The 115,343-nt window shown below is 63.0% G+C and carries 81 protein-coding genes, 3 pseudogenes and 1 riboswitch (1 of these 85 running past the window's edge); of the genes and pseudogenes, 52 read left to right on the plus strand and 32 right to left on the minus strand.

Translation table 11 applies throughout. The features are described from left to right. Both B4400_RS24445 and B4400_RS18765 read right to left on the minus strand, forming a co-directional pair. Positions 1-114 (minus strand): annotated as a pseudogene (locus tag B4400_RS24445) (1,3-beta-glucanase); the annotation flags it as partial. Positions 115-170: 56 nt separating this feature from the next. Further along, positions 171-1,331, minus strand: coding sequence for an NAD(P)/FAD-dependent oxidoreductase (locus B4400_RS18765; RefSeq protein WP_078312089.1), 1,161 nt, complete (start codon positions 1,329-1,331; stop codon positions 171-173). 74 nt (positions 1,332-1,405) lie between these two features. On the opposite strand from B4400_RS18765, the gene B4400_RS18770 reads away from it, so the two are divergent. Continuing rightward, positions 1,406-2,656 carry a M20 family metallopeptidase gene (locus B4400_RS18770; protein ID WP_078312090.1) on the plus strand — a complete coding sequence of 417 codons (1,251 nt, stop codon included), beginning with the start codon at positions 1,406-1,408 and terminating at the stop codon, positions 2,654-2,656. On the opposite strand, the gene B4400_RS18775 is transcribed toward B4400_RS18770, so the two are convergent. The 5 genes from B4400_RS18775 to B4400_RS18795 form a co-directional block, all read right to left on the minus strand. Beyond that, positions 2,646-3,458 (minus strand): HpcH/HpaI aldolase/citrate lyase family protein, encoded by an 813-nt coding sequence (locus B4400_RS18775; RefSeq protein WP_078312230.1) that lies wholly within the window; start codon positions 3,456-3,458, stop codon positions 2,646-2,648. The genes B4400_RS18770 and B4400_RS18775 overlap by 11 nt on opposite strands. 34 nt (positions 3,459-3,492) lie before the next feature. Next, positions 3,493-4,143 (minus strand): DsbA family protein, encoded by a 651-nt coding sequence (locus B4400_RS18780; RefSeq protein ID WP_078312091.1) that lies wholly within the window; start codon positions 4,141-4,143, stop codon positions 3,493-3,495. A 22-nt stretch (positions 4,144-4,165) separates the two neighbouring features. After that, a complete protein-coding gene (locus B4400_RS18785) occupies positions 4,166-4,657 on the minus strand; it encodes a Dps family protein (protein ID WP_078312092.1) in 492 nt (163 codons plus the stop codon). A gap of 52 nt (positions 4,658-4,709) precedes the next feature. Next, entirely contained in the window at positions 4,710-6,653 is a 1,944-nt protein-coding gene (locus tag B4400_RS18790; protein WP_078312093.1) for a potassium transporter Kup, read from the minus strand. 68 nt (positions 6,654-6,721) lie between these two features. After that, on the minus strand, positions 6,722-7,597 hold the full coding sequence (locus tag B4400_RS18795; protein WP_078312094.1) for a sigma-70 family RNA polymerase sigma factor: 876 nt from the start codon (positions 7,595-7,597) through the stop codon (positions 6,722-6,724). 75 nt (positions 7,598-7,672) lie between these two features. Here B4400_RS18795 and B4400_RS18800 point away from each other — a divergent pair, with 75 nt between their 5' ends. Both B4400_RS18800 and B4400_RS18805 read left to right on the plus strand, forming a co-directional pair. Beyond that, the gene (locus tag B4400_RS18800) at positions 7,673-7,969 is read left to right on the plus strand and encodes a hypothetical protein (protein WP_078312095.1); all 297 of its coding nucleotides are present in this window, start codon (positions 7,673-7,675) and stop codon (positions 7,967-7,969) included. Further along, complete coding sequence (locus B4400_RS18805) at positions 7,969-8,334, plus strand: DoxX family protein (RefSeq protein WP_078312096.1); 366 nt, start codon at positions 7,969-7,971, stop codon at positions 8,332-8,334. Before B4400_RS18800 ends, B4400_RS18805 begins: the two co-directional genes overlap by 1 nt. Before the next feature lie 19 nt (positions 8,335-8,353). Here the strand turns inward: B4400_RS18805 and B4400_RS18810 are convergent, their stop codons facing one another. After that, positions 8,354-9,208: a LysR family transcriptional regulator gene (locus tag B4400_RS18810; RefSeq protein ID WP_078312097.1), complete on the minus strand. Its 855-nt coding sequence runs from the start codon at positions 9,206-9,208 to the stop codon at positions 8,354-8,356. 72 nt (positions 9,209-9,280) lie between these two features. Between B4400_RS18810 and B4400_RS18815 the strand changes: the two genes are divergently transcribed. From B4400_RS18815 to B4400_RS18825, 3 genes are all read left to right on the plus strand, one after another. After that, positions 9,281-10,288, plus strand: a complete 1,008-nt coding sequence (locus B4400_RS18815; protein WP_078312098.1) for a bile acid:sodium symporter family protein — start codon at positions 9,281-9,283, stop codon at positions 10,286-10,288. Between the two features lie 81 nt (positions 10,289-10,369). After that, positions 10,370-11,134, plus strand: a complete 765-nt coding sequence (gene nei2 / locus B4400_RS18820; RefSeq protein ID WP_078312099.1) for an endonuclease VIII Nei2 — start codon at positions 10,370-10,372, stop codon at positions 11,132-11,134. A 66-nt stretch (positions 11,135-11,200) separates the two neighbouring features. Continuing rightward, positions 11,201-11,896: a restriction endonuclease gene (locus B4400_RS18825; RefSeq protein ID WP_078312100.1), complete on the plus strand. Its 696-nt coding sequence runs from the start codon at positions 11,201-11,203 to the stop codon at positions 11,894-11,896. Here B4400_RS18825 and B4400_RS18830 read toward each other — a convergent pair. Genes B4400_RS18830 through B4400_RS18840 form a run of 3 tightly spaced genes read right to left on the minus strand, consistent with a single transcriptional unit; the run spans position 11,817 to position 15,648 of the window. Further along, positions 11,817-12,473, minus strand: coding sequence for a DUF3159 domain-containing protein (locus tag B4400_RS18830; protein WP_078312101.1), 657 nt, complete (start codon positions 12,471-12,473; stop codon positions 11,817-11,819). The two genes, B4400_RS18825 and B4400_RS18830, sit on opposite strands and share 80 nt — an antisense overlap. Then, on the minus strand, positions 12,470-14,347 hold the full coding sequence (locus tag B4400_RS18835) for a S9 family peptidase (protein ID WP_078312102.1): 1,878 nt from the start codon (positions 14,345-14,347) through the stop codon (positions 12,470-12,472). Before B4400_RS18835 ends, B4400_RS18830 begins: the two co-directional genes overlap by 4 nt. 47 nt (positions 14,348-14,394) lie before the next feature. Then, positions 14,395-15,648: a calcium:cation antiporter family protein gene (locus tag B4400_RS18840; RefSeq protein WP_078312231.1), complete on the minus strand. Its 1,254-nt coding sequence runs from the start codon at positions 15,646-15,648 to the stop codon at positions 14,395-14,397. 281 nt (positions 15,649-15,929) lie between these two features. On the opposite strand from B4400_RS18840, the gene B4400_RS18845 reads away from it, so the two are divergent. After that, positions 15,930-16,688, plus strand: a complete 759-nt coding sequence (locus tag B4400_RS18845) for a MerR family transcriptional regulator (protein WP_078312103.1) — start codon at positions 15,930-15,932, stop codon at positions 16,686-16,688. Between the two features lie 17 nt (positions 16,689-16,705). On the opposite strand, the gene B4400_RS18850 is transcribed toward B4400_RS18845, so the two are convergent. From B4400_RS18850 to B4400_RS18855, 3 genes are all read right to left on the minus strand, one after another. Next, entirely contained in the window at positions 16,706-16,906 is a 201-nt protein-coding gene (locus tag B4400_RS18850; protein WP_078312104.1) for a hypothetical protein, read from the minus strand. 30 nt (positions 16,907-16,936) lie between these two features. Beyond that, a complete protein-coding gene (locus tag B4400_RS24450; RefSeq protein ID WP_134066707.1) occupies positions 16,937-17,092 on the minus strand; it encodes a DUF6131 family protein in 156 nt (51 codons plus the stop codon). Between the two features lie 172 nt (positions 17,093-17,264). After that, positions 17,265-18,677, minus strand: coding sequence for a phytoene desaturase family protein (locus B4400_RS18855; protein ID WP_078312105.1), 1,413 nt, complete (start codon positions 18,675-18,677; stop codon positions 17,265-17,267). Positions 18,678-18,877: 200 nt separating this feature from the next. On the opposite strand from B4400_RS18855, the gene B4400_RS18860 reads away from it, so the two are divergent. Further along, the gene (locus B4400_RS18860) at positions 18,878-19,078 is read left to right on the plus strand and encodes a three-helix bundle dimerization domain-containing protein (protein ID WP_078312106.1); all 201 of its coding nucleotides are present in this window, start codon (positions 18,878-18,880) and stop codon (positions 19,076-19,078) included. 5 nt (positions 19,079-19,083) lie between these two features. Here the strand turns inward: B4400_RS18860 and B4400_RS18865 are convergent, their stop codons facing one another. After that, positions 19,084-19,761: a potassium channel family protein gene (locus B4400_RS18865; RefSeq protein WP_078312232.1), complete on the minus strand. Its 678-nt coding sequence runs from the start codon at positions 19,759-19,761 to the stop codon at positions 19,084-19,086. A gap of 60 nt (positions 19,762-19,821) precedes the next feature. Between B4400_RS18865 and B4400_RS18870 the strand changes: the two genes are divergently transcribed. From B4400_RS18870 to B4400_RS18935, 14 genes are all read left to right on the plus strand, one after another. Beyond that, the gene (locus B4400_RS18870; RefSeq protein WP_078312107.1) at positions 19,822-21,318 is read left to right on the plus strand and encodes a potassium/proton antiporter; all 1,497 of its coding nucleotides are present in this window, start codon (positions 19,822-19,824) and stop codon (positions 21,316-21,318) included. Between the two features lie 81 nt (positions 21,319-21,399). Then, positions 21,400-21,568, plus strand: a riboswitch (M-box (ykoK) riboswitch). Positions 21,569-21,872: 304 nt separating this feature from the next. Then, on the plus strand, positions 21,873-23,609 hold the full coding sequence (locus B4400_RS18875) for an NRAMP family divalent metal transporter (protein WP_078312108.1): 1,737 nt from the start codon (positions 21,873-21,875) through the stop codon (positions 23,607-23,609). Positions 23,610-23,646: 37 nt separating this feature from the next. Next, positions 23,647-23,886, plus strand: coding sequence for a WhiB family transcriptional regulator (locus tag B4400_RS18880; RefSeq protein WP_502688416.1), 240 nt, complete (start codon positions 23,647-23,649; stop codon positions 23,884-23,886). 303 nt (positions 23,887-24,189) lie between these two features. After that, complete coding sequence (locus tag B4400_RS24710; RefSeq protein ID WP_078312233.1) at positions 24,190-24,585, plus strand: pyridoxamine 5'-phosphate oxidase family protein; 396 nt, start codon at positions 24,190-24,192, stop codon at positions 24,583-24,585. Positions 24,586-24,594: 9 nt separating this feature from the next. Beyond that, a complete protein-coding gene (locus B4400_RS18890; protein WP_078312110.1) occupies positions 24,595-24,981 on the plus strand; it encodes a glutaredoxin domain-containing protein in 387 nt (128 codons plus the stop codon). Positions 24,982-25,057: 76 nt separating this feature from the next. Beyond that, on the plus strand, positions 25,058-28,615 hold the full coding sequence (gene car / locus B4400_RS18895; RefSeq protein ID WP_078312111.1) for a carboxylic acid reductase: 3,558 nt from the start codon (positions 25,058-25,060) through the stop codon (positions 28,613-28,615). A gap of 17 nt (positions 28,616-28,632) precedes the next feature. Next, the gene (locus tag B4400_RS18900) at positions 28,633-29,073 is read left to right on the plus strand and encodes a helix-turn-helix transcriptional regulator (RefSeq protein ID WP_078312112.1); all 441 of its coding nucleotides are present in this window, start codon (positions 28,633-28,635) and stop codon (positions 29,071-29,073) included. 10 nt (positions 29,074-29,083) lie between these two features. After that, the gene (locus B4400_RS18905; protein ID WP_078312234.1) at positions 29,084-29,494 is read left to right on the plus strand and encodes a VOC family protein; all 411 of its coding nucleotides are present in this window, start codon (positions 29,084-29,086) and stop codon (positions 29,492-29,494) included. A gap of 224 nt (positions 29,495-29,718) precedes the next feature. Further along, a complete protein-coding gene (locus B4400_RS18910; RefSeq protein WP_078312113.1) occupies positions 29,719-30,987 on the plus strand; it encodes a lipase family protein in 1,269 nt (422 codons plus the stop codon). Positions 30,988-31,062: 75 nt separating this feature from the next. Then, positions 31,063-32,397: a hypothetical protein gene (locus tag B4400_RS18915; protein WP_078312114.1), complete on the plus strand. Its 1,335-nt coding sequence runs from the start codon at positions 31,063-31,065 to the stop codon at positions 32,395-32,397. A 340-nt stretch (positions 32,398-32,737) separates the two neighbouring features. Continuing rightward, positions 32,738-33,148: an MmpS family transport accessory protein gene (locus tag B4400_RS18920; RefSeq protein ID WP_078312115.1), complete on the plus strand. Its 411-nt coding sequence runs from the start codon at positions 32,738-32,740 to the stop codon at positions 33,146-33,148. Next, positions 33,145-36,048 carry an MMPL/RND family transporter gene (locus tag B4400_RS18925; protein WP_078312116.1) on the plus strand — a complete coding sequence of 968 codons (2,904 nt, stop codon included), beginning with the start codon at positions 33,145-33,147 and terminating at the stop codon, positions 36,046-36,048. Before B4400_RS18920 ends, B4400_RS18925 begins: the two co-directional genes overlap by 4 nt. 40 nt (positions 36,049-36,088) lie before the next feature. Next, a complete protein-coding gene (locus B4400_RS18930) occupies positions 36,089-38,950 on the plus strand; it encodes an MMPL/RND family transporter (RefSeq protein ID WP_078312117.1) in 2,862 nt (953 codons plus the stop codon). A gap of 75 nt (positions 38,951-39,025) precedes the next feature. Continuing rightward, entirely contained in the window at positions 39,026-39,364 is a 339-nt protein-coding gene (locus tag B4400_RS18935) for a hemophore-related protein (RefSeq protein ID WP_078312118.1), read from the plus strand. Between the two features lie 51 nt (positions 39,365-39,415). On the opposite strand, the gene B4400_RS18940 is transcribed toward B4400_RS18935, so the two are convergent. Next, on the minus strand, positions 39,416-40,825 hold the full coding sequence (locus B4400_RS18940) for a hypothetical protein (RefSeq protein ID WP_078312119.1): 1,410 nt from the start codon (positions 40,823-40,825) through the stop codon (positions 39,416-39,418). Between the two features lie 372 nt (positions 40,826-41,197). On the opposite strand from B4400_RS18940, the gene B4400_RS18945 reads away from it, so the two are divergent. Both B4400_RS18945 and B4400_RS18950 read left to right on the plus strand, forming a co-directional pair. After that, positions 41,198-41,941 carry a methyltransferase domain-containing protein gene (locus B4400_RS18945; protein WP_078312120.1) on the plus strand — a complete coding sequence of 248 codons (744 nt, stop codon included), beginning with the start codon at positions 41,198-41,200 and terminating at the stop codon, positions 41,939-41,941. A 236-nt stretch (positions 41,942-42,177) separates the two neighbouring features. Next, on the plus strand, positions 42,178-43,092 hold the full coding sequence (locus B4400_RS18950) for a sulfotransferase family protein (protein ID WP_286151397.1): 915 nt from the start codon (positions 42,178-42,180) through the stop codon (positions 43,090-43,092). A 30-nt stretch (positions 43,093-43,122) separates the two neighbouring features. Here the strand turns inward: B4400_RS18950 and B4400_RS18955 are convergent, their stop codons facing one another. Together B4400_RS18955 and B4400_RS18960 are read right to left on the minus strand one after the other, a co-directional pair. Next, positions 43,123-43,908, minus strand: a complete 786-nt coding sequence (locus B4400_RS18955; RefSeq protein ID WP_078312235.1) for a GAP family protein — start codon at positions 43,906-43,908, stop codon at positions 43,123-43,125. 133 nt (positions 43,909-44,041) lie between these two features. Then, positions 44,042-44,827: a GAP family protein gene (locus B4400_RS18960; protein WP_078312236.1), complete on the minus strand. Its 786-nt coding sequence runs from the start codon at positions 44,825-44,827 to the stop codon at positions 44,042-44,044. A 129-nt stretch (positions 44,828-44,956) separates the two neighbouring features. Here B4400_RS18960 and B4400_RS18965 point away from each other — a divergent pair, with 129 nt between their 5' ends. The 3 genes from B4400_RS18965 to B4400_RS18975 all read left to right on the plus strand — a co-directional run bounded on the left by B4400_RS18965 (position 44,957) and on the right by B4400_RS18975 (position 48,666). After that, entirely contained in the window at positions 44,957-45,937 is a 981-nt protein-coding gene (locus B4400_RS18965; protein ID WP_078312122.1) for a class I SAM-dependent methyltransferase, read from the plus strand. 160 nt (positions 45,938-46,097) lie between these two features. Next, positions 46,098-47,378: a glycosyltransferase gene (locus B4400_RS18970; protein WP_078312123.1), complete on the plus strand. Its 1,281-nt coding sequence runs from the start codon at positions 46,098-46,100 to the stop codon at positions 47,376-47,378. Positions 47,379-47,385: 7 nt separating this feature from the next. Beyond that, positions 47,386-48,666 (plus strand): glycosyltransferase, encoded by a 1,281-nt coding sequence (locus tag B4400_RS18975; RefSeq protein ID WP_078312124.1) that lies wholly within the window; start codon positions 47,386-47,388, stop codon positions 48,664-48,666. On the opposite strand, the gene B4400_RS18980 is transcribed toward B4400_RS18975, so the two are convergent. After that, positions 48,638-50,041, minus strand: a complete 1,404-nt coding sequence (locus B4400_RS18980) for a cytochrome P450 (RefSeq protein ID WP_078312125.1) — start codon at positions 50,039-50,041, stop codon at positions 48,638-48,640. The two genes, B4400_RS18975 and B4400_RS18980, sit on opposite strands and share 29 nt — an antisense overlap. 535 nt (positions 50,042-50,576) lie before the next feature. Here B4400_RS18980 and B4400_RS18985 point away from each other — a divergent pair. From B4400_RS18985 to B4400_RS19000, 4 genes are read left to right on the plus strand one after another with little or no spacing between them, the layout of a single operon-like run. Further along, positions 50,577-50,807, plus strand: coding sequence for an MbtH family protein (locus B4400_RS18985; RefSeq protein WP_078312237.1), 231 nt, complete (start codon positions 50,577-50,579; stop codon positions 50,805-50,807). Between the two features lie 17 nt (positions 50,808-50,824). Further along, complete coding sequence (locus B4400_RS18990) at positions 50,825-75,223, plus strand: non-ribosomal peptide synthetase (RefSeq protein WP_078312126.1); 24,399 nt, start codon at positions 50,825-50,827, stop codon at positions 75,221-75,223. Continuing rightward, positions 75,220-83,373, plus strand: a complete 8,154-nt coding sequence (locus tag B4400_RS18995) for a non-ribosomal peptide synthetase (RefSeq protein WP_078312127.1) — start codon at positions 75,220-75,222, stop codon at positions 83,371-83,373. The genes B4400_RS18990 and B4400_RS18995 overlap by 4 nt, the downstream gene beginning before the upstream one ends. Positions 83,374-83,387: 14 nt before the next feature. Next, positions 83,388-84,062 (plus strand): methyltransferase family protein, encoded by a 675-nt coding sequence (locus B4400_RS19000; protein ID WP_078312128.1) that lies wholly within the window; start codon positions 83,388-83,390, stop codon positions 84,060-84,062. A gap of 3 nt (positions 84,063-84,065) precedes the next feature. Here B4400_RS19000 and B4400_RS19005 read toward each other — a convergent pair whose 3' ends face one another. The 4 genes from B4400_RS19005 to B4400_RS19020 form a co-directional block, all read right to left on the minus strand. Then, positions 84,066-84,509 carry a hypothetical protein gene (locus B4400_RS19005; protein WP_078312129.1) on the minus strand — a complete coding sequence of 148 codons (444 nt, stop codon included), beginning with the start codon at positions 84,507-84,509 and terminating at the stop codon, positions 84,066-84,068. Between the two features lie 44 nt (positions 84,510-84,553). Beyond that, positions 84,554-85,171 (minus strand): TetR/AcrR family transcriptional regulator, encoded by a 618-nt coding sequence (locus tag B4400_RS19010; protein ID WP_078312238.1) that lies wholly within the window; start codon positions 85,169-85,171, stop codon positions 84,554-84,556. A 227-nt stretch (positions 85,172-85,398) separates the two neighbouring features. Then, positions 85,399-86,631, minus strand: a complete 1,233-nt coding sequence (locus B4400_RS19015; RefSeq protein WP_078312130.1) for a glycosyltransferase — start codon at positions 86,629-86,631, stop codon at positions 85,399-85,401. Next, positions 86,631-87,275, minus strand: coding sequence for a TetR/AcrR family transcriptional regulator (locus tag B4400_RS19020; protein WP_078312131.1), 645 nt, complete (start codon positions 87,273-87,275; stop codon positions 86,631-86,633). The genes B4400_RS19015 and B4400_RS19020 overlap by 1 nt, the downstream gene beginning before the upstream one ends. 253 nt (positions 87,276-87,528) lie before the next feature. Between B4400_RS19020 and B4400_RS19025 the strand changes: the two genes are divergently transcribed. From B4400_RS19025 to B4400_RS19050, 6 genes and pseudogenes are all read left to right on the plus strand, one after another. Further along, positions 87,529-87,810, plus strand: coding sequence for a hypothetical protein (locus tag B4400_RS19025; RefSeq protein WP_078312132.1), 282 nt, complete (start codon positions 87,529-87,531; stop codon positions 87,808-87,810). Between the two features lie 49 nt (positions 87,811-87,859). Next, positions 87,860-88,162, plus strand: a complete 303-nt coding sequence (locus B4400_RS19030; RefSeq protein ID WP_139361484.1) for a hypothetical protein — start codon at positions 87,860-87,862, stop codon at positions 88,160-88,162. A 214-nt stretch (positions 88,163-88,376) separates the two neighbouring features. Then, a complete protein-coding gene (locus B4400_RS19035; RefSeq protein ID WP_078312239.1) occupies positions 88,377-89,393 on the plus strand; it encodes an alcohol dehydrogenase catalytic domain-containing protein in 1,017 nt (338 codons plus the stop codon). A gap of 41 nt (positions 89,394-89,434) precedes the next feature. Beyond that, a pseudogene (locus B4400_RS19040) lies at positions 89,435-89,832 on the plus strand (nitronate monooxygenase); the annotation flags it as partial. 373 nt (positions 89,833-90,205) lie between these two features. Beyond that, positions 90,206-90,641: pseudogene (locus tag B4400_RS19045) on the plus strand (hypothetical protein); the annotation flags it as partial. Between the two features lie 256 nt (positions 90,642-90,897). After that, a complete protein-coding gene (locus B4400_RS19050; protein WP_078312135.1) occupies positions 90,898-91,674 on the plus strand; it encodes a glucose 1-dehydrogenase in 777 nt (258 codons plus the stop codon). On the opposite strand, the gene B4400_RS19055 is transcribed toward B4400_RS19050, so the two are convergent. Together B4400_RS19055 and B4400_RS19060 are read right to left on the minus strand one after the other, a co-directional pair. Beyond that, positions 91,675-92,469 (minus strand): alpha/beta fold hydrolase, encoded by a 795-nt coding sequence (locus B4400_RS19055; RefSeq protein ID WP_078312136.1) that lies wholly within the window; start codon positions 92,467-92,469, stop codon positions 91,675-91,677. It lies immediately after the preceding gene. 31 nt (positions 92,470-92,500) lie between these two features. Further along, the gene (locus tag B4400_RS19060; protein WP_078312137.1) at positions 92,501-92,920 is read right to left on the minus strand and encodes a PPOX class F420-dependent oxidoreductase; all 420 of its coding nucleotides are present in this window, start codon (positions 92,918-92,920) and stop codon (positions 92,501-92,503) included. 84 nt (positions 92,921-93,004) lie between these two features. Between B4400_RS19060 and B4400_RS19065 the strand changes: the two genes are divergently transcribed. Next, positions 93,005-93,688 (plus strand): hypothetical protein, encoded by a 684-nt coding sequence (locus B4400_RS19065; RefSeq protein WP_078312240.1) that lies wholly within the window; start codon positions 93,005-93,007, stop codon positions 93,686-93,688. Positions 93,689-93,834: 146 nt separating this feature from the next. On the opposite strand, the gene B4400_RS19070 is transcribed toward B4400_RS19065, so the two are convergent. Continuing rightward, positions 93,835-95,400: an acyl-CoA carboxylase subunit beta gene (locus tag B4400_RS19070; protein ID WP_078312138.1), complete on the minus strand. Its 1,566-nt coding sequence runs from the start codon at positions 95,398-95,400 to the stop codon at positions 93,835-93,837. 110 nt (positions 95,401-95,510) lie between these two features. On the opposite strand from B4400_RS19070, the gene B4400_RS19075 reads away from it, so the two are divergent. From B4400_RS19075 to B4400_RS19105, 7 genes are read left to right on the plus strand one after another with little or no spacing between them, the layout of a single operon-like run. Next, positions 95,511-96,668, plus strand: a complete 1,158-nt coding sequence (locus B4400_RS19075) for a LuxE/PaaK family acyltransferase (protein ID WP_078312139.1) — start codon at positions 95,511-95,513, stop codon at positions 96,666-96,668. After that, positions 96,668-97,069 carry an iron-sulfur cluster assembly scaffold protein gene (locus B4400_RS19080; protein ID WP_078312140.1) on the plus strand — a complete coding sequence of 134 codons (402 nt, stop codon included), beginning with the start codon at positions 96,668-96,670 and terminating at the stop codon, positions 97,067-97,069. Before B4400_RS19075 ends, B4400_RS19080 begins: the two co-directional genes overlap by 1 nt. Further along, positions 97,044-98,234, plus strand: coding sequence for a cysteine desulfurase family protein (locus tag B4400_RS19085; protein WP_078312141.1), 1,191 nt, complete (start codon positions 97,044-97,046; stop codon positions 98,232-98,234). Before B4400_RS19080 ends, B4400_RS19085 begins: the two co-directional genes overlap by 26 nt. Beyond that, on the plus strand, positions 98,231-99,337 hold the full coding sequence (locus B4400_RS19090) for an ABC transporter permease (protein WP_078312142.1): 1,107 nt from the start codon (positions 98,231-98,233) through the stop codon (positions 99,335-99,337). The genes B4400_RS19085 and B4400_RS19090 overlap by 4 nt, the downstream gene beginning before the upstream one ends. Positions 99,338-99,342: 5 nt before the next feature. Further along, entirely contained in the window at positions 99,343-100,029 is a 687-nt protein-coding gene (locus tag B4400_RS19095) for an ABC transporter ATP-binding protein (protein WP_078312143.1), read from the plus strand. Continuing rightward, the gene (locus B4400_RS19100; RefSeq protein ID WP_078312144.1) at positions 100,026-100,331 is read left to right on the plus strand and encodes an acyl carrier protein; all 306 of its coding nucleotides are present in this window, start codon (positions 100,026-100,028) and stop codon (positions 100,329-100,331) included. The genes B4400_RS19095 and B4400_RS19100 overlap by 4 nt, the downstream gene beginning before the upstream one ends. 23 nt (positions 100,332-100,354) lie before the next feature. Next, the gene (locus B4400_RS19105) at positions 100,355-101,989 is read left to right on the plus strand and encodes an AMP-binding protein (RefSeq protein ID WP_078312241.1); all 1,635 of its coding nucleotides are present in this window, start codon (positions 100,355-100,357) and stop codon (positions 101,987-101,989) included. Here the strand turns inward: B4400_RS19105 and B4400_RS19110 are convergent. Beyond that, positions 101,986-102,879: an amidohydrolase family protein gene (locus B4400_RS19110; RefSeq protein WP_078312145.1), complete on the minus strand. Its 894-nt coding sequence runs from the start codon at positions 102,877-102,879 to the stop codon at positions 101,986-101,988. The genes B4400_RS19105 and B4400_RS19110 overlap by 4 nt on opposite strands. Positions 102,880-103,065: 186 nt before the next feature. Here B4400_RS19110 and B4400_RS19115 point away from each other — a divergent pair, with 186 nt between their 5' ends. The 3 genes from B4400_RS19115 to B4400_RS19125 are packed head-to-tail and all read left to right on the plus strand — an operon-like array spanning position 103,066 to position 106,513. Next, positions 103,066-103,278 (plus strand): heavy-metal-associated domain-containing protein, encoded by a 213-nt coding sequence (locus B4400_RS19115; RefSeq protein ID WP_078312146.1) that lies wholly within the window; start codon positions 103,066-103,068, stop codon positions 103,276-103,278. Further along, a complete protein-coding gene (locus B4400_RS19120) occupies positions 103,275-104,252 on the plus strand; it encodes a DUF8832 domain-containing protein (protein ID WP_078312147.1) in 978 nt (325 codons plus the stop codon). The genes B4400_RS19115 and B4400_RS19120 overlap by 4 nt, the downstream gene beginning before the upstream one ends. Beyond that, positions 104,252-106,513 (plus strand): heavy metal translocating P-type ATPase, encoded by a 2,262-nt coding sequence (locus B4400_RS19125; protein ID WP_078312148.1) that lies wholly within the window; start codon positions 104,252-104,254, stop codon positions 106,511-106,513. The genes B4400_RS19120 and B4400_RS19125 overlap by 1 nt, the downstream gene beginning before the upstream one ends. Positions 106,514-107,271: 758 nt before the next feature. Here the strand turns inward: B4400_RS19125 and B4400_RS19130 are convergent. After that, a complete protein-coding gene (locus B4400_RS19130) occupies positions 107,272-110,109 on the minus strand; it encodes an MMPL/RND family transporter (RefSeq protein WP_078312149.1) in 2,838 nt (945 codons plus the stop codon). Further along, positions 110,106-110,543, minus strand: coding sequence for an MmpS family transport accessory protein (locus tag B4400_RS19135; RefSeq protein ID WP_078312150.1), 438 nt, complete (start codon positions 110,541-110,543; stop codon positions 110,106-110,108). Before B4400_RS19135 ends, B4400_RS19130 begins: the two co-directional genes overlap by 4 nt. Positions 110,544-111,160: 617 nt before the next feature. Here B4400_RS19135 and B4400_RS19140 point away from each other — a divergent pair. Together B4400_RS19140 and B4400_RS19145 are read left to right on the plus strand one after the other, a co-directional pair. Next, positions 111,161-111,475, plus strand: a complete 315-nt coding sequence (locus B4400_RS19140) for a hypothetical protein (protein WP_078356031.1) — start codon at positions 111,161-111,163, stop codon at positions 111,473-111,475. Between the two features lie 203 nt (positions 111,476-111,678). Then, a complete protein-coding gene (locus B4400_RS19145) occupies positions 111,679-112,467 on the plus strand; it encodes an SDR family NAD(P)-dependent oxidoreductase (protein ID WP_078312152.1) in 789 nt (262 codons plus the stop codon). Here the strand turns inward: B4400_RS19145 and B4400_RS19150 are convergent. Then, positions 112,464-113,099, minus strand: a complete 636-nt coding sequence (locus tag B4400_RS19150; RefSeq protein ID WP_078312153.1) for a TetR/AcrR family transcriptional regulator — start codon at positions 113,097-113,099, stop codon at positions 112,464-112,466. The two genes, B4400_RS19145 and B4400_RS19150, sit on opposite strands and share 4 nt — an antisense overlap. 81 nt (positions 113,100-113,180) lie before the next feature. Between B4400_RS19150 and B4400_RS19155 the strand changes: the two genes are divergently transcribed. Beyond that, positions 113,181-113,660: a DUF3237 family protein gene (locus B4400_RS19155; RefSeq protein ID WP_078312154.1), complete on the plus strand. Its 480-nt coding sequence runs from the start codon at positions 113,181-113,183 to the stop codon at positions 113,658-113,660. A 90-nt stretch (positions 113,661-113,750) separates the two neighbouring features. On the opposite strand, the gene B4400_RS19160 is transcribed toward B4400_RS19155, so the two are convergent. Together B4400_RS19160 and B4400_RS19165 are read right to left on the minus strand one after the other, a co-directional pair. Further along, complete coding sequence (locus B4400_RS19160; protein ID WP_078312155.1) at positions 113,751-114,035, minus strand: hypothetical protein; 285 nt, start codon at positions 114,033-114,035, stop codon at positions 113,751-113,753. A 223-nt stretch (positions 114,036-114,258) separates the two neighbouring features. Beyond that, positions 114,259-114,591, minus strand: coding sequence for a hypothetical protein (locus B4400_RS19165; protein WP_078312242.1), 333 nt, complete (start codon positions 114,589-114,591; stop codon positions 114,259-114,261). A 135-nt stretch (positions 114,592-114,726) separates the two neighbouring features. Here B4400_RS19165 and B4400_RS19170 point away from each other — a divergent pair, with 135 nt between their 5' ends. Further along, positions 114,727-115,343, plus strand: the 5' portion of a protein-coding gene (locus B4400_RS19170; RefSeq protein WP_078312156.1) for a CGNR zinc finger domain-containing protein. It continues 4 nt past the right edge of the window; only the first 617 of its 621 coding nucleotides appear in the window; its start codon is at positions 114,727-114,729; its stop codon lies beyond the right edge, outside the window.

Here is a 115,343-nt window from a genome sequence, read left to right on the forward strand (position 1 = left end):
GGCGGGCGGTTTCTGTGGTGACGGCTGCGCCCACGCCTCCGGCATGGAAACCGCTGCTGCCAACATGCCAAGCCCTGAGAACGCCATCATGCGGCGTCGATCCATGTTCACCATCGTGGCCGACGATAACAGGATTCGCCGAGCGCGGTCCGGGAGCGTGGACGTGGCCGCTAGGGACGGGCACGCAGTGAGTCGCGATCAGGTGCCAGCATCGAGGAGGCCAGACCCCGCGCGGCTAGCTCCTCGGGGAGGGGATTGCCGGTGGCGAGCGCCGCCCCCACTCGAGCAAGGGCGGGGGCCATCTGGATGCCGTAGCCGCCCTGGGCGGCGTACCAGAAGAAGCCCTCGACATCCGGGTCTTCGCCCACGACTGGACTGCGGTCGGAGGTGAAGGACCGCAGTCCTGCCCAGGCCGAATTCACACTCCGAATGCCGAGAGTGGTCGCCTCATTGATCATCCCGATCGCCCGGGCCATCTCGAGTTCGTCCGGTCGTGGGTCTCCGGGTGACTGAAGTGTCTCGTCGGCGGGCGAGCAGAGGAATTGGGCGCCATCGGGTTTGAAATAGAAGCTGTCGGAGACATCCAGGGTCATGGGAAGCGAGCCGGTGGGATTCGCCTGCGGTGCGGACACCATGAACGCGGTGCGTCGAAGTGGCTGGATTCCCACCGGACGAGCACCCATGGTGCGCGCGAGTTCATCGCACCACGCCCCGGCGGCGTTCACGACGGTCGCCGCCTCAAAGGCACGTCCGGAGGAATCCCGCAGGACCCACCTGCCCTGATGGCGGCTGCTGCTCACGATGGGAGCCGACTTGACGATGATTCCGCCGCGCCGGCGGAATCCGCGCACATATCCCTGATGCAGCCCATGGACGTCGAGCTCCATCGGTGTGCGGTCGACCGTCGCCAATCGGATGTGCCCCGGGCGCAGGTAGGGGTTGATCTGCTCGGCGACCGCGCCGTCCACCAGCTCCGTGTGACAACCCTGCCGGGAGGCTTCCCGATGACCTTCCCGAAGTGTGTCCGCATGCGCTTCATCGGCGATGATCAACAACGGCAAGGAGGTCGCGAGTGGAGCCTCGAAACCCTCACGGGGATCGGTGAAGAAATCGCGGCTGGCCGACGTCAACATTCGGATGACGGGATTCCCGTAGTTCTCGATGAAAGTCGCGGCGGACCGTCCGGTCGTGTGGAACGCGAGGGTCGATTCGCGTTCCAGTAATGCGACGGTTCGGTGCTCAGCCAGTTCGTAGGCAATCGATGCGCCCGACATCCCACCGCCGACGACGATGGCGTCGACGGAAAGTTCGGCGTCGATGGATTGGCTCACGTATCCGAGGGTAGGTGGTGACGATCGCCGTATTGTCGAACTGAGTCGCTGAAGCACACAGAGTGGGAGGCCACATGGCGATCACGCTGCCCGACAACTGGGCTGAGGACGTGGGGGAGTTGGCCGACTTCTACCGAGACCTGCATCAGCATCCGGAATTGTCGTTCCAGGAACACCGCACGGCGGGAAAGATCCAGGAGATCATCGCGCCGCTCGGGTTGGAGGTGGCGGCGGGTATCGGTGGTACCGGCGTTGTTGCGGTACTTCGCAACGGAACCGGCCCGGTGGTGTGGCTGCGAGCCGACTTCGACGGGCTCCCGGTGCAGGAGCAGACCGGCCTCCCTTATGCCAGCACCGAGCGCGCCACCAACCCCGATGGCAGGGATGTTCCGGTCATGCATGCGTGCGGGCACGATATGCACGTCACCGCGCTGGTGGGCGCCCTTCGGCTGCTCAACGAACTCCAGAAGCAATGGTCGGGAACGGTAGTCGCGGTCTTTCAGCCCGCCGAAGAAGTGGGCGGCGGCGCGAAGGCGATGATCGCTGACGGCATCCTCGATCGGTTCCCCAGGCCCGAGGTCGTTCTCGGTCAGCACGTCGGCCCGCTGCCGGCGGGGATGATCGCGTACAAGACGGGCACGGCGCTCGCGGCCTCGGATTCCCTCAAGATGCAGCTGTTCGGCCGGGGTGGGCATGGCTCGCAACCGGAATCGACAATCGATCCGGTGGTGATGGCCTCGAATGTGGTGCAGCGGCTGCAGACCATCGTGTCGCGCGAGCTGTCCCCGTTCGAGCCCGCGGTGGTCACTGTCGGATACCTGCACGCCGGGGCGAAGGACAACATCATTCCCGACGACGCCGAACTCGGCATCAACGTCCGTACCTTCACCGAGGACGTCCGCACAAAGACGTTGGCCTCCATCACGCGGATCGCGCAGGCCGAGTCGACGGCCTCGGGTGCCGACAAGGAACCGGCGGTGACCTCAATGCACACCTTCCCGGTCACCGTCGTCGACGATGCCGCGATGCAGGCGATCGCCGCGGTGTTCCGTGAGCACTTCGGTGCCGATCGGGTGATCGAGTCTCCGAATCCGCTGGCAGGCAGTGAGGATGTCGGATTCTTCGGGACTACCGCCGGTGTCCCCACCGCATTCTGGTTTTGGGGCGGGTACACGCAGCAGCGTTTTGAAGATGCCGCGGCGGCCGGAAAACCGGTCCCGTCCAACCATTCCCCGGAGTTCGCGCCAGTCCTGGAACCCACGCTCAGCACCGGGATCGAGGCACTCACCGTGGCGGCGCTGTCACGGCTTACCGCTAGGACGTGATCAGGCCGAGCATCCGTGCTCGCTCCAGGATGATTCGGGCGCGGTTCAGTCGAGGCAGATCGCTACCGTCCTTGGGCTTTCCGCCGTGACTGTTGAACTGTTCGACGAAGTCTCGCGCCCATGACACGTCCTCATCGGAAGGGCTCAGCCCCTTGTTGATGGTGTCGGCATCCGCCGAGTGGAGTGCCAGCTTTCCCGTCATACCCATCTGGCGAGTCAGCGCGACCCCCTCGGCCAACTGGTCCGGGTCACGAGTCGGCCCGTCGATTGGCCCTGGGATATGTGCGGCACGCGAAGCCACTACGAGCTGAGAGCGGCTGTACGCCAAGGCTAACGGGTCTTGCTCGATGCCGATATCGAGCGTGTAGTCGTTGACGCCAAAGGCGATGCGAAAGCAGGGGCGTGCGGCCGCGATGTCGTGTACGCGGGACATGCCGCGCGCGGTTTCGATCAGCGCGATCACCGGAGCTTCGCCACCCAGGCGGTTTGCGGTGTCCCACATGTGGTTTCCGCCCTCGGTCTTGGCGAGTACCACGCCTTTCAGGCCGCGGGCATCGGCGAGAGTCCGGCAGTCGGCCGACCAGAACTCGCTTGATGCGTCGTTGACGCGTACCCAAGCCTGTCCGCCGGAGTTGAGGTATTCCATCACGCGTTCGCGTGCCGGCTGCTTCTCATTGGGTGCGACGGCGTCTTCCAGGTCCAGGATCACCTCGTCGGCATTGGTGGACGTGACGGCGGCGTTGAGGTCAGGCTCGCGCGAGGGGCTCACCAGAAGCCACGAGCGCGAGACCTTCGAGTTCACGGACACGGTGCCAGTATCTCGCAGAGCTACGCCGCTACTGCGGCGTTCTACGCAGCCAGTCCGATTCGCCGTCGACGGGCTGGTTGTCGATCACGACCATAGGCACCCCGGATTTGGGGAAGGCCCGCAGCAGCGGAAGGTTGTTCGCCGCGATGACGCGGGCGTCAAAGGGAACAGGCAAGCCGACCCTGATGAGGTCCTGCGCGACCTGGGGAGCGTTGACATGGTTGGCAAGCTCTGCCAGCTGGTCATTACTGAGGTCGGTGTCCCCTTCTTCCTCGGGCTGCTGATCTTTCGCGTAGAACCGCTGGATGAAGCGCCAGGTCGTATCACTCGACCGTGACTGGTCGGCCACGACGAACGCCGCATAGATCGCGCGGCTGTCGTACGTTCCGCTGGCCGAGTACTTGTCGAGGAAGTCCACGAACCTGAGGTTGATGTGCAGCTTGCCTGATTCCAGGCGCCGCCCGATCTCGTCGCCCTGGCTTTGAACCATCTTTCCGCTGTAGGGGCACAACGGATCCAAGTACAGATCGATCTGCCCGGGAGCCGCCGGATCACCCAGGGAGAGGATGTCTCCGGCAGGTGAGGCATCGGCCGCGTGAGCCAGTCCGGGGTTGGGGCCCCAGACCAGAACCGCGATGAGTAGACCGATGATCGTCGCGAAGCGTTTCACAGCATGCATCGGTCCATCATCGCGTAAGCGGCTACACCTTCCGATTCTCGGACTTGATCAGCCAGGCCAGCTTCTCCAGCCCATCGATGAGCTGATGCAGGATGTCGGCGGTGGTCGGGTCTTCGTCGTCCACCGAATCGTGCACTGCGCGTAGCGTCTTCACCGCAGCGTAGATGCGGGTGGTGATCAGATCGACCACATCACCGGTGCTGCGTTCGTAGGGCGGGAATTCCGGCAGCGTCGTGCTGGCCGCCACCGTGTCCGAACGGCCATCGGGCAATGCGTCGAGTGCACGCATCCGCTCGGCGACGGTGTCGCTGGACTCGCGGGCGAAGTCGACGAGCTCGTCGAGCTGGAGGTGCAGGTCGCGGAAGTTACTTCCCACGACGTTCCAGTGCGCCTGCTTGCCCTGCAGGTGAAGCTCGATCAGGTCGACCAGGACTTGTTGCAGGTGGCCGGCCAATTCCGGTGATGCCTGGAAGTTTGTGACGTCGGATTCGGGGGTGCGGGCTGTAGTACTCATACTTAACACAATCCCATCTAATCTGGATCTATTCCAGATTAGATGGGAAACCTCACACGTCGATGCGCGAGCCCATGATGACTGTGCGGTCCCTGGGCAGTCCGAAATACTCGGCAGCGTCTGCGGTGATATGCGATGTGGCGAGGAACAGCTGCTTACGCCACCGGGCCATCGTCGGTGCTGTGCCCCTCCCAAGTTCCAGTTTCGAGAGGAAGTACGTGGCCTCGTCGATCGGGATGGCTTGTCCCTCGGTCTGCGCGGGGTCGAGTAGCCCCAGTGCGTGGGGGACGTTCGGGGTCTCCATATAGCCGAATCGTGCCGTGACGTGAATGATCCCATCTTCGGCGTATCCGAGATTGTCGATGGTCGTCCGCGCCGCGTCTTCCACACGGGGAACCGGCGATGTCTCGATCGACAGAATCACGACGTGCTCATGCAGCACATGGTTGTGTTCGACGTTGGCGCGCATGGCGAGTGGCGTGGTGTCCTTGCTCCGGTTGAGGAACACCGCGGTGCCGGGAACACGCACCACGTGTGTGGTGTGCTCGTTGAGCTGGTCGACGAACGCGCGTAGTGGGCCTTCGGCCTGTTCGCGGGCGGGGGTCACGATGGTGCGGCCGCGCTCCCATGTCGTCATCACCGTGAACGCCGTCAGCGCGATCAGGAGCGGCAGCCACGCACCATGGACCAGCTTGGTCATGTTCGCCGCCAGGAACAGCAGGTCGATGGTCAGCAATGCACCCGCGCCGAGCAGCAGCAGCCAGAGCGGGGTATTCCAGCGGATGCGGGCGACATAGAAGAACAGCAGGGTCGTGATCGTGATGGTGCCGGTCACCGCCATGCCGAAGGCGTAGGCCAGCGCGGCCGAGGTTTGGAAGGCGAACACCAGCGTCAGCACGGAGACCATCAGCACCCAATTGATCCACGGCACGTAGATCTGGCCGATCGTCGATTCCGAGGTATGGGTAATCCGCAACCGTGGCAGGTAACCGAGCTGAACCGCTTGCGATGCCACCGAATACGCGCCGGTGATCACGGACTGCGAGGCGATCACCGTGGCCGCGGTGGCGAGCAGCACGATGGGCAAACGGGCCCACTCGGGCGTCAACAAAAAGAACGGTGCACTGATGGCGGATTGATCGCCCAGGATCAGGGCGCCCTGACCGAAGTAGCTCAGGGTCAGCGCGGGCAGCGCCAGGCCGAGCCATCCGTAGGTGATGGCCTTGCGTCCGAAGTGCCCCATATCGGCGTACAGCGCCTCCGCACCTGTCACCGAGAGCACCACGGCCGCGAGTGCGAAGAAGGCGATGTGAAAATGCCCGACCATGAAACCGATCGCGTAGGTGGGTGAGAGCGCCCTGAGAATCTCCGGATGCGCGGCGATGCCGGTGATTCCGCAGGCGCCGATCGCCAGGAACCAGAGGATCATCACCGGGCCGAAGAACCGTCCGATGAGGGCGGTGCCGTGGCGTTGCACGGCGAACAAGGCGACGATGATCACCGCGGTGATGGGGACGATCCACGCTTCCAGATCGGGCTGAATGACCTTCACGCCCTCGACTGCCGAGAGCACGGAGATAGCAGGGGTGATCATGCTGTCGCCGAAAAACAGGGCGGCGCCAAAGAGCCCGACGCCGGCCAGCACCAGGGCCCCGCGGCGCCCTTGTTTGCCGCCCCAGCGTGTTAGCAGCGTGATGAGCGCCATGATGCCGCCCTCGCCGTCATTGTCCGCGCGCATCACCAGCGTGACGTAGGTGAACGTCACGATCGCCATCACCGACCAGAAGATCAACGACACGATGCCGTACACGTTGTTCGTGCTTACCGGCACGGGGTGTGGGTCAGCCGGATTGAAGACCGTCTGAATGGTGTAGATCGGGCTCGTGCCGATATCGCCGAACACCACCCCGAGCGCGCCGACGACGACCGCAAGGCGCACGGTGTTCGACGCAGTGGCGGGGTTGTGTGATGACGCGGTCGCAGAGTCGTGCTGCACGGTGCGGTTCTCGTTTCTGCCTCGCCCACCGTGCCGTCCGGTGTGGCTGGTGATGTGGCAGCCAGATATTAGCTCGATCCAGGGCCGCTGGCCCTCCGATAGGCGGCGGACAATTCGGCGCGACTGCTCGCGTGCGAGGCGATGTCTATGCGGGTTACCAGACCGCCGTGGGTTTCCATCCGGATGATGGCGAAGGGATGGCCGCCCGGTGCGATAACCGCACCGGGCTTGCCGTCGATAAGAAGCGACGCCGCCACGGCGATGCGGTCGATGAAGGTGCGCGTCTCCTCGGCAACCGCCCGGGCGCCCCGCACGAGTGTCGCTGTGCCACTGGGGATGAGTGTGCGGTCAACGGTACGGACCACGTCGGGGGCCATCAAGGTGATCAGGAGCTCGATGTCGCCGCCGCGGGCCGCCGACAGGAAGGCATCGACGATCTCCAGCTGGTTCTCGACGTCGCTGACTCTCGCGGGGTCAGCGCCGTGGAGCCGCGATCGCGCCCTACTGGCGAGCTTCTTCGCGGAGACGACGGTTGTATCGAGTACTGCGGCGACGTCTTCGAACGGCACGGAGAACAGGTCGTGCAGGACGTAGGCCACACGCTGCTTGGGGGACAATTCGCCGAGCACCACGACAATCGCACGTGAAACCTGCTCACGCCGTAGGAAATCCTCGTCGGCGGCAAGGCTCGTACCGGGGATGTGGTCGGCAGTCAGTGAAATCTCGCCGCGGCGTTCGCGCGCCCGGAGCTGATCGAGGCAGAGCCGGGCGGTGACGGTGGTAAGCCACCCGCCGAGATTTCCCACCTGATTCAGGTCGGCGGACTGCGCCCGGATCCAGGCGGCCTGCACCGCGTCCTCCGCGTCGTGGTGTGAGCCCAGGATTCGGTGGGCCACGGACAGCAGCCGCGGCCGCGCTGCCGCGAAGTTTTCGATGAGATCCACGAGAGAAGTCACCTTTCCGTCATGTCGGTCGTCAAGAGGGTGAGGTCAACGAAACCGACGAGATAGGAGACATATATGAGCGTACAGATGGTCCGATTCAGCACAGATCCCGAACGGGCGCACGAGGTGGAGGACGCGATCGCGGCGCTGTTCACAGCGGTGCGCGAGGCCGCCCCGGCGGGCATGACGTACACGGCGGGCAGGGTCGGCGACGGTCCCGACTTCGTGTTCCTACTACAGCTCGTCGACGGTCGGGATAACCCGCTCCTGGGTATCCCGGATGCGCTCGACTTCCGCGCCAAGCTCGCGGGATGGACCGCTGAACCTGTGGCACCGCGCCCCTTCACCGTGCTGGGAAGGTATGAGGGCTGATGGCAATACTCGAGGTTGGACTGTTGGTCACGACGGTTCTGTGCGTCATCGCCAATGGACTCGAGGTGGCGGCCAAGGCGGTCAAGGCACAGTTCGTGGTGCAAAACTCCGGAGAGGTCGGATTGGCGCCGCGATGGATTCCGTATCTCGCGGTCGTCGAGGGCGCGGGGGTGGTCGGTCTGGTCATCGGTCTTGCCGGGGTGCGTCCGATCGGCCTTGCCGCGGCAATGGGGTTGGTGGCGTTCTTCATCGGCGCGGTGGCCGCGCACATCCGCAGCAATGTGCTGCACAACATCGCGTTTCCGGCCGTGTTCCTGGCGCTTGCGGCGGGATCCGTGGCCTACTTCGCGCTACCGACTGGTTAGGGTCACGAGGGGCTGGAGTTCACCGGTGCAGGCGGTGCGTACTGGCGATGATCGCGTCGCAGAGTGCCTGCTCGGGTTCGGACAGCACGCTGCGCCGCCGTAGCAGCACGAACTCCAGCTCGCCAAGGTCGGGCAGGCTGTCATCGCTGACTCGGGTAAGACCTTCAGGCAAAAGGGATTCCGCGTGTGCGATGACACCCATACCCGCGAGGGCTGCTGCCCGCAGGCCCAGTTGACTGTCGCTGACGCATGCGATGCGCCAGGTCCGGCCTTCTCGCTCGAGTGCTCGCAACGCGGCGTGCCGAGTCAGGCTGGGCGGGGGATAGGTGACGACGGGTACCGGGTCACGCACGTCCTGGGTGTTGGGCCGCCCTGCCCACACCAGCCTGTCGCGCCACAGCAACTCGCCGTGCTTCTCTCCCGGCAGGCGCTTGGCCACCATCAGGTCCAGCTCGCCCGCGGTCATGCGCGTCTTGAGGTATTCACTCAGTCCGACGACGAGTTCCAGGTCCACCCCCGGATGCGAGTCCTGGAACTCGACAAGCACATCGGGCAGCTCGCGGGCCACTAGGTCGTCGGAGGCGCCGAGCCGGATGAGTCCGGTCAGTTCCGAACTCGCGAAGTAGCGGTCGGCCTGGGTGTGGGCGTCGAGGATCGAGCGCGCGAATCCGACCATCGCGGCGCCGTCCGCGGTCAATGCCAGATTGCGGGTATCGCGGCGGAACAGCTCTCGGCCGGTGGACTGTTCCAGCCGCGCGATATGTCCACTCACCGTGGATTGGCGTAGCCCGAGAATGCGGCCCGCCGAGGTGAACCCGCCCGCACGTTCAACCGTCAGAAAAGTGCGAAGCAGCTCGGGATCCAGCATCGCCATCACGATACTCGTTCAGAGATATCACTTCTATCAACTTTCGCAATCAGTGCCTGTACTCGTACGGTGGCCTGTGTGACTTGGCTGGCCAAACTTCGCATTGACGGCTTCTTGCTGGGGCTGTTCGCTGCCATGGGCATTGGGCTGCTACTCCCGGCCCACGGCGGTGCGGCCGATGTTCTCGAGTGGGCGACCAAGATCGCCATCGGGGTGCTGTTCTTCCTCTACGGGACTCGACTGGAACCGCGCGAGGCACTCGAGGGTCTGAAGCACTGGAAACTGCACACCACGGTGCTGGCCGCGACCTATGTGCTGTTCCCGTTACTAGGGCTGGCGATGCGGCTGCTGGTGCCGTCGGTGCTGACCAGCGACCTTTACACGGGCGTGCTGTACCTGTGCCTGCTGCCATCGACGGTGCAGTCTTCGATAGCCTTCACGTCCATCGCACGCGGCAACGTCGGTGCTGCGGTGGTGAGCGCCTCGCTGTCGAATATGTTGGGCGTCTTCATGACTCCCGTCCTGGTGATGCTGCTCATGCAGACCACCGGGGAGGCGACTGTCTCGCCCACCGCGATCCTGGAGATCGTGGTGCAGCTGCTGCTGCCCTTTGTCGCCGGCCAGTTGTTGCGGCCCAAGCTGTATCGGATTCTGTCCCACGCCACGCTCACCAAAGTTGTTGACCGCGGCTCGGTCTACTTAGTGGTCTATGCGGCGTTCAGCGCCGGGATGGTCGAGCACGTCTGGCAGGGTCTGCAGATCTCTCGGCTGTTGGCAGTCGTCGCTGTCAGCATCGTGCTGCTGGCGGTGGTGCTGGGTGTCACGGCAGGGGCGGCACGGTTGTTGAGGTTTGACCGGGCAGACCGAATCGTCGTTATCTTCTGTGGATCCAAGAAGAGTTTGGCGACCGGATTGCCGATGGCCACTGTGCTGTTCGCGGGACACCCTGTGGGCCTGATTGTGCTACCGCTGATGATCTTCCACCAGATCCAATTGATCACCTGCGCGGCACTGGCCGGGCGGTGGGGGCGGTCCGAGAGTTCCGATGCGGCGGCCGTGGAGGGTGAGACCGTCTCTGCTGCCTGATCTTTGCGTATCGGCAGGCACGCTATCGCCTCGGTCCGGTATTGGATAGCCTGTGATGGCTAGCGCGAGGAGGGCGGTGGAATGCCAGAAGGCGACACGGTTTTCCGAACGGCGCGGCGCCTGGCCGATGCACTGACCGGCCGGGTGCTCACTGGCTGCGATATCCGTGTTCCACGCTTCGCAACCGTCGATTTGAGTGGGGAACGCGTTGACGGCGTGGTTGCACGCGGAAAACATCTCTTCATTCGCGTTGGTTGGGCCAGCATTCACTCGCACCTGAAAATGGATGGCAGCTGGCGGATCGTGCCCGTTCAGGGGTCCGTATCTACGTGGGACCATCGAATCAGAGCGGTACTGACGACAGCCGACTCGGTGGCCCTCGGGATCAGCTTGGGGGTTGTGGATGTGGTCAAACGGGAACGAGAAAACGACATCGTGGGCCATCTAGGCCCGGATCTTCTTGGCGCAGATTGGGATTCGGCCGTCGCGTTGGAGCGATTGATAGCGCGAGCAGATGATGAGCTGGGTGCGACGCTTCTCGACCAGAGGGTCATGGCGGGCATTGGCAACGTGTATTGCAACGAACTGTGTTTTCTGGCCGGGTTGCTGCCCACAACGCCGGTGAGAGGCCTCGCTGATCCCGCGCGTCTCGTCGAGCGTGCCCATGCGATGTTGTCTGCGAACAAGGACAACCACCGCAGGACAACAACCGGTGACCCGCGGCCCGGCCGTGAGCTGTGGGTTTACGGTCGGTATGGAAAGCCGTGCCGCCGTTGCGGAACCCGGATCTCACGTGACCGGGCCCTGCCGCGCGTGGCGTATTGGTGCCCTAGTTGCCAGCAGTGACGGGCCACCGTGTACGCGGGCGTCCGCAGCGCCCAGCTGTCGGAGGGCTGGCTTAAAGTTCATCCAATGATGCTGCGGCGGTGGAGGCGTAAGGCGATTAAGGCAAGACGCCGCCTGTCGCGCGCATTGGTCGCGCTGATCATCGTGGTGTTGGCTGGTCCGGTCATTGCGCTGATTGTGTGGCCCGGCGTCCTGGTGTACCGGAACACGGGAGACCCAGCGCTCGCCGCGCTGGCGCAGGTGGCGTATCTGGCATCGCCCTATGCCGTGTATCTGATCTTGCGGGGTGCGGGATGGGCTCTGCGAGGGCTGGGCGATGCGATCACCCGGCGCCGATATGAGGCCAAGCTGCGCCGGTACACGACGCTGTCGGGGCTTTCCGAGATCGACGAGATGTCTGGCCTTGATTTCGAGACGTTCGTCGCGGCCCGCATGTATGGCGCCGGATGGCATATCGAGACCACCTCCGCGTCCAGCGATTACGGCGTTGACCTGATAGCCACGAATCGGCGCGATGTCGTCGCCGTCCAGTGCAAGCGTTATTCAAAGACCGTGGGTGTCAGGGCCGTTCAAGAGGTCGTCGCGGGTGCGCGGCACTACGACTGCACGCGCGCCATGGTGGTCAGCAACCAGGATTTCACCAGGCAGGCTCAGACGCTGGCCGCGACCAGCAAGTGTGAACTCATCGGCCGCGATCGCCTTCCGCGCTGGCTGAATCAGGGCGAGGTACCCGCCTTTTCGAACGCCGCACCGCCCAGATGACCACCAGCAGCGCCATACCGAAGAGCGGATAGCCCATAGCGATACGGGCGAAGGCCAGCCAGCCCACTGAGTCCTGGGCGTACAACCATTCCTGCACAACGAATCTGGACGCGAACACCGTCGCTAGCGCCAGAGTCGCCACCGCGAAGCCGAACCGCGACGGCCTATCGTCGCGCCAGTGCTGCCCAGTGCCGGTGACACCGTGCCAGATCACTCCCGCAAGTGGCCAGCCCACCAGCGCCGAGGCCAGGAAGACCGCTGCGGCGATGAGATTGGTCCAAATGCCCATGAGAAAAAAGCCTTTGGCCGAACCGACCTGATAGGCGATGGCCGCTGAGATGGCAACCCCGAACAGCCCGGAGATCGCGGGTTGCAGCGGCTGGTTGCGTAACCACCGCCAAGCGGCAACCGCCGCTGCCGTCGCGATGGATATCCAGATCGCTCCGGCTAAACCAAAAGAACTGTTGCCCAAGGCAAACGTCAGACTGGGTAGACCGGCGTAGACGAGACCGGACAGACCACCTGCCTGTTCGAGCAGGGTGGGCTTGCGCTCGTCCAGCTCGGAAACCTCGGTCACCGTACCTGCCGTCCACCCAGATGCCGGGCCAGGAATCGTTCCGTCGCGCGGAACAGGTCGATCTGGTTCTCCGGGTTCAGGAACCCGTGTCCCTCATCGGCCTTGACCATGTACTCAACCTCGACACGACGAGCACGCAGAGCTGCCACAATGTTGTCGGATTCGGCCTGGACCACGCGAACATCATTGGCGCCCTGTGCAACTAACAGCGGAGTGCGGATCTGATCCACCCGGCTGATGGGCGATCGGGCGAGCATATCGGCTTCCTGCTCCGGCACGGCGGGATCGCCGACGTACCGGTACCAGTTGTTGGTCAGGTTCGGCCGCACGAACGGCGGAAGGGTCCGCATGAAGTTCGCGAGATCCGAGATGCCCACGTAGTCGATGGCGGCTGCGAAGACATCGGGGGTGAAGGTGACCCCAACCAGTGCGGAGTACCCGCCGTACGAGCCGCCGAAGATCGCGACGCGGCCCGGATCCGCGTAGCCCTGCTTGACTGCCCAGTCGACGGCGTCGATCAGATCGTCGTGCATCCTGCCCGCGAACTCGCCGATAGCCGCCTTCGTGAATGCCTTGCCATAGCCGGTGGATCCGCGGAAGTTGACCTGCAGCACCGCGTATCCACGGTTGGCCAGGAACTGCACGGACGGATCGAATCCCCAGCTGTCACGGTGCCACGGACCACCGTGGACCACCAGCACCAGGGGAAGTCCCGCGGGTTCCACCCCAACGGGCAGGGTCAGGTAGGAGTGCAGATCCAAACCATCGCGCGAGGCGATCGTCACGGGCGTCATGGGCGCCAGGTCCGCCGGATCCAGGTGCGGGTACGGACGGAACAGCCGTCGGCTTTCGCCCTTTTCGTGGTCGTAGAAATAGGTGACTCCGGGCTCCCGGTCATGCGTAAAACTGGCCACCCAGCGTTGGCCGCTCTCGTCGGACGAAATTTCCGCGAGGTCTCCGTCCGAGAGTTCCTGGAGCTTTTCCAACACCGGAGCGAAATCCCGATCGAGGACCCGGATTTCTTGCCGCTCGCCGAGATACCGGACAGCCAGCAGCTCGCCGGTCTTTCGATGCCGGATCAGCGACGGCGCCAGGCCCAGGGCAGCGGAAAGGTCGAACGCCGGATGGCTGTCGACGACCGACTCCTCACCGGTGGCCAAGTCGAGCCGGACCAGGCGCGTGCGATCGGTGTCACGGCTGGAGCCCATCCACAACCCGGTACCGTCCGGCGTCATCTGGGTCGGGTGCATACCCACCGGGTAGTCCGCGCCGTTGTATACGACGAGAGGCTCCAGCGCCCCGGACTCGTAGCGGGAGAACTCGATATCTCCTGCAGGTGTCAGCGATTGCGTGAAGACCTCGTGATGAGGGCCGCAGAACCAGGCCATGACGTCGCCGGGGTTCTCGGCGAGCATGGTCAGCTCACCAGATGCGATATCGAGCTCGTAGAGGTCGATATGGTCGATTCGACGGTGGTTCAGCTGGACGAACAACTTTCCGGGGCGGCCGGGTGGTTGCTCCAGGCCCAGCAGTCGCACGCCGGGAAACGGAGTCAGATCGGTGGCCGGTGCGTCGGTATCGTCCAAGTCGACCCGATACAGATGCCAGTTCTCGTCACCGCCGGAGTCCTGCACATATAGCAGCCAGCGCGGGTCGTCGACCCAGAGAAATCCCGTGACGCTTCGGGTTTCGTCGCGGGTGACGCACTGCGCGTCGGCGGGGCCGTTGCCATCGACGGCCTGTACCCATACGTTGAGACGATTCTTCCGCGGCGCCAGGTACGCGATCTTGGTTCCGTCTGGCGAGATCGACGCGGACGTGCGAACCGGCGGATCGAAGAACTCCTCGACGGTGATGAGCTTGGGCAGCGCCATTGTGTTCCTCTCGGTATATCGAAGTAACACCAGGAGAAACTATGCCGCTACGGCACAGTCAACTGTCGTGTGGCTGACCTGCTGAACGGTGCCCGAATTGTCGCGATGAGGTGCTGGCGGTTGACGATCAAACCGGCGATCGCCAAGACGCCGTATACACCGCACAGGATGAGCCGGCCGTGGGTTGAGGTGATGGGGAACTGGATCACGAACAGTGCCAGCAGCGCCCACGCGGTACCGCGGTGGAACCGCAGGGCGAGGATCAGGGCCACGCCCATCATGGTTTGCGTTGCGGTGAGCAGGGTTTCTTCGACCTGACGGGCATCGAGTACCAGGGAGTACCCGCCGCCGCCCGCGAGATGGGCGATCGGCAGTGAACCGATCAGGAGGGTCCACTGGTTGACCTTTGACGAGATCAACGTCGCGATGGCCGCGGTTCCCTTGCCGCGGGCGGCGAAAATCGCGGCGATGATGAACTCGGGTGCTTCCGATGCCAGCGGTGCGAGCCACTGCACCAGGAGGAACTGGTCGATACCCAATTGTGTTCCGGCGCTTACCAGGCTGTTGGCGAAGGGCTCGGCGCATAACAGGATGATCGATGCGGCGAGTATGAACATCGTGACGACGGTGCTGCGTCGCATGTGCTTGGGCAGCATGCCAATGGCCGCGGCTGTGCCTACCAGATCCGGTTCCTCGGCTTCGCCGCGGCTGATCGTAAACAGATAGAACCCGAACCACGCCAGCAGCGCAACGCCCAGCACGAGGTGAATCTGCCCGCTCGCCGGAATGACAAACGCCACCACCCCGGCCACGAGCAGGAAGCCAAGCTCGATGCGGTTAGAGGGCGCCAATGACAGCAGGTTGGTGGAGCGTCCGGATGTCTTGCGGGCCACCGCGAGTGCGATGAGAACAACGACGGGCCAGCCCAGACCCATCAACAGCCTGTTTGAGCCGGTCATGTTTGCGGCGGCGTATTGGCTGTACTCGGGGACCTGGCCGGAGATGTAGGCGTAGTAGAGATCGACGGCATACTCGGGCAGCACCGCGATCAAGGCCAGCACCGCGATCGCCAGGCCACCGGAGACGTCAATCTGCGCGGCCTCTGCCGCCCACGCCAAGACAAAACTGGCGGCCACTACCGCGGCGCCATAGATGACGAGAGCCGCTACGGGATTGGGGTGCAACCCGCCGATCCGTGTGACGAGTGCCGGGGCCATGAACAGCGCCGTGATGAACACCGACCGAAGGAGCTGGCGACGCAACCCGCCGAGCACTGCGGGCGTACTAGCGGTGGTCTGCACGGGATCCTCTCTCGGGTCGGGCAGGGACATGGCTGAGCCCTGCTGATCGGGTCGCAGACACAAGTTAGCACCGTCAGGCACGCTCAGCAACAGATTGATATCCCTGCGTGATGCTAGTGAAACTCGAAAATTACCAGCTAGTAGGCCCCTTGACGAAGTTTTCGGTAACCCTAATGTCAATGTGTGGCAAACCGGATGGCGCGCGGTGTCGGGTCGTTGCTGATGAGGGGAGGGTTTCGCGTGTTGACCATGCCGTAGCGGCATAGTGTCGAGTGGCGGTTATGTCCGTGGATGCAGAAGGAGTGACGGTGGGCTGGAGCACACGGGAGCTTGCCGAGCTCGCCGGCACTAGCCTGCGTTCAGTACGCCACTACCACGACATCGGCTTGCTCACTGAGCCCGAACGCCGCTCCAACGGCTATAAGAGCTATGGCGTCGCGCATCTGGTCCGGGTCCTGCAGATCAGGCGCCTCACGGGGCTGGGGCTTTCCCTGAAGCAGATCGCCGAGATGGATGAAGCCAACGAGGACCCGCGCGAGGCACTGCGCGCGCTCGATGCGGAGCTGGTTGGCACTATCGAGCGCCTGCAGCGGGTGCGCGACGAGCTCGGACAGATATTGGCCAGCGAGGTGGCGGCGGATATGCCGCCCGAATTCGGCTCCGCAGCAGTCAATATGGAACTCTCCGATACCGACCGGTCACTCGCGTTCGTCATGTCCAGGGTGCTCGGTCCGGTGGGGCTGCAGGCGTTCATCGGGATGTTCCTGGATCAGCAAGACCGAGACCTCGATCACGAGCTGGAAAATCTGGCGGCCGACGCTGACGAGCAGACGCGTGTCGATCTCGCCGCGCGGATGGCCCTCCACACCCGGAAGTTGTACGCGGATCATCCGGGAATGCTCAACTCGACCGCGGACGCTCCACGCGGTCAACAGTTCGCCGAGCGCACTGTGGCTCAGGCGCTGTTGGATCTGTTCAATCCGGCACAGCTCGACGTGCTGATTCGTGTGGGTGCCGCGATCAGATCAGCGCCGGATTAAGCGGTTCGGCCCCAAAATCAGCGGCTGGGTTGTGGGATATCGCATTGGCTGACCGTTGGATTGAGTCCCGCGTAGTTGAGGGGGCCGGCAAGCACGGTCAATGCGATTGTGCCCGCGCTGGCACAAGTTTGCGGGCTGTCGGTGAAGTATCCGCGTTGTGCGACGGCGATCGCCCCCACGATCAGCCACACCGTCAACAGTATTCCGGCGTAGCGCATGGCGTTCTCCCTGTTCTTTCAGCCAGCAAGTCAGTAGTAGTGGCGGCGGCCACCGACGGCGTGTCCCATGCGGCCCGCGACCATCAGGATCAGGCCGATGACGATGAGTACGACCCCGCCTGTCCATAGCCACCCGATGTTGAGGATGAAACCGGCGGCCAACAGGATGGCTCCGAGGATGATCATGTGGTCCCCACCTCGTTCAGTGCTGGGTTCTCAGGCTGATGATTTGTTTACGATGTCAACCATACGCCGCTAGCGCCTTTCGCGGGGGATATTGAAGAATCGCTCGCCGTGCGCTTCGCGGGTCTAGAACTTCTGTTAATCCTGTTGTTCGACAACGGAATTAGTGATGCCGTTATGGCAACTGCTTGAGTGCGGCATGTGCGGCGTGCACACCGCACATGCCGTGCGCGCCAGGGCCTGGCGGTGTTGCCGCGGAACAGATGAACAGCCCCGGGGTGCCGAGGCTGTAGGGGTTCAGTCCGACTCGGGGCCCGAACACCAGCTGTCGGATGTCCTTGGCGCCCGTCATGATGTCCCCGCCCACGTAGTTGGCGTTATACACCGACATCTCCGTCGTCGAGCGCACCGCAGTGCCGACAATGCGCTCGCGGAAACCGGGTGCGAACCGTTCTATCTGGCGGATGATCGCCTCGGTGGCGTCTCCGCCGTAACCGGAAGGTACGTGCGCGTACGTCCAAAGCGGGTGGATAGCACCGGCCGAGCGCTGCGGATCGGCAAGATACTGCTGACCGACAAGGACGAAGGGGTGCTCCGGCATGACGCCCGCATGGATCTGCCGCTCGGTGGAGGCGACCTCGGCGTAGGTGCCGCCGAGGTGGACGGTGCCTGCGCGGTGGGCAGCGGGTGTGGTCCACGGAACCTCGCCGTCGACGGCGAAGTCGACCTTGAAGGCGCCAGGCCCGTGCCGGAACCTGGTGAACGCACGGGTGACACTCGCGGGCAGTCGATGACCGAGAATCTTTGCGACAGAGCCCGGTTCAAGATCGAATAGCGTCAGATCGGCGTCCGGAAGCTGCGCGGCGTCGTCGATGCGAACCCCTGTGCACACCCGGCCACCCAGCTCGGTCAGGGTTGCGGTCATGGCCCGGACGAGAGAACCGGTGCCGCCGGAGACAACTGGCCAGCCGTATCGGTGTCCGGCGGTCATGATTCCGAGGCCGACCGCGGCTGTCATCGGATAGTGCAATGGCCGGAAGGCATGTGCGGCGACCCCGCCGTACAGGGCGCGCGCCGACTCGGTGCGGAGCAGACGCGCGATGATGGAAGCGGGCAGCGCCGCCGGCAGTCCGAATCGCGCCATCTGCACCGGGTGGTGGGGCACACGCAACAGCGGCGCCGTGATGTCCTCCACGAGGGTCTCGAAATGCCGCGAGGGATAACCGAACAGCGCACGCCAACGGTTGCCATCACGCCCCATCAACGTGGCCGTGTCATCCACCGACCGGTACAGGACGCCCGCGGAGCCGTCGTCGAGCGGATGCACGCAGTCGATCTCGGGCAAAAGCCAGCGCACACCGTGACGAGCCAGATCCAGACTGGTCAAGAAGGAAGAACCGATGGCCATCGGGTGGGTGGCCGCGCAGTGGTCATGGATGAGTCCTGGCTCGAGCATCTCCGAGGAACGGCAACCGCCCCCGGGTGCATCAGTGGCCTCCAACACAGTGACAGAGATCCCTGCACGGGCGAGGGTAATTGCTGCGGCAAGTCCATTGGGGCCGCTGCCGACGACCGTCGCGACGCTCATCGGATCGTCGCGCCACGGGCGCGTACGCCACGAAATACACAGGTAATCAATGAATTACAGTCGACCTGCACCGTGACATCCACCTCCGTCGGCTCCCTCACCAGAGTCTACAAACTCGGCCACCGCATGCTTGGCTGGCCGTCTCAGGCATCGGTAGGGGCAGTTGACGAAACTGTAAACGTAGTGCAAATTTTGTCCCTGTGGCGGTACTCGGTGAGCGGGCAGGAATCGGTGACCTTGTGGAACAGCTGCATGGTCGACATCCAAACCTGAGTCGCGAGATCGTGGAGGCGGTGGTACGTGCCGAACACTCCCGCTTCGACGACAGCCCACTGCGTGACTATGTTCCGCTGTTGGTCGAGCGGCGCGCGCGCGAGGAACTGGCCCTGCTCAGCGTGTAGCCCATCTATCGATCGGGTGTCATTTCGGCTCCGTGGATTGCCGCGCGTATCGCATGCTCAACGGCGCTATTCGCGATGAAGAGCATCTCGTCCCCAGCCTCCAAGACGTCCTCAGGCTTGGGCAGCACGACGGTTCCGTTCCGGATCACAGTGACCAATGCGGTGTTCGGCGGCAGCTCCAGGTCGGCCACGCGCTGTCCAACTAAGGGATTGTCCTCGGGCAGAGTCAGTTTCGTCAGGCCCGCGCTTCCTTCACGCAGCCCCATGAGACGTACCAGGTGACCGATGTCGATCGCACCCTCGATGCCCGCCACCATGGCGCCGGGTGTGGAGACCGCAACGTCGATGCCCCAGGCCTGACCGAACAGTCCCTGGTTGCGAATGTCGTTGATGCGGGCGACGACCCTGGGCACGCCGAACTCGGTCTTGGCCAGCAGTCCCACGACGAGATTGGCCTTGTCGTCACCGGTGGCGGCGACCACGACATCACATGTCTCGATCCCCGCATCTTCCAAGGTGTCGAGCTCGCATGCGTCGGCGTTGAGCCAATCCGCCCCGGGCACGGCCTGTGGTTCGAAGTTACTGCGCTCGCGTTCGATCAACAGGATTTTGTGGCCGTAGTCGAGCAGCTCGCGCGCCACGGAACGGCCGACCTTGCCCGCGCCCGCGATCGCGACTCGCATCTTCCGTTCCGCCACCCCGCTATCGTGCCCTATTAATCGGAGTCGATCGACGGGAACGAAGTGAGCCTGCACCAGCTGTACCTGGCTTTGCTCATTGGCGGGCTCGTGCTGCTCGCGAGCATTGTCGGCACCCGGGTGGCCACGCGCATCGGATTTCCCAGCCTTCTGTTCTTCCTCTTGGTAGGTGTCGTGCTCGGAGAGGACGGGCTTGGCCTCGAGTTCGATAACGTCGAGCTGGCTCGGAACGTGTGTACCGCGGCGCTTGCGGTCATCCTTGTCGAGGGCGGTTTGACCACGCGGTTCTCCGATATCCGCAAGGTGCTCGCACCCGCTGGCGCGATGGCCACCGCCGGTGTTGTCATCAGCACGGTCGTGACCGCGGTGGGTGCGCATGTGCTGTTGCGTATGGATTGGCAGCTGGCCTTGTTGTTGGGCGCCATTGTGTCCTCCACCGATGCCGCGGCGGTGTTCTCGGTTCTGCGAGTGCTGCCCCTGCCACGCCGGGTCGCCGGACTGCTGGAGGCGGAGTCGGGGTTCAATGATGCCCCCGCCGTGATTCTCGTCCTGATGTTCAGCGTCGTGCCCTTCGTGTTCGAGCCGAAAAGCGCCGTGATTCAGATCGTCTACGAGCTGCTGGCGGGTTCGGCGATCGGTCTGTTGTCCGGTTTCCTGGGGGCCATGGCGCTGCGCCGGGTTGCCCTGCCCGCGTCGGGCCTGTATCCGATTGCGACATTCGGTATCGGGTTGGTTGCTTTCGCGGCCTCCGGCAGCGTGCACGCCAGCGGTTTCATCGCCGCCTATCTGGCCGCGGTGGTGCTGGCCAATTCTGGTCTGCCGCATCGGTCTGCCACCCGATCGTTCGCCGAGGGTCTCGGCTGGCTGGCGCAGATAGGCCTTTTCGTCCTGCTCGGCTTGTTGGTCAATCCCAGCGAGCTGATGGATGACTTGGTTCCCGCGATCGTTATCGGGCTCGTGCTCTTGCTGGTGGCCCGGCCGCTGTCGGTGGTGGGATCACTTGCCGGATTCGGTATCCCGTGGCGCGAGCAGGCTTTTCTGTCCTGGGCCGGACTGCGTGGTGCGGTCCCCGTCGTACTCGCCACTTTCCCGATCGTGGAGGGCGTGCCCGACAGTTACCGCTTGCTCAATATCGTCTTCGTTTTGGTGGTGGTCTTCACCCTTATCCAGGGACCGAGCCTGCGGCCCGTCGCGCACCTTCTGGGATTGATCACGCGCGAGACGACCCGTGAAATTCAGGTCGAGGCAGCACCTTTGGATGTGCTGGATGCGGAGCTGCTCACCATGAAGGTGCAACCGGGATCCCGGCTGCGCAACGTCACCATCCTCGAACTACGACTGCCCGACCCGGCAGTCGTCACCCTGATCATCAGGCAGGGCAATACCTTCGTCCCGCTGCCCGACACCCGGATCGAGTCGGACGACGAACTGATGATCGTCACCACCAGTAAGACCCGGGCATTGACCGAGTCGCGCCTGCGCGCGGTCAGTAGGCGCGGCAAGCTCGCCTACTGGTTCGACGAGTACGGGGATGTCGGCTGATCCGCGGGATACTGTCAAGGGGCCGTCAGGAATTGGGGTTGCGTTGACGCGCAGCACCACTCGGGCATACAGTACCGATCGTTAGCACCTCGCTAGGCGAGGCTCCTGCACGAACACAGGCCACTGATCCGACGACGTCGAGAGACGCCCAGGGTTAGGACAGATCTCCCCGGCCTAAGGGGTGATCCGAAGTGGCTTCCCGTTGGGATCACGTCGTGCAGTGCCGAAGCTCTGACGAGAGAGGTGGTCCGCCCGTTCGATGGCGGGTGGTTACTCCTCTTGTCTGAGTGCGCTTGACGTGCGCTGACACCAAACAGTTGCGGCACAGCCGCCCTGGCAGCGAGGAGGTGAGGGACGACATGCAGTCCGGCGATAGTCCGTATCCCAGTCCGGATCGAAAACCCGGCTTAGGCCGGCACATACACGCGTTCCCAGCCTTCCGCTGCGACCCCGTTTACGCCTGACCCGTTGCGAAAACTATTGCATCGGGCCTGATTTGGCGTGCGCGGAAACTTCCGCGGTGGACCGAACCCTGAGAAAGGGCGGCATCTGCAATGGCATTCTTCAATGGCGTTCCCCGCCGATACGACAGTGACGGGCATGCTCCGGCAGGCGCCGTCATGGATAGCGCCCATGTCGGCGACATCGTCGGTGCCCTGGGCACCATCGGACAACACGAGAGCACCGAGGGTCGTAGCAAGCGGCAGCGATTCCGGATGTTGTTGGCCGTCTTGGGCCCTGGCCTGATCGTGATGGTCGGGGACAACGACGCGGGAGGAGTGGCCACTTACGCGCAAGCGGGTCAGAACTACGGTATGGCGCTGATGTGGACGCTGGCTCTGCTGATTCCCGTGCTCTACGTCAATCAGGAGATGGTGGTTCGGCTCGGTGCGGTTGCCGGGGTGGGGCATGCGCGGCTGATCTTCACTCGATTCGGACGGTTCTGGGGCGCCTTCAGCGTCGGCGACCTGTTCGTGGTGAATGCGCTGACGATCGTCACCGAGTTTATTGGTGTGGCAATGGCGTTGAGCTACTTCGGACTTCCCCGGTGGATTTCGGTGCCCCTGGCGGCGGTGCTGTTGTTCGCAGTGGTCGCCGGAGGTTCGTTCCGGCGTTGGGAGCGGTTCCTCTTCGCGCTCATCGCGCTCAACGTGGTGATGATTCCCATGGCGATCCTGGTGCATCCGTCCTTCGCCTCGACAGCATCGGGATTGGTGCCGTCCTTCCCCGGTGGCCTGAATGCCGAATTGTTGATGCTGATCGTTGCGATAGTGGGTACCACGGTGGCGCCCTGGCAGCTGTTCTTTCAGCAGTCCAACATCGTGGACAAGCGTCTGACACCCCGATGGATCCGTTACGAGCGAATCGATCTCGCCATTGGGATCGTCGTGGTGATGGTGGGTGCGATCTGCATCATGGGGGCCGCCGCATTTGGCCTGGCGGGCACCGACGCCGTGGGAAACTTCACCGATGCCGGTGCCGTCGCGAGGCTGCTCCACGAGTACGTGAGTCCAACGGTTGGTGCACTGTTCGCCATCCTGTTGTTGGATGCGTCGCTCATTGGCGCCAATGCGGTGGGGCTGGCGACTACCTACGCGCTGGGTGACACCTTCGGTAAGCGTCACTCGCTGCACTGGAAGCTGACCGAGGCGCCCGCCTTTTACCTGGGCTACGGCGTGCTGCTCGCTGTTGCCGCGGCGGTGTCGTTCAGCCCGGACCCGGTGCTGGGCGTCCTGACTCAGGGTGTGCAGGCGCTGGCCGGTGTGCTGCTGCCCTCGGCGACGGTGTTCCTGGTGCTGCTGTGCAATGACAAGGCAGTCCTGGGACCATGGATTAACACCGCTCTGCAGAATCTGATTGCCGGAGTGATTGTTTGGTCGCTCGTGCTGTTGTCGTTGTCGTTGACCGCGGCAACCTTCTTCCCCGATCTCAGCACCCAACAGCTCAAGACGTTCTTTGTCGCCGGAGCGATTGTCGGTGTGCTCGGCGGACTGGTGATCTACGCGATGAAGGAGCGGGCCGATCGTGCCGCCGCGCGCGTGACCGCGGCAGATCTCGGCGGGCTGGATCCCGAGCAAGTGCAGGATCTGGAATCCTCGCCGCGGGATCGTGCACTGCGGCGGCAGATCATGCGGCAAGAACGTGAAACCTGGCGCACGCCAGCGCTTGACAGCCTGGAACGGCCGGCGTGGTCGCCGCTGCGCACCGCGGGAATGATCGCCCTCCGCGGCTACCTGGCGGTGGCGGTGGTGCTGGTTGGCGTCAAGGTCGCACAGACCATCGTCGGGTAGCGATATGAAGTGGCTTGAGTGGGCGCGTTGCCGTGGCATGCCGACCGATCTGTTCTTCTCACCGGATCACGAGCGGGGGAGGGCTCGGACCCTGCGGGAGGCCCGCGCCAAACAGATCTGTCAGCGCTGCCCGGTACGGGAGCCGTGCGGTAGGTATGCCGTCGCGGCGGGCGAATCGTTCGGGGTGTGGGGGGCTACCACACCGCGGGAAAGGCGTGACCGGAGCGGGGTGCCACCGCGGAAGCGGACACTAGACGTAGTTAGGACAAGCGAATAATATAGTTTGATGAGCCGAAATCAGCCAATGAGCCGAGATGGCCTGAATGCGTCGTGGTTCGAGACGGTGGCGATAGCGCAAGCGATCGCCTCGGGTGACAAGGTTTCCGCGGCGCACATCCTGCGGACCAGCCGTCGCCGGCCCATGGTTTCCGAGGGTCTGTTGCACCTGCTCTCGGTGCTGATGCGTGCGGCTCCGGCCGGTGCTACGAGTCGGTTGCTCGATACCGCCCGGGCCTGCGTGCCGCCGCCCCCGATACCGAATCTCGTTCCAGTACAACTATTCCAGGAGGTCGCGTACACAATGCCCACGCTCACCGATGAGATGAAGCGGATGCTCGGTTCCCAACCGGCGATCCTGGCGACGGTGACCGACGGCACCACCCCCAACATCGGGCCCAAGCGCTCGCTGCGGGTGCGCGATGAACGGTCTCTGATCTTCAATGAGAACACCGGGGGTCAGACACTGGCCAATATCCAGGCCGGATCAAAGGTTTCCGTCGCGGTGATTGACCGCGAGGCGCTGGACGGGTACCGGTTCGTCGGATCGGCCCACGTCCACGATTCGGGGCCGGCATTCGATGACGCCGTTGCCTTCGCGGAGGAACGAGGCCTGAAGTATCCGCGCTGCGCCGTCGTCATCGCGATCGAGGGCATCTACACACTCAAGCCGGGCGTCACTGCGGGCAAGCCCGTGTAGACAGGGAGCATGACGAAGCCCGTCCCGGCGTCTGACGAGGTTGTTCTGTACTGGCGACCGGGCTGTCCGTTCTGTATCAAGCTTCGGGCGCAGCTGCGCTTCAGCCGGCTGCGCTACACCGAGGTCAATATCTGGGAATCTCCCGAGGCGGCCGCTTATGTGCGTTCGGTCGCCGATGGCAACGAAACGGTGCCCACCGTCAGCGTCGCAGGTCATCCGTTGGTGAATCCCTCGAGACGGGAGCTGTTGCTGCCGCCCGAGAACGCGCCCCGCAGGCGCTGCGATAGTGACGCTCCTCACCCGCCGATGACCCCTGGGCCCGGCAGGCCCGGTCGGACCAGCGTGAATGCCCACTCCGCGGGAGCCGGTGTGTATGGGCTCACAGGGAATAGTTAGCTTAGGTATGTACTTTTACGGGGTGGGCAATGTTGCCCTCCCACTTACTTAACGCCGATCTCCGAGGTATCAAGGCATGACTGAAACGATCTCGACACCTGCCGCCACGACGACGCCTGATCTCGCGGAGCAGCAGGAACTTGAACGACGCGTCGCGCGGGTCGTGTCCAACGACCCGCAGCTGCAGGGACTCTTCCCTGACGACGCAGTGACCGATGCGGTCAATGAGCCCGGTCTGCCGCTGGTCGAGGTGATCCGGCGACTCCTGGAGGGCTACGGAGATCGTCCGGCGCTCGGGCACCGCGCCGTCGAGCTGGTGACCGACGACAACGGCGTGACTAACCTCGCGCTGAAGCCCGAGTACGTCACCACGTCCTATCGCGAGCTGTGGAACCGGGCCGAGGCCATCGCCGCCGCCTGGTACGAGCAGGGAATCCGTGATGGCGACTTTGTCGCTCAGCTGGGCTTTACCAGCACGGACTTCGCCTCGCTGGACGTCGCGGGGCTTCGCCTCGGAACCGTGTCGGTGCCCTTACAGACCGGTGCGTCGGTGCAACAGCGCAACGCGATCCTTGAGGAAACCCAGCCCACCGTCTTCGCCGCCAGCATCGAGTACCTCGACGCCGCGGTGGAGTCGCTCCTGGCGGCGCCGTCTGTGCGTCTGTTGTCGGTCTTCGATTACCACCCAGGGCTGGACGGCCACCGTGAGGCGCTGCGCGCTGTGCGCGCCCGACTCGAGGAGGCCGGTCGGCCGATCACCGTCGATCCGCTCGGCGACGCGATCGCGCGCGGGCGTGAGCTGCCCGCGGCACCACAGCCCAGCGAGGACCCCGACGCACTGCGTCTGCTCATCTACACCTCCGGCAGCACCGGCACCCCCAAGGGTGCGATGTACCCGCAATGGCTGGTGGCCAACCTGTGGCAGAAGAAATGGCTCAGCAGTACGGTCATTCCGGGCGTGGGCGTCAACTTCATGCCGATGAGCCACCTGGCGGGCCGCCTCACGCTGATGGGCACACTCTCCGGGGGTGGCACGGCGTACTACATCGCTTCCAGTGACTTGTCGACATTCTTCGAGGACATCGCGTTGATCCGTCCTACCGAGGTGCTGTTCGTGCCGCGCGTGGTGGAGATGGTTTTCCAGCGGTACCAGGCCGAGCTGGATCGCTCGCTTACCCCCGGCGAAAGTAATGCGGACATCGCCGAGCAGATCAAGGTGCGCATTCGCGAGGAGGATTTCGGTGGGCGCGTGCTCAGTGCCGGATCCGGTTCTGCGCCATTGTCTCCCGAGATGAACGACTTCATGGAATCGCTGCTACAGGTAGCGATGCTCGACGGTTACGGTTCCACCGAGGCTGGGGCAGTATGGCGCGACGGTATCTTGCAACGTCCCCCCGTCACCGAATACAAGCTGGTGGATGTTCCCGAACTCGGTTATTTCACAACGGATTCCCCACATGCCAGGGGGGAGCTGCGCATCAAGTCGGAGACCATGTTCCCCGGCTACTACAAGCGCCCCGAAACCACCGCCGACGTCTTCGACGAGGACGGCTATTACTTGACCGGCGACGTGGTCGCCGAGTTGGGCCCGGACCACCTCAAGTATCTCGACCGCGTCAAGAACGTGCTCAAGCTCGCTCAGGGTGAGTTCGTCGCGGTGTCCAAACTGGAGGCCGCGTACACCGGCAGCCCGCTGGTTCGGCAGATCTTCGTGTACGGCAACAGTGAGCGGTCTTTCCTGTTGGCAGTCGTAGTGCCCACACCAGAAGCCCTTGAACGGTATGCGGATTCGCCGGACGCGCTTAAACCACTGATCCAGGATTCGCTGCAGCAGGTCGCCAAGGGCGCAGAACTGCAGTCCTACGAAATCCCCCGGGACTTCATCGTCGAGACGGTGCCGTTCACCGTCGAATCCGGGCTGCTGTCGGATGCACGCAAACTGCTGCGTCCGAAGCTGAAGGAGCACTACGGCGAACGGCTGGAGGCGCTGTATACCGAACTGGCCGAAAGCCAGAACGAGCGGTTGCGTGAGCTGGCGCGGGAAGCAGCCAGTCGTCCGGTACTGGACACGGTGACCGATGCCGCGGCGGCACTGCTGGGGGCATCGTCCTCCGATCTGGCTCCCGATGTGCGGTTTATCGACCTCGGCGGCGACTCGCTCTCGGCGTTGTCGTACTCCGAGCTGCTGCGCGACATCTTCGAGGTGGACGTTCCGGTTGGTGTGATCAACAGCGTCGCCAACGATCTCGCCGCGATCGCCCGGCATATTGAGGCACAGCGGACTGGCGCCGCGACGCAGCCGACGTTCGCATCGGTCCATGGCCGGGGCGCGACGGTGATCAATGCCGCCGAGCTCACTCTCGACAAGTTCATCGACGAGTCGTTACTGAAGGCGGCCAAGGATATTCAGCCACCCACCACCGAGGTCAAGACCGTGTTGGTAACCGGTGGTAACGGTTGGCTCGGACGCTGGTTGGTGCTGGATTGGCTCGAACGACTGGTGCCCCACGGCGGAAAGGTGTACGCACTTATCCGCGGCTCCGATGCTGCGGCCGCCCGTGCACGGCTGGACGCCGTCTACGAATCGGGAGACCCGAAGCTGTCGGCCCACTACCGGCAGCTCGCGGAGCAGGGTCTCGAAGTGATCGCCGGCGATTTCGGGGACCAGGATCTAGGCCTGTCCCAAGATGTTTGGCAGAAGCTGGCCAGTGAGGTGGATCTGATCGTCCACTCGGGCGCGTTGGTGAACCACGTGCTGCCGTACAGCCAGCTGTTCGGCCCCAATGTGGCCGGTACCGCCGAGATCATCAAACTGGCGATCTCCCAACGGCTCAAGCCGGTCACCTATCTGTCGACGGTCGGTATCGCCGATCAGATCCCGGTCACCCAGTTCGAGGAAGATTCCGATGTCCGGGTGATGTCGGCAGAGCGCCAGATCAACGACGGTTACGCCAATGGGTACGGGAACTCGAAGTGGGCAGGTGAGGTGCTCCTGCGGGAGGCCCACGATTTGGCCGGGCTGCCGGTGCGGGTGTTCCGCTCCGACATGATCCTCGCGCACAGCGACTACCACGGTCAGCTGAACGTCACCGACGTGTTCACCCGCACCATTCAGAGCCTGTTGCTCACCGGCGTCGCGCCGGCAAGCTTCTACGAACTGGATAGCGACGGCAACCGTCAGCGGGCCCACTACGATGGCGTCCCAGGCGATTTCACTGCTGCGTCCATCACCGCGATCGGCGGCGTGAACGTGACGGATGACTACCGCAGCTTCGATGTGTTCAATCCCCACCACGACGGCGTCTCGATGGACACGTTTGTGGATTGGCTCATCGAGGCCGGGTACAAGATCGCCCGGATCGACGATTACGGCCAATGGCTCACTCGGTTCGAGACAGCCCTCAAGGGGTTGCCGGAGCAGCAGCGCCAGCAGTCCGTGCTGCCGCTGCTCAAGATGTATCAGAATCCGCAGCCAGCAATTGACGGAAGTGCGCTCCCGACAGCGGAATTCAGCGGAGCTGTGCGAGAGGCGAAGGTCGGCGGCTTGGGCCAGACCCCGGGCGAGATCCCGCATGTCACCAAGGATCTGATCCTCAAGTACGCCGCCGATATCGGCCTGCTGGGCATGATCTAGTCGATAGAATCCCGCCTGTGACCCATGCAGGCGACGTTCAGCGCCTGCGCGACCTCGGGCGTCTTCGCCGGGTACGTGACCGGATCGATCGCGAGTACGCGCAGCCGCTGAACGTCGAAGAGCTGGCCCGCGATGCGCACATGTCCTCGGGACATCTGAGCCGCCAGTTCAAGAGCGCTTATGGGGAGTCGCCGTACTCCTACCTGATGACACGGCGGATCGAGCGGGCCATGATGCTCCTGCACCGTGCAGAGATGAGTGTTACCGAGGTCTGTTTCGCGGTGGGGTGCTCATCACTGGGCACCTTCAGCACGCGTTTCGCCGAACTGGTCGGGGTTCCGCCGAGCGTGTACCGGGACCGCACTGCAGAGCACGTCGCAGGCATCCCCTCGTGTATCGCCAAGCACGTCATCAGACCGATCAGGAATCAAGAAGCCCGCGCCCAAAGGCGCGGCTAGCGTGTCCGGCATGGACATCACGATCAATGCGAGCTTCCTGCCACACACCGATCCGGAGGCCTCTCTGGCCTTCTATCGCGACGCTCTCGGATTCGAGGTCCGCAAAGACGTCGGATATGAAGGCATGCGATGGATCACCATCGGACCCGTGGGGCGCCCCGACATGAACATCGTGTTGACGCCGCCTGCTGCCGATCCGGGCGTCGCGCCCGAAGAGCGCCAGACCATCGCCGAGATGATGGCCAAGGGCACATACGCGAGCATCATGCTCGCCACCGATGACCTGGCCAGGCTCTTCGAGCGAGTACAGGCCACCGGCGCCGAGGTCATGCAGGAACCTACCGATCAGCCCTGGGGTTCTCGAGACTGTGCCTTCCGCGATCCCGCCGGCTGCACCGTCCGTATCCAGGAGCTTCCCTGAATGGCCAAGAGCCCCAAAGTAACCGCCAACCTTCCAGCTGACGGCCACGATGATGTCGGCCTGGGCCCGGGTGCCGGGCACGCGAGCACCTCGCCGAGTACGTGGGCGCCTAGCGATACCGTACGTTCACGGACGGTTGACGCACCACTGCGTCTGTCGTGAAAGCCACTACGTCCGTTGTGGAAACCCGTTGTCTACGCTGTCCTGGACTCAGGAGGTTGCACATGGGAACGAAGCCCAAAGCTGTTCTCGGCGGCATCGCGTGGGCCGGGCTTGGAGCGGCGGCGGCAGGCGTCGCAGGCAGCGCGAAGGCCCTGCGTAGCCCCTCGGTGGTGCGGCAGCTCAACAGTTGGGCCGCGCGCAGGTTGACCGATGAGCAGCGTGCTGATCGGCATGCAGCCATCTTGCCGACGCCCATCCCGGCGCCCAGTTTCTATGCCGACCCGGGTGACCTGAGTGACCGCGCCAACGGGGAGATCGTGCGTACACACCGTCTGCTGCCTCGTATTCCAGTGCCGGGTAACACTATTCAGCGACTTATGGTCCGCTCCACGGATACGGCGGGGAATGCGGTGCCAGTGACCGCGACCTTGATCGAACCGAACCGCCCTTGGCGCGGCGCGGGCGCTCGCCCGGTGGTGGTACGTAACCAACCGATCAACTCCCTGGGTCTCAAGGCAGCGCCCTCTTACCGGATTGAGCGAGGTCTGTACGTCGACGTGCCGCCGTTGGCGCCGCTGCTCCTGGCGCGAAACTATGCGGTGCTCATACCCGATCATGAGGGACCGCGGATGGCGTACTCGGCGGGCATCATGGCCGCGCATGCCGTCCTTGACTCGGTTCGCGGTATGCAGGAGATCCGTCCGGATCTCATCGAATCCCCCATGGTCATGGATGGATACAGCGGCGGTGCCATCGCGACGGTGTGGGCCGCGCAGGAGCAACCGAGCTACGCGCCTGAGCTTCGATTCAGCGGTGCCGTAGCAGGGGGGACACCCACCGATTACGCGCTGTTGTACCGCAGCATGAACGGCGCCTTGGGATCTGGGCTGTTCGCGGCGGCCACAATCGGGCAGGCGCGCGAGTACCCGAGCATGGTGGAGCTTTTCGGTGATTTCGCGTTCTATATGTCCACCCTGATCAAAGACTTGCCGCAGCCGGCGTTGGCAGCGGCAGGGGTGGCGCGTATCGACCTGGATGTATTGGCAGCCGTCCCTGAGCCTTTCGAATCTAAGATCGCACAGGATGTGATCGCCGCCAACAAGCCGGGTGCCACCGCACCGACCATGCCGACTCTGCTGTACCACGGATCGCGTGACCGGTTCATGGGTGATCAGTTCGTTCCCGAGCAAGGCGTCACCGCGCTCATCGAGAGCTGGCGATCGAAGGGCGCAACGGTGGACTACCTACCTGTGCCCGGTGAGCACTTGATAGCGGCGGGATGGGCCATGCCCGGCGTTCTGCGCTGGATACGAAGCGCGCTGGGGGATTAGCGCTCCTCGAATCAGGATGCGTCTCAGGGTTTTCCCGGAGGCGCAGGTACCGGTTACATGGCTAGGCTCGCTGACATGACGACCGTTGCGCCCGAGCACTCCGGCACTGCCCAGGACGATGTGGCCGAGACCCCGGTGCGGTGGACTGCGCTGCGAAAGCTCGTATTCCGTCTGCTGTTCACCGTGGGTGGTGGCATCCTGCTGTTGTCTGTGTACGACAACCTCGGGCTGTTCAGTCTGTTCGAGCCGGTGCTGTGGCTGACGGCGCAGATCGGAAGCTTCCTCATACGCGGACGCGGTATCGAACTGACCGTGTCATCCGGAGGCGACCTGTTGTGGTTGTGGTGCTACCACCTGGGATGGGTTGTTATCGCGCTGGTGATCACCGCGATATGGACGGTCCTGGATCGCCGCCGGCCGAACTACCGGCGGCTGACGGCCTCGCTGTGGGTCTTCGCGCGATACGGTCTGGCCCTGTCGATGATCACGTACGGAATGGCCAAGACGATTCCCACGCAGATGGGATACATGACACTTCCTGATCGGCAGCTTCAATTAGTCGGTGACACAAGCCTGTTCAGCACTCTGTGGGGTTTCATGGGTGCCTCGGAGCCCTATTCAGTGGCCACGGGGCTCGTGGAATTGTTGGCAGGGCTGCTGCTGTTGTGGAATCGCACCTGGGTGCTGGGTGCGCTGGGCTCGGTCTTCGCGATGGCGCAGGTATTCCTGCTCAATATGACCTACGACGTGCCGGTCAAGCAGGTATCGGGAGAGCTGTTCTTGATCGCGGTTGCTGTCACCGCGCCGCTATGGCCAAACCTCGTGCGGGTGGTCTTCAACCGCGGGACACAACCGGTGCGGCTCTGGTCGCCCCTCGGATCGCAACGGCGATGGTTACTGAGGACGGGGATCGTACTCAAATTTGGTGTGGCGGCGGCCCTGACGGTGCAGTGTGCCTTGTTGAGTGTGCTGGTGTACTCGACGTACAAGACGCCGACCTCGATGTTTGATGGTGTCTGGCGTGCAACGTCATTCACCATCGATGGGCGAGAGGCCACGATGAATCAGGTCGACCCGGCACCGTGGGCCAATGTGGCTATCACCTACCGCAACAAGGTTGAGGAGTTCGGTGTGGAGACGTTCGTTTCTCAGACACCGGACGGACGCACCTCGCGGTGGATGTTGGAGATCAGTGGTGACCGGCTGGACTTACGCAAGCGTAAATCCGATGCGCCGCAACAGGTAATTTTTGCTCACCAGTCCGGTGCGAACCAGCTGGTACTCACCGGTGAGGTGGGCGGCAAGCGGATTCAGGGCACCTATGAGCGTCGTTTCATGGACCGTAGCAAGTACGGATTCCGGTGGGTCCAGCCGGAAATGGATCCTGATTCGGTGGCCGCCGACGAGTAGCTCGTGGCGCCGCTCAGGCGTTGGGAGCTATTTCTGCACGAGCATTTCATTCCCGAATATGGTTGATATCAAGGCATTAGGCGTCTCCAAACAAGATTATTGATTGTGGCGTTCGTGGCCCGCTGACGTGATTTACTCGTCGGAATCGGGTCGCGCGCGACGAGGCGTGCCGCACGTTGGCAGTGCTTCGCACACGACCGAGCCTGGGTGCCGCCGCATTCGAAGTTCGGTTATCCGTTGTGTTCACATCCGATCTGAAGATACATGTTCGTGCAGCTGACATGCTGCCGAGCGCGGAAGACAGTCGGAGGGACTCGAGATTTTCACGATCTTGAAGCGTGTGTGGATTCCGTTGGTGCTTGTGGTGGTGGGAGTCGCGGGTGGATTCACCGTGTCGCGGTTGCACGGCGTCTTCGGTAACGAGCGTCGTCCCGCGTATGCGAGCGCCGATCGGGAAGAGAAGCGGCCCCACGACCCCAAGTACCTGATTTACGAGGTGTTCGGCCCTCCGGGCACGGTGGCGACCATTAGCTACTTCGATGCGGATGCCGAGCCACAGGTGATCAGGCAGGCCGCGTTGCCCTGGTCGGTGGAGTTCCCGATCACCGAGGCGACGGCCATGGGAAACCTCACCGCACAGGGTGACACCGACAGCATTGGATGCCGCATCCTTGTGGGCGACAAGGTCAAGGACGAGAAGATCCGATACGGCGTCAGCGCGTTGACCTTCTGCATGTTGAAGGCCGCATGAGCACTCTCAACGACCCTCCGACAGAGCCATTGCCGGTGGGGCACCGTCCGCCATTGCTGGCACGGGTGATCCGCCGGCTGTCTGTTCCGATCATCCTTGGCTGGTTGGCGGTAGCCGTCATCCTGAGCATCAGCGTTCCCTCACTTGAGCAGGTCGAGAAGGACCACGCGGTGGCGATGAATCCGGATGCGGCACCGTCATTTCAGGCAACGCAACGAATGGGCCAGCTGTTCGACGAATCGAATTCCAGCGTGGTAGCGATGATCGTTGTGGAGGGTCAGCAACCCCTCGGTGACGACACGCACCGTTACTACGACGCGTTGATTCGTCAATTGAAATCCGATACAGCCCATGTACAGCATGTGCAGGATTTCTGGGGCGATCAGATGACGCAGGCGGCTGCGCAAAGTCTCGACGGTAAGGCCACGTATGTACAAGTGGCCCTCACGGATCCCCGGGAGGGGGCCTCGGCGAATCAATCCGTCGAGGCCGTCCGGGGGATTGTGGATAGGACACCGGCGCCGCCTGGAGTCAAGGCCTACGTGACCGGGCCGGCGGCCTTCGCCGCGGACCTGGGCCCGGCCGGCAACAGGACGGTCCTCCTGGTGACAGGGCTAAGTCTCGCGGTGATCTTCACGATGCTGCTCTTGGTCTACAGATCGATCATTTCCGTCATTCTCATGCTGATTGTCGTCGGAATAGAGTTGACGGTGGCCCGAGGATTCGTGGCGTTTCTCGGCAACCTGGGGCTTATCGGTATTACCACGTTCGTGGTCAATCTGCTGGTGGCACTTGCCATCGCGGCCGGAACCGACTACGGCATCTTCTTCACTGGGCGATATCAGGAGGCACGCCAGGCCGGTGAGGATCGAGAGACGGCGTTTTACACCACCTTCCGCAGCGTGGCCAAGGTGGTGCTGGGTTCGGGTTTGACGATTGCCGGTGCGGTTCTGTGTCTGCACTTCACCCGGCTCCCCGTCTACCAGACATTGGGAGTCGCCACGGCCGTGGGCATGGTCGTCGCCGTCGCGGTAGCGATCACACTCGTTCCGGCGGTCATCGCCGTAGGTAGCCGTTTCGGGTTGTTTGAGCCCAAGCGGAAGGTCACGGTCCGCCGCTGGCGGCAGATCGGTACGGCGATCGTGCGTTGGCCGGCACCGATTCTCGTCGCGACGTGTGCGGTGGCACTGATCGGGCTGTTAACGCTGCCGGTGTACCAGCCCAGCTACAACGACCAGAAATACATCCCGCAGGATATTCCGGCCAATGTGGGCTATGCCGCCGCCTCACGACACTTCCCTCAGTCCTTGATGATGGCCCCAGATGTTCTGCTGATCGAAGCCGATCACGACATGCGCAATCCGGTCGACTTCCTGGTGCTCAACAAACTGGCGCGCGGGGTCCAAGCCGTGCCCGGCGTATCACGGGTTCAGGCGGTAACTCGGCCCGGCGGTGAGCCTTTGAAACACACGACCATTCCGTTCATGCTCAGTATGAGCAGCGCGAGTCAGTCGCATTTGATGCCGTTTCAGAAGAACCGCATGGACGATCTGCTGGTTCAGGCCGACGACATGCTCAAGACGATCGGCATCATGAAGCGGATGCAGGCGCTGACCGAGCAGATGGTGGGCACGACCCACGGCATGGTCGGCACAACGCACGAACTCGAAATAATCATGAATGAGCTTCGGGATCATGTTATGGACTTCGATGACTTCATCAGACCGATCCGAAATTACCTCTACTGGGAAAAGCACTGCTACGACATTCCGGTCTGTCAGGCCATCCGTTCCGTCTTCGACACGCTCGACGGGGTCGACGAGGTCTCAGACAAGCTCGGTGACCTCGTGGCCAATCTTGATCGGCTGGATGAGCTACTTCCGCAAATGGCACAACAGTTTCCAGTAATGATCGAGACGATGGAATCCACACGGAAAATGATGCTGTCCATGCACAGCACCATGTCCGGGATCTTCGATCAGATGGAGCAGTCGACCAATAACTCGACCGCGATGGGCAAGGCTTTCGATGCTGCGCAGAACGACGACTCGTTCTATCTCCCCCCGGAGGTTTTCGAGAACGAGGACTTCAAGCGCGTCATGAATATCTTTCTGTCCTCGGACGGGAAGGCGGCGCGGATGCTCATATCGCAGCGGGGCGATCCGGCGACGCGCGAGGGTATGTCTTTGGTCGAGCCGATCGAGACAGCGGCCGCGGAGGCACTCAAGGGCACGCCGCTACGGAATGCCAAGATCTATATGACAGGCACCGCGGCATCGGTCAAAGACGTTGTCGACGGCTCGAAGTACGATCTGTTGATCGCGGCCACCGCTGCGCTCTGTCTGATTTTCGGCATCATGCTGGTCATGACGCGGAGTTTTGTTGCCGCGCTGGTTATCGTTGGCACAGTGGCACTTTCGCTGGGTGCGGCGTTCGGCCTCTCGGTGCTCATCTGGCAGAACATTCTCGGCATCCCCTTGAACTGGGTGGTGCTGGCGATGTCGGTGATCATCTTGTTGGCGGTGGGTTCTGACTACAACCTGTTGCTGGTGTCGCGGATGAAAGAAGAGCTGGGCGCGGGGATCAATACGGGGATCATTCGGGCGATGGGCGGGACCGGCAAGGTGGTGACCTCCGCGGGTTTGGTGTTCGCGTTCACCATGTTGTCCATGGTGGTCAGCGATCTCGTCACCATCGGGCAGCTGGGGTCGACGATCGCGATCGGCCTGTTGTTCGACACATTGGTGGTGCGTGCGTTTATGACGCCGGCGATCGCCGCATTGTTGGGGCGGTGGTTCTGGTGGCCGCAGCGGGTGCTGCAGCGCCCCGCCAGAGCACGACGCCACGCGCCCGGCTCGCGCCCGTTGGTGAGCTTCCTTCTGCAGAAGGAAGAGCGCTAACCGCGATGGATGCCTCTGTCTACTGCCTGGCGACGACCGCATGAGTATTCACCGGATGATCAACCGGCCACCATTGGTGGCCCGGCTGATCCGTCGGCTGTCGGTGCCGATCATCCTTGGCTGGCTGGCAGTCATCGCCGTCGTGACCTTTGCCGTTCCGTCACTGGAACAAGTCGGGCGGGAAAGCTCGGTGTCCCTGGTTCCCCAAGCGGCGCCGTCGTTTCAGGCGATGCAGCGCATGGGGCAGGTCTTCGGAGAATCGAACTCCGACAGCGTGGCGATGATCGTGTTGGAAGGTCAGCAACCGCTCGGTGATGACGCACACGGCTACTACGACAACTTGATTCGCCAGTTGAGGTCGGACACCGCACATGTACAGCATGTCCAGGACTATTGGGGTGACCCTCTTACCGCGACGGGTGTGCAGAGCGCCGACGGTAAGAGCGTCTACGTCCAGGTCAACCTCGCGGGTAACCAAGGCCAGGCTCTGGCGAACAAGTCCGTGGAGGCCGTCCGGGACATCGTGGAACGGTCGTCGCCCCCGCCCGGCGTACAGGCCTATGTCACGGGACCCGCGCCCTTGGTGACGGATATGAACCACGCCGGCAACACGTCCATCATCAAAATCACCGTGGTGACGCTCGTGGTGATCCTCACGATGCTGCTCTTTGTATACCGCTCGATGGTCACCGTAATCCTGCTGTTGGTCATGGTGGGCATACAGGTACAGGCGGCTCGAGGTATCGTCGCATTGCTGGGAGACCATGGGGTTATTGGACTTTCGACCTTCTCAGTGAATCTTTTGGTGTCGCTCGGCATCGCGGTGGGAACGGACTACGGCATATTCTTCATGGGCCGCTATCAGGAGGCCAGGCAGTCCGGCGAAGACCGGGAGACGGCGTTCTACACCACCTACAGCAGTGTCGCGAAGGTGGTGGTGGCATCGGGATTGACGATTGCGGGGGCGATCTTCTGCCTTAGCTTCACCCGGCTGCCTTACTTCCAGACCATGGGCATTCCCGCTGCGGTGGGTATGGCCGTCGCGGTTGCGGTGGCTGTCACGCTCGTTCCGGCCGTCATTGGTCTAGGGAGTCGCTTCGGGTTGTTCGAGCCCACACGGAAGATGATGGTCCGCCGCTGGCGGTGGGTTGGTACGGCGATCGTTCGATGGCCCGGACCAATCCTTGCCGGGGCGTGCGCGGTCGGACTTATTGGGCTGCTCGCACTTCCGGGGTATCAGACAAGCTACGACGACAGGCTGTATGTCCCCCGAGACATCCCCGCCAACCTGGGGTACGCGGCAGCTGAGCGACACTTCCCTGAGTCGCGAATGACGCCCGATGTCCTGATTCTCGAGGCTGACCACGATATGCGTAATCCGGCAGACTTCGTGGTGCTCCACAAACTTGCCAAGGGTCTCTATGCAGTTCCTGGTATTTCCATGGTGCAGAGCATTACTCGGCCAGAGGGAAGCCCTATCGAGCACACTTCCATACCGTTTCAGATCAGCCTGCAAAGCGCCGGCATGCTGCAGATCTTGCCGTTTGGAAAAGAGCGTGTGGACGACATGCTGAAACAGGCCGATGACACCACGAAGATGATCAACCAGATGCAGCACACCTACGAGCTGATGAGCAACATCTCCGACATCACCAATGAGACGGTCCTCATGAACAGGGAGCTGACGGCGACCGTCGATCGGCTACGGGACTACATCGCCAACTTCGATGACTTCTTTAAGCCCCTTCGCAACTATCTGTACTGGGAGAAGCACTGCGAGACGATTCCGATTTGCTTCGCGATCAGATCGGTGTTTCAGGCGCTCGACGGCACTGACCAGCTCAGTCTTCGGACGCACCAGATCCTCGAACGCGTGGAGCAGATGAATGGGTATCAACGGGAGTTGATCGCCCTCTTCCCGCCGATGATCGCGACCATGAAGTCAATGCGCGCCATGATGCTGACAATGCACAGCACCATGTCGGGGATCTTCTCCCTCATCGATCAAACGGCAGCGAACGCGAGCGCGATGGGAAAGATTTACGATGGCGCCCAGAACGATGACTCGTTCTACCTGCCTCCGGAGGTCTTCGAGAATGAGGACTTCAAACGTGCGATGTCCCTGTTCTTTTCGCCGAACGGGAAGGCTGTTCGGCTGATCCTGACGTATCGGGGCGATCCCGGCACGCCGGAGGGCCTGTCGAGGGTGGACGCGGTGCGGACGGCGGCGGAGGAGGCGCTCAAGGTGACGCCGCTGGAAAACGCTCAGATCCATCTCGCCGGCACCGCCGCGACCTTCAAAGACCTACGCGACGGGTCCGCTTACGATCTGTTGATAGCCGGTGTGGCGGCGCTCTGTCTGATTTTCGGCATCATGCTGATCATGACGCGAAGTTTTGTTGCCGCACTGGTTATCGTCGGCACAGTGGCACTTTCGCTGGGTGCGGCGTTCGGCTTCTCGGTGCTCATCTGGCAGAACATTCTTGGTATCGAGTTGCACTGGCTCGTGCTGGCGATGTCGGTGATCATCTTGTTGGCGGTGGGTTCTGACTACAACTTGCTGCTGGTGTCGCGGATGAAAGAAGAGCTGGGCGCGGGGATCAATACGGGGATCATTCGGGCGATGGGCGGGACCGGCAAGGTGGTGACCTCCGCGGGTTTGGTGTTCGCGTTCACCATGTTGTCCATGGTGGTCAGCGATCTGCGTGTTATCGGGCAGGTTGGCTCCACGATCGGGATCGGCCTGTTGTTCGACACGTTGATAGTGCGTGCGTTTATGACGCCGGCGATCGCCGCATTGTTGGGGCGGTGGTTCTGGTGGCCGCAGCGGGTGCTCAAACGCCGCGTCAGAGTGCAACAAGACTCTGCGGGACCCCGACCGTTGGTCATGCAAGATGCCTGACTTCGGGTGGGATTGGACCTGGCCCACTAGGGTCGGATTGATACGAAAAGTATTGGTATGGAAGGAAGTACATAGATGTTTCGTCCATCGATGACCCAACTGTCCGTCGGGTTGGGGGCACTGGCATTGTCGTTGGCCAGCGCCGCCGGGATCGCGTCCGCGGACCCAGATCTGGACTCCGCCATCAACACAACGTGCAGCTATCCGCAAGTGGTGGCGGCACTCAATGCCCAGGACCCGCAATTCGGTAAGGCATTCTCCCAGTCGCCGATACTGCAGCGCGGCCTCCGTGAATTCCTGGCGGCCGGTCCGGAGAAGCGGGCACAGACGGCCCAAGATGTAGCGAATGCTCCGGCCTTTCAGCCGTACCTCGGGGTAATGGAACAGGCTTACCGGACCTGTCACAATTTCTGACGCGGGTGGAGCGACAGCGTCTGTGATGTGCCCGCGCGGGCACGCGATGCGTCAGTGAATCTCACCGGTCAGATCGAAATCGGACAGCGTGAGTTCGGCCAGATCGTGCAAGGCCTCCTTGGTGTTCTTCCCGCCGGGTTGGTAGGCGCCGACACTGATGAAGATTCTTCCGTTGAGGCGCCCCGAGAGGATGAACATTCGACCGCCGGTTCGCTCAAGTAGCTGGCGCCTTTCGCGTTGTCCTGTCGCGCGGGCGTTCTGGAAGTCGGCGAGTGTCCCGGCGGGATACCCGATCATTGAGCTGAGATCGCCTAGATAGGAACAGAACACCGACTGGTCAGGGTCGGCGGGAAGCCTGGCGACCATCCGCTTCAGCGTCCGTTTGGGCATGAATGACGGCAGCCACAGGAGCTGCTTTGATTCGTCTGATTCCGCCTTCATCGCCGCGAGTGTCTGCTTGATGGTGGATCGAACGTCTCGCAGATCCGTTGTGAGCAAGGTGGTGTCGATGCTGACGCGTGCATAGGACAGTGCCATTGCGCGCGTGTCGTCCACGGTGCGCTCGCTCATGGGGATCTGCAGAGTGACGGTGCCGTTGTCGGCACGTCCACGCCCGATGCGCTCCCCAAAGCGGGCGGCGAAGGCCGCCGCGAGAGTGTGACTCGCTCCGGCTAGAGCCTCCGCGCGGGCATCCCAGTCTTCCAAATCGACGTAGATCGTGATGGCCGGCACAAGCACGACATCGTCGGGGACGACCTCGTGAACAGGTAACGGCGCCGGCGACGGCGCCGTCTTCCTCTTGTCGCGCGCCTGCCTTCTGGCCAGTTTTCCCGCCGCCAGGAGGGCCCGGGCGACCTGGGGTACATCCCGAGCCGTCTCTCGTGCATCCTGGCCCAGTGCGCGCAGCCGAGAGCGGGACATCGGTGGTGGATAGCCAAGATCGCGTGTCCTACCCAGGGCTGCTTCGACTATGACAAGAGCCAGCCCGAGGCCATCGATCAGATTGTGTGAGAGCACCAGACTGATCGCGGTTGTGCCGTCGTCAAGAGGAAGGACGCCGATGTGCCAACCGGGTCCCGACTCAGGGTCGATGCGCACCTGTGAACGTTCATCAACCCAGTCGCTGAACTCGGTACGCGGCCGGGCGTGTTGAGCGACGTCGATATCCGAGGAACCTGAATCCGCCACCCAGCGATGCCGGGCGATCGGCAGTACTGGACGTTCGATGCGCCGACCCAACAAGCCCTGGCCGAGATTGTGATGGAAGCGCCGTAAAGCGTCGAGATCGACGGCGTGCCCGTACAGCCACGTAACTTGGATGATTACGTTCATGTCGGCGGCGTGATGCTCTGCCAGCAATGCCTCATCCGCCAGTGCGAGGCGGTTATCCGGCCGCGCAGCATCTTTGGCGGATCGGCGCCCGCTCAGGGACTCTCGTACCCGACGTATCTGCCCAGGCACCAGTCAGACTCCTTCGTTTCCAGCCGTGCGCTTGCGATTTTGCGCCGTGCGCGGCAACGGATTTGGGGATAAGCGTGGTCCAGTTTGCAATCGCTTACTGCCAGGCGCCCAGTCGAGCTCTATCAACCGAATAGGTCGGGAGCCTAGTCGCTTCGCGGACAGGTTGTGGCGAAATCTCTTTCGCCGTGAGCGTCGGCGGATCTGATGGACGAGTGGACCCAGATCTCCGTCATGGTGTGTGGCGGAGTAACTGGACCGGCATTGCAGTTTTCATGCCCCGCACTGCATTTGATTTTGCGACTGGCATGTCGAGCGGTGCCGCGGTGATCCATGATGTTCTAGGTGGAGAACAGAGTCCTCGATATTTCGAGTATGCCGCGGGGCGGTCCGGATGCCTCGTGGCTGGACAGACGGTTGCAGACCAGCCGCCTGGAGTACCTGGACCGCGACGACGTCGATGATCTCAAGCACAAGGTCATGTCCGCGCTTGATCGAGCCGGGCGGCGACGGTGGATCGGTGTACACGAGAAATGCGCCCGAATCGCCCTACGTGAGGTGGCAGGTGTGCGTGCGCCGAAGATCCTCGAACTTGGCGCAGGCCTTGGAGGGTTGTCACGGAAGCTACTGGAGATGCATCCCAGCGCCGAGGTGACGATCACCGACATCGATCCCGCCTTCGTGGCAGCGGCAGCCGCCAGTGACCTCGGCAGTCACCCCCGCGTAACGGTAAGACAGATGGATGCCACCGCCATCGATGTCATGGACGAGCAATACGATCTCGCGGTCTTTGCCTTGTCGCTGCATCATCTTCCGCCTGATCTTGCTGCCCAGGTGTTCGCGTCGGGTACACGAGCGGCGCGGAAGTTCCTAATCGTCGACCTGCCCAGGCCGCCGGTAGCTCTTCACATCGCGCTGTTGGCCATGGTGCTGCCACTCGTCAAGATCTCGCCCTTGCAGCACGACGGATTTATCAGTTCCCTCCGTGCCTATAGCCCGTCGGCGCTGCGGGCGCTGGCCCATCATGCCGATCCTGCGATCGCCATCGAGTTCCGGAGCCGCGGGGTACTGGGGCCAACGGTGGTGGTCGCGAGTCGCCCGTCCGTACCACCGCCGTGACCACATTGGGGAAAGCCGCTTGATGTCGTCACATGTGCTGCGGACGCATGATTCAATGTGCGACAGTCTATTACGCCTCGTAACTCGTTCTGATCGCATGCCACGGCAGGATCGGGCGGTCTACCGCTGGAGGATCTCATGATGCGGCACGACACTCCTGCGCCGCGCACGATATCGATCGCAAGGTCGTTTTCGTGACCGCGGACGGACGGTCCCGCCCGGTAGCTCTTTTTGTCATGGGTATGGCGCGGTCCGGGACATCGGCGATTACCCGGGCGCTCTCGCTATGCGGTGGTGCGCTACCTCCCGCGCTCGCGGGTGCGAACCAGGCCAATCCGCGGGGCTATTGGGAGCCACGCAAAGCCATCATCCTCAACGAGAGGATCTTGCATCGGAACGGCAGCTCCAGATTCGACACCACCTTACGTCTCCAGGAAGAGGGCGGGCTCGATGCTGGTGAGAGGACGGCGTGTATCGCCGAGATCCGCGCATATCTTGCGTCGTTGCCGCCGGCGCCGCTGCTGATCATCAAGGACCCGAGGATAAATCTTCTGTCCGACATGTGGTTTGAGGCGGCTCGGCTGGCTGGATACGACGTGGCGACAGTGGTGGCGGTGCGTCATCCGACGGAGGTCATTGCCTCGGTGGCGGCCCAGGCGGCCGCGTCGCCGGAGTTCTCGAGTGCGTTGTGGCTCAAGTTCAATCTGTTGGCTGAGGCGAACACTCGTGATGTGCCGCGCGTGTTCGTGGGGTACGCCAACCTCCTTGAGGATTGGCGCCGGGAAATGAAACGAATCTCGGTGGCGCTTGGGCTCGACCTGGACACCCGGGACGAGGCAGCGATCGAGGAGTTTCTCGAAACCGATCTTCGACGCCAGAAATATTGTGGCCCAGTGACAGAGCCCTTCGGGACGGACTGGATGTCCGTGGTCTATCAAACGTTCTGTGCGGCCGCTGCGGACGAACCCTGGGACCCGTCGGCATTGGAACAGGTCATGGAGTCGTACCGGGTAAGCGAACGCGGCTTCCGGGCGATGCTCGAGGATTACCAGAGATTCCACAAGCTGAGTCGGCGCACCCGCCCGTCGATGATGAAGCTGATCTACGAGGTCATGGCGACTGCTCATGGGAGACGCGGGACATGGGCATGACATGGGTCTCCCGCTGGTCACCTCACAGCTTTAGGCGATGCCGTTGACTACCTGAATGATTCCAGCGACTGAGAATATGGTGATGAGCACCTGGCGGCGGTGGGCTAGTGCCCAATCATGCATTGGCCGCAGTACCGCAAGGGTTTTCGCGGGCGCGACCAGATAGCTGACGAGGGTGATCTCAACCACCGTGAACATTCCAAAGACGAACAGGACGACGGCGATGACCTGGGTTCCGATCGGGGAACCCGAGGTCACGACGGGGGTGAGCACGAAGACCACCAGCATGGGGGGCGGTAGTCCGGCTAGGCCGAACACAAAGGCGACCCATAACGCCCCGTCTTCCCAGGCTTTTTGGAGTCGGCGGAGCAACCGCCGGAACATGGAATCTCCCGCCGCATCCTCGTCCTGAAGGGTGCCAAACGGGGATGTGATGGGGCTTGGGGTATGTGTGTCATCTATGCGGGCCGAGGGGTCGCCCGCCGATACCCGCACACGCATTCGCTGACGGACCGAGCGTGCTGCCATGAGCGTTGCGATGGACAGCATGAGAACGCCCATACTGAGATTGACCAACCGGGTGGTGATGCTGTTACCCGGCGTGGCCATATCTTCCACGAAGGTGCGAACTGATGGTGCTATGTGCAGCACCATCAGCGGTATCAGCAGGCCCGCAAGACTCACGATCATGCTGCCAATCCAGTAGGCGGCCAGATTCTGGACCGGTTGAGGCCGCGAGATCATCAGGACGATGATGGCGAGCAATACCGGATTGACCGCGAACATGAGCGCCATCGCGAGCAGTAGACCCCACACGGCCCGGAACACTACCCAGGCCGACGCGCTTTCTTCGGCGAATGGCGAACCAAAGCAATCAGCAACCCCGTTATCGAATCTGACGAACCGTTGTGCCCGAATGGGTTTCGCGTGGGCACCTGGATCTGAACTCTCAGATGCCGCTCAGGCCGTGGATCAAAAGTGATATCCCAGCCACTATGCACATGGCTATCAGAATCTTTCGCCGATGAGTCAGTGCCCAGTCATGCAACAGTTGCACGACCGCTTGGGTTTTCGTGGGCGCGGCCAGGTAGCTCATCAGCGTCAGTTCGACGATCGCCAGGACGCCGATGATAAAGACGACTGCGACAGTGATCTGCGTCCCGAGCGCAGCGCCTGAGGTCACCAGGATGGCTATGAGGAACAGGCCCGCGTCTGGTTCGATTCCGCCGAGTAGCAGGCCGATCAGGAACGCGACCCATAACGATCCGTTTTCCCATGCACTGGCGGCCTTGCGCAGCAGTCGCCGGAGCCGCGACCCGCCATCGGTCGAGGTGTCTTCGGTGCGGCCCAGAAGGCGCGAGATGGGGTTCTGCGTTGGCGGATTCGGGTCTGGGGCCAGAACATCTTCGCCCGCGTACTGCAGCTGACGCTGACGCAACCGCGGCCACACTGCTATTAGCGCGGCAACCGACAGCGCGAGCGCACCCATGCCTAGTTGAACGTGCCGAATGGCGGGGCTGACCGCCACGCTCTGTGCGAATGATCTGAACATCGGCGTGACGTGCAGCAGTGTCAGTGGCGCCACCACAGCGGGGATGCAACCGATGAGGCAGCCCGCCCAGTAAACGAGGAGATTTTGCACGGGCTGTGGCCGAGAGATCACGAGCAGGGTGATGCCCAGGCGGATCGGATTCAGGGCGACCAGTACGACGAGCGCTAGCACCGATCCCCACACGTACGAAGACACTACGCGGTAGGTTCGTGCTCTGGGGTTCCTTTGAAAGTTGTTCTGTGGCGGGCTGTCACAGGTCCTTGGCACGCGGTGCGCGCTCTCCGGACTCACACCCTCGTGGAGGAGATTTGAATGACGGTGGTTACCAGTGCGTGCCGACTGTGCGACTCGACCGGCCCTCATCGAACGCTTGAGGTTCGCGAGATGATGTTCGGCACCCGCGAGGTGTTCGAATACTTCAGCTGCGCCGAGTGTGACACGTTACAGATCGTCAATGCACTTGAGGGTGACGAGCTCATGCGGCATTACCCCGCGGCCTACTATTCACACAACGGCTCGGCCCAGCCGAAGGCCTTTCAATGGCTGGTCGCGCAGCGAGACCTATTCACATTGCGAAGCGGGGGAAGGATTTTTGGGTCAGCCATGGCCTCGCCTGTACCAGAGGGCATCTTCCGGGTGCTGCTCGGGGGAGATGCCGTCAAGATGCTCGCGGGGCTTGGAATTGAACGCGATGCGCGGATCTTGGATGTCGGATGTGGAAGCGGTGCGTTGCTGGACCGGCTCGCGAGAGTGGGGTTCGTCAGCTTGCTCGGGGCCGACCCCTTTATCGCAGGGGATAGCGAGTCGCGCGAACGTATACCGCTGCTGCAGCGCTATTTGAGCGATGTACCAGGTGAATTCGATCTCATCATGTTCAATCACTCGCTCGAACACATGCCAGATCCGGTGGCTACGCTCGAGGTGGCGTCCAGAAAGTTGGCCGACGGCGGCATGTGCCTGGCCCGGGTGCCGACAACGTCATCAGAAGCCTGGGCGATCTACGGAGCCGATTGGGTGCAGGCCGACGCGCCTCGGCACATGGTCATACCGTCACGACGGGGAATGGCTCTGGCCGCAGAGCGCGCGGGATTGCGGGTCGCGCAGACATTTGATGATTCAACTTTTGGTCAGTTCACGGGAAGTGAGGCCTATCGGGCTGATGTTCCGGTGACCGACCCCAAAATCCTTCGGATGTTCCGTCCCAAGCAGATATGGGGGTGGGAGAAGCGGGCCAGACAGCTCAATCAGCAGAACCGTGGTGACCAGACCGGTTTTGTGCTGCGGGTCAAGTAGCGCCAAATCTGTACGCCCCGTCTAGGGATGCTGGCGTATTCCCAAATCTCTTGAATTTAAAGTCAATAACGCGTGTACCGGGATATGCTGCCGGTCGGTTGAGCCGTGGCGAGGCTCCCGCTTTCATTCCGCAGGAACACTGGAAGTGAAGGGCTCTGCGATGAAATTCGTACTGTCATTCTATGGAACACGTGGTGACGTCGAGCCTGGCATCGCCGTTGGCCGTGAGTTGTTGCGCCGCGGGCACGACGTACGCATGGTCGTCCCACCCGACCTCGTTGACTTCACTGAGGCGGCCGGACTATCCGCGGTCGCCTGTGGACCGGACGTGCGGGTGTGGCAGGACGTGAACCGTGACTTCTGGGCGCGATTCTTGCGGAACTTCTGGAAGAACTTCTGGAGGGTCCGGGACCTTCGGGAGCTGCTGCGTGAAGATTGGCGGTTCCTGGTTCAGTGCTGGGAGGACGTCAGTACGACGCTGAGATCGCAAGCGGCTGATGCCGACCTGCTGTTCACCGGCGTCCTCGGTGAGGAGTCGGCCGGTAACGTCGCGGAGTTCTACTCCCTGCCGTTCGCCACGCTGCACGTGTTTCCGATTCGCGCCAACGGTCAGCTTGTTCCGGGAATGCCTGCCCGGCTGGGCCGGTCCATCATGAGGTTGTCGGAGTGGCTGGGGTGGCCGATGTTCAAAAGGCTAGAGGATCCGCAGCGTCGTGAGCTGGGCCTGCCTAAGGCCACCGGTCCTTCGCCCTGGCGGATCGCAGAGCGCGGGTCGTTGGAGATCCAGGCCTATGACGAGGTGTGTATGCCCGGATTGGCGACGGAATGGGCGGAATACGATGGTCGGCGGCCCTTCGTGGGCGCACTGACACTCGATCTACCAACAGATTCCGATGACGAAGTGGCCTCGTGGATTGCCGAGGGAGAACCGCCGATTTGTTTCGGCTTCGGCAGCATGCCCGTCGAGTCAGCCGTCGAGACGCTAGCCATGATCAGCGGGGCATGTGATCAGCTGGGAGAGAGGGCGTTGGTGTGCGCCGGGGGAAGTGATTTCAGCCATGTCCCACTTTTCGAGAATGTCAAAGTGGTTGGCGTGATGAACTATTCTGCCGCCTTTCCGGCGTGCCGCGCGGTGGTGCACCACGGCGGTGCGGGCACCACCGCGGCGAGTCTGCGGGCGGGAGTACCCACGCTGGTGCTGTCGACGGACCTCGATCAGACGTTGTGGGGAGCGCGCGTCAAGCGGCTGAAAGTGGGTACCGCGCGGCGTTTCTCGGCGACGACCGAGAAGACACTGGTCGCGGACCTGCGCACCATCCTCGACGCGCAGTACGTCACGCGTGCCCGTGAGGTTGCCAGCCGAATGACCAAAGCCGCTGAGAGTCCGGTGACCGCCGCCGATCTGCTGGAAGAGTTCGTTCGGCTCAAGCGGGCCGGCTGAACCCGCGATGAAGTTCGTGTTGGCGAGCTATGGCACGCGCGGTGACATCGAGCCGTGTGTCGCGGTCGGCCGCGAGCTGCTACGTCGGGGGCACGAGGTGCAGATGGCCGTTCCGCCCGACCTTATCGCGTTCGTCGAGGCGGCCGGACCTATCGCGGTCCCGTACGGGCCGGATCTGCAGGCAGTTCTCGACGCGCACCGCGATTTCTGGACGCACTTCTTTCGCAACTTCTGGAAGATCCGGGATTTGATCAGGATGCGGCGCGACGTGGTGGAGCCGTTTCTCCAATGTTGGAAGGACATCGTCGCCACTCTGACATCGTTGGCTGAAGGGGCCGACCTGCTCTTCACCGGTGTGAATTTCGAGGACGCCGCGGGCAATGTCGCGGAGTACTACGACATTCCGCTGGCCACGCTGCACTTCTTTCCCTTGCGGGCCAACGGCCACTTCCTGCCGTTTCTGCCCGCGCCAGTGAGCCGATCGACAATGAAGGCTGGCGAGTGGCTCGCCTGGCGGAATGCGAGGAAGGTTGAGGGTGTCCAGCGCGGTGAGCTGGCGCTGCCGAAGGCCGCCGTACCCTCACCGTGGCGAATCACCGATCGCGGTTCGCTGGAGATTCAGGCCTATGACGAGGTCTGCTTTCGCGGACTGGCCGCCGAATGGGCGGAGCATGAGGGCCGTCGCCCGTTCGTGGGTGCGCTGACACTTGATCTGCCGACGGAGTTTGATGACGAAGTGGCGGCGTGGATTGCTTCCGGTGCGCCGCCGGTTTTCTTCGGCTTTGGCAGTCTGCCGGTCGAATCTGCCGCCAAGACACTTGCCATGATCGGTTCGGCGTGTGACCAATTGGGCGAGCGGGCGCTGGTATGTTCGGCCGGATCCGACTTCAGCGATTTCCCTCCCGCTGAGAACGTCAAAGTGGTTGGTGCGATGCGCTATTCCGTTGCCTTCCCGGCCTGTCGTGCGGTGGTGCACCACGGTGGCACGGGCACCACCGCCGCGGGCCTGCGGGCGGGCGTTCCCACCTTGATACTTTCGACGGACCTCGATCAGACACTGTGGGGATCGCGGGTCAAACGATTGAAAGTGGGGACCGCCCGGCGGCTCTCGGCCACGACGAAGAAGACCTTGGTGGCTGACCTACGCACCATCCTCGAACCGGACTGTGTGGCTCGTGCCCGCGAGCTCGCTGCTCGAATGACCAGGCCCGCCGACAGCGTTGTGATCACGGCAGATCTCGTGGAGAGTCTGGCGGCAGCTAGAGCTGCGAGTCGCTGGACTGCGTAATGGCATGAGAACCGGCGGGACATGCCGGTGCCGCTGCGGGCTCGCGATCCCTGATCGCTTGAACACGGATAAGCCCACCACGATGTGGCACGAAAGTGACGTGCTTCGCCTGCTGCTTCTCATCGGGAGCCTCGGTGGTGCACAAGTCAACCCGGCGCAGGATCTCACGCAGGACAACCCGAATTTCGACCATCGCGAAGGTGGCCCCAAGACAGCGGCGGTTGCCTCCACCGAACGGCAGCCAGGTGGTCGGGCTCAGCGCGGTGCCGAGCATCCGATCCGGGTCGAATCGGTCTGGATCCGGGTACACGTCGGCGCTCGCATGAACAAGTCCGATCGCCGGATCGACCATGATGCCGGCCGGTAGCCGATAGCCGCCGACCTCGACCGGTTCCTTGAGCACCCTGCCCGAACTGAAGATCACCGGCCGGATGCGCAACGTCTCTTTCGTCACCGCGTCGAGGTATTCGTCGCCCGACGGATCACCCGCGGCGCTGGCATCGGCGGCCCGCACGGCCTTCGCCAGTGCGGTGGGGTGGCGGGTCAGTCGTTCCAGCACCCAGGACAGCGCCGTCGCAGTGGTCTCGTGTCCGGCCGCGATGGACGTCAGGAGGTGATCACGCAGTTCTTGGTCGGACATGGTGCGGCCGTTGCCGTCGGTGGCGCCTACCAGCATGGCCAACACATCGGTGCGCTCAGCCAGGTTGGGATCGGCACGGCGTTCGGCGATCTCCGCGTAGAGCAAGGCATCGGTCTCTGCCATTCGCCTGCCGACCCCCCGCCAGGGGAAGTAGCGCCGCAGGCCCGGATTGGTAATCGCCGGTGTTTCCCACGGCTTCATGTAGAGCAGACGCGGCACGACCTTGCGGAGTGCGGCCAGCCGCGTCGGGTCGGTGGCGCCGATAACTGTTCGCAGGATCACCTCGAGTGTGATGTCGGTGGTCTTCGGAGCAACGGAGAAGTCTTCACCGACCGGCCATTTGGTTATGTTTGCGGCAGCGATCGCGGCCATCTGAGCGGCCTGGCGCGCGACGGCGTCGCGATGAAACGCCGGCATGAGCAGGCGACGCTGGTCGTGGTGGGCGTCCTCGTCGAGTACGAACAGGGAGCTATCACCGAGGAGGCCCCGAAAGAACCAGTGTGCCTCGCCGGAATGAAAGACCCGCGGGTCGCCGGCGTACACCGTCTTGATATCGGCGGGATTTGCGAGGTATACCACCTTGCCCGACAAGGGAATACGCAGCGTGAAGACGTTGCCATAGCGGCGCTGGCATCCGGCCAGGAAGCGCAGGCCATAGGCGGCCATCAATACGGACTGCACCACCAGGGGGAGCGGAGGCCCGGGCGGCAGTGCGGTTTTCGCAGTTTTGCTCACTTTGCGTGATCCTAAGTACTAGACGGTATGACAGCTCACATGCCGGCGGCCTCGGCAGCGGCTGGCGCGAGTTTGCCTGTCGCGGAAACTGACTCAGTCCGGGGCGCAACGGTGCCCACCAACGGTACGAGTGTTGAGTCGGGTGCGCAGGCACTTTCGGAGGTTGGGCATGTCGACGGGGGGTATCAGGCCGATCGCCGAGGGCGCTTCTGCGGGACAAATCTGGTCACGTGCGGTACCTCGTCGAGTGCCGCACGATACGTGCCGCGGGGCTTACAGCAAATCATGAGACAACAGGAACCTTCTGTGTCGTAGCAGTGGCGGCGAGCTGATCATGACCGGTTTGGTAACGAATAGCAGCCAATTCGCACCTCCTGGGCCAATCGTGTCGGGCAATGACGACCGGCCATTCAGGTTTCTAACTGGCCAGTAGCAAGTATTGGCGATTTCTCTAAAAACACGCACCGGCGGCGCTTTCTCCGTTATTTTTAGAACAGGTTCCACTTATCGCGTGTGGATGGTGTCGGGAGAAGTGTTGAGTATCAACCCATTTGATGATGACAAGGGCAGCTTTTTGGTTCTGGTCAACGACGAAGAACAGCACAGTCTGTGGCCGGCCTTTGTCGATGTTCCAGCCGGATGGCGAGTGGTTTTCGGTGCGGCGGATCGTGCTGCCTGCTTGGACAACATAGAGCAGAACTGGCCCGACATTAGGCCAAAAAGCCTGCGCGAGAGGGTGGCACAGGGTCGGACTGTTGATCATTAAGCAGTGGGCGGGGACCGATGGAATGTGATCACGGGGCGCTTCCGCTTACGCGGGGGCAGCTGGATATCTGGCTGGCCGAGGAAACTGGTCACGCCGATAACAAGTGGCAGCTGGGCATGCTTGGCCGAATCGAGGGTGTCATCGAGCATGACCTTCTCGAGCGTGCCGTGCGTCATGTGGTGCACGAGGCCGAGCCGCTCAGAGCCGTCTTTTCTGAACGTGATGGTCAGGTATTTCAGACGGTAGTTGACTATCCAGACATCGAGCTTGCTCGCCATGATTTAACGGGCTCTTCGGATCCCATGGCTGATGCCTATCGGGTAGCGTCATCGATCCGGCGTAAGCCGATGCCCCTCAGTGGCCCGTTGTTCACGTTTGCGCTGATGCAGGCGCGAGCTGACGACTTCTATTTCTTCGTGTGCTGTCATCACATCGCGACAGATGGAATCGGCATGGGTCTGCTGTGTCATCGGATCGCGGCCGTCTATTCGGCGATCGCCACCGATACACCGATACCTCCGCCGATATTTGGATCGCTACGGAGTCTCATCGACTGCGAATCGGAGTACGAGGCCTCCGATGACTACGTTGATGATGAGGCGTATTGGGCGAACTGTGGCCCGCTGGAGAGCGATGCACAACATGGCCTGGCGTCGGCCGCCGCACGTCAAACTGTCGAGTACGAGCCTTCTGCGCCAGTCCAGCTGGATCCGTCCGTTGTCGCCAAGACCCGCGAGTTGTCGCGTGCGTTGGGGGTGCGTCGCGCCGCCGTGATCACGGCGGCGTGTGCGCTGCTGGTGCACGGTGAGGTCGGTGGTTCGCAGGTCGTACTCGACTTTCCGGTAAGTCGGCGGGTACGCCCAGAAGCGCTGTTCGTGCCGGGAATGAGTTCCGGTGTTGTGCCGCTGAGGTTGACGATGTCGCCGGCGACCACGGTGGCGTCCTTCTGTGAACACGTCGATACGCGGATCCAAGAAGCGTTGCAGCATCAGAGGTTTCCGTTACGTGCCATCGAGAGCAAGACGGGATTCCAGCGCGGCGGGCAGGCGTCGCATCGTGCGGCCATCAATTTCATCCCCACCACCCGTTTGGCGGACTTTGCCGGAGCCGCGGGATCAGGGACCGTGACCCACACGGGGCTTGTGGATCAGTTTGGGCTGGTCTTCATCAAGAACGATGAAGAGTTGTTCCTGAGCACGTCGGGCGTGGGAGCCTTGTTCACCGACTGCGATGCGCGCGCTCTCGCAGACCGCTTCGAGCGGGTGCTGTCGGCGATGACCGCAGCTCCGGACCTGTCGCTTTCGGCGATCGATGTTCGTGATGAGGCCGACTGTCCTCCATTGGATGTGTGGAGCAATCGGGCGGCGTTGATTCGGCCGGTGCGCGAGCCGGTGTCGATTCCTGCGGTGTTCGCTGAGCAAGTGGCTCGTGATCCGCGTGCCGTGGCGGTCAGCTCAGACGGCAGTGCGATGACCTATCGCGGGCTGGATGCGGCAGCGAATCGCCTGGCGCACTTGTTGGTTGCTCATGGCGTGGGGCCCGGGCAGCGGGTGGCGCTGTTGTTCTCGCGGTCTGTCGAGGCGATCGTGGCGATCATGGGGGTACTGAAAACCGGTGCGGCGTACGTGCCCATCGATCCATCGGTGCCTGCCGCACGGATGGAATTTGTGCTGGCCGATGCCGGACCCGCTGTTGCCGTGACCACGGCCGATCTGGTGGATCGGTTGGACGGGCGCGGAGTGACGGTGATCGATATCAACGACCGCGCGGTGTATGGCCAGCCCAGCACTGTCTTGCCGGTGATGCCAGGCCCCGACGATATCGCCTATCTGATCTACACCTCGGGCACCACTGGAGTGCCGAAAGGTGTTGCCATTCCGCACCACAACGTGACGAGGTTGTTGGAGGCGATCGACGCCGATCTGGAGCTGACCCCGGGGCAGGTGTGGACCCAGTGCCATTCACTGTCCTTCGACTTCTCGGTATGGGAGGTATTCGGTTCCCTGCTCCATGGTGGGCGATTGGTGGTGGTTCCCGATGCCGTAACGCGCTCGCCCGAAGATCTCCACGCGCTGCTCGTCCGGGAACGCGCTGACGTGTTGAGTCAAACGCCGTCGGCGTTTTATGCCTTGCAGTCGGTGGATGCCGTGCTGCCGGAACATCAGCAGCTGGGACTGGAGGTGGTGGTGTTCGGCGGGGAAGCCCTGACGCCCTCGCGCCTCGGGAACTGGTTGGCCGATCATCCGGGGGGACCTCGGTTGATCAACATGTACGGGATCACCGAGACGACGGTGCACGCTTCGTTCCGCGAGATCACTGTTGCAGATGTGAACACAGCGGCCAGCCCGATCGGGGTTCCGCTGGCCGATCTGTCGTTCTTCGTTCTCGATGATTGGTTGCGTCCGGTACCCGCGGGTGCGGTCGGAGAGTTGTACGTGGCCGGTGCGGGTTTGGGCTGCGGCTATGTCGGCCGACAGGCGTTGACGGCGACTCGGTTCGTGGCGTGTCCATTTGGTGGCCGTGGTGCACGGATGTATCGCACCGGGGACCTGGTGTGCTGGGGTCTCGACGGGCAGCTGCAGTATCTGGGGCGCGCCGATGAGCAGGTGAAGATTCGTGGATACCGCATCGAACTGGGCGAAATCCAGTCGGTGTTGACGACATTCGGTGGCGTGGAGCAAGCGGTCGTGATTGCCCGGGAGGATCGTCCGGGAGACAAGCGTCTGGTCGGCTATATCACCGGCACTGCGGAGTCCACAGTCCTGCGTACCGCCATGGCGGAGCGGTTGCCGTCATACATGGTGCCCGCAGCGATTGTGGTCTTGGAAACCATCCCGTTGACGGTCAACGGCAAACTGGATAGAAGGGCCCTGCCCGCACCGGAGTACCGACACGCCGATCAGTTCAGGGCAGCGACCACTCCGACCGAGGAGATCCTGACCGGCATCTACGCCCAGATCCTTGGTCTGGACCACGTCGGTATCGACGACTCGTTCTTCGAACTCGGTGGGGACAGCATCCTGGCAATGCAGGTGTGCTCGCGAGCGCGTGCAGCGGGACTCGCGTGTCGACCGCGCGACATTTTTGTTCAGCAGAGTGTGGCCCGACTGGCCCGGGCCGTCGCTGTAACGAGCGGCGCCGAGGAGCCGATCGATGAGGGCCTCGGGCCGATTTTCGCGACACCGATCATGCGGTGGTTGAAGAGCCGGGAAGGCGCAGACGGGTCGATCCGTGAGTTCAACCAGACGGTGCTGGTGCAGGCGCCCGCCGACACCACTGAGGATGACGCCGTCGTCATGGTGCAGGCCTTGCTGGATCGCCACGCGATGCTGCGGCTGCGCGCGGATGACGACGGTACCGGCGGATGGTCGTTGACGGTGCCCGCGGCGGGTGCGGTGGACTCGCGTGAGTGCCTGCGCACGGTGGATGAGTTATCCGATGAGGCGCTGGCGGCGGCGCGGTCACGGTTGGATCCGGCCGCCGGGGTGATGCTGAGCGCGCTCTGGGTGGCATCCGTGAGGCAGCTGGTGTTGATCGTTCATCACGTGGCTGTCGACGGTGTGTCATGGCGAATCATGGTGGAAGATCTCAACATCGCGTGGGCGCAGCACCGCCGTGGCCAGCCGGTGGTCCTGCCGCCGACGGGTACATCGTTCGCGCGGTGGGCCGAACTACTGGTCCAGTCTGCGCGGCACCCGAAGATCGTGGAGCAGGTACAGGCGTGGCGGCGGACGGCGTCGGCCCCAGCAGTGTTGTCAGCGGTGCGTGCCGAGACGGATACCTACGAGAACGCAGGGCAGCTCTCGGTATCGCTGGACGCCGAGACCACCCGCGTACTGCTCGGCGAGGTGCCGACGGCGTTTCACGCCGGGGTACACGAGATCCTCTTGATCGCATTCGGATTGGCGGTGGCAGAGTTCGCCGGCAGCGTTGGCACGCCCATCGGTATCGACGTTGAGGGGCACGGACGCCACGAGGAATTGGCGGATCTGGACGGAGCCGCCGAGCGCTGTACGGATCTATCGCGCACTGTCGGCTGGTTCACCGCCAAGTACCCGGTGTCGTTGGCGCTGGGCGGGTTGCGCTGGGCCCAGGTCGTGGACGGTGACGTGGCGCTGGGGGCGGTGATCAAAGACGCCAAGGAGCAGCTTCGCACCCAACCGGTAGGCGTGTCCTACGGTCTGCTGCGTTACCTCAACACCGATGTTGACCTGGAATCGCCCGACCCCGCAATCGCGTTCAACTATCTGGGCCGCCTCGGCGGGGCGTCCGCTGACGCGTGGCGAATCTGCCCCGAGGGTCTGTCGTTGACCCGTGTCGCCGGGTTGGTGCCCACGGTGCTGGGACACAGCGTGGAACTCAACGCCGCCACTGTCGACACCGACACCGGGCCGCATCTGAACGCCGACTGGACCTGGGCGCTCTCGGTACTCGATCACACGCAGGTCGGCAGGCTGAGTCAACTGTGGTTCGACGCTCTTGCCGGTATCTGCGCGCATGTACGAAGAGGCGGAGGCGGATTAACTCCATCGGATGTGGCTCCTGCCGAGCTGAATCAGCGGCAGATCGACCAGCTGAGTCGGCAGCACCGCATCGCCGATGTGCTGCCGCTGACTCCCTTACAGCAGGGTCTGCTCTTTCATGCCGGCGCCGCACAGGGGTCCGACGATGTCTATGCGATGCAGCTGAGTATCGCGATGAGTGGGTCACTCGAGGCGGACCGCCTCCGCGATGCCGTTCATACAGTGGTGGGACGGCACCCACATCTGGCGGCACGTTTTTGCGAACAATTTGAGCATCCGGTGCAGATCATTCCCGTCGATCCCGAAGTGCCCTGGCAGTATGTCGAACTGGATGCCGACCGTGGCGCCGACGATCAGATCAGCGAGTTCTGTGCCGCCGAACGCAGGGCGGTGTGCGACCTCGAGAATCAGTCCGCAGTCCGGGCCGCGCTTATTCGCATTGCTGAAGACCGACATCGTTTCGTCCTGACCGCTCACCACATTGTGCTCGATGGGTGGTCGATGCCGATCCTCATGCAGGAGATCTTCGCCAGCCTCGGCGGACAGCGACTGCCCGCCGCCGCGTCATATCGCAGCTTTGTGACCTGGTTGACGGAGCGGGATCGTGCTAGCGCCCATGCAGCGTGGCGCGAGGCACTGGCCGGTCTCGACAGTCCGACATTGGTCGGCCCGGCCGGTCGAGAAGTATTGGGATACCGAGGCGTTGAATCCTTCCGGCTATCGGAGGCGACCACGCTGGCGATCGGGGACCTGGCGCGTTCGCATCACACCACCGCCAATACCGTGCTTCAGGGCGCATGGGCGTTGCTCCTGAACTCTCTGACCGGTCGGCATGATGTCGCCTTCGGCACGACGGTCTCAGGACGCCCGGCCGAGGTCCTCGGCGCGGAATCAATGGTCGGGCTGCTGATCAACACGGTGCCGGTGCGGGCGAACCTCACGCCGGCGAGCACCACCTCAGATCTGTTGCACCAATTGCAGAGTGCTCACAACGACACCCTTGAGCACCAGCACCTGGCGCTGAGCGACATCCACCGGATCACCGGTCAGGACAAGCTATTCGACACACTTTTGGTGTTCGAGAACTACCCGATCGATACCTCCGCGCCATTGAGTGTCGGCGGTCTGTCGATCACCGAATTCGGTTTCCGTGAGTCCAACCACTACCCGCTTGCCGTGCAAGCTCTACCGGGCCCTGAATTGGTTCTTCGTGTTGAATACGACACCGATATCTTCGATCTTGTTGCCGTAGAGGGTCTATTTGAGCGGCTGAAGACGATTCTGGCGGCGATGATGGCTGACCCTGGTCGCGTGTTGTCATCGATCAATCTGCTGGACGACGCTGCGCACGCCCGCCTGGACCAGTGGAGCAACCGGGCAGATCTTACAAAACCCGCAGGCACAGAATCTATTCCGGCATTATTCGCGCAGCAGGCGGGACGCACACCGGATGCGGTGGCAGTGACCTTCGAGGGCCGGTCGATGACGTACCGGGAACTCGATGAGGCCGCCGACCGGTGCGCGCGCGTACTGGCCCAACAGGGCGCGCGCCCGGGCGAGGTTGTGGCGCTGCTGTTCTCCCGCTCGGCGGAGGCCATCGTGGCGATCTTGGCCGTGCTGAAAACCGGCGCGGCGTACATCCCGGTTGACCCGGCGCTGCCGACTTCCCGTATCGAGTTCATGGTGGCCGATGCCATGCCGATCCTTGGTGTCACCACCGCGGAACAGCGCTCACGTCTAGACGGGCTTGACCTCACGGTCGTCGACATCAGTCAGGCAACGGGTACTGCCGCCGACGTCTGCTGCGGCACCGAGCTGGTGTCCCCGCACCCCGATGACATCGCCTACATCATCTATACCTCGGGGACCACCGGCGTGCCGAAAGGTGTTGCCATTGCGCATCGCAACGTTCCCGGACTCTTCGGCTCATTGGACACAAACGTTCCATCGGGACCCGGACAGGTATGGGCGCAGTGGCATTCCTATAGCTTCGATGTCTCGGTGTGGGAGATCTTCGGTGCGTTGCTGCACGGGGCACGCCTGCTGGTGGTACCCGAGGCGGTCGCCGCATCGCCCGACGATTTCCATGAGTTGCTTGTCGCCGAGCACATCAGTGTGCTGAGTCAGACCCCTTCTGCCGCCGGCATGATCTCGCCGCGCGGCCTGGACTCGGCGACATTGGTAGTGGCGGGCGAGGCCTGTCCACCCGAGCTTGTGGACCGTTGGGCGCCCGGGCGGGTGATGATCAACGCCTATGGCCCCACCGAGGCCACGGTGTACGCGTCGATCAGCGCGCCGCTTATCGCGGGCCCCGCGGTGCCGATCGGTGTACCGGTGTCGGGCGTGGCGTTGTTCGCGCTGGACGCGTGGATGCGCCCGGTCCTGCCCGGGGTGGTCGGCGAGTTGTATGTGGCCGGCCGCGGTGTGGGCCTTGGCTATTGGCGCCGTTCGGGTTTGACGTCGGCACGGTTCGTGGCCTGCCCGTTCGGCGAGCCCGGTGCGCGCATGTACCGCACCGGAGACTTGGTGCGGTGGGGTGCCGACGGGCAGCTGCAGTATCTGGGCCGTGCCGATGAGCAGGTCAAGATTCGTGGGTACCGCATCGAACTCGGCGAAATCCAGGCGGCGCTCGCCGCGCTCGACGGGGTAGCCCAGGCCGTGGTGATCGCCCGTGAGGACGTACCGGGTGATCAGCGCCTGGTCGGCTACGTCACCGGCAGCGCCGACCCGAGCCAGATCCGCGCTCTGCTGGCGGAGCGGCTGCCGAGGTACATGGTGCCAGCCGCGATAGTGGCGATCGATGCCGTGCCGCTGACGGTCAACGGCAAGCTCGACAGACGAACGCTGCCCGTGCCGGACTACGTGGATGACGAGCACTACCGAGCACCGGCCAACCCGGTCGAGGAAATCCTCGCCGATATCTACGCCCGAGTTCTCGGACACGAGCGCGTCGGTGCCGACGACTCGTTCTTCGACCTTGGCGGAGATTCACTGTCCGCGATGCGTCTGATCGCCGCCATCAATGCATCGCTCAATACAGGTATCGCTGTGCGCGTCTTGTTCGACGCGCCCACGGTGTCCCAGCTGGCAGACCGTGTCGGTGGGGAAGAGGCTCGGCTGGCGCCGTTGGTGGCAGGCGAGCGGCCCGCCGTGCTACCGCTTTCGTTCGCTCAATCGCGCTTGTGGTTCCTGGACCAGTTGCAGGGTCCCTCACCGGTTTACAACATGACAGCCGCGTTTCGGTTGGACGGGGAGCTGGATGCCGATGCGTTGGGTGCGGCGCTGGCGGATGTGGTGGATCGTCATGAGAGCCTGCGCACTCTATTCGCGGCTCCCGGCGGTATCCCCCGCCAAGTGGTGGTGGATCGGGGGAACGCCGACTTCGGCTGGGAGATCATCGATGCCGCCGACTGGAACGCGCTGCAGATCCAGCGTGCCGTGGATGCCGTGTCGTGGCACGCTTTCGATCTGTCCGCCGAAGTACCCATGAAAGCAAGGCTTTTCCGCGTCTCCGCGGACAAGCATGTGCTGGTGGTGGTGGTGCACCACATCGCCGCCGACGGTTGGTCGATCGCTCCATTGGTGGCCGATTTGGGGCTCGCCTATGCCGACCGGTGTGGCGGGCGTGCTCCGGGTTGGGCCGACTTATCAGTGCAGTACGCCGATTACACCCTGTGGCAGCGAGCGCAATTCGGTGACCTTGAGGACAGCGACAGCCGTATCGCAGGGCAGCTGGCGTACTGGGAAGGCGCGTTGGCTGGGATGCCGGAACGCATCGCGCTGCCCACCGATCGGCCGTACCCGTTGATGGCTGACCACCACGGGGCGACGATCGCGGTGGACTGGCCCGTGCAGTTGCAGCGACAGGTTGCGCGGGTGGCTCGCGAACACAACGCGACCAGCTTCATGGTGGTGCAGGCGGCGCTGCTGGCGCTGCTCGCCAAGCTCAGTTCCAGTTCTGATGTGGCGGTGGGCTTTCCGATCGCCGGGCGTCGCGATCCCGCTCTCGATGAGCTGGTCGGCTTCTTCGTCAACACGTTGGTGCTGCGGGTGGACCTGGCCGGGGATCCCACCGTTTCCGAGCTTCTGGCCCAGGTGCGTGCTCGCAGCCTGGCCGCCTATGACCACCAGGACGTGCCCTTCGAGGTACTTGTCGAGCGAATGAACCCGACTCGCTCCCTTTCTCATCACCCACTGATTCAGGTGGCGCTGGCGTGGCAGAGCATCGGCGGACATGACATCAACGATTCAGCGGCCAATGTGGCATTGGGCGATGTACGCGCCACCCAGATGCCGGTGGAAACACACACGGCGCGAATGGATCTGAACTTCTCGCTGGCCGAACGCAGGACGCCGACCGGCGAGGCGGCCGGAATCGGCGGGACGGTGGAATTCCGCACCGATGTGTTTGACGCCGACTCAATCCGTACGCTGGTCGCTCGTCTCCAGCGCGTTCTGACGGCCATGACAGCAGAGCCGGCGGCGAGGTTGTCGTCGGTTGAGGCACTCGATGACGCTGAGTACTCCCGATTAGCGGCGCTCGGCAACCACGCGACCTTGTCGCGTCCGGCGCCGAGGGCGGTGTCGATTCCCGGGCTCTTCGCTGAGCACGTGACGCGCGCCCCCGAGGCGGTCGCGGTGACCCACGGCCAGAATTCGTTGACGTACCGCGAACTTGACGATGCCGCGAACCGATTGGCGCACGTACTGATCAAGCGGGGAGTGGGCCCGGGACAGTGTGTCGCGCTGTTGATCAACCGGTCGGCTGAAGCCATCGTGTCGATCCTCGCGGTCCTCAAGACCGGGGCGGCGTATCTGCCCATCGATCCGTCGGTGCCGGATGCGCGGTTGGAGTTCGTGCTGGCGGACGCCGCGCCGGTCGCCGTGGTCACCACCGCCGAGAGGGCCGATCGGCTACGTCGGGATGGCTTGGCGATCATTGACGTGGACAGCGTCGATGCCGACGCTGTGGAGGTGCATCTCCGCGAGGCACTACCCGCACCGGGTGCGGACGATATCGCCTATCTGATCTACACCTCGGGCACCACGGGCGTGCCCAAGGGTGTTGCCCTCAGCCATCACAACGTGACGCAGTTGCTCGAGTCGCTCGATGCGGGGCTGCCGCACCCCGGAGTGTGGTCGCAGACCCACTCGCTGGCCTTCGATGTCTCGGTCTGGGAGATCTTCGGTGCCCTGCTGCGGGGCGGGCGGGTGGTGGTGGTTCCCGAGGAGGTGACCAACTCACCCGACGATTTCCATGCGTTGCTCGTCCGCGAACGGGTCCGTGTGATCACTCAAACACCCTCTGCCGTCAGAGTGTTGCCGCGGGAAGGCCTGGAGTCGGCGGCATTGGTGGTAGTTGGTGAAGCCTGCCCACCGGAGGTGGTCGATCAGTGGGCACCCGGGCGGGTAATGATCAACGCCTACGGTCCCACCGAGACCACCATGTGTGTGGCGATCAGTGCGCCACTACAGGCAGGGCGGGGTGTGCCCATCGGCTCGCCGGTGCCCGGTGCCGCGCTCTTTGTGCTCGACGAGCGGTTGCGCCCTGTCCCGTCCGGGGTGATCGGCGAGCTGTACGTGGCCGGTGCGGGGTTGGGATACGGCTACGTGGGCCGGACCGGCTTGACGGCCGCGCGGTTTGTGGCGTGTCCCTTTGTCGGCGCGGGAGCGCCCGTGCAGCGGATGTATCGCACCGGGGATCTGGTGTGCTGGGGTGCTGACGGACAACTGCAGTATCTGGGCCGCGCCGACGAGCAGGTCAAGATCCGTGGCCATCGCATCGAACTTGGTGAGGTGCAGGCCGTTTTGGCGAGCCTCGAGGGCGTCGAGCAGGCAGTGGTGATCGCGCGCGAGGATCGTCCGGGGGACAAGCGGTTGGTCGGCTACATCACCGGGACCGCCGAGTCTGGCGAGTTGCGTACCGCGATGGTGGATAGGTTGCCGTCATACATGGTGCCCGCGGCGATCGTGGTCTTGGACGCCATTCCGTTGACGGTCAATGGAAAACTCGACTTCCGGGCTCTTCCCGCTCCTGACTACCGTGACCGCGACCGGTATCGCGCCCCGGCGGATGCCGTCGAAGAGGTTCTCGCCGATATCTACGCTCAGGTCCTCGGACTGGATCGAGTGGGCGTCGACGACTCCTTCTTTGATCTTGGCGGCGACAGCATTCTCTCGATGCAGGTGGTGGCGCGGGCCCGAGTTGCCGGCCTGGTGTGCCGTCCGCGCGATGTCTTCGTCGAGCAGAGTGTTGCCCGGCTGGCGCGGGTGGTCGATGTGGCCGCAGATTCACGCGGCCCGATTGATGAAGGGGTGGGGCCGGCAATGGCCACGCCAATCATCCAGTGGCTGAGTGATGTTGACGGTCCGACTGGTGAGTTCAATCAGACCGTGTTGCTGCAGGCTCCCACAGATGTCACCGAGGATGACGTCATAGCGGTAGTGCAGGCCTTGCTGGATCGCCACGCCATGCTGCGGCTGCGCGCCGAGGACGACGGCGTCGCCGGGTTGTCGTTGACGCTGCCCGAGCCGGGCGCGGTGGGCGCGCGAGGCTGCCTGCATGTGGTGGAAGCGTTGTCCGACGAGGTGTTGGTAGCGGCGCGATCGCGGTTGAATCCGCCCGCCGGAGTGATGCTGAACGCGCTGTGGGTAACTGCCGCCGCCCAGCTGGTTCTGGTGGTACACCACATGGCGGTCGATGGCGTCTCATGGCGAATTCTTCTGGAAGACATCAATATTGCGTGGGCACAACGTCGTGTCGGGCAACCCATAGCGCTACCGGCCGCCGGGACATCGTTTCGGCGCTGGGCCGAATTGTTGGACGCGTATGCGCGGCATCCTGAGGTGGAGCGGCAGGCGCAGACGTGGCGCCAGGTGGCGGCGACCGCACCGGTTCTACCGGCGGCACACCCCCAGATAGACACCCACGAGAGTGCGGGACAGCTGTCGGTATCGCTCGACGTCGAGACCACCCGGATGCTGCTCGGCGAGGTTTCTACCGCGTTTCATTTAGGGCCACAAGACATTCTGTTGATCGCATTCGGTCTCGCGGTAGCTGAATTCTCAGGTACCGGAGCCTCGCCAGTCGGCATCGACGTCGAGGGGCACGGACGGCACGAGGATCTAGCCGCCGAGGTCGATCTGTCGCGCACGGTCGGGTGGTTCACCGCCAAGTACCCAGTGGCGTTGACACTCGGCGGACTGCCCTGGGCCCGTGTGGCGGCCGGGGATGTCGCGTTGGGCGCGGTGATCAAGGGCGCCAAAGAGGAGCTCCGATCGCTGCCGGATCCGCTGACCTACGGGCTGCTGCGCTATCTGAATGCCGACGTCGATCTGGACACGGCCGACCCAACGGTCGCCTTCAACTATTTGGGTCGACTGGGGGGCGCCGGTACTGAGCCATCCGATGATCTGTGGCGGATCTCCACGGAGAGCATGTCGTCGACCGGGGCGGCCGCAGCGATACCCATGCCGTTGACGCACACGGTGGCACTGAACGCGGGCACCCTCGACACCGATATCGGCCCACAGCTACAAGCCAATTGGACCTGGGCGTCGTCGATGTTCGACTCTGCCCAGATCACCCGTCTGAGCCGGCTGTGGTTCGAGGCGCTGGTCGGCATCTGTGCACACGTGCGGCAGGGTGGGGGCGGACTGACCCCGTCGGATATCGCGCCTGCCCTGCTCAGCCAGCGACAGATCGACGAGTTGGAGCAGCAGTATCGGATCGCAGATGTATTGCCGCTAAGTGCATTACAGCAGGGTTTGATCTTTCACAGCAGCGCAGGAAATGGGCCTGAGGATCTCTATGTGGTGCAGCTCGACATCACGGTCGACGGGCCACTTGATCAGCACCGTCTGCACGATGCCGTGCAAACGGTGGCGCGTCGCCACCCGCACCTGGCAGCGCGGTTCTGCGAGCAGTTCGACCAACCGGTGCAGGTCATCCCCGCCGATCCCACTGCGGGGTGGAGATATGTCGATCTGAGTATCGACACCGAGGTCGAATTCCTCAGTGCCGAAACGGAAGGGCGGGTCCAGCGGGAGTGCGCCGCCGAACGTGCCGCGGTCTGTGATCTGTCTGACCCGCCGGCTTTCCGGGTTGCCTTGATTCGCATAGGGCACGATCGGCACCGATTTGTGCTCACCAACCACCACATTGTCCTCGATGGTTGGTCGCTGCCAATCCTGCTGCACGAGATTTTCGCCGGTTATCGCGGGCAGCGGTTGCCCGCGGCCACTCCGTACCGGAGTTTCATCGGCTGGCTGGCAGACCGGGATCACGCGGGGGCCCAGGCGGCCTGGGGTGAGGTGCTCGCGGGTTTTGACACACCCACACTCGTCGACTCGCGGCAGAAATCGGTGCGCGGGTATCGGGGCGTGCGGGCGCATCGGGTGTCCGAACAAACCACCCGAGCAGTTGGTGAACTGGCGCGATCGCAGCACACCACCGTCAACATCGTGTTGCAGGGCGCCTGGGCGCTGCTGCTCACCTCATTGACCGGTCACCACGATGTCGCCTTCGGCACCGTGGTCTCCGGGCGGCCGGCGGAGGTGGTGGGCGCGGAATCGATGGTGGGCCTGATGATCAACACCGTGCCGGTGCGTGCGGATATCACCCCACAAACGACCACCGTCGATCTGCTTGATCAATTGAAGCGCTCCCATGCCAAGACCCTGGAGCATCACCATTTCTCGCTCAGCGAGATTCACCGCATCGCCGACCACGATCGACTGTTCGACACGCTGTTCGTCTTTGAGAACTATCCGGTGGATAGCGGCGCGTTGTCAGGCGTGGACGGGATCACAGTCACCGACATCACCAGCCACGAATCGACCGATTACCCGCTGACGATGCAAGCCATACCCGGTGAAGAACTGCGGCTGCGTATCGAATACGACACGGCGGTTTTCGACGCTGCCGATATCGAAGCCCTCGCGCACCGTGTCGAGGCGGTGTTGGAGGCGATGACCTCCGATCCGGGCCGGTCCCTGTCGGCGATGGAGATGCTCGACGGAACGGAGCGTGCCCGGCTGCAGCGGTGGGGTAATCGAGCCGTGCTGAAACGTCTCCCAGCGCCGGCGTCGGTGCCGCAGCTGTTTGCCGCGCAGGTGGCGCGTATGCCGGAGGCGGTGGCACTGGTCTGCGGGCACCGGTCATTGACGTATCGGGAGCTCGATGAGGCGTCAAACCAGCTGGCGCACCTTCTCATTGGCCGCGGAGTCGGGCCGGGCGAGCGAATCGCGTTGATGTTCCCCCGTTCGGCTGAGGCAGTCGTGGCGATCTTGGCGGTGCTCAAGACCGGCGCGGCTTACCTACCGATCGATCCAGCGCTGCCGTCGGCCCGCGTCGAGTTCATGGTGTCTGACGCAGCGCCGATCGCGGCCGTCACCACCACGATGTTCGTGAACCGCTTCACCGGGTACGACGTGATGATCTTCGATGTCGAGGATTCCGCTGTTGCCGCCCAGCCGAGTACCGCAGTGCCGCCGCCGGATCCGGATGACATGGCCCACATCATTTACACCTCGGGCACTACCGGGTTACCCAAGGGCGTCGCAGTCAGTCAGCGCAACGTGACGCAGCTGTTCGACTCGTTACAGATCGGCGTATCGCTGGAGCCGGGACAGGTGTGGACACAGTTCCACTCGTACGCGTTCGACTTCTCGGTGTGGGAGATCTGGGGTGCGCTGCTGCACGGTGGACGGCTGGTGGTGGTGCCCGAGCTAGTGGCCCGTTCGCCGCATGACTTCCACGAGCTGCTGGTGCGCGAACAGGTGACGGTGCTGACGCAAACCCCGTCGGCGGCGTCGATGCTGGCGGTCGATGGTCTAGAGGCCGTGTCGCTGGTCATCGGCGCGGAGCCCTGTCCGCCGGCATTGGTGGATCGCTGGGCGCCGGGTCGGGTGATGGTCAACGTTTACGGCCCTACCGAGACGACGATGTGGTTATGTGCCAGTGCTCCTTTGGAGGCAGAGGCGGGCCCACCGCCGATCGGCTCGCCGACTGCCTGGGCGTCGTTCTTTGTGCTGGACGAGTGGCTGCGTCCGGTGCCTACAGGCGTGGTCGGTGAGTTGTACCTGGCCGGTGCGGGAGTCGGCATGGGGTACTGGTGTCGCTCGGGCCTGACCGCGTCTCGGTTCATGGCCTGTCCGTTCGGTAAGCCCGGAACGCGCATGTACCGCACCGGCGATCTGGTGCGTTGGCGCGCCGACGGCCAGCTGGACTACCTCGGCCGCGCCGATGAGCAAGTCAAGATTCGTGGGTACCGCATCGAGCTCGGCGAGATCCAATCGGCGCTGACCGCGCTGGAGGGAGTTGATCACGCGGCGGTGATCGCGCGCGAGGACCGTCCGGGAGACAAGCGCCTGGTCGGTTACATCACCGGAAGCGCCGATCCGATCACCGTCCGTGCGGCGTTGGCAGATCGGCTGCCGGGCTACATGGTTCCCGCCGCGGTGATGGCGCTTGCGACATTGCCCGTGACGGTCAACGGCAAGCTCGACGTCCGGGCGTTGCCGGGGCCGGACTACCGGGATGCAGACCATTACCGTGCACCGGCAGGCGCGGTCGAAGAGATCCTGGCCGGAATCTTCGCGCGCGTGCTGGATGTGGAACGTGTTGGCGTCGACGATTCATTCTTCGATCTCGGTGGAGATTCCGTCTCGACGATGCGTCTGGTCGCAGCGATCAACGCCAGCCTGAATACCGAACTTTCCGCGCGTACGGTCTTCGAGGCACCCACCGTCGCCCAGTTGGCTCCGCGTATCGGTGAGGGCACGGGGCGCCTGGAACCGCTGGTGGCGGGGGATCGACCCGCACTGGTTCCCCTGTCCTTCGCCCAGAACCGGTTGTGGTTCGTCGATCAATTACAGGGTCCCTCACCGGTTTACAACATGCCGGTGGGTCTGCGGCTACATGGGAGCCTTGATACCCGTGCGCTGGGTGCGGCACTGGGCGACCTCATCGGCCGTCACGAAAGCCTGCGCACGCGCTTCGAGGCACCCGGTGGAACGCCTCGGCAGGTGGTGGTATCGGAGGACGAGGCCGACTTCGGTTGGGACGTCGTCGATGCCACGACATGGCCGTCGAACCGCCTGGCTGAGGCGGTCGCTGCGGCAGTCTGCTACAGCTTTGACCTGGCAGCCGAAATACCCTTGCGGGCGACGCTTTTCCGTGTCGCCAGGGATGAACACGTGTTAGTGGCGGTGGTGCACCACATCGCTGCCGACGGGTGGTCCCTCACTCCGTTGGTTCGTGATCTGAGTGTGGCGTACGGCAGCCGATGCGCTGGCCACGCTCCCGACTGGGAGCCCTTGGCTGCGCAGTATGTCGACTACACGCTGTGGCAGCGTGCACAGTTGGGCGACCTCGATGACAGCGGCAGCCCTATCGCCGCGCAGTTGGCTTACTGGGAAGACACCCTCGCTGGCCTCCCCGAACGGGTGGCGCTGCCCACCGATCGGCCCTACCCGCCTATCGCCGATCAGCGCGGTTCCACCGTGGATGTTCAGTGGCCGGCCGAATTGCAGCAGCAGATACGCGTGGTCGCGAGCGAACACGGCGCGACCAGCTTCATGGTGATGCAGGCCGCGCTGGCGGTGCTGCTTTCTAGGCTCAGTGGGACTTCTGATGTGGCCGTTGGCTTCCCGATCGCGGGGCGCCGTGACCCGGCACTCGACGAGTTGGTGGGCTTCTTCGTCAACAATTTGGTGCTGCGCGTCGACTTGGCTGGTGACCCCACTGTGGCGGACTTGTTGGCCCAGGTGCGGCAGCGCAGCCTGGCCGCGTACGAGCATCAGGACGTTCCCTTCGAAGTCTTGGTGGAGCGGCTCAACCCCACCCGAAACCTGACTCATCACCCGCTCGTACAGGTGGCATTGGCTTGGCAGAATCTGCCATGGCAGGACGCAGGTCCCGCTGACGCGTTGCGTCTCGGCGACCTGAGGGTTACGCCGTTGCCGGTGGAAACCCAGACGGCCCGGATGGATCTGACGTTCTCACTAGGGGAACGCTGGACCCAGGCCGGAGAGCCCGCCGGGATCGGCGGCGCGGTGGAATTCCGTACCGACGTGTTCGACGCGCACAGCATCGAAACGCTGCTCGGGCGGTGGCGGCGGGTGGTGGCCGCAATGACTGCCGATCCCTCCCAGAGACTTTCGCGTATCGACGTGCTCGACGAGGCCGAGCACGCCCGCGTCGACGGCTGGGGCCACCGTGCGGTGTTAACCGTCCCGGCCCCGGCCCCTGTGTCGATTCCGTCATTGTTCGCCGAACAGGTCGCGCGTGCGGCCAAGGCAGTCGCGATCAGTTTCGACGGACGTGAGCTGACCTACGGCGAACTTGACGATGCCACAAACCGTTTGGCGCACAGACTCATCGCCCAGGGTGTTCGTCCAGGTGCGTGCGTGGCACTGCTGGCCGAGCGCTCCCCGGAAGCGATCATGGCAATGTTGGCGGTGCTGAAGACCGGGGCCGCGTATCTGCCGATCGACGTGCTACTGCCCGACGCACGCATCGAATTCATGCTTGCCGATGCCGCGCCGGCCACCGCGATCACCACGGCGGGTCTCGCCGATCGACTAGCCGGGTACGACTTGTCGATCATCGATGCCAGCGACACCGCGGATGCGGCTGCTCCCGCAGCGGATTCCGCACTGCCGCTGCCGGATCCGGATGATCTCGCGTACATCATCTATACATCGGGTACTACCGGTGTACCCAAGGGCGTTGCGATCACTCATCACAACGTGACGCAGCTGATGGGGACACGGGACACCTTCCTGGCGGGGCAGGTGTGGACACAGTGGCACTCCTATGCCTTCGACGCGTCGGTCGAAGAGATCTGGGGCGCGCTGCTGCATGGGGGACGGCTGGTCGTGGTGCCGGAGTCGGTAGCGCGCTCACCGGAGGACCTCACCGCCTTGCTGGTGGCCGAACAGGTCAGCGCGTTGAGCCAGACGCCCTCGGCCGTCGCGATGCTGGACCCCGAGGCTTTGGGATCGGTGTCCTTGTTGGTAGCCGGTGAGACCTGCTCGGCCGAGGTGGTGGACCGCTGGGCGCCCGGACGGCTGATGGTCAATGCGTACGGCCCGACCGAGACCACGATCTGCGCCTCACGGAGTACGCCGCTGAATGCCGAGTCGGCGGGACCGAACATTCCGATCGGTGCGCCGGTCTCGGGTGCGGCGATGTTCGTGCTGGACGGGTCGATGCGTCCGGTGCCCCCCGGTGTGGTTGGCGAGTTGTACATCGCCGGGCGCGGTGTGGGTGTGGGCTACGTGGGTCGAACCGGTTTGACGGCCTCGCGATTTGTGGCCTGTCCTTTTGTCGGCGCGGGAGCGCCGCCACAGCGGATGTATCGCACGGGTGATCTGGTGCACTGGGGCACCGACGGGCAGCTGCGGTATGTGGGACGCACCGATGAGCAGGTCAAGATCCGTGGGTATCGCGTCGAGCTCGGAGAAGTCCAGGCGGTCTTGGCGGGACTGGACGGGGTCGGGCAGGCGGCGGTGATCGCCCGCGAGGACCGTCCTGGTGACACGCGCCTGGTGGGCTACGTGACAGGCACGACGAATCCGGCCAAGTTGCGCGCCCAGCTTGCCGAACAGCTGCCGGCCTACATGGTTCCGGCCGCCGTCGTGGTGCTGGCGACGTTGCCGATGACCGTCAACGGCAAGCTCAACACCCGCGCCCTGCCGGCACCCGAGTATCAGGACATCGATCGCTACCGCGCCCCGAGCACCCTCACCGAGGAGATCTTGGCTGGAATCTACGCGCGGGTACTGGGGGTGGAACGCGTAGGCATCGACGACTCGTTCTTCGATCTGGGCGGCGATTCGCTGTCGGCGATGCGCCTGATCGCGGCGGTCAACGCCGACCTGGATGCCGCGATATCGGTGCGCACCGTGTTCGAAGCGCCGACGGTGGCTCAGTTGGCACCTCGCATCGGCGGGGAGTCGAACACGCTCGGCTCATTGGTGGCTCGCGAGCGGCCCGCGGAGATTCCGCTCTCGTTTGCCCAATCGCGGTTGTGGTTCCTGGATCAATTACAGGGGCCTTCGCCGGTCTACAACATGGCGACAGCGCTTCGAATCAGCGGGGACCTGGACGTCGGCGCGCTGGGCGCGGCGCTGGCCGATGTGGTGGCTCGCCACGAGAGCCTCAGAACCCTGTTCCAGGTGACGGGGGGAGTGCCGCAGCAGCTGGTTGTGCCCTCCGACCATGCTCACTTTGGCTGGGGTGTCGTCGATGCCACCGGTTGGACGGCGGAACAGCTACAGGAGGCCATTGGCGAGGCGGCGCGGCACACATTCGATCTGGCTACTGAAATACCGTTGAGCGCGCGGCTTTTCCGCATCACAGGCGACGAACACGTGCTGGCGGCCGTGGTACACCACATCGCGGCCGACGCCTGGTCGATCACCCCACTGGTGGCCGACCTCGGGGTGGCCTACGCCAGCCGGGTCGCGGGCCAGGCCCCCGGCTGGGCGCCCCTGGCGGTGCAGTACGTCGATTACACGCTATGGCAACGTGCCGAATTCGGCGATCTCGACGATGGTGAGAGTCGCATCGCTACCCAGGTGACCTACTGGCAGGATGCGCTGTCGGGGATACCTGAACGGGTAGAGCTACCCACCGACCGGCCGTACCCGGCGGCCGCGGATCAGCGCGGCGCCACCGTTACGCTGGGCTGGTCCGCTGACCTGCAACAGCAGATTGCAAGAGTGGCAAGGGAACACAACGCCACCAGCTTCATGGTGGTGCAGGCCGCTCTCGGGATACTGCTGGGCAAGCTCAGTGGAAGTACTGATGTCGCTGTGGGATTCCCGATCGCGGGGCGCCGAGACCCCGCCCTCGATGAGCTGATCGGGTTCTTTGTCAACACCTTGGTGTTGCGGGTAGACCTGGCCGGTGACCCGACAATCGCGGAGCTGCTTGCTCAGGTGCGAGGACGCAGCCTGTCCGCGTATGAAAACCAGGACGTGCCTTTCGAAGTGCTTGTCGAGCGGCTCAACCCCACCCGATCCCTGACCCACCACCCCCTGGTTCAGGTGGCGCTGGGTTGGCAGAACGTCCCTGGACAAGACAACAACACGTCCGGGCCCGGGTTGACCCTGGGGGACTTGGACGTCAGCCAGATGACGGCGGATACCCAGACCGCTCGGATGGATCTGAGCTTCTCGATGGCCGAACGCCGAACGCACAGTGGCGATCCCGCCGGTATCGGCGGAACGGTGGAGTTCCGCACCGACGTCTTCGACCGGACCAGCATCGAAACGCTGATCGACCGCTTCGAGCAGGTGGTCATGGCGATGACCGCCGACGTGGGCCAGCGCCTGTCGTCGATCGACGTGGTCGATGCGCAGGAGCATGCCCGCCTCGATGCCATGGGTAATCAAGCGATGCTGGGCCGGAAGCGAAGCGCACCGGTATCGGTCCTCGCGTTGTTCGGGGAACAGGTAGCGCGCACGCCGGAGGCGGTGGCGATCACCCACGACGAGCGTTCGATGAGCTATCGGCAACTCGATAGGGCCGCGAACCTGTTGGCGCACATGCTCATCGCGCAGGGCGCCGGTCCCGGAGGCTGCGTTGCGCTGCTGATGGAACGCTCCGCCGAAGCGATCATCGCCATGCTGGCGGTACTGAAGTCCGGAGCGGCGTATCTCGCGATCGACCCGGCGGTGCCTGCCGCGCGGATTGATTTCATGCTGGCGGACGCCGCGCCCGTCGTCGCGATGACCACCGGCGGTCTGGCCGAGCGGTTGGACGGTCGTGGGTTGGTGGTCATCGATGTCGGCGATATGTCGGATATCGATGACTCCATAGTGGATAACGAACTCGGTACCGCACTCCCGGACTCGGACCCCGAAGATATTGCCTACCTCATCTACACATCGGGAACCACGGGTGCACCCAAGGGAGTGGCCGTCACCCACCACAATATGACCCACTTGGCGCGGTCGACACCGAAGCACCTGCCGACGGATCAGGTATGGACGCAGTGTCATTCGTATGCGTTCGACTTCTCGGTCTGGGAGATCTGGGCTGCGCTGTTGAGCGGCGCACGCCTGGTGGTGGTCCCCGAGTCCGTCGTGACCTCCCCCGATGAGTTCCATGCGCTGCTGATCAGTGAGCGGGTCAATGTACTCACCCAGACCCCCTCTGCGGCTGGCGCATTGTCGCCGCGGGGGCTGGAGTCGGTGGCGCTGCTTTTGGGCGGCGAGGCCTGTCCTGGTGAGGTAGTGGACCGTTGGGCACCGGGCCGGACGGTGATCAACGCCTACGGTCCCACCGAAATCACGGTCTACGCATCGATGAGCGCGCCGTTGACAGCTGGATCCGGGGCCGCGCCCATCGGTGCGCCCGTGCCGACATCGGCACTGTTCGTACTCGATGAGTGGTTGCGGCCAGTGCCGGTCGGTGTGACCGGCGAGCTGTACGTGGCCGGCGACGGTGTGGCCTGCGGATACCTGGGCCGGTCGGGGTTGACGTCATCGCGCTTTGTGGCGTGCCCGTTTGGTGAGTCCGGTGCGCGGATGTATCGCACCGGCGATCTGGTGAGCTGGCGAGCCGATGGCCAGCTGCAGTACCTCGGGCGTGCCGATGACCAGGTGAAGATCCGCGGGTACCGCATCGAACTCGGAGAAGTGCAGGCGGCGTTGGCTGCGCTGGATGCCGTATCGCAGGCAGTGGTGATCGCCCGCGAGGACCAACCGGGGATCAAGCGTCTGGTCGGTTACGTCACCGAATCGGTGATCGGGGCGGTGGACTCGGCCACGCTGCGAAATGCATTGGCAGACAGAGTTCCTGGATATATGGTCCCGAGCGCGATTGTTGTTCTGGATGCCTTGCCGTTGACGGTGAACGGCAAGCTCGATACCCGCGCGCTGCCGGTTCCGGAGTATCAGGACGTCGATCGATACCGCGCTCCGGCCGATGCGATCGAGGAGACACTGGCCGGCATCTACGCCCAGGTTCTCGGGCTCGATCGTGTCGGAGTCGACGATTCCTTCTTCGATCTGGGCGGCGACAGCATCCTGTCGATGCAAGTGGTTGCCCGGGCCCGGGCATGCGGTGTGACGTGTCGGCCCCGAGACATCTTTGTCGAGCAGACCGTGTCCAGACTGGCCCAAGTGGTCGGTATGGCCAGCGATGACACAGGTCCGCTTGACGAGGGTGTCGGGCCGGTGCTGGCGACCCCGATCATGCGCTGGCTGCGTGAGGTCGAAAAGTCCGGGGGCCCGATCGGCCAGTTCAACCAGACGGTGGTTATCCAGGCCCCGCCGGGAGCTACCGAGTCCGAGGTGACGGTTGTCCTGGGTGCGCTGCTCGACCGGCACGCCATGCTGCGGCTGCGCGCCGAGGTGGACGATGCCCGGGACTGGTCACTTCGGGTGCCTGAAAAGGGCTCAGTGCTGCCGCATCTCAACTCGGCGGACACGCTGTCCGATGAGGCGTTGATGATGGCGCGGTCGCGGTTGAATCTGGCCGCGGGAGAGATGGTCAGTGCGTTGTGGGTGACGTCTACGAGCCAGCTGGTGCTGATGATTCATCATCTGGCCGTCGACGCGGTGTCCTGGCGGATCTTGCTCGAAGACCTCAATATCGCGTGGGTGCAGCATCGCCAGGGTCAACCCGTGGCATTGCCGACGACCGGAACCTCCTTCGCCCGGTGGGCATCACTGCTCGGCGAGTACGCGCACACCGCGGCCGCGGTGGAACAGGCCGACAGCTGGCGCCGGGTGTTGGCCACCCCATCGGCATTGCCCGCGGTTCGGCCCGAGCTGGACACGTATGCCACTGCGGGCAATCTCACGGCGTCGCTGGATGCTGAGACGACCCGCGCGCTGTTGGGTGAGGTCCCGGCGGCGTTCCACGCTGGGGTTCAAGACATTCTGTTGATCGCTTACGCGTTGGCGTTAACCCAATTCCTTGGGGTCACCTTGCCGATAGGTATCGACGTCGAGGGACACGGCCGCGTGGAGGATCTCGGAGACATCGCTGCCAACATCGATCTATCCCGCACTGTCGGCTGGTTTACCTCCAAGTACCCGGTGGCATTGCGAGTAGCGAGCCATGTCGGGCGATCCGAGGGCGGGTTGCGCTGGGATCAGGTGGTGGCAGGTGATGCCGCACTTGGACGCGTGATCAAAGACGCCAAGGAACAATTGCGGGCTCTGCCCGAGGGCATGACCTATGGACTGACGCGCTACCTCAACTCCGATATCGATCTGTCCGGACCGGATCCGGCCATTGGATTCAACTACCTCGGCCGACTGGGGGCGGCCGGCGCCGCACAGTCGGAGGCCCTCACCGAACTGTGGCAGGTCAGTCACGACGCAGCGGAGGTATCCGCCGCGGCCGCCGCGATCTCCATGCCCCTCGGACATACCCTGGAACTCAACGCGAGTACCGCCGAGACAGACTCCGGTCCAAGTCTTTACGCCAGTTGGACGTGGGCCCCCTCGGCACTTGACGATGCGCAGGTAGATCGACTCAACCAGCTGTGGTTCGACGCTCTGACCGGGATCTGCCTGCATGTGCGCGGGGGTGGCGGTGGCCTGACACCGTCCGACATCGCCCCCGCCCGCCTCACCCAGCAGGAGATCGACGAACTCGATCGAGACGACCCGATCGCCGACGTGCTGCCCCTGACACCCCTGCAGCACGGACTTCTGTTCCAGGCCAATGCCACTCGCGGTAGCGGTGATGACGTCTACGCCATGCAGCTCGATGTCACGGTAACTGGTCCGCTGGATGCGCAGCGGCTGCGTGAGGCGGTACGCGCAGTGATCAACCGCCACCCCAACCTGGCGGCCCGGTTCGACAAGAGATTCGACGAACCGGTGCAGATCATTCCGGCCAACCCCAGCGTGCCTTGGCAGTACCTCGACCTGTCCGCGAAGAAAACCGACAGGGACGACAGGCTGGGGGAGCTGTGTGCCGCCGAGCGGGCATTGGTGTGTGACCTGGCCAGCCAGCCGGCGTTCCGGGCGGCACTGATCCGCGTATCCGATGATGTTCACCGGTTTGTCATGACCTATCACCACATCGTGCTCGACGGTTGGTCACTGCCAATCTTGCTGCAGGAGATATTCGCCGGCTATTACGGACAGCGCCTTCCCGCGGCCGCGTCGTACCGCAGGTTCGTGACATGGCTGTCCGATCGAGATGTCGACAGTGCGCGCCAGGCCTGGCGCGACGTTCTCGCGGGATTCGACACCCCGGCGTTGGTCGCCCCCAAGGCCCGGACAACGTCAGGGCGACGTGCCACGGAGACCTACCGGTTGCCCACGGAGACAACAAGGGCTGCCAATGAATTGGCGCGTGCTGAACACACCACGGTCAACACCGTGCTGCAAGCGGCCTGGGCGCAGGTGCTGATGTGGCTGACGGGCCGGCACGATGTCGCCTTCGGTGTCGCGGTCTCAGGCCGGTCTGCGGAGGTGGCAGGTGCGGATTCAATGGTCGGCCTGCTGATCAACACTGTGCCGGTGCGAGCGACGATCACGCCGGACACCACCATCGCCGAGCTGCTGGACAATCTGCAGCGCCGCCATAGCGATACCCTCGACCACCAGCATCTGGCCCTCAGCGAGATCCACCATGCCGTCGGTCATGATCAACTATTCGACACCCTGTTCGTCTACCAGAACTATCCGGTGGAGTCCGTGGCGTCATCGATGGCCGACGGGTTGGCCATCACCGAAGTCAGCGGCCGCGAGTACAACCACTACCCGCTGACCCTGCAAGCCATGCCCGGCAATGAACTGGTCCTGCGTGTCGAATTCGATACCGCCGTGTTCAGTGCGAACCGGGTGCGAAAGATCGTCGAGCGGTTCCAGCGAGTGCTGGAGGCCATGACGGGGGAGGTGCAGCAACAGTGAAAGCCGATGCCACCAGGCGCTTGTTGTCCATGGATCTGGGCGACACGGATGAGCGCACGGAGCTGGATGTGTGGGGTAACCGGGCAGCGCTGGACCGTCCCGTGACCTCGATGTCGATTCCGGCATTGTTCGCCGAGCAGGTGGCGCGTCATCCGGGCGCGGTGGCGGCCAGCTTCGGTGGCAGCCACGTGTCATACCGCGGACTCGATGAGGCCTCGGATCGGTTGGCGTACTGGCTTCTTGCGCACGGAGTGGGTGCTGGGCAGCGGGTGGCGTTGCTGTTCTCACGGTCGGTTGAGGCAGTCGTGGCGATCCTGGGGGTGTTGAAAACCGGTGCGTCGTATGTGCCGATTGACCCATCGGTGCCGGATGCCCGGCTGGAGTTCGTGCTGGCCGATGCTGAGCCGTTGGTCGCGGTCACCACTTCCGATCTGGCGAGCCGGCTGAACGGACGCGGGCTGGTGGTCATTGACGTTGGCGACGTCCCCGCCGAGACTGCTGCGGTTGATGGACGGCCAACATTGGTGACGCCCGGCGGCGATGATATCGCGTACGTGATCTACACCTCTGGAACCACCGGCGTCCCGAAAGGTGTTGCTATTGCGCACCATAATGTAACGCGGCTGATTGAGGCAATTGACGCCGAGCTGGAGTTGCCGCCGGGACAGGTTTGGTCCCAGTGTCATTCGTTGGCCTTCGATTTCTCGGTGTGGGAGATTTTCGGTGCATTGCTGCATGGTGGGCGGCTGGTGGTGGTGTCGGATTCGGTGGTGCGCTCACCCGAGCAGTTCCATGCGCTGCTTGTTGATGAACACGTCAATGTGCTGAGTCAGACACCGTCGGCGTTCTATGCGTTGCAGGCTCTGGACGCGACTCGGCCGAACGGTCGGCAGCTCGATCTTGCGGCAGTGATCTTCGGAGGGGAGGCGTTGGAGCCGCAGCGTCTGAGGGGGTGGTTCGAGGACCATCCAGGCTCACCGCGATTGATCAACATGTACGGGATTACCGAGACGACGGTCCACGCCTCGTTCCGTCAGATCGTTGCCGGCGACGTCGACGGCGCGGACAGCCCGATCGGAGTACCTCTTGGCCACTTGGCATTTGCGGTCCTGGACGACTGGATGCAGCCGGTAGCGGTTGATGTGGTCGGCGAGCTGTATGTGGCCGGCGCGGCTTTGGGTTATGGCTATCTGGGACGTGCGCCGTTGACCACCACCAGATTTGTGGCCTGTCCGTTCGGAGAGCCCGGTACCAGGATGTATCGTACCGGAGACCTGGTGTGCTGGGGCTCCGACGGACAACTGCGATATTTGGGACGGGCCGACGAGCAGGTCAAGATTCGTGGGCATCGCATCGAGCTCGGTGAAATTCAATCAGTGTTACTGGGTTTCGAAGGTGTCGACCAGGCTGTGGTTATCGCTCGCGAAGACCGTCCCGGAGATAGGCGGTTGGTCGCCTACATCACCGGCACGGCCGACCCGGTGGTGTTGCGTGACGGGTTGTCCGACAGGCTGCCCTCCTACATGGTCCCTGTCGCGGTGGTCACCTTGCGAGGCTTTCCGTTGACTGTCAATGGAAAACTCGACAAGAGCGCCTTGCCGGCCCCGGAGTATCGATCCATCGATCAATACCGCGCCCCGGCAAATCCGACCGAGGAGATCCTGGCCGGCATCTATGCGCAAGTTCTGGGCCTGGACCGCGTCGGTATCGACGACTCATTCTTCGACCTAGGTGGGGACTCGCTGTTGGCGATGCGTCTGGTCGCCGCGCTTAACCGGTCCATGGATGCCGGTCTAGAAGAGCGTGCGGTGTTCGACGCTCCGACGGTGGCGCAGCTGATGCTCCGCATCGGCGGTGACGAGCATCGACTGGAGCCCTTGGTAGCCGGCGAGCGGCCGGAGGTGATGCCCTTGTCTTTTGCGCAGAGCCGACTCTGGTTCATCGACCAATTGCATGGTCCTTCACCGGTTTACAATCTGGCGGTGGGGCTGCGCCTGCAGGGGCCCCTTGATGAGGATGCCCTTGGCTCGGCGTTCGTGGACGTGCTGAATCGCCATGAGAGCCTGCGCACGCTGTTCCCGGCGGTCGACGGGAAACCGCAGCAGCTGGTCGTCGCGGCCGAGGAGATCGAATTCGGCTGGGACGTTGTGGATGCGTCCGGATGGCCAGCAGGCCGGCTGGAAGAATCGATTGCAGATTCGGCGCGGCACAGTTTCAACCTCGCGACTGAGATCCCGGTGAGAGCAAGGCTTTTCCGCACTACCGAGGATGATCACGTATTGGTGGCGGTGGTGCACCATATCGCCGCGGACGGTTGGTCGGTTACCCCACTGGTCTCCGACCTGGGTGTGGCCTACGCCAGCCGGCATGCGGGGCAGGCCCCCGATTGGAAGCCATTGGCCGTCCAATACGCCGATTACACACTGTGGCAGCGCGCGCAGCTGGGCGTACTGGATGACAGCGAGAGCCGCATCTCCCGGCAATTGACCTACTGGGAAGAAGCGCTGGCCGAGATGCCCGAGCGTTTGGCGCTGCCGACCGACCGGCCGTATCCATTGGTGGCTGATCAACGTGGCTCCAGGGTGGACGTGAGTTGGCCGGCGGATTTGCAGCAGCAGGTCAATCGATTGGCCCGGGAACACAACGCGACGAGTTTCATGGTCATGCAGGCGGCCCTCGCTGTGCTGTTCTCCAAGCTCAGCGCGAGTTCTGATGTGGCGGTGGGATTCCCGATCGCCGGACGTCGCGACGCGGCGCTCGATGAACTGGTCGGGTTTTTCGTCAACACGTTGGTGCTGCGGGTTGACCTAGCAGGAGACCCCAGTGTCACCGAAGTGCTGGCTCAGGTGCGGGCACGCAGTTTGGGCGCTTTCGAGAATCAGGACGTGCCATTCGAGGTGCTCGTCGAGCGATTGAATCCGGCCAGGTCGCTGACCCATCACCCCTTGGTGCAGGTGATGCTGGCTTGGCAGAACGTGCCCGGACAGATAGGCGACTCTCGCGGCGGAGTGGCGTTGGCAGACCTGCAGCTCACGCAGCTACCGCTGGATACTCACTCGGCCCGGATGGATCTGTCGTTTTCGCTGTCCGAGTCTTGGACCGAATCAGGCGATGCCGCGGGGATTTCGGGGACGGTGGAGTTTCGCACCGATGTGTTCGACACGGGCAGTGTCGAGACTCTGATCGATCGGTTACAACGGGTGCTCGAGGCGATGACTGCCGACGACACCCGGCCGTTGTCGGCGATCGACGTGTTGGATGCCGAGGAGCTCGCCCAGTTGGATGGCTGGGGCAATCGGGCGGAGTTGGCCAGGCCCGAGACCGCGGTGTCGATCCCCGCGTTGTTCGCCCAGCAGGTCGCTCGGGTGCCTGGGGCGCTGGCGGTCTGTTTCGACGGCAGCCATGTGTCCTACCAGGAACTGGATGAGGCGTCGAACAGGTTGGCGCACTTGCTTGTCCAGTATGGCGTGGGCCCTGGAGAGCGAGTGGCTCTGCTGTTCTCGCGGTCGGTTGAGGCCATCGTGGCGATCCTGGGGGTTCTCAAGACCGGTGCGGCCTATGTGCCGATCGATCCGGCAGTGCCGGGTACACGGCTGGAGTTCGTGGTCGCGGACGCCGAGCCGGTAGTCGCGGTGACCACTGCCGATCTGGTGAATCGGTTGGATGGGTACGGGGTCGTGGTCATCGATATGGATGACCCGGCGCTTGATGCTCAGCCCGCGAGCGCGCCGTCGGTGGGTCCGACGGCCGCGGATGTCGCTTACGTGATTTATACCTCGGGGACAACCGGTGTGCCCAAAGGTGTTGCCATTCCGCATCGGAATGTGACTCGTCTGTTGCGAGCGCTTGACGCCGACCTCGAGTTATCGGCGGGTCAGGTGTGGGCGCAGAGCCATTCGCTCGCTTTCGACTTCTCGGTGTGGGAGATCTTTGGTGCCCTGCTGCATGGTGGGCGGCTGGTGGTCGTGTCCGAATCGGTGGTGCGGTCGCCCGAAGAGTTCCATGCCCTATTGGTAGACGAGCAGGTCAGTGTGTTGAGTCAGACGCCCTCGGCGTTCTATGCGCTGCAAACGGTGGATGCGATGGCTGCCGAGTCCGCCGGCCAGCTCGGTGTTGAGGTGGTGGTGTTCGGAGGGGAGGCGTTGGAACCGCAGCGTTTGGCGCAGTGGCGGGACCGGCATCCGGTGTTACCACGATTGATCAATATGTACGGGATCACCGAAACGACGGTGCATGCCTCGTTCCGCGAAATCACCGCCGCCGATCTTGAGAGCACGGTCAGCCCGATCGGATTGCCGCTGGCCCACCTCGGGTTTGCCGTGCTGGATGGATGGTTGCGGCCGGTACCAGCCGGTGTGGTTGGCGAGTTGTACGTGGCGGGTGCTGGTTTGGGTCACGGCTATCTGGGCAGGACAGGCTTGACCGCCTCCCGGTTTGTGGCCTGCCCGTTTGGGACGCCGGGGTCGCGGATGTACCGTACCGGGGACTTGATGTGCTGGGGGCAGGACGGCCAGCTGCAGTATGCGGGGCGCGCCGATGAGCAGGTGAAGGTCCGCGGGCATCGTATTGAGCTCGGTGAAATCCATTCGGCGTTAATGGATCTGAACGGGGTTGAACAGGCGGTTGTGATTGCCCGGGAGGATCGTCCGGGTGATAGGCGTCTGGTCGGCTACATCACAGGTACCGCCGACTCGGGCAAGATCCGCGCACAGCTGGCTGAGTGTCTCCCGAACTACATGGTGCCCGCCGCCGTGGTGGCCCTGGCGGCCTTGCCATTAACGGTCAACGGCAAGATCGATAAGAAGGCCTTGCCCGCACCGGAATACACCGATGTCGATCACTATCGGGCACCCGCCACCCTTGTCGAGGAGATTCTGGCCGGCATATACGCGCAGGTTCTGGGTCTGGACCGGGTCGGTGTCGACGACTCATTCTTTGACCTCGGCGGGGACAGCATTTCCGCTATCCAGGTGGTGTGGCGGGCTCATGGCGCCGGCCTGGTCGGTCGGCCGCGCGACATCTTCGTGCAGCAGACCGTGGCCCGGCTGGCACGGGTGGTCAGGATGGCCGACAGTGCCAGTGGTGTGGTCGACGAGGGCCTCGGGTCAGTGGTGGCAACCCCGATAATGCAGTGGTTGAAGGGGATTGACGGCCCGATTGACGAGTTCAACCAGACCGTGGTGCTGCAGTCACCCGCAGGTGTCACCGAGGCTGCCGTTGTCATCATGCTGCAGGCCTTGCTGGATCGACACGGCATGTTGCGGCTACGCGCTCAGGGTGACGATGCCGGGGGCTGGTCGTTGACGGTGCCCGAGCCGGGCACGGTCGACGCACACGAGTGTCTGCAATCGGTGGACACCTTGACCGATGAAGCAGTGATGGCGGCGCGGTCGCGGTTGAACCCGGGGGCCGGGGTGATGCTGCGTGCCCTATGGGTAACAGCCAGCAGCCAGCTGGTGTTGATCGTTCACCATCTCGCCGTCGACGGGGTGTCGTGGCGGATTCTGTTGGAGGACTTGACCATCGCCGCGACCCAGCTGCGTGGTGGGCAAGAGGTGCTGTTGCCGCCGGCGGGAACGTCGTTCCAGCGGTGGGCCGACCGGCTGGCCGAACACGCGCACCAGCCCGACGTAGTGCGCGAGGCGGATGCGTGGCGGAGGGTGGGGGCGATCCCTTCAGGGCTGGCTGCTCCGCAACCGGCTGAGGATACGTTTGCCACGGCCGGGTACCTGACCGAGTTTCTCGATGCCGAGACAACGCACATGCTCTTGGGTGAGGTGCCGGCGGCATTCCACACCGGAGTACACGAGATCCTGCTGATCGCATTTGCCTTGGCGTGGGCGCAACACCTGGGAACCGGCGGTGCCCCGATCGCCATCGATGTCGAGGGCCATGGGCGCCAGGAGGAATTGACGGGCCCGGGTGGCGTCGTGGATCGCAGTATCGACCTGTCGCGCACGGTGGGGTGGTTCACCACCAAGTACCCGGTGTCGTTGGCGGTCGGTGGGTTGCGCTGGACGCAGGTAGTGGCCGGGGACACGGCGCTGGGAACGGTCATCAAAGATGCCAAGGAGCAGCTTCGAGATCTACCCGACGGTCTGACCTACGGTCTGCTGCGGTACCTCAACCCCGATGTGGATCTGCCCGCATCCGACCCGGCAATCGGGTTCAACTATCTCGGGCGGCTGGGGGCTCCGGCGGCCTACGCGTCCGGAGATGTATGGCGCTTCAGTCAAGAAGGCTTGTCCCTGACTGGCGCCGCCGGGGCGATGCCCATCGCGCTGCCGCATACCGTGGAGCTCAATGCCGTCACCATCGACACAGATACCGGCCCGCATCTGAATGCCACCTGGACCTGGGCGCCGACCGCACTGGATCGCATGGCGGTCAGCCGGATCAACCGGCTGTGGTTTGACGCGCTCGCCGGTATCTGTGCGTACGTGCGAAGGGGCGGAGGCGGATTGACGCCGTCGGATATCGTCCCCGCCCGGCTCAGCCAGCAGCAGATCGATGGATTGCAGAATCAGTTCCCGATCGCCGACGTGCTGCCGCTGACTCCCCTGCAGCAGGGGCTGCTTTATCACGCGGGCATCGCCAACAGCTCGGGTGACGATGTGTATGCGGTGCAGTTCGATATCGCGCTGAGCGGCTCGCTCGACGCGGAGCGACTCGGCGGTGCGGTGCAGGCAGTGGTTGGAAGGCATCCGCATCTGGCGGCTCGCTTCTCCGAGCAGTTCGAGCATCCGGTACAAATCATTCCCGCTGATCCCGCGGTGCCCTGGCGATACGTCGAGTTAGACACCGACATCGCCGATCTGGATATCGCTGAGCAGATCGAACAGATCTGTGTGGCCGAACGCGCCGCGGTCTGCGATCTCGCCGAGCAACCGGCGTTCCGGGCTGCGCTCATCCGGATCGCGGACGACCGGCATCGGTTCGTGCTCACCAATCACCACATCGTGCTCGATGGGTGGTCCATGCCGATTCTCATGCAGGAGATATTCGCCGGCTACCACGGTCTGCGATTGCCTCCTGCGGCGTCGTACCGCAGCTTCGTGACCTGGCTGTCCGAACGAGATCATGACGCCGCGCATGCGGCCTGGCGGCGGGTGTTGGACGGGTTCGACACGCCCATTCTCGTTGGCCCGCAGCAGAAGCTACAGTTTGGGCGGAGAAGTGTCGACTCGTTCAGGGTGCCCGCGAAGACCACGCGAGGGCTCACCAAGCTGGCGCGCTCACATCAGACGACCGTCAACATCGTGCTGCAGGGAGCGTGGGCATTGCTGCTGAGTTCGGTGACCGGACAGCATGATGTCGCGTTCGGTTCGACGGTCTCAGGGCGTCCGGCCGAAGTACTCGGTGCCGAATCGATGGTAGGACTGTTGATCAATACGGTGCCAGTGCGGGCGACCGTCGCTGCGACTACCACTACCTCAGATCTGTTGCATCAGTTACAAAGTGCGCATAACGATACTCTCGAGCACCAGCACCTGGCGCTCAGTGACATCCATCGCATTACCGGTCAGGAAAGACTGTTCGACACCGTTTTCGTCTATGAGAACTATCCGACCGATACGGGGACGGCATCGGAAATCGACGGATTGGCCATCACTGGTTTCAGCAGTCGCGACTACTACCACTATCCGATCGCTGTGCAGGCCGGGCCGGGCCGGGAATTGGAACTTCGGGTCCAATACGACACGGATGTGTTCGATGCGGAGAGCATCGACGAGCTGATCGAGCGGTTCACACAGGTGCTGGTGTGGATGACTTCCCACCCGGGCCGCCCGTTGTCGTCCCTGGATCTATCGGACAAGACCGGGCGCACGCGGTGGAGCGGGTGGATCGACCAGACCGCACCGCCGGTTGGGGTTTCGGTTGGCGAAGTCAGCGAGACCAACGGCGCCTATAGCCCCCCGGCTAGCTTGAACGAGCAGATCCTGGCCAGCATCTTCGCTCATGTGCTGGGTGTGGATCGGGTCGGGGTTGAAGAGTCGTTCTTTGACCTGGGTGGCAATTCGCTTGGGGCGATGCGTGTGGTCGCCGCGATCAACACCGCCCTGGACGTGAACCTGACGATGCTCGCGTTGTTCGATGCGCCATCGGTCAGAAGTCTGGCCCAGCAGTTGGCGAACTGTCCCACTCGATGAGTGAAGGAGGATCAGTGAAAGCCATTGTGCGAGTGTTGGGGCTAGGGATTGTCGAACTTGCCGTGTTCGGCTCGGTGCTGTTCGTGCTCGCAGGAACCCCCGACTACTGGCAGGTGTGGGTCTTTCTGGTGGTATTCGCACTGTCGACATGGATACCCACCGTGTATCTGCAGCGGGTCAATCCAGCTGCGCACGAACGGCGTAAGCACGCGGGGCCAGCGGCAGAAGCCCGAACGGTGCAGAAGCTCCTTATCGGCGGCTGGTACATATCGCTGGCGGCGATGGTGGTGATCAGCGCGCTGGATCATCGCTTTGGCTGGTCGTCGGTGCCACCGGCGGTATGCGTCATGGGTGATGTTCTGGTGGCCGTTGGGTTGGGTGTCACGAGCCTTGTGGTCATTCAGAACAGTTTTGCCGCCTCCACGGTGCAGGTGGAGACGGGACAGACTGTCGTGTCCACTGGTCTCTACGGGCTGGTGCGCCACCCCATGTACACCGGCAATGTGATCACCATCGTGGGTTTTTCGCTGGCGCTCGGCTCGTACTGGGGGTTGGTCTCGGTGATCCCCGGCCTGGTCGCACTCATCGTGCGCATCCGTGACGAAGAGAGGTTGCTCATCGATCAGTTGGACGGCTACCGCGAGTACGCTCTGAAAGCGCGCTATCGCCTCCTGCCGTATGTGTGGTGACTATTACGAAAACCATTGGGCACGTGCGAATCCTGCAAGCAATACCGCGAACCCACCCATCTCGCCGACGACGAGTAGAACCATTGCCACGTGCATGCCGGGGTTGGGATCTTCGAATTGATTGGTGGTGTCGCGTAAGGCCCCGTGCACCATGTAGCTCACTATCGCCGCCAGGAAGAAGAACACCAGCACCATGGCGGCAGTGAGGTTTACCCAGCCGGGCCACGCACTCAACTCGACGAATGCCGCGGTGAGCAGGGTGGCGAACGCATAAAGCAACGCGGCCCGATGCGCGGTATCGACATACGGGTGAGCGAGATGGGTTGGGCTCGTGGCCATCTGGCGGTACTTCCATACGCCCAGTCCAAGGGCGAGTAGGAAGATGAGTCCGGCCGCGAGAAGCGTTACCGCGGTGGCAGTGCTGAGCACATATCCGGCGCTGGTCATCACTCGACCCTACTGCTGTGGTGCTGTCACCAACGCTGCGACCGCTACTTGTCGTGCAGGTGCTCAAGGCCAGTGACCAGGAGTCCGAGGCCGAACTCGAAATCCTCCTCGATCGAAACCGCGAGGGAATTCCCGATCGCGAGTGTCATCGGGAAGTTGGCCAGGTCGAGGCCCTGTACGAGCCGCATCAGGAGCGCCGGGTCGGTGCTGCGGCTCCGATGTTCCACGCCCAGCTGAGTCGCGAAGCCCAGGACGTATCGGCCCACAGTCGTATATATGCGGGCCGCATCCACCGGTGAGAATCCTGCATTCACAAACAGTGCGAGCGTGCGCTCGCGGAGCATGAAAACCTTCGGCCCGACAGGCAGCTGATCGGTGAGCAGCGCGGCGACGTTCGGATGGCGTCGCATGGCATCGAACAAAGCACGTGAGGTGACGGTGCACGCGCGCTGCCAGGGGAGTTCCGCGAGTTTCTCGTCGTCGAACTCGACCTCGCCGAACACTCGATCGACGACATATGCGACCAGCTCAGTGCGGTTCTCGAAATGCCGATAGATGGTCGCGGTCCCGGAATCGAGCCGGCGTGCCAGCGCGCGCATGGACAGCGCCTCGCCGCCCTCCTCGTCCACGATCCGCAGCGCCGCATCGACGATCGAATCCATGGGTATGGGTGGGCGGCCGCGCGTTCGTCGCTCGTCCGTCACACCGGCCAGTATGTCGGACTTGACACCGGCGGGCAATTACGGCAACACTGTTTCCGTAATTCTGTCAGATGGCAGGACCAGGGAACCGCGACCGAGTTCACCCCGCGACATTGACGTGGACTGACTCACGAGGGGTGTCGCGGACTTCCTCGGTCACCCCCTGGCAAGGCCTTGGGCCAGCGCCCTCAGCTCAGCAATTGGTCAACGGTCATGACGACGTCGGCGGCGCCGTCCTCGGCAGCGATGAGGTCTGCGACGCGACGGCTTCGGCGCGTGAGCTCTTGGTCGATGCTGGCGGCGCGGATGGCGTCTGCAAGCCGCTCGATAGTCAGGGCTCGTTGTGGGATGGTGCCGGCACTCAGTCCGAGATCCCGGAGCCGTTGAGCCCAGAAGGGTTGATCGCCCAGGCCGGGTACGGCGACCGTCGGTACTCCGGCACGCAGTCCGGCAGCGGTTGTCCCAGCGCCGCAATGGTGCACAACCGCGGACGTCCGGGGAAAGAGCCAGCTGTGCGGCAGCTCGCCCACCGTCAGGAGGCCATCGTCATCGGCATTGATTCCTGCCCAACCGGTTTGCACGATCCCGCGCATACCCACCCGGCGGAGCACCTCCCGCACGAGCTCCGATAGGCGCACTGCGTGAGCGGCCGAGGTCATCGTGCTCCCGAAGCCGATGAACACCGGAGGATCACCCGCCGCGAGAAAGTCGACCAACACGGGGGAAGGCTGCCACTGCGGATCGGCCTCCGGCCACCAGTATCCGGCGACCTTCAGCCCCGATCGCCAGTCCGATGGTCGCGGCACAATGTTCGGTGAGAAGCCGTGCAGAACAGGCCATTCCGATTCTGACCTGCGCCGCCGCAGCTGCCCGGTCGATGCCTTCGGCAGCCCGAGGTCTCGCCGGAACCCGGACACCACCCCGCCGTAGAGGCGATCGACAAGCCAGGCCCCGGCGTGGGACGCCAGACGATTGCCCGCCGTCCCCGCGGACCAGGCTCCGAGGGTGGCCGGGGGAAACTCGGCGGTGGCAGACCAGGGCTGCAGCCGGACCCCTATGGAGGGAATGCCTTTCGCTTCGGCGAGTGGATGCCCCGCCAGTTCGGAGAACGGCGATAGCAGCAGGATGTCCGCGGGCACGTCGTGAATGGCATTCAGCAGTGCGGTGCCGAGCGATCGCATACCTCGCGGCGCGAGGAACTCGGTTAGTTCCTTCGTGATGTTGACATCGGCATTCTCCGATGGCGTGGCCGGTCCCGCGATACCACGAAAATCTAAGCCACAGTTGGATATCAAGGAACTGAAGCGCTCATACGCGGCGAGCGTCACATGGTGCCCGGCTTGACGTAAGCGAGTGCCGACGCCGGTCAACGGCGCGACATCACCCTGGCTGCCGATAGCGGCGATGACGACACGGGCCACTACACCCTCCGCACTACTCGGCGGAACATCTTCACGAGATCCTCCGCGTAGCCCGGGGCATCGAACTCGGGGTCCTGCAAGATCTTCTCGACTACGACGTTGACGGCTCCTCGCAGTGCGATTGCGGTGGAATCAACAGGAAATGAGGAGAATTCGCCGGTCTTCTGGCCCGCGCGGAGAATGGCCGACGGGTCGAGCTGCTTCAATTGTTCGGTCATCTCGGGGGTGAGGCCCAGGTCCCCAAGGCGCCTTCGGTCGCGTGGCTTGTAACTCGTGCCGAGCTGAGCCAGCGCTGCCAACTGAATCCGGTGTGTATTGAAATAGCTGATGCTGGAACGGATATAGGTCGCAAGCTTGTCGGTCTGAGTCCGCGCACGATCAACCTCGGGGACCACAGCCATAATGCCCGACCGGTACATCGAGGCGATCACCGCTTCGATGAGTCCGTCCTTGGAGCCGAAATGGTAGAGCACCACGCTCATCGCGATATCAGCACGCTCGGCGATCTTTCGGATTGAGGTCTGCGGGTAACCGACCTCCGCGATGACCGCGATGGCGCAGGCGACGATCTGATCGCGGCGAGCGACCTCGGTGAAGGTGCGTTCATCGTCAGATTTAGATCGCATGATCGAACTATAGATCAATTGATCTAGGGCGATGCACTCATTTTCGCAGGTTAACGATGCGTTAACGGCTATATACCATCTTTCGCAGACCCTAACCCCCATGGGGTACTCTGAGATTTAGCTGAGAATCAGCCGAGGATCTCATAAGTTGGGAACCAGGTGAACCTTGAAGCCGTTGAACAGGGTGAATGCATCAACGTTGATGTCTTTGGCAAGTGATGTTTGCTTCCTAGGCCATTAGCAAGATGACCGAGCGGAAAGGAAACACCACATGAAGAAGTCACTCGCTGCAATCGTTGGAGGCGCCGGCATAGCTGTAGCCGTCGCTGTCATGGGCGCCCCTGTCGCCCTGGCGGGGCCTACGCCTCCTCCGGTCTGCTACGCCAGCGAGACCAGTGTCAACGCCACTGAGCTGCGTCCCTGCGTGGCTCCGGGCGAGGTCATCTACGAGCAGGGTGCGCACCAGCCGACCTATGAGGGTGCCAACCCGCTGGTCCCGCTGGGCACCAACCCGCACGTCCCGTACGGCACCAACAAGAACAACGCTTCGTAACTAGATGTAACTCAGCTTCATCTTCGACGACGCAGAAGGAGCAACAATCATGAAGAAGATCGCGACCGCGGCGGCGTTACTGGCTGCCGCGGGACTGTCCCTGGCCTCAGCCGGCGCTGCCTTGGCCGGGCCCGCTGCGGACCCGGACTCCGTCATCAATGACCTCAAGTCCAACGGGTACCGGGTGATCATCACCAAGGTCGGGTCGGACCATCCGTCGCAGTGCACAGTTCAGGGAGTGTCGCAGCAGTCAGGCGTTCAAAATGTGCAGCCGGGGCGCAACATGCGCAACCAGCCAACGACGGTTCCCACTGCAGGACAAAAGGTCGCGTACGTCACGCTGGCCTGCTAGCTACCCCATGGGGTGGTGGCGGCACCGGGCAATGAGTGGTCTGCCAACGATCCTCACACCGTGTCGCCACTACTCCGATGAATTGAAGACCGCGGGTTGATCTGGCTCGCGTCCCGCGAGGTGTGGTGTGTAGAAATCCGCCACCCCGCCACGTCTACTGTTTTCTCTCGCATCCAGGTATAGCCCTCCGGAGATATATGCCACTGTGGGCAGCGTGTCCACATACCGTGCATTCGAAGTAGTCGGCCAGCGGGACTTTCGGCTGGTGGAGCGGGAACTTACGGAACCCCATCCAGGTGAGGTACGAGTTCGGGTCGAGGCGTGCGGGGTGTGTCACACCGACGCCTTCGCCGCCGAGGGCTTGCGGGCTGATCCGTCGAAACCCATAGTGCCCGGACATGAAATTGTGGGCGTGATCGATGCAGTCGGTGCGGGAGTGCATGCCTGGAAACTCGGTGAGCGGGTTGGTATCGGGTACCTCAACGGCCACTGCGGTGAATGCGAGCAATGTCGCCGCGGAGACTTTGTGAACTGCACCGATCAGAATCAAACAGGGACCACCGTTGACGGCGGCTACAGCGAGGTGGCGTATGCCCGGGCTAGCGGCCTCGTCCGAGTCCCGGATGCTGTTGATCCGCGCGACGCGGCCCCGCTGTTGTGTGCGGGCCTTACCGTATACCGCGCATTGTTGACCGCGAACGTCCGGCCGGGCTCTTTGATTGCTATCCAGGGCATCGGTGGGCTCGGTCACCTCGGTATCCAATACGCCAAGGCGCTGGGCTATCGGGTTGTTGCCATCGCCCGCGGGACTGGAAAGGCCGATCTTGCAACGCAACTCGGTGCCGAAGAGTACATCGACAGCACCGCGGGCAATCCGGCGCGGGCATTGCGCGCGTTGGGCGGAGCCACCGCAATCATCGCGACGGCGTCCAGCGGATCCTCGATGTCGCCATTGATCGCGGGGTTGGCGCCCAACGGCAAGCTGATAGTCGTCGGGGCGGACTCAGAGCCCATTGAGGCAAGGATCTCCGAACTCATCTTCGGAACCCGTTCGATTGTCGGATCACTGACAGGTAGCTCGATAGAGAACGAAGACAATCTGAATCTCGCTCAGCACCATGGTATTCGCTCGATGAACGAGATCATGCCCCTATCGGAGGTCCCACGGGCGTACGAACGCATGCTCTCCGGCGCGGCGAGGTTCCGCGTGGTCCTCGATATGAAGGCCTGACCGTGGCGGTGGGTCTCCTCAACGTCCGAGAGCTGTCTCGGCCGGTGATTGTGGCACCGATGGCGGGAGGATTGGCCACCGCCGAGGCTGTCAACGCTGTGATTGCAGCGGGAGCTGTTGCTGCACAACTAGGTACGGCATTTCTTTGGCCGACGAGGCGGGTAGTAGCCCGGTCCATCGCGCTGCGTTGAAGAATCCAGACTTCTCTGAAACCGTTGTGACTAAATCATTCTCGGGACGCTATGCACGAGGGTTACGCAACAGGTTCATCGACGAGCATGAAGCGCACGCCCCACTGGGGTATACCGAGGTGCATGATCTGACAAGCCCTGTTCGGGCGGCGGCGGTGCGCGCGGGCGATCCGACGGCCACAAATGTCTGGGCGGGAAGCGGATTCAGAGAAGCGAGGGGCGGTTCGGTGGCCGACAATCATGGGTGAGTTGTCGGATTTCCGGCGCTAGCCGCCTGATCGCCGGAAAAGTGGGCGTGGCGTCTAGTTTGAGCCCTATCGAAGGGGTGTGCGGCGCCGAATGAAGTAGCGCGCAAGCCATCCCACAGAGTGGGACACGCATCGCGAAAAAGGTGGGATGGGTAACAGAAATTTTCCTGCGTTAATACAAGAGATGCGCGGATGTATAGGAAAAGTGACCAATGTGGGTAGGGCGCAGCAAATTACGAATCAACGTCCGCGCGCATTCGACAAACCAACTATGTCCTGCAGGTTTATTGGAGTGGACGTACGGTTATGGGTGCACTACCGTAATCAGTAAGGCGTTGGCGGAGAGTAATTCCCGCCATAATCATCAGCAAATATGACGCAAGCCACATATTTTGGTAGGCCGTCAAGCTCGTTGTTAGCGTCCGGTCTCATGTCTGATCTCGCTGCTTTGCTGGCGTTTATCCATCAGGTCTCGGGTACGCCATATATCTCGGGCGGAGACTCCGCACGGGGCACCGACTGCTCCGGCCTGGCCTCCTGGGTGTCCAACGTCGCCACCGATCGCCCCGCGTTCGGTTCTCGGTTCAACACCGGGAACCAGGAGCGCGCGCTCCTCGCACGTGGTTTCAAGTACGGCACCGCTCCTGGTGCACTGGTGATTGGCTGGAATGGCGGTCACACCGCTGTCACGCTGCCCGATGGCACCGCTGTCTCCAGTGGCGAGGGAGGCGGCGTCAGGATTGGTGGAGGCGGCGCCTACCAGTCACAGTTCAAGCGTCATATGTATCTACCAATGGACAACGCGGACGAGGCTGGGGCTGCGCCGTTGGATGTGCCCGCGCATGCGGAGGGTCCCGAGGTGATCCCCGCATCGGTGTTAGCGCCGAATCCCGAGCCCGTACCCGCCGATGGTGCTCCCGCAGATGCGGAGTCCGTCGAGATCTAAAGGATTTCGAATCCTTTGGTGCCACCTCACAATTGGTGTGTACCGGTGTTATCGCTCACTCCTCCCGTTGGGTGGGAGAAGCTCCGCATCCGCTCGTAGGGTTGTGGTTGCCTGAAATCATGAATGGCAATTCTGCTCTGCTACAAGGAAAGAACATCATCGTTACGGGTGGTGCCCGCGGGCTCGGCGCGGCCTTCGCGCATCGCATCGTGTCGCACGGCGGCAGAGTAGTCATCGCCGATGTGCTCGATGACAATGGCCGGCAGCTTGCCGCCGAGCTCGGTGACTCCGCGCGATTCGCCCACCTGGACGTGACCGATGCCGACCAGTGGCGGGCCCTGGTCGAGACCACACTCGCGGAGTTCGGTTCGGTTACCGGCTTGGTGAACAACGCCGGGATATCCAGTGCCTCGTTGGTGGCCGACGAGCCGCTTGAACACTTTCGCAAGGTGATCGACGTGAACCTCGTGGGCGTCTTCATCGGCATGCAGGCCGTTATCCCGCCGATGCGCGCATGCGGCGGTGGTTCGATCGTGAACATCTCGTCCGCCGCCGGTCTCGTCGGTCTGGCCCTCACCTCCGGCTATGGCGCGTCTAAATGGGGCGTGCGGGGTCTGTCCAAGGTCGCAGCCGTCGAACTGGGACTCGATCGAATTCGGGTCAACTCCGTGCACCCTGGCGTTGTGTACACGCCCATGACTGCTCAGGCCGGTTTTCAGCGGGGGGAAGGCAATATGCCCATCACCGCCATGGGCCGGGTGGGGACTCCCGAGGAAGTGGCCGGCGCGGTCACCTATCTACTGTCGGATGCCGCGAGTTACGTCACCGGGGCCGAGCTCGCCGTGGACGGCGGCTGGACGGCCGGCCCCACCGTGAAAACAATGACGGGTCAGTAGTTACGAGAGCAGGTTCGTGATCTCCTGTGCGACCTGCGCGGGCAACTCCAGCTGAGGGAAATGGGTCGTACCGCGCAGCCGTGCGTAGCTGAACCAGGGATTGCGCGACTGGAACTCGTCGTGGAGATCGTCGTAGGCGGTGCGTTCTGGCCTGCAGAAGATGTGGTGAACGCGCCGCGGTTCGGTGAGCTTCTCCATGCGCGACATGGGTGAGCCCCACGTGCTGTACGCATCCTCGATGACTCGTCCGGCCCGTGCCCACACGTCGAACCCGAATCCGCCCATCTCGGAACGGATATGCCGGTTGACGGCCTCGTTGTCGCTACCGGCCAGCCAGGCGCGGAGGAACTCGAGGCGGCTGGATTGCCAGCGCAGCGGATCGCGGAATGCTCTTATGCCGTTGAGGAATTCGGTGGGGGCCTCCGACATGATGAGGTCCACGATGACGACGCTCGGCACCCGCGCCGCGCCGAGAAGTTCGGCGATCTCCAGCGCCGTCCATCCGGCGTGGGCATGAGCCACGGGGACGATCGACTGCACGCTGAGGGCGTCGAGCAGCCCGGTGACATCTGAAATCTGTTCCGCAAGACCAAAGTCGGCAACGGCAGTGCGGTCGATGCCGTGACCGCGCCAGTCCATGCGAATGACGCGGTGGCGGGCGACGAGGTAGGGCAACAGCTCGTCATACGCGCGGTGGTCGTGCCCCCATCCGGTGAGTAGCAGGATTGCGGGCCCGTCGTCCAGGCCCTGATCGTCGAAGGTGAGCTGTGCACCGTTGATGGTGATGGTGTACATCGGGAGTCTCCTGGGTAGTCAGAGGCAGGTATCAGAGAGCAGCGTGGACACGGACGGGATGTACCCGCACGATCGCCTCTCCGGGTGCGCTGTGATGCTCGTTGACGTAGGGCGCGGCGCGCTCGGCTCCCAGGTATCGGGCGGTGATGTCGATCAGGGTGGTGCGAACCTCGGCCTCGTCCGGTTCCAGCTTGGCTTCACCTTGGATCTGGACATACAGGTAGGGCTCGTTTGGTGTTGCCACGGTGATTACGGCACGCGGGTCCCGTTGCAACGCCCTGACTTTCAGAGTGTCCACACGTGTGACGAACTGCAGGTGATCGGCGGCGAGCCGGTACCAGATGGGTAGAACGAGCGGGCGTCCGTCGGTTCCTAGGTATCCCAGCTGCCCCACCAGTGCGGGAGCCGAATCGAGGAACTGGCGGACGGATGGATCGAGGATCGAGGTCATGAGCCCACAACCTAGAATCTCAACCGCGCTTGAGGTCAAATTCGCACTTCCGTCAGGAGGCGGCGTGCCGGAATAATGCATCGGGTGACTCGCGTACTCGCGATCGGAATTGCGGTGCTGGCCCTCGTCGCGGTCATCCCGCCCGCGGGATACGCCCAGGCCGATCCACAGTCGTGCGTTGCGGGCGATCCGGGCCGCCCCCAGGCAGAGCTGTTCGCAACCAACAACACCGCGATCATCACTGACCCCGCCGATGGGCGTCTGCGTGACCCACTCGATGACTTCTCGCTGCAAGTGAGTGCGATGACCGTCCAGAACCTGGTGCTGCCTGTGCGGTCGACATCGGTCGATGGTGTGTATTGGTCGCAGGACAGCAAGCGCATGACCTACGAGCGGTCACGGGCCTTCGAACTTGCCTGCGTGGATCGCGATGATCTGCGACGCATCGGTGAGCAGGTGGGTCGGCAGTTCGGTCAGGAATCGGTGCTCACCTTCGAGTATCTGCCGGCGGGGGATGCGGGGATCAATGCCGTGGCTGTGGAGGCTCCGGGCATCGATCGGGTGCGGTTCCACGACGCGCTGGCCGCGGATGGGACCGCGCGCGAAGCGTTGGCCGGCGGGTCGGTGACCGAGGACGGGTGGTTGATCCTGATCGCGGATATCAAGGATGTGGACACCGCGCGACGCCTGGTCGGGGCCGCCGGTGGCCGTTGGCAGGACGCCACCCTCCGATACGGAAAGCGTGAGTTCGTGGAGTCGGCGCGGTAACGGGTTCAGATCTGTGACAGGTCGCCTGGTCGCGGCGCGCTAACCATTCTGGATGTCCAGACCCTGGCGGACGTCGCGACCATCAGACTTCCATCGTGTACCGAGTGGATTCCACGGCGACTGGATTCCGAGCGCCCGCTGAGGCACTACCACGTATCAACGACAGATCTGCGCGGCGGCAACGGCTCTCGCATGGCGGCAGCGAATGTCGAGGCGATGAGAGAGCGCGTCTCGGCAGGGTCGATCACATCGTCGATCTCAAAGATCTGAGCGGCGTTGAGCGCCTTGGCATTCTCTTGTGCCGCAGCCGTGCCCTGACGCACGGCTTCTTCTCGGGTGGCCTCGTCGGGAATCGCCTCCAACTCTTTGCGCAGCCCCAGACGTACGGCGCCCTCAAGGCCCATGGGCCCCAGATGCGCGCCCGGCCAGGCGACCGTTAGCAGTGGTTCGTGCAGGCTGCCGCCAGTCATCGCTTGTGCGCCAAGGCCATACCCGCGGCGCAGGATGACCGAGACAAGCGGTACGCGTAGTGCTGCCCCGGCGACGAGCATCCGCGATGCACGCCGGACCAGCGCATCGGCCTCCGCAGCGGGACCCACCATGTACCCCGGGCAGTCGACCAGCGAGAGCACCGGCAAGCCGAAGGCATCGCATAGCTGCAGGAACCGCGCGGCCTTATCCGATGCGGCGGCCGTGATCGCTCCCGCCATCGCCATTGAATTGTTGGCGAGAATGCCCACGGCACGGCCCTCGATGCGCGCGAGTGCCGTCACCATCTCGGGCGCGAACTTCTCTCGCAGGAACGTCGCCGAGCCCGCGTCGGCCAGCGTCTCGATGATGGGCGCCACCGGATAGGCTCTCCGCGCGCGCTCGGGAATCATTGTCCGCAAGACAGTTTGGTCCGCTGCTGGTCCGGGTTCTATTGCTCCCTGGAAGTACCCAATGAGCCGTTTGGTGACGGCGACGGCCTGCTGCTCGTCGTCGACGACCACATCGACCACACCATTGGGGGACTGCACCGACAACGGCCCGACCTCATCCGGATGCACCTCGCCGAGCCCTCCGCCGGCGATCATGGCCGGGCCACCCATGCCGATGGATGTGTCCTTGGTCGCCACGATCAGGTCCGAGCAACCCGCGATGACGGCGTTGCCCGCGAAGCACCGTCCCTTGACTACCGAGATCCGTGGCACCACCCCCGATAGCGCGGCCCACAACTTGAACGCGCGGACATCGAGCATGGAGACCACGGGGTAGTCGGTGTCACCGGGGCGTCCGCCGCCGCCCTCGGCGAAGAACACCGTCGGCAGCTTCATGCGTTCGATGAGATCGAACAGTCTGTCCTTCTTATGGTGGCCGAGTGCGCCCTGCGTTCCGGCCAGCACGGTGTAGTCGTAGGACAGCACGGCGCACGCGCTGCGGTCGGCGCCGAACATGTCGCCGTTGACGCGGGCCGTCCCGGCAACGAGGCCATCGGCGGGTGTGCGGGCGATCAAGTCGGCGATGTCGCGTCGTCCACGCTGCGCGGCGATGGCGAATCGCCCGTATTCCACGAATGACCCCGCATCCACCAGATCGGCGATGTTTTCGCGTGCGGTGCGACTGCCGGTGGCATGGCGGCGGGCAACCGCATCGGGGCGGGCGGCGTCCTCGGTAAGCGCACGTCTTCTCAGTAGCTCCGCGTGGTCCGCGCGCAATGGTTCATCAGCCATGGTCCGGACTCTTCCATAAAGCCCGGAAACTCTGCGGGAACTTTTCCTCACGATGATTCGACCACTCCACCGATGCCCTGTGTGGGCTAGGCAGTCAAAGGAGATGCGCAGTGGATTTGGTCACCATGCTCGGGATGCCGGGGGAAGCCCTCCGGGCGACGCGGGACGACTGGCGGGGGTCGCTCACCGACGTGGTGCGTCAGGCTTTCGCGTTGCACTTCGACCGCAACGGGTTCTATCGCGCCCAGTGCGAAGCTGTCGGCCTCACCCCGAGTGACATTCACGGCTGGGCTGACCTGCAGCGCATCCCTCTGCTTCCGGTCAGCATGTTCAAACAGGCTGGCGCGCATGTCCTCATGACCTGTGGGCTTGAGGATGTCGAGATTGAGATCAGGTCTACCGGCACCAGCGGCGTGCCGTCGGTAGCGCGGCGCGATGCGACGACGGTGACCCGGGCGTCGGTCGGAATCTTCGGCGGATACCGGGACTTCTTCGGTATTTCCCAGGGGGCGGGGCTATTCCTGTGCCCGTCTACCGCCGAGGTGCCCGAGATGGGCATGGTCAAGATCTTCAACCTGCTGACCGGCATGCTCGACGATCACCGCTACGTCGTGCGCGAATACTCCTTCGATCCCGAGGAGGCGCTGGCACTGCTGCGGAGCTGGGAGGGGCGGATGACGCGGCACCTGATCGGTCCGCCCTTCATCATCGCCCGGTTCCTGAAATACCTGGAGCTCGAGGATATTCCGCTCACCCTCGACCCCGATTCGTTGATCATCATGCTCGGCGGCTGGAAGCAGTACACCGGAAACTCGATAAGCCGAGACGACTTCAACGAGAAGGCACAGCGTGTGCTGGGCGTTGACCGCACCCGCATCCGTGACATGTACGGCATGATCGAGTCCAACATGCTCGCCATTGAGTGCGAGCATCAGCGCAAGCATGTGCCGCCGTGGTGCTACATCTCGATCCGGGACGTCACCGATGCGGCCGTCGAGCTTGAACCCGGTAAGACCGGCGGGATAGCGATCCTTGACGCGCTGAACACCGCGTACCCCGGTTTCCTGCTCTCCGACGACATCGGCGAGGTGGACGAGAGCGATTGCCCCTGCGGCCGTACCGGCCAGACCGTGAAGTTCCGGCGGCGGCGTCAAGGTGCCGAACTAGGCTGCTGCGCCGTGAGTATCGAAAAGTATATCGACTCAAGGGAAGTCGTCGCCGAGTGCGAGCTGACTTCTACTGGGGCCTCTCAAGGGGCGGGCGCCTAGTGCCCCGATTCAGTGCTACGGTGGTCGACCACTTCACCAACCCGCGCAATTCGGGCCGCCTGGCGCAGGTCGATGTGACCGCCTTTATCGGTAACCCGGTGTGTGGGGACCAGATCCTGTTGACCGCGCAGATCCAGGACGAGGTCGTGAGTCGGGTCGGATTCGAGGCATACGGATGCTCGGCCTCCCTGGCGGTCGCGTCCATCCTGACCGAGCGGCTCACCGGTATGTCAGTGGAGGCGATCGCGGCGATCCAAACGACGCAGGTCGCTGAGTGGTCGGGGGGCCTCTCGCCGGAACAGCAGCACGTCGCCGCCCTCGGCGCCGATGTCGCCCAGCGCCTAGCCAACAACTACCGCAACGGAATTGACGAAGATGTCAGCACCATCCCTGGAACTTAGCCCGCCGGCGCAGTCGGCGCCGTCCGACATTTACTTGGACTATGCCGCCACCGCACCCCTGCATCCGCGGGCCGCACAGGCGATACTGGGCGGACATAGCCTGGTCGGCAACCCATCGAGCCGCCACAGCGCTGGACGTGACGCCTCCGATGCCCTCGCCGTCGCCCGGCAGACCATTGCTGCGCTGTTCGGAGCCGACGCCGAGGAGGTGGTGCTGACTTCCGGCGGAAGTGAAGCGAACACCCTGGCGTTGTGGGGAACCTTTGCCGCCGTGGGATTTCGGGGCCACCTCGTGACCTCGTCCATTGAGCACCCGGCAGTCCTGGCGAATGCTCATGCGCTGCAGGACCTGGGCGTGGCGGTGACCTTCGTGGATCCCGCACCGACGGGACATGTCGATGCCACGACTGTGGGTCGGGCGCTGCGCCGCGATACCGTGCTGGTCTCGGTGATGCATGCGAACAACGAGACCGGCGCGATCCAGCCTGTCCGGGCGATCGCCGATATCGCCACGCGATCGGGCGTAGCGTTCCATGTGGACGCCGTGCACACTGCGGGCAAGCTGGATCTGACAAGCCTTGGTGCCAAGATGATCTCGGTGTCGGCGCACAAGTTCGGCGGCCCTCGCGGTATGGGCGCGCTACTGGTGCGGGGTGGGCACCGACTGTTGCCGGTCATGCGTGGCGGACCGCAGGAGAACCGGTTGCGCGCGGGCACGGAGAACGTGCCCGGCGCACTCGGCATGGCCGCCGCAGCCGACGTGTGTCTGCGCATGGCGTCGATGGGGTACCGGCTGGGAATGCGGGACCGTCGGGAGCAGCTGATTGCCGGGCTTCGCTCTGTGGGCGGTGTACATCTTAACGCGACCGACCCGGTGCTGGAGGAGACCGTCAGCGTGCGCTTCGACGGCATTCGTGCGGACACCCTCGCAGACGATCTCGACATGCACGGCATCTACGTGTCCACCGGATCGGCGTGCCATGCCGGGGAGGACTCGGTTTCTCATGTGCTGCAAGCGATGCGGCTGACCGAGGATCAAGCGCGGGCCACGGTGCGATTCTCGATGGGTCCGGACGTGTCACCGGATGAGGTCGAGAGGGTCATAGCGGTCACCACCCGGGCTGTGCACAGGCTGCGCGCGATGGCGGGCGGGATCATCCGATGATCGTCGCCGTCAAGAACCTTGTCGCCGAGCGTGCCCGATTCGTCCTCTCGGTGATCGGGGTCGCCGTCGCGGTGATTCTGGTGCTGGTGATGTCCGGCATTTTTGTGGGCACCACGAATCAGGTGACCACCTACATCGACCACTCCAAAGGCGCGGTGTGGGTGGTTCAGCCCGGCGTTTCCCAGATGTTCCGTGCGGTGTCGTGGCTGCCCGGCGACGGCAAGGACCGGTTGCTCAAGGTCCCCGGCGTGCAGTCGGCAGAACCGATCCTCGGCCTGCCATCCGATTTCGTGCACAACGGTGGGCACACCGCGTATTTCGTCGTTGGATACGACACGGCCACCGGTGTGGGAGGCCCGTGGTCGTTATCGGAGGGCCGCAACGTGAGTGGGTCGGGCGAGGTGGTGCTCGATCGAGTGCTTGCCAAGAAGAACAAGATCCATGTCGGTGACAAGGTGCAGCTCGTGGACGGTGATTTCACCGTAGTGGGTTTGTCCAACCAAACCGCCGCCGTGGGAAACTTCTACGCGTTCATCTCCCTGCCGGACGCCGCGCACCTATTGCGTGCAGGAAATCGCGTGTCCTACTTCCTGATTCATCCTGCTGAAGGATTCACTGCCGACCAGGTCGCGGACTCGGTCCGGAAGGCGGCCCCTGGGATGGACGCGCTCACCTCGGCGACTTTTGCCGAGAACAGCCGGGCGATTGTCATTTCGATGATCGGGCGACCGTTGAAGACGATGATCGGGATCGCCGCGCTGGTTGGTGTCGCGCTCGTGGGGTTGACCGTTCTCGCGGTGACCACCGAGCAGATGAGTGATTTTGGAGTGCTGCGCGCGTTGGGGGTTCGTCCCGCGCAGTTGTGCCGCACCGTGATTGCCCAGGCCATCCTGATCGCCGGACTCGGATACCTATTGGGGGCGGGTGTCACCTACGGGGTGCAATTCCTGGTGAAGGATCGGCTGGGAGACGTCACGGTGGAAGTCACTCCCGCCATGCTCGTCGCCATGGCTGCGGCGACCGCTGTCATGGCGATCATCGGATCACTGATTCCTGTCCGGCGGGTGACACGGATCGACCCTGCCCAGGCCTTTCGGAGGTGAGTTCGATGAATCCTGTGTTGCAACTCGAGAATGTGGAGCACCAGTACGGCAGCGGCGACGCGGCGGTGCGGGCTCTGCGGGGCCTGGACCTGACGGTCAGACCCCACGAGGTGGTGCTCGTTGTCGGCCCCTCGGGCGGGGGTAAGACCACCGCGCTTCTCGTCATGGGGATGTTGCTGACCCCGGAATCCGGGCGTGTCCGGATTGACGGCCAGGACGTTGGTGAACTCGGCGAGCGGGAACGAGCGCGAATCCGATTGAAACGCTTGGGTTTCCTATTCCAGGAGTACAACCTGCTCAATGCACTGACGAGTGCGGAGAATGTGGCGCTGCCGCTGCGCTATGCCGGGGTAGGTAAGGATGCGGCCATGTCACGCGCCCGGGAATTGCTCGGAGAGCTCGGGTTGGCCCATCGCACTGATCACCGGCCGCCGGCGCTTTCGGGAGGCGAGAAACAACGTGTGGCGGCGGCCAGGGCTCTGGTTGCGCGCCCCGGTCTGGTACTCGCCGACGAGCCGACCGCGAACCTGGATTCGGCCACCGGCAAGAAGGTGGCCGAGCAACTCGCGGATGCCGCGAGGACTCAGGGGGCAGCGGTGGTGATCGTGACGCACGATCTGCGTCTCACAGGAATCGCGGATCGCGTGCTGCATCTTGAGGACGGCGTGCTGCTGGAGAAAGAGGAACAATGATCGAAACCGTTGTACTACCCGATGATACGGAAATCATCGGCGCGCTTCGAGATGCCTTGACCCGGCTGCTTTCCCCGGAAGATCTCACACATGTCGACCTCGATGCAGTTGACGCCGATTCCCCGCTGCTCGCTCTGCCCGTTGACTCCGTGGTGCTGATGGCGTTGATGAACGAGCTGGAGGACAGGTTCACGGTCTTCATTCCGGAAGAGGAAGCATTCGCGTTTACGGTGGTGGGCGATATCGGAGTGTTCATTCGTCAGCGTCTTAGCGATAAGGCGAAACGTCGCGAACAGACATGAGTCATCTCGCGATTCGTCAGCATGTGAAGGCGAACGCTCCGGCCATGGCATCCGGCGCGGTCGACTACGCCATGCTGCTGCACTCGGAGCTGGAGCAGATCGACTTCTACGACTCGCGTAACCATCTGTACACCCTTCCGGCGGTAAACCTGGTTCGGACCACGCGGATTCGTGCCGCCGCGCTGGCCGCACGCGGCCTTCATCGTGGCGATCGGGTGGCAATGATCGCGGCGAGCGACGAGGAGTACCTGACGACGCTGCTGGCAGTGCTGCTGCTGGGCGCGGTACCGTGCGCGATCGCGCCCCCGGCGACTCCGTCGCGGCCGGAATCCGCGGGTGTGGCGCACCTGGGTGCGGCGCTCGCGGTGCTGAATCCGGTCATGGTCATCGCACAGCCGCGAGTGGCGGTGGCGGTCGTGCACCCGGTAGTCGTGACGTATGGCGAGCTGGTGGATGCCGATCTGATTGACTTGCAGCGGTGTTCGCGGCCCCGCCCCGACGATATCCACCATATCCAGCTGACCTCGGGGTCCACGTCGGCTCCTAAAGCGGTGCTGTTGACGCATGGCAATGTGGTGCACAATGCCAGCGCAATTGCTTATGGCACAAGGGCGTTGCGGGGACGGGATCGGGTGTTCAGCTGGCTGCCGTTCTACCACGACATGGGGTTCATTCAGGTGCTGGCGGCACTGCTCTACGGTCTGCGGGTCGGAGTGCTGGCCCCAATGGGATTTCTGCGGGATCCGATGTCTTGGCTGCGGCACATGTCTCAGCATGGGTCGACCCACACAGCGGGCCCGCCCTTCGCGTATCGGGCGGTATCGGAGGCGATCTCGCGCGGCGGTGCACCGGCGGGCGTGGACTTGTCCTCGTTGCGCCACGCTTACGTCGGCGCCGAGCCACTTCCATTCTCGGTGCTGCGGGAGGTCACCGAGCAGCTTGCGCCGCTGGGCTTGCGCACAGATGTGTTGGTGCCGTGCTACGGCATGGCTGAAACGGTGCTCGCGACAACTGTTGCGCTGCAACCCTGTGCGCCTGATGCATCGTCCTTCGGCAGGGTGCGGGTCGGTCGCAGCCCTGACGACGACCAGCCTGTCGTGTCCTGCGGACAGGTGGTTGACGGCTTGGAACTTCGGATCGTCGCCCCCGACGGCGAGCTATCGCCCGACGGTGCGGTGGGCGATATCCAGGTGAGCGGGCCGTCGGTGATGTCGGGCTACTTGACCACAGACGGCGGGGTAGCCACGCCTGCGGGCGGATGGCATGACACCGGCGACCGGGGTTTCCTCTCCGATGGTGAACTGTTCGTGGTGGGCCGTCACAAGGAGATGCTCATCGTGCGCGGTCGCAATTTCCCGCCCTACGACATCGAGCGGGAGATCGACGGCATGTCCGGTGCCGGTGGTGTTTCTGTCGTCTTCTCCCTGCGTGACGAACGGCGCGCCCGCGAGTCGGTGATCGCGGTCGTCGGAACCCGGGTGGCGGCCGAGCAGTACGAGGAACTTCGCGCGCGCATCGCCAGCGGTGTACGCGCCGCCTTCGGGTTCTCTCTCGACGAGGTGGTGCTGGTGCAGGCGCGAACAATTCCCCGGACCACCAGCGGAAAACGTCAGCGGCTCACGGTGCGTGAGGCGTACCGGGCCGGCGCGTTCACCTAGCCGTCGACATCGAATAGCTTTGTGCCATTGCGGTAGAGGACATCGCGCATCCAGCCGTCGTCGACACCAGGCAGGTTCCGCAGCGCGGTGATGGCCTCGGCATATCCGTAGGGGATGTTCGGGAAGTCGCTCCCGAAGAAGATCTTGTGTCCTAGATCCAGAAGCCGTGGGTACTCGGATTCCGGAAACGGCGCTTTCTCGTTGGAGAACGTGGTGAAGGCCATGGTGGTGTCGAGGCGTACCTCGTCGTACCGCGCAGAGATGTCGAGGAAGTCGGAGTACTCGGGCATGCCCATGTGCGCGATGATCAGGCGTAGTCGCGGGAACTGCCTCAGTAGCGCCCGGATTGGCTCGGGCCCGGTGAATTCGCCCGGCGCCGGGCCCGAGCCGCAATGGATCACCACCGGAACTCCGGTGTCCTGAAGAAGGCCCCACACCGGGAGGAGTAACGGATCAATGGGGGAGAACGCGCCCACCTGAATGTGGACCTTGAAGATGCGGGCCCCAGCCTCGATCGCCTCGCGCACATAGTCGAGCGCATCGGCCTCAGGAAAGAAGGTGGCGGTCTGGATGCAGTCGGGGATTTGAGCCGCGAACTGGGTCGCCCACTGATTCAGCCACGCAGCCATCTGCGGTTTGTGCGCATAGATCAATGAGGTGAAGCGGAGCACTCCGAAGTCACGCAGTGTCTGTACGCGCTGGGACTCCTCGGCGCGGTAGGTGATCGGCCAGGGTCGCCCGATGAGCGGCCCGGCCGAGTCGAAGTAGGCCCACACCTTGTCCATGACGGATTTGGGCATGAAGTGGGTGTGCACATCCACGATCCCTGGGATGTCCAGCTCCTGCCAGAGCTGTCTGACGGGCGCGGGGTCGAAGTCTGACGCGGGCATAGACCTATCTATATCAATCCGCTTCTGACGGGTTGCGGGCGCTGGCTCAAGCGTGCGACAGCCTGCCCGCCGCTCCGCGATGGGCGGTTCGTAAACCCGGGCACCCCGCTGGGGCTGGATACCCTATGGGGGTATAGTCGCGATTGGAACGGATACCCGGTGAGGGTATCGATAGGAAGGATGGCAATGCGCTCAATCGAGTATCAGGTCACGGGGATGACATGCGGACATTGCGAGATGTCGATTCGCGAAGAGGTTGGTGGGGTCGAGGGCGTCGAGAGTGTTCAGGTCAGCGCGACGACCGGCAAGCTCCTCGTTGGCGGGTCCGATGAGGTCGATGGCGCGAAAGTCCTGGCTGCAGTAGCCGACGCCGGATATTCGGCGGTCCGCGTCGCGTGAACGCGACAGGACGATTGGCCGTTTTCACCGCTGTTCTGGCGGTGGGGTTCGGCAGCGCATATGCCGCCGCTGCGGCCGTTGTGCCCGACAGCGTGGTCACGAGCTGGGGCACTAGCCCGCATACGACAGAAGGAAACAAAATGACAGAACACAAGGACATGACGGAGATGGCGCAACACGGTTCAGCCGCTGATTTGCAAGGGCTGTCTTTGAGCCGTGATGGGTACGCGCTCTCGCTGGTGGAAGCTCCCGCAACCGCAGGCAAAGAGGGCGACCTACGGCTGAAGATCCTGGGGGCGGGCGGCGTCCCGGTGGTGGATTTTGCCGCCGCTCACCAAAAGCAGCTGCATCTGATCGTCGTTCGCTCGGATGGTGAGAGTTTTCAGCACGTGCATCCAAGTCTGGACACTGCTACGGGGATCTGGACCGTGCCGTGGAGGTGGGATGCGGCGGGTAGCTACCGCATATTTGTCGACTTCCGCCCCGCCGATCGACCAGATGCGACCCAGATGACACTGGGGCGCACAGTGGAGGTGGCCGGAAATTTCGTTCCAGTCCGGTCCAACGATCCACGGGCAATCGACCATGTCGCGGGATTCACCGTTGAACTCGACGGCGACCTGGTTGCCGGTACCACGGAGGATCTGACGATTACCGTCACTCGGGCCGGACAGCCGGTGACCACGTTGCAGCCGTACCTGGGGGCCTTCGGACATCTCGTCGCCTTGCGTGGCGGGGATTTGGCCTTCCTGCATGTGCATCCCGAGGGCGCAGAACCTGCTGCGAACCAGCACGGAGGCCCCACAATTTCATTCGCGGCTATGGCACCTACGGCTGGCCAATATCTGCTGTACCTGGACTTCCAGGTTGATGGGAGTGTCCACACCGCCAGGTTCATTGTTGACGCCGCGCAGCGCAACGAGAACTCGAAACCCAGTGATGTGCATCGCCCCGATCACACCGGCGGTCATTGATGACGATGTCACTACATCCGGCGAAGACTCACGGTATCGAGTTAGACATCGGAGGGATGACCTGCGCGTCCTGCGCAAACAGGATCGAGCGCAAGCTGAACAAACTGGACGGCGTAGATGCCACGGTTAACTACGCCACCGAGAAGGCGACAATTTCTGCGCCGGAAGGATATGCCCCTGAATTATTGGTCGCTGAGATAGAAAAGACTGGCTACACCGCATCGCTGGCGCTTTCTGCTCGTCATCGCACAGACCCAGATCGTGAACCCAACGGGGCAGTCTCAGAGCTACTGTCTTTGCGGAACCGGTTGCTTGGTGCCATCGTGCTGTCGGTCCCGGTCATCGCCCTGGCGATGCTGCCCGCCCTGCAATTTACTTACTGGCAGTGGGCTTCGCTCGTGTTGGCGTCGCCAGTTGTTGTATGGGCTGCCTGGCCGTTTCATAAGGCGGCGTGGGCCAACCTTCGTCATGGCGCAGCGACGATGGACACATTGATTTCGGTCGGCACCATCAGCGCGTACGCGTGGTCGCTGTATGCGATGTTTCTGGGTACGGCAGGCACACCCGGCATGACACATGGGTTTTCTCTGACGATTCAACCGTCTGACGGCGCAGCAAATATATATCTTGAGGCAGCTGCCGGGGTCACCACCTTCGTCCTGGCAGGTCGATACTTCGAAAAGCGCTCCAAGAGGGAAGCCGGTGCGGCGTTGCGAGCCTTGCTTGAGCTCGGCGCCAAAGAAGTCTCAATCTTGCGAGACGGAATGGAGAGCAAGGTCCTGGTCGACGAGCTAGTCGTCGGTGATCTGTTTGTTGTCCGTCCAGGTGAAAAGATCGCCACCGACGGCGCCGTGGTGTCCGGCGTCTCTGCAGTGGACGCGTCGATGTTGACCGGCGAGTCCGTTCCTGTCGAAGTGGCCGAGGGTGACCTTGTCTCGGGGGGCACTCTCAACACCAGTGGCCAGGTAGTAGTGCGGGCCACTCGGGTGGGGACGCACACACAGCTGGCTCAGATGGCCAAACTGGTCGAGGCTGCGCAAACCGGCAAAGCGAACGTGCAACGCCTCGCCGACCGTATCTCAGGCGTGTTCGTACCGATCGTCATCACGATCGCCACGATTACCCTTGGCGCGTGGCTTGGCGCCGGGTTCCCGGTGTCTGCAGCGTTCACCGCGGCCGTTGCTGTACTCGTGATCGCCTGCCCGTGTGCCCTAGGCCTCGCCACGCCGACAGCCTTGCTCGTCGGCACTGGACGAGGGGCACAGATGGGCGTTCTCATCAAGGGGCCCGAGGTGCTGGAGTCCACCCGTAGAGCCGACACCGTGGTGCTGGACAAAACGGGCACTGTGACGACCGGGAAGATGGCCCTCGTCGAGGTGCTCTCCGCGCCGGGCACCGATCGGGCCGAGGTTCTCAGACTGTCGGGTGCGCTCGAGAACGCCTCGGAGCATCCGATTGGGCAGGCGATTGCGCGAGCGGCCGCTGCCGAGATACGGGACCTGCCCACACCCACGGAGTTCACTAACGTGGAAGGCAGAGGTGTGCAGGGGATCGTGGACGGGCGTGCTGTGCTGGTCGGCCGCGAATCGCTGTTGGCAGACTGGTCGCAACATCTGACCGACGAGATGGCCAAAGCCAAGGCCGACGCGGAGCGCCAAGGCAAAACGGTTGTCGTCGCTGGGTGGGATGGGCAGGCCCGAGGTCTCCTGGTAGTCGCTGACACCGTGAAGCCGACCAGTTTTCAAGCCGTTGCCGAGTTGCGCAAGCTTGGCTTGACCCCCGTTCTACTGACCGGAGATAACGCTGCAGTCGCACACCGGATTGCTGCCGAGGTCGGTATCGAGGAAGTAATCGCCGAAGTGCTCCCCATGGACAAAATGAGTGTTGTCGCTCAGCTCCAGGCCGAGGGCAAGGTTGTGGCCATGGTTGGCGACGGCGTCAACGATGCGCCTGCGCTTGCTCAGGCCGATCTTGGCCTGGCGATGGGCACGGGCACTGATGTCGCTATTGAAGCTGCTGACATCACGTTGGTACGTGGGGACTTGCTGAGTGCTGTCGATGCCATTCGGCTGTCGCGCAGAACGCTTGGCACTATTAAGTCCAATCTATTCTGGGCATTCGCATACAACGTAGCCGCAATCCCAGTTGCTGCCATGGGGATGCTCAACCCCATGCTTGCCGGTGCAGCAATGGCGTTCTCCAGTGTGTTCGTGGTCGGAAACAGCCTCCGCTTGCGTGGCTTCAAGAGTATTTCTGCCTGAAGGCGCAATCGATGGTTCCAAATAATAGAGGGAAAGGTAGCTATAACATGCCCGAAAATGACAAGCGGGGAATGCCCGATGTCGAATCCAGTACCGGCTCATCGTGCTGTTGCGGCGGTTCCGCTGACAGTAAAGCTGACGAATCGGTTAAGGAGGATGTCAGCGGCGAGTGAGTAGGAGCCGGGAGCCCTAGATCACTGAACTGGAAAGAGGCCAGGAACTCGAAAAGGGTTCCTGGCCTCTTTCTGTCCCGCGCCTGTGCTGCTCGCACGTTGATCCACGTCATCGGATGGCGCCATTGTCCGCACCCCGGTACGAGAAGGCCACCGCTGCGCCCATAACCAGTCGTGGCCGGCGCCGGGGTTGGGTTGGGGTGACACGGATCTTGTCATCGCTCGGCCTGTGGAGCAGGCCGAGCGATGACGCCTACCTGCCGACAATGAGATGGGGCTCTGCCCGGTCCGAGGAGCCGTGAGCCTTGATTACACGGAGATGTCCTGTTGCCGGTGTGGGCCGTGCCGCCGGGCACACCGATCCTGACTGCAGCCCCGCAAGCCGGACTCGCGAGCGGGGGTGCAGCGTGCTGGAGACGGTCGGCGACCCGATGCCACCATGGCGGTCATGCAGATCGAAGCTCCAATGTTGCCTTATAGGGCTTTGCCCCGGCACGCGAGACTTCGGTATCGACCCACCTGGGCCAGACATCGCTGGGGTGCGCTTCGTGAGAGGATCGACGTCTGGACGGTGCTCAGTGGTAGTTATCTCTCGACGGTCGTAAGTCGGGATGGGACGTCCGACGTCACTCGGTCAATGCGCTGTGGCCACCAGAACCATCGGCCGAGGAGCCGGGCAATAGCCGGCACCATGAAGGCGCGCACAACCAACGTGTCGAGCAGTAGGCCAATACAGATCGTGGACCCTACCTGCCCAACCGTCCGCAGGTCGCTGACTACCATCGCCAACATGGTGAAGGCGAACACCACTCCCGCGGTGGTCACCACCCCGCCCGTGCCCCCCATGGCGCGCACCAAGCCGGTCTTGAATCCTGCACTAACCTCTTCTTTCAACCGGGAAATCAGAAGTAGGTTGTAGTCAGACCCTACGGCCACCAAGATAATGAAAGAGATCGGAAGAACCAGCCAGTTCAGATCCTTTCCGAGAAGGTGTTGCCAAATTAAAACGGACAACCCAAAAGCTCCTGCGAAGGAAAACACCACTGTGCCGAGAATGACAATGGCGGCAGCGAAGCTTCGGATGATCACCAGCATGATGATAAATATCAGGGCCAGAGCGGCTATTGCGGCAATGACAAGGTCGTATTTTGCGCCGTCCTTGATATCCCAGAAATTAGTTGCAGACCCGCCAATGTATACATTCGCGCCGGCTAAGGTGGTGCCCTTTACGGATTCGCGGGCAGTTTCATAGACCGACTGGGCGCGCTCTATGCCTTCTTTCGACATGGCTTCGCCTTGGTGGGTGACAATGTACCGTGCTGATTTTCCATCTGGAGAGACGAAGAACTTCAAGGCAATTTGAAAATCCGGATTATCAAAGGCTTCCGGTGGCAGGTAGAAGAAGTCGTCGTTCTTCGCCGCATCGAAACTTCTTCCTAGATCTCGCATGTTGCCAGCAAGATCAGAAAATTGCGGCATGAGTGCTTGAAAAGTACTCTGCATCGTAAGTAGCAATGTCTGCATACGGGATGTGTTGTCGAGCATGTTGCCGAACTGATCGGCCATCTTCGGCAACGCCGACGCAAGAACTCCCGAGCTCGTCACCGAGTTGTCCATCTCGTCGACCATCTTGTCTAGACCGTCCATGAGATCAAAAACAGACCGCAAGGCCCCGCAGATCGGGATATTGAAGCAGTTCTTCTCCCAATAGAAATAGTTCCGTAGAGGTCTAAAGAAGTCATCGGCAGTTGCCAGTTGATCCCGCATCTGCCCGGCGATGTCTCGCATCGCCTTCGATGTATCGTGCCCCATTGCGGCAGCGGCGGCTTGCTCGTTAGTTAAAGCTTGCATACGGCGAGTAAGAGCGAGCATATTCGTGAGGGTGTCCGACATTTTCGTCATATCGGCCATGCGATCATCTATGAAACGCATATTTTGCCCGATTTTACTGCCCATGTACCCGAGCGAGAAGGGTAAGGAAGTGTTTTCCAGTGGAGTTCCCAATGGGCGGGTAACGCTTTGCACCATCGCGACTCCAGGCACCCGGAACACATTCTTCGCTACCCTATCGAGTGCCAGCATGTCGGTAGAGTTCCGCAAATCATGGTCCGACTCTATGAGAAGCATTTCGGGGGAAAGTTTACTCTGTGGAAAGTGTCTATCTGCAGCCTGATACCCGAAATTTGAGAGAGTATTCGAGGGCTGATGTTCCCGCTCGTTGTAACTAATCCGTAGCGTTGGCAGTGTAATCACGCCAACAAGGACAGCAGCGCAACTGGCAACCAGGATTGGAACGGGCCATCTGACAACACTGGTCCCAATTCGGCGCCAACGCCGAGTCTTGATTGGCCGCTTGGCATCGAACCACCCGAAGCGGCTTCCCACGGTCAAGAGCGCAGGACCTAGGGTCAGCGCCGCTGACACAGCAACGAGCATGCCTAAAGCGGAGGGTATCCCCATCGTGCGGAAGTAGTTGAGCCGGGTGAAACTTAAGCAGAATGTTGCTCCGGCAATCGCGAGACCCGAGCCTAGTATCACAGGTACTACACCGCTGAATGCTGTGTAGTATGCGGATTCTCTATCTTCGCCGCGTTGTCGTGCTTCTTGATAGCGGCCAAATAGGAATATTCCGTAATCCGTGCCCGCACCGATGACTAGCGACACCAGCATTGAAGTAGTAAATGCTGAAACCTGTGATACACCAAGGTTCCCGAAAAGTGCCGCAATCCCTCGGCTTGACATTAGCTCGATAATGACGGTGACCAAGATCGTGAGCGCTGTAGCGATGGATCGATACACAATGAGAAGGATTGCCGTAATCATCACGAGAGTGGCGAGCATCAGCCGATTCAGGCTTTCATCGGCGGTCCGAAGTGAATCCGTGGCAAGTGGTGCAGCCCCCGTGACATATGACTTCAGCCCTTGGGGAAGGGGGATGTCGCTCACTATCTCTCGAACGGCGTCTATGGATTCGTTGCCGAGCGCAGCACCGGTGCTACCGGCAAGACGAATGAGAACATAGGATGCCTTGCCGTCCGCACTCTGGTTTCCCGCTGCTGTTGTGGGGTTTCCCCAGAGATCCATGATGTATTGCACATGTTCTCTATCTTCCGATAAGTGCTTCAGCACGTTGTCGTAGTAACGGTGAGCCTCATCGCCGAGGGGGTTCTCGCCCTCCAGCACGATCATGGCTACGCTATTGCTGTCGGATTCCTTGAATAACTCACCAATCCGGATCATCGCTGTGGACGACGGTGCATCATCGGGAACCAATGGCACTGCACGCTGATTTACAACTACTTCTAACGGCGGTACGGCGCCGTTAAGTGCGAGCATTATCAAGACCCACAACACCATTATTGGTATTGATAGTTTCCGGACAATTTTTGCGAACAGCGGACGCTTCATATGCGTGTGGCTCATGCGGACAACACCGTGCAGGAGACGGCCGCGTGTTCGGCGGTTGAAGTGTGTTCCGAACGAGCCACACCATTAACCTTTATGCGGCACCCGACATAGTTGCCATCAGTCTGCACCATGATGCTCGCAACTGCTGCCGTCTTAACTGTTGTTTCCGTGTGGGACCACGGCAATGCGGTGATATCCACCTGGTTTGGCAGTGTCTCCACGTCAAGATAGTTGAGACTTCCCGATTGCCGTACATCTCCGAAGACTTCGTACGTGATGTTCTTTGGGTTGAATTTGACGATTTGGGAGCCGATTCCGGGGACTGCAGTGGAGGGCTCGCGGCCTGCGCCGAATCTTCCACGTACCTGCCAAACCGACGCGCCGGCGACCGCTAACACGATCAAGACGGCGAGGCCAAGCCATGTCCGTTTGAGAGACGAGAACAACATCGTGATTACCCCTCGCAGTTAGCTCAGAATCGAACGACGAACTGTTCCGACCCTCGAGTTGGGGTCGGAGTTCTGTGGCGGTCGAGGCCTAGCCAAGGCTCCGTCATCTCGTGATTCCGGAGGGGCGACGGCCAGTCCGATAGGAACCCTATACTGGTATGGGGTATATAACAAGTGGCCATGTCGCTTGCCTGGCGGCGGGCATGAGCCCTGTTCATATACCCCCAATGGGTATGATTGACGCGGAACGTCGCTTCCGTGCCGAGTAATGGGATGGTCCGCTGGGGTGTGTGCGTATGATCCAGGACTCGTACGGTGTCCAGAGTCGGAGAACGCTCTTCGGCGAGGGGTTCGCTCACGCGCGGACATAGAAGTTCGGCGAATGAGTAGGTTTGCCGGTGGGCGGCAACTCACACGAGCTTTGAGCGCGGTACCTGCGATCGCATACGGTCGGTGGTACCTATCTGGGGTCCCTGTCTAGGGCATGAGAGATCTCCGACGAAGTGAATCGCTTCAGACACGAACCCGGGCGGCGGGGTCCGGGTGGTGAGTCAGGGCGCCATCGTCGTCGACAGGCCAAAGAGCCGACGAATCAACAGCACTTGAAGGCCCCATCGATGTGGACGCGTGGCGGTCCCGGTGATGGAGCGTTCGAGGTGGTCAAGAAGCTGTTCGATGACGGCGTCATGCGCCGGGACCACGAGCGCGGCGAGTTTGATCCAATCACTGAAACCGCATTCAAGGTCGAGGGTGTGCGCCGAACCAGCACTCCGGCACGGCGGGGCGCCGCCTCGAAGACATGCCTGCCGTCGATGAGGTTCCCGTTCACGCTGTCGAAGGTGAATTCAACGAACCGTCGGGAAGTGTATGCGGTGCATGTGTATCCAAAATCATTGGGCTCCAATCGGCCCCGGGCCAGAGTTGATCCGTAGGCGATCTGAGGGTGGCGAACAACGGCTCGATTGCGTCGAGGTTTGTTCCTGGAAACAGCCGTTCGTGAACGTTTCTGACTCGCCAGCTGGGTACGGCACTGCGGCCAGTCCAACGGATGCGCGGACGATGGAACGAGATCATGATCCCAAGTCAATCAGCCCGTCGGGAATGAACTCGGGTGCGGTGAGACTTCAATAGACACGTGAACATCGACCTGACTGGTAAGACCGCGTTAGTCACTGGGTCCACGCAGGGCATCGGACTGGAAATCGTTCGGCAGCTTGCCGCCAGTGGTGCGCGGGCCGTGGTGAATGGGCGCTCGCAGGACCGCGTGGAAGAGGCGATTGCCGAAATTGGGCTTCAGAACGGCACTGTTATCGGAGTCGCCGCGGACGTTTCGACTGCCGAGGGGGTGGAGCTGCTCCGCGAGCAGCTCCCCGAGGTGGACATCCTGGTCAACAACTTGGGCATCTTTGGTGCCGTACCGGCGCGTGAGATCACCGATGAACAGTGGCGGAACTACTTCGAGGTGAATGTGCTGTCTGCCGTGCGCCTTATCCGGGCGTACTTGCCGGGGATGATCGAGGCGGGATGGGGTCGCATCATTCAAATTGCCAGTGACTCTGCGATTGTCATCCCGCAGGAGATGATCCACTACGGCGTCTCCAAGACTGCGTTGTTGGGGGTGACGCGTGGGTTCGCGAAGGATGCGGCCGGCTCTGGTGTCACCGTCAACTCGGTCATCGCCGGACCCACGCACACCGCGGGCGTGGAGGACTTCGTCTATCAGCTTGTCGACAAGTCGCTGCCCTGGGATGAGGCACAGCGTGAATTCATGAAGAAGCATCGGCCACAGTCGTTACTGCAGCGCTTGATCGAGCCGGTGGAGATCGCCAACCTGGTCGCCTACCTCAGCTCCCCGTTCGCTTCTGCCACGACGGGCGCCGCGGTTCGTGCCGACGGCGGGTACGTGGATTCGATCCTGCCTTAGCGGCCGGTGGTCGTTGTGGAGCGCGTTTCGTCGATGTCCAAAACGGTGACGAGGGTGCGCACCCACCACTGTCGTTGTTGGCGGCCTCGTCTCGCGTCTGGTTCGAGAATGCCGGCGCTGCGGCGAAATGCCGCTCCGTAAGCAGCTTCCGTGGCAAGCGCCTGATGCAGGGCGGCGACGGCAAGACGCGTGTCATCGCGCGGTGGTCGGCGACCATGGGACGGCCTCCGGGCAGCATGGAGGGTATCGACGACGGGATTGAGTAGCCCGGCACCGTCATCGCGCCACCCGGCAGCGTGAAGGGCGATGGCCAGCTCCCCGTAGCCGTCTTCGTAGACATCTGCGATGCAATCCACCAACTCAGACACCTGTGCTCCGCGGCTGACCCAGTCTTGGGTGGCGTTGGTGACCGCGTCGCGGATCCGGGTACCGCCGTGGTGCAGCAGTGCGACGAGCAGACCGTCGCGATTCTTGAAGTGGTGAGCGACACCCGCATCGGTCATCCCGACGCGGGTGGCGACGGCGCGTACCTCGACGGCGTGCGGACCGGCCTCGACAAGAAGCTCCTCAGCGGCTTTGAGTATCAACGACTTCGCCTCGTCGGGGCGTCGGCGAGTTCGAGGCTGGCTCATGCGGAACAGTCTACCTTGACGTATCAAAGTATCAAGATTACCTTGATACGGCGAGGTAATGCCACCGAATGGAGGTTAGTGATGCTGACGTTCGAGGAGAAACTGCCGGGTGTTGACGAGAGCATCTCGTTGGTGCCGCTCTTCCGGGGCGTCTGGCATGTGGCGCAGTACGTAGTACTGCCCGCCACGCCAGCCGGGACACGAGTGGTTATCGAAATTCCGGAGGGCAGGCTGGAGGGTCGAGGGATTTCCGCGCAGACTCTGGGCCGCGCGAATGCCGACTGGTTCGTTATCGGGCCGGACGGGACTGGCACCGCAGATTATCGAGGAACTATGCAGACCGCTGACGGCGCGGCGATCTATATATACGGCCATGGCCGGTGCGATATGTCGGCAGGTTTTTCGGCCGGAGCTGTCTTGCGGGGACATGCACATTTCGAGACCGGCAGTGACCAGTACCGCTGGATGAACAAGGTACACGCAGTATTTCGCGGAGTTGTCGTTGGTGACGGCGCGGGGGGAATGGGTGTCTACCACGATGAGTACTTCGAAGTCCGCTGATCCCTGACTTAGCTTGTCCATCTTCTCGTTCAACGGCAAAGGGCCGCTTCCGTAGGCTGATTCGGAAGCGGCCCTTGGGCTTTGGAAGGTTTAGTTGATGCCGCCGATGAACTCGCCGCTGGCGGGCGGGGTGTACCGCATCTGCGGGCCGGAGTTGTTCATCGAGTACTGGCCGGTGCCCAGCCGGGCATGATCCCGGTTGTTTCCTCCGGAGCCGTTATTGCCGGCGCCGGCGACGACGCTGGAGGTCGGCGCGGCGGTCAATTCGATGGCGGCGAAGCTTGGCACCAGGATCGCGAGACCGATGCCGGCCGCTGCGACAACGCGGCTGGCGTTCGTGGAAATTGCCTTCGAGGTGGCGGTGATAGCGGTCATGTTGTCTGCGCTCCAATGCTTTTGAAGATCTACGTGCGATGCTTGTAACAACATGAGCGCTATCTGTTGCCATCCATGATGGCCTGTGATAAGTCAGTCAGCCCGGTGCGGAATAATCGGTAAGACTGGCCTGTTCGATAAAGCAGGACAATCGAATACGGCAGACGCGGACCCCCACGGCCATATGACCGGGGGCGGTCCGCGTCCGCGAATTCAGTTCGATTCAGTTGTGCGTGGGGCAGGAGATGTCCACATATACCGTCGAGAAGGCGGTGGCGCCGCGCAGTCCCTCGACGCCAGTCACCACACACTGCGATAGCGGTGCGTCGGCGATGCCGTTCAGCTGGACCGTATAGCCCTGCGCCTGTAACTGGTTCACGGTGTCGGCGGCGGATGACCCGCCTCCGGCGGATGACCCGCCTCCGGCGGACGCCGAGGCCTGCGCGCTCAGCGCGAATGAGGCCACGGCCATCGCTCCGAGTGCGGCGACTGCCACCAAGAACGAGACCGCTGACCGGATGGCCGACCGGGTGAATGAGGTGATCTGGGTGTTCATGGCGGTTCCTTCCACCGTTGAGAAGTTCTAACGTTTGGAATAACCTCTAACCATTAGGGGGTATTTCCTCTTCACTGTTAGATAGGCCACATGGTTACAGGTGGCGCTATCCATTAGGAGAGATACAGTCGTGGCATGGAAACGGGCACGTCCGGCACTATCGCCGCGATTCTCGGTGAACCACTTCCCGTGGAACTGATGAACACGGTTCGTGGTGGTCGCGAGGGTGTCCGGGATGCCCTGGACGGTGATGAGTCGGTGTACGCATGGCTCACCGCCATGGCGGACCGGATCCTGGCCGAATCGGGTGCTCATACGATTGCCTTCTCCTTGGAGGATGCGCGGTTCGTCGCCGGTGACCTGCGGGCGTTGCGCGACGCGTTGCGGTGCCTGGCCGCCGAAGTCACCGAGGATCCGAGGCCGCCGACATCCGGCATGACCCACACCCAGGCCGTCGCCACGATCAACACGCTCGCGCGTGCCCGGGCGGAGTTGGTGTGGCCGGTGGACGGAGAGCCCAGTAGGGCGGCGACGGCCCGCGGATCGCAGGCACGGTTGACCGTCGGGTTGATCGCTCGTGAGGCTGTCGACTTCTTCGGCGGCCCGGAACGCCACCAACTGCGTGCCTGCCTGGCATCACACTGCGTGCTCTACTTCGTCAAGGAGCACCCTCGTCGGGAATGGTGCACGCCGAAGTGCGGTAACCGCGCTCGGGTGAAGCGGCATTACGACCGTCAGACCGTGGTGGGCTC

It is taken from the genome of Mycobacterium sp. D16Q13 (assembly GCF_002013375.1).
Taxonomy (GTDB): Bacteria; Actinomycetota; Actinomycetes; order Mycobacteriales; family Mycobacteriaceae; genus Mycobacterium.

Excerpts from the sequence above, each read along its gene's own strand:
- B4400_RS18825 (WP_078312100.1), top strand. The coding sequence starts at position 11,201 with ATGATGCTGCGGCGGTGGAGGCGTAAGGCGATTAAGGCAAGACGCCGC.
- B4400_RS18845 (WP_078312103.1), top strand. The coding sequence starts at position 15,930 with ATGTCCGTGGATGCAGAAGGAGTGACGGTGGGCTGGAGCACACGGGAG.
- B4400_RS19100 (WP_078312144.1), top strand. The coding sequence starts at position 100,026 with ATGATCGAAACCGTTGTACTACCCGATGATACGGAAATCATCGGCGCG.
- B4400_RS24710 (WP_078312233.1), top strand. The coding sequence starts at position 24,190 with ATGCCCACGCTCACCGATGAGATGAAGCGGATGCTCGGTTCCCAACCG.
- B4400_RS19140 (WP_078356031.1), top strand. The coding sequence starts at position 111,161 with ATGTGGACGCGTGGCGGTCCCGGTGATGGAGCGTTCGAGGTGGTCAAG.
- B4400_RS18780 (WP_078312091.1), bottom strand. The coding sequence starts at position 4,143 with ATGCATGCTGTGAAACGCTTCGCGACGATCATCGGTCTACTCATCGCG.
- B4400_RS18950 (WP_286151397.1), top strand. The coding sequence starts at position 42,178 with ATGGGTATGGCGCGGTCCGGGACATCGGCGATTACCCGGGCGCTCTCG.
- B4400_RS18990 (WP_078312126.1), top strand. The coding sequence starts at position 50,825 with ATGGAATGTGATCACGGGGCGCTTCCGCTTACGCGGGGGCAGCTGGAT.
- B4400_RS18925 (WP_078312116.1), top strand. The coding sequence starts at position 33,145 with ATGAGCACTCTCAACGACCCTCCGACAGAGCCATTGCCGGTGGGGCAC.
- B4400_RS19030 (WP_139361484.1), top strand. The coding sequence starts at position 87,860 with ATGAAGAAGATCGCGACCGCGGCGGCGTTACTGGCTGCCGCGGGACTG.
- B4400_RS19095 (WP_078312143.1), top strand. The coding sequence starts at position 99,343 with ATGAATCCTGTGTTGCAACTCGAGAATGTGGAGCACCAGTACGGCAGC.
- B4400_RS19115 (WP_078312146.1), top strand. The coding sequence starts at position 103,066 with ATGCGCTCAATCGAGTATCAGGTCACGGGGATGACATGCGGACATTGC.
- B4400_RS18835 (WP_078312102.1), bottom strand. The coding sequence starts at position 14,347 with ATGGCGCTGCCCAAGCTCATCACCGTCGAGGAGTTCTTCGATCCGCCG.
- B4400_RS18810 (WP_078312097.1), bottom strand. The coding sequence starts at position 9,208 with ATGGCGATGCTGGATCCCGAGCTGCTTCGCACTTTTCTGACGGTTGAA.
- B4400_RS18965 (WP_078312122.1), top strand. The coding sequence starts at position 44,957 with ATGACGGTGGTTACCAGTGCGTGCCGACTGTGCGACTCGACCGGCCCT.
- B4400_RS19160 (WP_078312155.1), bottom strand. The coding sequence starts at position 114,035 with ATGACCGCTATCACCGCCACCTCGAAGGCAATTTCCACGAACGCCAGC.
- B4400_RS18770 (WP_078312090.1), top strand. The coding sequence starts at position 1,406 with ATGGCGATCACGCTGCCCGACAACTGGGCTGAGGACGTGGGGGAGTTG.
- B4400_RS18915 (WP_078312114.1), top strand. The coding sequence starts at position 31,063 with ATGACGACCGTTGCGCCCGAGCACTCCGGCACTGCCCAGGACGATGTG.
- B4400_RS18850 (WP_078312104.1), bottom strand. The coding sequence starts at position 16,906 with ATGCGCTACGCCGGAATACTGTTGACGGTGTGGCTGATCGTGGGGGCG.
- B4400_RS24450 (WP_134066707.1), bottom strand. The coding sequence starts at position 17,092 with ATGATCATCCTCGGAGCCATCCTGTTGGCCGCCGGTTTCATCCTCAAC.
- B4400_RS18975 (WP_078312124.1), top strand. The coding sequence starts at position 47,386 with ATGAAGTTCGTGTTGGCGAGCTATGGCACGCGCGGTGACATCGAGCCG.
- B4400_RS18800 (WP_078312095.1), top strand. The coding sequence starts at position 7,673 with ATGAGCGTACAGATGGTCCGATTCAGCACAGATCCCGAACGGGCGCAC.
- B4400_RS18890 (WP_078312110.1), top strand. The coding sequence starts at position 24,595 with ATGACGAAGCCCGTCCCGGCGTCTGACGAGGTTGTTCTGTACTGGCGA.
- B4400_RS19055 (WP_078312136.1), bottom strand. The coding sequence starts at position 92,469 with ATGTACACCATCACCATCAACGGTGCACAGCTCACCTTCGACGATCAG.
- B4400_RS18855 (WP_078312105.1), bottom strand. The coding sequence starts at position 18,677 with ATGAGCGTCGCGACGGTCGTCGGCAGCGGCCCCAATGGACTTGCCGCA.
- nei2 (WP_078312099.1), top strand. The coding sequence starts at position 10,370 with ATGCCAGAAGGCGACACGGTTTTCCGAACGGCGCGGCGCCTGGCCGAT.
- B4400_RS19025 (WP_078312132.1), top strand. The coding sequence starts at position 87,529 with ATGAAGAAGTCACTCGCTGCAATCGTTGGAGGCGCCGGCATAGCTGTA.
- B4400_RS18875 (WP_078312108.1), top strand. The coding sequence starts at position 21,873 with ATGGCATTCTTCAATGGCGTTCCCCGCCGATACGACAGTGACGGGCAT.
- B4400_RS18805 (WP_078312096.1), top strand. The coding sequence starts at position 7,969 with ATGGCAATACTCGAGGTTGGACTGTTGGTCACGACGGTTCTGTGCGTC.
- B4400_RS19005 (WP_078312129.1), bottom strand. The coding sequence starts at position 84,509 with ATGACCAGCGCCGGATATGTGCTCAGCACTGCCACCGCGGTAACGCTT.
- B4400_RS19010 (WP_078312238.1), bottom strand. The coding sequence starts at position 85,171 with ATGGATTCGATCGTCGATGCGGCGCTGCGGATCGTGGACGAGGAGGGC.
- B4400_RS19050 (WP_078312135.1), top strand. The coding sequence starts at position 90,898 with ATGAATGGCAATTCTGCTCTGCTACAAGGAAAGAACATCATCGTTACG.
- B4400_RS18905 (WP_078312234.1), top strand. The coding sequence starts at position 29,084 with ATGGACATCACGATCAATGCGAGCTTCCTGCCACACACCGATCCGGAG.
- B4400_RS19165 (WP_078312242.1), bottom strand. The coding sequence starts at position 114,591 with ATGAACACCCAGATCACCTCATTCACCCGGTCGGCCATCCGGTCAGCG.
- B4400_RS18880 (WP_502688416.1), top strand. The coding sequence starts at position 23,647 with ATGCCGACCGATCTGTTCTTCTCACCGGATCACGAGCGGGGGAGGGCT.
- B4400_RS19060 (WP_078312137.1), bottom strand. The coding sequence starts at position 92,920 with ATGACCTCGATCCTCGATCCATCCGTCCGCCAGTTCCTCGATTCGGCT.
- B4400_RS19130 (WP_078312149.1), bottom strand. The coding sequence starts at position 110,109 with ATGAGCCACACGCATATGAAGCGTCCGCTGTTCGCAAAAATTGTCCGG.
- B4400_RS18935 (WP_078312118.1), top strand. The coding sequence starts at position 39,026 with ATGTTTCGTCCATCGATGACCCAACTGTCCGTCGGGTTGGGGGCACTG.
- B4400_RS19125 (WP_078312148.1), top strand. The coding sequence starts at position 104,252 with ATGACGATGTCACTACATCCGGCGAAGACTCACGGTATCGAGTTAGAC.
- B4400_RS19070 (WP_078312138.1), bottom strand. The coding sequence starts at position 95,400 with ATGGCTGATGAACCATTGCGCGCGGACCACGCGGAGCTACTGAGAAGA.
- B4400_RS18945 (WP_078312120.1), top strand. The coding sequence starts at position 41,198 with ATGCCGCGGGGCGGTCCGGATGCCTCGTGGCTGGACAGACGGTTGCAG.
- B4400_RS19155 (WP_078312154.1), top strand. The coding sequence starts at position 113,181 with ATGCTGACGTTCGAGGAGAAACTGCCGGGTGTTGACGAGAGCATCTCG.
- B4400_RS19135 (WP_078312150.1), bottom strand. The coding sequence starts at position 110,543 with ATGTTGTTCTCGTCTCTCAAACGGACATGGCTTGGCCTCGCCGTCTTG.
- B4400_RS18785 (WP_078312092.1), bottom strand. The coding sequence starts at position 4,657 with ATGAGTACTACAGCCCGCACCCCCGAATCCGACGTCACAAACTTCCAG.
- B4400_RS18970 (WP_078312123.1), top strand. The coding sequence starts at position 46,098 with ATGAAATTCGTACTGTCATTCTATGGAACACGTGGTGACGTCGAGCCT.
- B4400_RS19150 (WP_078312153.1), bottom strand. The coding sequence starts at position 113,099 with ATGAGCCAGCCTCGAACTCGCCGACGCCCCGACGAGGCGAAGTCGTTG.
- car (WP_078312111.1), top strand. The coding sequence starts at position 25,058 with ATGACTGAAACGATCTCGACACCTGCCGCCACGACGACGCCTGATCTC.
- B4400_RS18910 (WP_078312113.1), top strand. The coding sequence starts at position 29,719 with ATGGGAACGAAGCCCAAAGCTGTTCTCGGCGGCATCGCGTGGGCCGGG.
- B4400_RS19110 (WP_078312145.1), bottom strand. The coding sequence starts at position 102,879 with ATGCCCGCGTCAGACTTCGACCCCGCGCCCGTCAGACAGCTCTGGCAG.
- B4400_RS19085 (WP_078312141.1), top strand. The coding sequence starts at position 97,044 with ATGTCAGCACCATCCCTGGAACTTAGCCCGCCGGCGCAGTCGGCGCCG.
- B4400_RS19090 (WP_078312142.1), top strand. The coding sequence starts at position 98,231 with ATGATCGTCGCCGTCAAGAACCTTGTCGCCGAGCGTGCCCGATTCGTC.
- B4400_RS18865 (WP_078312232.1), bottom strand. The coding sequence starts at position 19,761 with ATGCGAGTCGCGATCGCGGGCGCGGGCAAGGTCGGCCGTTCCGTGGCG.
- B4400_RS18930 (WP_078312117.1), top strand. The coding sequence starts at position 36,089 with ATGAGTATTCACCGGATGATCAACCGGCCACCATTGGTGGCCCGGCTG.